The organism is Chryseobacterium sp. C-71 (assembly GCF_020911865.1).
Taxonomy (GTDB): Bacteria; Bacteroidota; Bacteroidia; order Flavobacteriales; family Weeksellaceae; genus Chryseobacterium.
Genome location: NZ_CP087131.1, coordinates 4,094,673 through 4,210,015, shown reverse-complemented (window position 1 = coordinate 4,210,015; position 115,343 = coordinate 4,094,673). Strand labels below are relative to the sequence as shown.

The following is a 115,343-nucleotide window of genomic DNA, read 5'->3' as shown; positions in this document are numbered from 1 at the left end:
CCATCGTTTGCTAAAACTTTCATAACTATTTATATATTAAAAATGAAAGATTTAAAAATTAAAATACAGTTATGTAAATTCAATTTTTAAATCTTCAATTAGATTTTAATCTTTAAAAACTTCAATGGTTACTTGTTTTTCAATCAAGTCAGTGAATTTTCCTTTATATCTTGTAGCGCGTACCAGGTGATTGTCGATCCAGTGGTAGTTTCCGCCTCTTGGTTTTCCGCACAGTACACTGTGATATTTGAATCCGTGTTTGTCTAACCAATCGATGGTAATCTGCTTTAAATTTTCAGTTCTTGAAGTGAAAAAACAGATTTGGTGACCCTCGTCGTACCATTTGTTTACTGTTTCCAAAGCATCTGGATAAGGCAGACAAGTGACCATTCTTTCCGGTTCTTCGTTGGGAACATCATCCGTAACCGTTCCGTCAATATCGATTAAATAATTCTTAACTCCGTCCTTCAGAATCGGACTGATATGCTCAATATAATCTAGCTCCATCGTTCAAATTTTTAAAGCGCAAAGTTACACATTATTGATTAAAGACTTGTATTAATCTTAGTTTATGTTAAAATTTTAACATAAAAAATATTTTAAAATGAATAAAAACAAGCATTCTATTGCATTTTTCACAAAATTAGCGTGTTATTTTTATTTAAAAAAAAGCCAATATTTCATAAATATTAAAAATTTTACATAAATATTTTACGTAATCATGATTAAAACTTAAATTTGTAGGAATGGAAGAATATGTAGTTTTAGTAAATCCTGAAGATGCAGTTTTAGGTTTGATGGAAAAACAGCAGGCTCATATCAATGGTTTGCTACACCGTGCATTTTCTGTTTTTTTATTTAATGATCAAGGCGAAATGCTCTTGCAGAAGCGTGCGGCAAAGAAATACCATTCTCCTAATCAATGGACGAATGCTGTTTGTTCTCATCCCCGAGATGGCGAATCTTATCTTGAAGGAGCCAAACGCAGAGTAAAAGAAGAATTGGGAATTGAAACCGAACTTTCAGAAAAATTCAATTTCATCTATAAAGCAGACGTTGGCAACGGACTTTGGGAGCATGAGCTTGACTATGTTTTTACAGGAACTTACAATGCAGATTTTAATTTAAATAAAAATGAAGTTGAGGAAGTTCGCTACATTTCCATGAAAGATCTGGATCAGGAAATTTTAAAACATCCTGAACAATTTACAGAATGGTTTAAAATCATTTTAGAAGAATACAAACACAATTTTTAAACACATATAATGAAAAAAACAGTATTTCTTTTTGCTCTCGTTATTTCTTTAGGTCTGTTTGGTCAGAAATCAGATACTAAAGTTTTTGAAAGCGAAAATTATTCATTGACAATGCCGGATACATGGAAAGCAACCAATGATGAAGGCATCGTTAATATTTTTCCAACCAATCAGATTGGCGCAATCACCATTTCTGAATATCACGATTTAGAACTTCCAAAAGCTGAAACAAAGAAATTTATTCTTGCTCTTTACAATTCTTCGGATGACGAGAAAAAGATAAAGACCGGCAGCGGTAAAAGAGGTTACACAGAGTATTTTTACGAATATTTTGATGAGAAAGAAAATCTTTTCTGGATCACCAAAGTGTTTCAAAAAAGCAAAGAAATTTATATTGTAAGCATCAATTGCCAGAAAAAATACTGGAACGGAAATTATATGAAAGTTTTTAATGAAACTTTTGATAGTTTTAAAATAAAAAAATAGAATCGTAAGATTTTTACTTTCAAACTAAGAATATTTATAAATAAAAATAAACATGAAGAAAACAGCCTTGTACGATAAACACGTTTCTTTGGGAGCGAAAATAGTACCTTTTGCAGGATTTGATATGCCTGTACAATATTCCGGAGTGACGGAAGAGCACTTTGCAGTAAGAGAAAAAGCGGGATTATTTGACGTATCTCACATGGGACAGTTTTTCATTGAAGGTGCAGGCTCGAAAGATCTTTTGCAGTTTGTAACAACCAATAATGTTATTGCTCTTGAGAACGGAAAAGCTCAATACTCTTGTCTTCCGAACGAAGATGGCGGAATTGTAGATGACCTTATCGTTTACAAAATGGAAGATGACAAATATTTTGTGGTTGTCAACGCTTCAAACATCGAAAAAGACTGGAATCACATTTCAAAATACAATACTTTCGGTGCAAAAATGACGAATGCTTCAGATGAAATGTCTCTTTTGGCAGTTCAGGGACCGAAAGCGACTGAAATTCTTCAGAAAATAACTGAAACCAATCTATCAGAAATTCCTTATTACCATTTTACAGTTGGTTCTGTGGCTGGAGTAAGTGATGTGATTATTTCAAACACTGGTTACACAGGAAGCGGTGGTTTTGAAATTTATTTCAAAAATGAAAACGCAGAACAACTTTGGGATGCAATCATTGAAGCTGGAGAAAGCGAAGGAATTATTCCTTGCGGATTGGCTGCCAGAGATACTTTAAGATTAGAAAAAGGGTTCTGTTTGTACGGAATGGACATCGATGACACAACTTCTCCTATCGAAGCCGGATTAGGCTGGATCACAAAATTTGATAAAGATTTTGTGTCTAAAGATATTTTTGCAAAACAAAAAGAGGAAGGCGTTACGAGAAAATTAATAGGTTTTGAATTAACTGATAAAGGCGTACCAAGACATGATTATCCTGTCGTAGATGCAGAAGGAAATGTGATCGGAAGAGTAACTTCCGGAACCCAATCGCCGATGAAAAAAATCGGTTTGGGAATTGCGTATGTTGACAAGCCTCATTTCAAATTAGGAACTGAAATTTTTATTCAGGTAAGAAATAAAAATATTCCTGCGAAAGTCGTTAAAATGCCTTTCGTTTAGCAGATTAGTATTTGCAGTTGGCTTTTGGTTAATTTGCTTTTATATACAAAAAACCACAGATTGCTCTGTGGTTTTTACTTTTTTTGACAGAAAAATTTCTAATTATTTCCGTTGAAATGAGCTCTTAAATTCTCAATGTTTTTCTTGTCGTTTCCTATGAAAATCTCCGTATCAGTAAGGAAAACCGGACGCTTCAAGAACGTATAGTGATCTAACAACAATTCTTTGAAATCGTCTTCACCCATTGTTTTCAAATCAAGTTCTCTTAATTTGATCTGGGTTGATTTTTTACTGAACAAATCCTCATAAGAATTTGTGATTTTATGCATTGCTTCCACTTCTTCCTGCGTGATAGGCTCTTTCTTTATTTCGCGCATCTCCCAGTCTCTCAGATCAAATTTTGCTAAAATTTTTCTGCATGTGTCGCAACTATTAAGATAAAATACTTTCTTCATCTATATATTAATTAATTATTTTTAAAATTCCTCTCCAAATTGGATATTATTACAAGATACCACTTTAATATGGAAAAACAGCTATTTAATTTCACTTTGTGATAATTAATGAATATCTTTATTAAAAATTAAATAAAAATGGATAATAAGCCTGTAACTTTTCAGTTTATTTCGGAGCCTTCAGATGTCAATTATGGGGGAAATGTACACGGTGGAAGTGTTATGAAATGGATTGACCAAGCAGGATACGCCTGTGCAACAACCTGGAGCGGAAATTATTCTGTAACAGTGTATGTAGGCGGAATTCGTTTTTATGAGCCAATAAAAATCGGAGAAATCGTAAAAGTTGAGGCTCAAGTCATCTATACTGGTTCATCGAGTATGCATATTTCGATCAACGTCTTCTCAAGAAACCTTAAACAACCGATTTTTGATAAAAAAACACACTGTATTATCGTTTTTGTAGCCGTTGATGAAAACGGTAAAAAGTTACCCGTTCCTAAATGGATTCCTGAAACCAATGAAGAAAAACAGCAGGAAATGTATGCCAAACGTCTGATGGAACTCAGAACGCAAATTGAAGATGAAATGAAACCTTTCCTTTAACAGAAAATTATGCAGAGAATTGATTTTTTGAAACTGTCATCTTTAGGTTTTTTGGGATTATATTCTTGCGGAATCTCAAAATCTATGAACACAAACCAACGTTTAGCTTTACAAATTTACACCATTCGGGACGCCGTCTCTCAAAATCTGGAAAAAGCCTTTGAGAAAATCGCTTCTTTAGGTTATAAAGATGTAGAAATCTATGGATATGACGGAAATTTTTTTGGCAAAAACAAAAATGAATTTCAAACTATTTTAAATAATACAGGTTTAAAAGTCATCAGTTCGCATCATCGTACCGGAATCACCGATAAAGATGAAGGAACACTTTTAAAAAATTGGAAAAATACATTAGATGATCTCAATTATATCGGTGCAAAATATGCCGTTTGCTCTTATCTTCCTGAAGCCGAAAGAACTCTTGAGACTTACCGAAAACTTCCGGAAGTTTTGGAAAATGCCGGTGAAATTTCAACGCAAAATGGAATCCAACTTGCGTATCACAATCACGATTTTGAATTTTTAAAAATGGATGATCAGAAGAATTTCTATGATTTCATTTTAGAAAATACTTCGCCGGATTTAGTTAAAATGGAACTTGATTTATATTGGATTACAAAAGCAGGTTTTGATCCGCTAGCTTATTTTGAAAAACATCCTGGAAGATTTCCTTTGTGGCATGTGAAAGATATGCAGAGGGAAACAAAAAATTTCGCAGAAATCGGAAATGGGATTATTGATTTTAAAAGAGTTTTTGAAGCCAGAGAAAAAGCTGGTTTAAAATATTGGTTTGTTGAGCAGGATTCGAGTGAGAGAGATATTTTTGACAGCATTTCGATGAGTAAAAAATATATTGAAAGCAATTCTTTCTTCTTCAATTAATAAATGCAAAAGTCTTCCATTATTTGGAAGACTTTCTATTTTTAAATGTTTTTTAATATTAACAAGTAATTACTTGCGGGCATCCTATATATTGACTGCAATATTTAGGGCCGGTCACTGCTCCGGTGCAGCTGCAACCGCAAAGTGATAAATCCGGAGTTCCGATTTTACCGATACCTCCTACGATATCTTTCAGATCAGCACTTTTCAATTTCTTAGCGTTATTCAAAAATTTATTTGACATAATTCTGTGGTTTTACTTTGTTGGAGAAAATTTAAATAGCATCATTACAAGTATAGACTTGCGGACATGCTATATAAGTTGAACAATAGAAAGGTCCCGTTACAGCACCAGAACAACTACATCCACAAAGAGATAAATCTGGCTTACCAATTTTACCGACACCACCTACGATATCTTTCAGATCAGCATTGTTTAATTTCTTAGCGTTTTTTAAAATTTCGTTTAACATAATGATTTGGATTTTAAGTTAAAAAATATAAGGATCTTTAATTTATACAGCAAAATCATCACAAGTGTACACTTGTAGACAGCCAATATAAGTTGGGCAATACTTAGGTCCTGTGACAGCACCTGAACAGCTGCATCCACAGAGTGATAAGTCTGGAGTCGCATTATCTACACTTACACCTCCAACGATTTCTTTCAGATCAGCACTTTTTAATTTCTTAGCGTTTTTTAGAATTTCATTTAACATAATAATTTGGTTTTAAGTTGAAGCTCAAATTTAATAATTAAAACAACTACTTCGTAAATTATTTTATATTATTTATAACGTTGAATATAAATTCTTAGTATTTAATTCCAAAAAACAAATATTTAATCCACTTTTAATACATATCATTCGATAGTTTAAACCTATTCCAAAAAAATCCTTCCAAATTTCTTTGAAAGGATTCTATTGTTTATTTTAAACCTGAATTATCTTGCGATATTAACAGCTCTTGTTTCTCTGATTACCGTAACTCTTACCTGTCCTGGATATGTTAATTCGTTCTGAATTTTCTCTGAAATGTCGTAAGAAAGTTGAGAAGCAATTTCGTCATTTACTTTTCCGCTTTCTACCATTACTCTCAGTTCTCTACCCGCCTGAATTGCATAAGCACTTGAAACTCCTTCAAAACTTAAAGCCGCAGCTTCAAGATCTTTCAGTCTTTGAATGTAAGATTCTAAAACCTGACGTCTTGCTCCCGGTCTTGCTCCTGAAATTGCATCGGCAACCTGAATGATTGGAGATAGTAATGAAGTCATTTCCACTTCATCGTGGTGAGCACCAATTGCATTGATAACTTCAGGATTTTCACCATATTTCTCTGCCCATTGCATTCCTAATAAAGCGTGAGGAAGTTCAGATTCCTGCTCAGGAACTTTACCGATATCGTGTAAAAGACCTGCTCTTTTAGCCATCTTCACATTTAATCCTAATTCTGCAGCCATCGTCGCAGCAATGTTGGCTACTTCTCTTGAGTGCTGAAGAAGGTTTTGTCCGTAAGACGAACGGTATTTCATTCTACCAACAATTTTCACCAATTCCGGGTGTAAGCCGTGGATCCCCAGATCGATGATTGTTCTCTTACCAACTTCAATGATCTCTTCTTCGATCATTTTTTTGGTTTTCTCCACAACCTCTTCAATTCTTGCAGGGTGAATTCTACCGTCAGTTACCAATCTGTGAAGTGACAATCTTGCGATCTCTCTTCTTACCGGATCGAAACATGAAAGAAGAATAGCTTCAGGAGTATCATCAACAATGATTTCTACACCAGTCATAGCCTCTAAAGCACGAATGTTTCTACCTTCTCTACCGATAATTCTACCTTTTACTTCGTCAGATTCGATGTTAAAAACAGATACTGAGTTTTCGATCGCCTGCTCTGTACCGATTCTCTGAATGGTCTGGATAACAATTTTTCTCGCTTCACTTTTAGCATTCAACTGAGCTTCTTCCATGATGCTCTGAACGTGCGCCTGAGCTCTGGTTTTAGCTTCTGCCTTCATGGTTTCTACCAATTCTGCTTTAGCTTCTTCAGCGGTGTAGTTTGAAATTTTCTCAAGCATTTCAACTTTCTTAGAAGTTGCTGAGTCTAATTCTTGCTGTTTTCTTTCTAAAACTTCTGTTTTCTTAGCGTAGTCTGCAATCTGCCTGTCTAAATCTTTTTCAAGTTTACCTGCTTTGCTAAGCTCGTCGTTCAGTTTGTTTTCTTTGTCTTTTACTCTTTTTTCGCCCTCCTGCATTTTTCTTTCACGAGACTGAATGTCTGCATCGTGCTGAGATTTCAGCTCAAGAAACTTTTCTTTTGCCTGAAGATTTTTTTCTTTCTTTATCGATTCGGCTTGTACATTAGCTTTTTCTATAAGGTTTTCGGCATTTTTTGTTGCATCGTCTATAATAAATTTGCCTTTAGCATTAAGAGAGCTTTTAGAAAATACCATTCCTAAAACAGCACCTATTACTAAACAAATAACGCCGACTATTATGGCTGTTGTCATATATATATTGAGTTTTAATTGTCTAAATTTAAAAATAAAAAAAACCTACAATAATCCAGTGATTTAGAGTAAACTCCTGATCTCCACGATTTGATCTGATTCCTTCTCTCTGTAATCTGCGTAATGCAGCACGCCATTGAAAAGGCTTTCGAACATTAATTGTTTAGTGTTGAGTTTACCTTAATGTGTTAGAATTACTGTAGGCAGTTTTTCCGGAAATTTACTTCCCGACCTCATTCAACGTCTGATTAATTTTGGCTAATCTTTCGTTGGTTGAATTTATATTTTTTTCGTAGTTCATAGATACCACTTCTGCATTGGTTCCCAGTTTCAGGGCGCACATTGCCAAAGCATCTTGTTTATCTCTCACATCGAAATTTTGTTCAAAATCTTTAATCATATTTTCAATCTGCTTCCCCACTTTACGTAAAGTTTCTTCTTCTGCTGCGGGTACATTCAGCGGATATACTCTTCCTGCAATGTTGATGGTTATTCTCCTTACCTCCATTATAGTCCACTGTTTTGAAGCTGTGCAATACAAAAATCTACTTCTTTTACCAATCTGTTGATATGGTTTTTCATGAGTCTGTTGTGTTCAGGATTTCCTGATATTGCTGAATACAATTTTATATTTTTCTGTTCTTCTGCTAATACCTGATTTTTCTTTCTTTCCTCATCATATTTCTTCTTCAAGTCTTCATGCTCTTTATTCAACTCTGACAACTTTTCAGAAAGATTTTGATGACTTTTATGAAGATTCAAAATCTTTTTTTCCAATTCTGAAAAATTGTTTTCTAATTCTTGAAGCATTTCAGGTTTCTAAATATTCTAACTAAAAGCAAAAATATGAAAATAAAAAGACTAACAAAAATAAATGTCTCTATATTTTGACTAAAAACAAAAAGGAGATGCCAAAGCACCTCCTTTCTATATTAATTTTTTATTATATCATTCAAATTTCAATACAAACATGATCGCTCTTGTCTGTAAAGTAGATACTGCTGCAGACCAATAAGGTGGCGTTGTAGCGTTATCAGCAACCATTTCGTTGTTCATAAAGAACGTTCCTCTTACGGCTGGAGTCAATTTAAATTTATTGAAATAGAACTGAATTCCCATTTCTGCAGACCATGCAAAATTGTGAGTTGTAGATCTGAAAACCTGCTGTTGGTTATCGTCTTCCGAATCAGAATTCGACTGTAAATTAACGATGTAATTCACACCCGCCGCAACGTAAGGTCTTGAGTTGTACCATCTTTCACCATGAAATTCAAGCATAACAGGAATATCTACCAAAGTAGACTTAATCTCTCTTACTTTATCTTTTTCAGTTAATAAAATCGGAGTAAATGCAGGATTCGTTAGACTTCCATTTTGATAAATATCATTTCCCTGCGTATTGAATGTCAATTGTCTCTGAGCAAACTGTAAACCCGGTTCTAATCTTACATCTAAGTAATCATGCACTCTGAATTTCGCAATCAAACCTGCTCCAAAGCTAGTACTAGATTTAGAACTTACAAGGTTCTGGTTATCAGCCATACCATATCTTGGGTTATGCACAATACGGTAATCTAGAATATTGCCATTCAGATAAAATCCCCAACTGAACTTTTGCTGGTCAAAATCTTCCAGCTTGTCCATCCTGTTACGAGTTCTAAATTGAGCGTCTGCAAATGTTGCAATACTAACTGAGGCTAAAACCAGAGCTTTTAATAGAAATTTATTCATAGGTTATTTTGTTGCTTTATAAATTGTGGCTATACCTAAACTTAATTTTTTATATTCTACTTTTTTAAATCCTGTATCTAAAAGTATTTGTCTCATTTTCTCCCCAAACGGGAAAGCATTTACAGAATCCGGCAGATAAGTATACGCTCTATTGTCTTTAGAAACCAATCTTCCGATCGCCGGTAATATATTTTTGAAATAAAACATATAAAACGGTCCTAAAAAACCCTCTACTTTTGAAAACTCAAGAATGTATACGCTCTTGTTTTCTTTCACTACTCTTTTCAGCTCTGCCAAACCTTTTGTAAGGTTTTCAAAGTTCCTTACTCCAAATGCAACGGAAACAGCATCAAATCTATTGTCCTCGAAAGGTAAATTTTCTGCATCCCCTTTCTGCATAGAAATTTTGCCGTCTAATTTAAGTTTTTTTATTTTAATAACGCCAACATTTAACATTTGTTGCGATAAATCTAAACCAACCACTTTTGCGTCAGTTCCTTTTTCCACAGCAATTGCTAAATCTCCGGTTCCTGTTGCTACATCAAGAACTTCCTGAGGAGCATCTTCTTTCATCATTTTTACCAGCTTATTTCTCCACAAAACATCTATTTTCATAGATAATGCGTGGTTTAGTAAGTCGTATTTCGGCGCTATATTGTCGAACATATCCTCTACCTGGCTTTTTTTCGTTGCCTCAGAGTTGTAGGGAGTTACTTTGTTGATATCGTTTGTCAAAACTTGTAATATTCTTTATAATAATTAAGGTAATCTTGTTTTCTGAAGATCTTTGAACGTGATTCTACTTTATCAATATTCTTTATCAGCTGATCATATTCTTCGTCTACATTGTAGTAGAAGTCGTCTGTATAAAGCTTGTTGAAGTGTTTTGCACCTCCAAAATATGGTTTTCCATCAATGATGGTTTTATCCAACGCCAAAAGTAATGAATCTTTTTTAAGATTGTACCCATAATATTGATCATTAACATAATAATCCTTATGTGCGATGTTGATCAAGCCCCTTACTTTATTCACTTCAAATGCAGAATCGTAAAGAAACTTCTTATTTTGATTAAAAACTTTGATAGAATTTTTACCTTTTTTAAGATCAACTTTTACAAATTGTCCTCCAGAAATCACTCCCTCAGAACCATTATTAATCTTATAGTAATAAGTATCTGGCGTAGGGTTATCTACAAGGTAATAATTTTTTTTGGCTAAGAAAAAGAAGTACACTCCAAAAGCAAGTATAAATACCACTGATGCTATAAGTAACCCTTTTAACGACGGATTGTTTTTCATAGATTGTAAAGCACAATTTTTGCAAATTTAATAATAATTTTAATTCTTTCTTATTAATATTAATTATTAACTTTGCATCTTTATAAAATCATTAAAACGAATGCCGAATACGATCATTATTGGTTCTGGATCTTACATTCCTAACAGAGTTATTGGTAGAGATTATTTTCTAAATTCTGAGTTCTATACCGATGAAGGCGAAAAAATAGACAAGCCAACCGAAGAAATTATCTCAAAATTTGTAGAAATTACAGAAATTGAAAACAGAAGATATATAGGCGAAGACACGTCAAATTCAAAAATTGGTTACGAAGCTGCAAAAATCGCTCTTGAGGACGCAAAAGTTGATGGTGAAGAGTTAGATTACATCATCTACGCAAGTAATTTTGGTGAAGTAGGAACCAATGGGGCTGCGAACTTTATGCCGAATATGGCGGGACGAGTGAAGAATCATTTAGGCATCAAAAACAGAAAATGCATCACTTATGATATGATTTTCGGATGTCCGGGTTGGGTGGAAGCAATGATTTTAGCAGACCACTTTATCAAAGCAGGAGTTGCCAAAACGATACTTGTAGTAGGTTCAGAAACTTTGAGCAGAGTAACTGATCCTTACGACAGAAATAAAATGATTTTCGCTGACGGTGCAGGTGCCGTGGTTGTGAAAGCAACCGACGAAGAAAATGTAGGTATTATTTCTCACAACACCATTTGTGACAACGGTCCGGAGCTTGAATATTTAAGAAACGGAGCATCCATCAACAAAGAATTTGATGATCAAAAACTGTACATCAGAATGATGGGTAGAAAAATCTACGAATATGCACTTAAAAACGTTCCCGTAGCAATTAAAGAAACCATCGATAATGCAGGATTATCTATTGATGATATCGACAAAATTCTGATCCACCAGGCCAATGCTAAGATGGATTATGCAATGATTGACAGACTTCACAAACTGTACGAAGTGAAAGATTATGATCACGCAATTTCACCAATGACGATTCAGGAGTTTGGAAATTCTTCTGTAGCAACCATTCCTACCATGTTTGATTTAATAATTAAAGGAAAAATGGATGGTCATACGTTTAAAGAAAAAGGTAACATTGTGATGACTTCGGTAGGTGCCGGAATGAATATCAATGCGATCGTTTATAAATTTCCTTAAGACTTAATAAATTTTTAAAAATATAAAAAAAGCACAAAGGAATTTTCTTTTGTGCTTTTTTAAAACTTAGTTATGCAAAGAAATTTTTTATTTATAGCTGCCATCTTCTTGTTTCTTGAAGTCTACATTTATCAGGCAATAAGAACCTTAACAGATAATTCATGGATCAAAATAGGCTACTGCGTCTTGTCTTTGGTTATCTACGGATTCTTTGCTTACGAGGTTTCGCATTTTCAAAGGTCAGACAGAAGTACAATGAGAGCACAAATCATGATTTCATTGTTTTTGGTCTTTATCTTACCTAAAATTTTCATCGTTTTATTTTTATTGATTGATGACATTTTCAGAACTGGTGGTTATCTAATTGGCTTAACAAGACCTACAGAGAATTTCTTCCCGGAAAGAAGGAAATTTCTAAGCATTATGGGTCTTGGTTTAGGTGGCGTACTTTCTGCCCTATTTATTGACGGAATTACCTTTGGAAAATACAGACATACGGTAAGAAAAGTAAAAGTTAAAATTAAAAATCTTCCACAAAGTTTTAAAGGATATAAAATTATTCAGATTTCAGATGTTCATAGCGGAAGTTTTTCTGACCCAAGCAAACTGGAACATGCGATTGAATTGATCAATGAACAAAACGCAGATTTGGTTTTGTTTACCGGAGACATGGTGAATAACGTTTCTGAAGAATTCAAACCTTTTATTCCTCTTTTTTCTAAAATTAAAGCGAAAGACGGCAAGTTTGCAGTATTGGGAAATCATGATTACGGCGATTATGTTACCTGGGAATCTCCCAATGCAAAAAAAGTGAATCTTGATCAATTGATTGAATATGAAAAACAGGCAGGTTTTGAAATGCTAATGAATGAAAACCGTGCTATCGACAGAAACGGAGAAAAACTTTATATTTTAGGTGTTGAAAACTGGGGACTGAAGCCATTTCCACAATTTGGAAAAATTGATAAAGCTTTAGAAGGCGTTCCGCAAAACGTTGCAAAAATATTAATGAGCCATGACCCTACTCATTTTGATTACGTGGTTAAAAAACATCCTGCAGACATCAGTTTGACACTTTCCGGTCATACGCACGGAATGCAGTTTGGATTGGATTTAAAAAATATCAAATGGTCGCCTGTACAATATCGTTATCCGAAATGGGCAGACTTATATGAAAGTGAAGGAAAAATGCTTTATGTTAACCGTGGTTTCGGAGTTTTAGGATACCCTGGAAGAGTAGGGGTTTTGCCGGAGATTACATTGCTTGAGCTTTCTTAGCTTGAAATCTTTAAACACTGTAATACTCATGAAAATAATTGATTTTGAATCTAAATCCTGGTTTTTTCTAAGCAATGAAAAAGATTATTATATTGATGTCAACTGTAGTTATTCATTTGTTGGTTTCAATATGCTGATTCAATTAAACACATCAGAATTAACTGAGTATCAAAATTGTGGGAGAGATTATTTAAATTCTTTGGTGAAAAACATTCAACAATACGGCCTTTCCAATTATAATGACAGAAATATAAAAGGAGATGTTGAAAGATTAGCAAATGAAGCTATCATTAAATTCTTAGAAGAAAGCTACAAATAATTGTGGGCAATTAAAAAATATAATCCTTCATTCTGGAAGTCGCCAATTCTTTTTCATTGATCCAGGTCAGGAAATCTTCTAACTTGTCCTCCATTTTTTTTCCACAGTTGTAACTTCTGTAAAACGGAACTTTAAACTGATATCTTTTCACATCCGTGAATTGCCAAGAGTCAAGGTAAACCAATACAAATTCGTCATTTTTCAGCGTTTCAAAAACCATATTCTGATAATATTTCATCGGTAAAGTCTGAAACACAAAATCATTATAAGGAAGTTGACTGTAAGGCGAAATACTTTCCGGAACAATACTAATTCCGTTCTCTTCAGTGATCTCAGAATCTCTCTTTAGACGCTTAAAAGGAAACAGAATGTCAGCATTATCAATATTAGAAATATAGCTGAATCCCATTAATTTCAAATCAGATTCCGCAATTTTAAATTCCTTTTGACGAATGCCTTTGATTTGTTTTTCTAAAAAATCTTCAGCGAACTTTTTTGCTTCTTCTATTTGTGAAGCGGAAGAGTTTTTATTATAAAAAGCAATTTCGTGCCCTTGAGCAGAAATTGCTTTTATTAAATTTTTAAGTTTTTCTACAAGAGAAATCTCAATAAAAAAACTTGCTTTTATTTCATGAATGTCTAAAATTCTAAGAACCGATTTAGTATTTGCTTCGTTGATTGCTAACCTTTCATCATCAGAAATCTGAACTTCTTTTTTAGTCTCAGATTCAATATTCATTAAATTAAAGGTCAGTAAAATCATTTAAACTTAAATTTATATAAAATTTATAAAATACTATTAATCAATAGTTAAAATTCAATCTAATTAAAGTAAAACTTTACACTAGAATTATTTAGACAATTTGACTTTTAGATTTTTAATCATGTCTTTAGACATCTCAGAAATTCCGAAATCGTAAGAAAGATTCCAGTCTTTTTTAGCGATAGAATCATCAATTGACGACGGCCAAGAATCTGCAATTGCCTGTCTAAAATCCGATTTATAATCAATTTCAAATTCAGAAATTTCCTTCTTAATTTCAGCTGCCAATTCTTTTGGAGTGAAAGACATTCCGCCCAAATTATATGATGAACGAACCGTCAAACTTTCTTTCGGAGCTTCCATTAATTTCAAAGTTGCGTTGATTGCATCATCCATATACAACATTGGCATTGCTGTATCTTCGGAAATAAAACTTGTATATTTCCCTTCTTCCACTGCCTCGTAGAAAATCTCAACAGCGTAATCAGTAGTCCCACCACCAGCGGGAGTTTTCCAAGAAATCAATCCGGGATATCTGATACTTCTTACATCTACTCCATATTTATCAAAATAATATTCGCACCATTTTTCACCTGCCATTTTTGAAATACCATACACTGTAGTTGGATTCAAAACAACATCCTGAGCAACATCATTTTTAGGAATTCCTTTTCCGAAAACAGCGATTGAACTCGGCCAGAAAATCTTTTGAAGCAAACCTTCTTTTGCCATCTCACAAAAATGAAGAAGCGGCTCAAGATTCAGTTTCCATGCAAAAATAGGCTGCTTTTCAGACGTTCCAGATAAAAGTGACGCCAAGTGATAAACGGTTGTAATTTCGTAATCTTTAATTACTTGTTTTACCAATTGGGTGTTGGTCACATCCATTCTTTCGTAATGACCGGCAGAAGTAAGCCCTTTTTGGTATCTGTCTAAGCCTGATGCGACCACATTATCTGCACCGTGAATTTCTACAAGTCTGTTGGTAAGCTCGGTCCCGATTTGGCCCAAAGCTCCTGTAATCAATATTTTTTCCGTGAAGGACTCCATTTTTATTTATTATTAGATGAGTAAAAGCAAAAATAAAGATTTTGAGTACTATAAGAAAACAAAATTGTAAATTCGGTTATAATATTTATCATGAAAAAAATTTTATTCATCTTATTCATTGTGTCTCAATCAGTTTCGGCGCAGTTTACAGACATCAGCATCGTAAAAGAAGTAAAAGTCAACAACAGAGGTGTTGTGGTCTCTGCACATCCTCTGGCGAGTGAAGCCGGTGCAAAAATCATTAGAATGGGCGGAAATGCCTACGATGCGATTGTAGCGACACAGTATGCTCTGGCCGTCGTCTATCCACAGGCCGGAAACATCGGCGGCGGCGGTTTTTTGATTGGAGTAAAAAATAACGGAGAAAAATTCACTCTTGATTATCGTGAAACTGCTCCCAAAAAGGCTTCTCACAATATGTATTTAGATAAAAAAGGAAATGCCAATACAGATTTATCCCAAAATGGCAGATTGGCAGTAGGTGTTCCAGGAAGTGTTGCCGGATTTTTTGCTACTTTAAAACACTGCAAACTTCCGATGGAAAAACTGATTCAGCCTGCAATTGATTTAGCGGATAAAGGATTTTCCATAACGGAACGGGAAGCTAATTTATTAAATTCAAATAGAGAATATTTTCAAAAACATAATCAGTCGTCCATAGTTTTCGTTAAAAATAATTCTTGGAAGTCAGGAGATTTACTGATTCAAAAAGAATTGGCCGAGACTTTAAAATTGATTCAGAAATTAGGATTAAAAGGGTTTTATGAAGGAAAAACTGCTAACCTTTTGGTTACCGAAATGAAAAAAGGGAACGGAATTATTACCCTGGAAGATTTAAAAAACTACAAAGTAGCAGAAAGAAAAGCATTGGAATTTGATTATAAAGGAAATCAGATTATATCGATGCCATTACCCTCAAGCGGTGGAATTTTGTTAGCTCAAATGCTGAAAATGTCAGGTTATGAAAATTTAGAAAAATACCAGCACAACTCTAAAGAAGCAGTTCAAGTTATGGCTGAATCTGAAAGAAGAGCTTTTGCAGACCGCGCAGAATATATGGGCGATCCTGATTTCATTAAGGATCAAACTTCATATTTAATTTCAGACGAATATTTGAAGAACCGCTGGAAAGGTTTTAGTTTTAACAAGGCAACACCAAGTTCGGAGGTCGGAAAAATCATCAAACAGCCAAAAGAATCTACAGAAACCACTCATATTTCAGTGATTGATAAAGAAGGAAATGCCGCAGCAGTTACCACCACTTTAAACGGTTTGTACGGAAGTAAGGTTGTAGTTGCCGGAGCCGGATTTTTTCTAAACAACGAAATGGATGATTTCTCCGTAAAACCCGGCGTTCCGAATATGTTTGGAGCCGTTGGCGGCGAAGCTAATTCAATTCAACCTAATAAAAGGATGCTGTCATCAATGACTCCGACGATTGTATTAAAAAACGGAAAACCTTACATGGTTGTTGGAACTCCCGGCGGAACAACGATTCCTACTTCTGTTTACCAATCGATTGTGAATGTGATTGATTTTAAATTGAATGCAAATATGTCTGTCAATTCTCCTAAGTTTCATCATCAATGGCTTCCGGAAACTGTTGCTTTTGAGAAAAATTTTCCCGAAACTACGATTAAGGATCTAGAAAAACTAGGTTACAAAGCAGAAAGAGTTAATCAATTGGGAAGAACAGAAATGATTTTGATTGATGATAACGGAACCATCAATGCTGTGGCTGACGGACGTGGAGACGATTCTGTTGCAGTGGAATAATTTCGAATCATATTTAACCCTCAACATTTGCTAACAACAAACTTTTCTCAAAAGTATAAATCTTAATAGTTATTTTCTTACTTTTCAACCAGAATTAAACATATTTCTTGTGAAAGCAAAAAAAATCTATCAGCAACTTTACTTTCAGGTGATTGTTGCTATTATTGCAGGAATTCTTTTAGGTAAATTTTATCCCGAATTGGGTGAAAAAATGAAGCCTTTAGGTGACGGGTTTATCAAATTGGTCAAAATGATTATTGCTCCCGTAATTTTCATCACATTGACTTTGGGAATTGCTCACATGACCGATTTGAAAAAAGTGGGAAGAATTGCAGTGAAAGCTATGATTTACTTCTTTACATTTTCAACATTAGCATTAATCATCGGATTAATCGTTGGAAATCTTTTACAACCAGGTTCCGGGTTAAATATTGACCCTGCAAGTCTCTCGGGTGATGTTTCGCAATATCAACAGAAAGCTCATGATACTACACTGACAGGATTTATAATGAACATAATCCCGGAAACACTTTTTAGTCCGCTGGTTGGCGACAATATCCTTCAGGTTTTGTTGGTTGCCATTCTGATGGGAGTTGCATTGGTTTTAACCAAAGAAAAAAGCCAACGGATTACTGATTTTTTACAAGATTTAGCAACACCGGTTTTCAAAATTGTGCATATGCTCATGAAACTGGCTCCGATTGGTGCTTTTGGAGCGATGGCATTTACAATAGGAAAATACGGTTTAGCATCTGTTTTAAATTTAATTTTCCTTGTTGGTACTTTCTATATCACCTCTATCCTATTTGTAGTTTTAATTCTCGGCTCTGTTGCTTGGTACAATGGTTTCAGCATTTTTAAACTGATGTATTATCTCAAAGAAGAACTTCTTTTGGTTTTGGGTACAAGTTCTTCAGAATCTGCCTTGCCGGGAATTATGGACAAGCTACAGAAAGCAGGTTGCTCAAAGGCGATCGTGGGATTGGTTGTTCCCACAGGATACTCTTTCAATCTTGACGGAACTAATATCTATATGACTTTAGCATCATTATTTATTGCTCAGGCTTTGAATATCGACCTTTCACTGGAAAAGCAATTAATGCTTCTTTTGGTGGCAATGTTGAGTTCGAAAGGAGCTGCTGGCGTTACCGGAGCCGGATTTGTAACTTTAGCAGCAACATTAGCGGTAGTTCCCGAAATTCCGATTGCAGGAATGACTCTGATTTTGGGAATTGATAAATTTATGAGTGAATGCCGAGCGTTAACAAACGTTGTTGGAAATTCTGTTGCAACTGTTGTCGTAGCGAACTGGGAAAAACAACTCGACAAAGATCAGTTGCAGTACTGCCTCAATAATCCTAATAAAATAGAGGAAAAATTGGAAGTTTAGCTTCTTATTTGGATAACCGAAAACCGTCATTTTCTAAATTTTAAATATTATTTTTGAAACCTCTCCTTCAAAATTTTGGATTTTAAAATTAGTTTTCTTAAATTTGCAGTACATTATCATTGAATAATGGTAATTTTTTTTTCATCATTTGTGTTTTTAAGCCTTCTTCATTGAAGGCTTTTTTTGTTCTCTCTTATTATCTTTCATCATCTTTATTACAATATATTTAATTAGATGTAAACTTAAAGAAATCATTCATTTACCCAGAAAATCACTAGCCTCGATTGTAACGGCATCCTTTTCTTTTGCTGCTGGTAAAAGCGAAGGCAAAAGAAAAGATACAGCACTTCGGCTTCGCTCAGTATAAATTACAAGCGAGATTAAGCTCCTTAGAACAATTACGTTTATGATGAATTTAAATTAAAATCGTAAGACTTGAAGGCTGTACTTTGATGTGGATGGGAGATTTTATTTTGTTGAATTCACCATCGAGATGCCAATTTTTGGTATTGACTTTAAATTCGACTTCTGAAACTGGCAGATAAGTGATGTAATCATCTTCTTTAAGTTTTTTGGTAAACATTCTGAATGCAAAAAGCGCAGAATACGTCAGTGGAAATTTTTTCACCAAAACCATATCAACCAAACCATCACTTTTACTAGCCATCGGAGCGATGTACGCATTATTCCCGAATTGACGCGTGTTTGCGATGTTCACCATTAAATACTTACCATTATACTGATGGTATTTTTCATCAGCAAACTTTAATTTGATGGGTTTGTAATTGAAAAATGTTTTAAGCGAAACTTTGATGTAATTTTTGAAACCACGGTCGGTTTTTTCAAATTCTTTGACCACTTTCCCGTCAAATCCGGTTCCTGAAACATTGATGGAAAGCCGATCATTAACGGTAAACGTATCAATCTTTCTGGATTTTTTTTGTTTTAATTTTTCCAACAGTTCATCTAAATTTTTGCTGAACTGCGTTTCATTAGAAAAACCATTTCCTGATCCTGCCGGAAAAATAGCCAAAATTTTATCGGTATTAATCAGATTTTTAGCAACCGTAGAAATTGTACCGTCCCCTCCGATTGCCACAAAAATATCCGTATCCGAAAAATGTTTCTGAATAAATTCTTCCGTTCCCGGAATAGATTCTGAAATGTAATATAAAGGATTTTCGACTTTCCTCTTCAGCTCATTGAGAAATGGCTGATAATTCTTTTTCGCCGAAAAAGGATTGATGATAAAAGCTACTTTTTCCATTGCCACAAAAGTAAAAAATGCTTCCTGATTTGGAAGCATTAATATTAGTTAATTTTCATTCTCTTTTTAAATTCAGGATTTACTGTTCCTTTCAGCTCTTCCCAAGATACAGGAATCACGATATCACCCGCTGCAAAAGCGGCAATTTCATAAGGACTGTAATGAAAATAGAGATTTTTCTCGTCAAAATAAAAATCTTTATTTGCAGGGATGACATCAACCAGAAGCATCTCAGAATTATTAACCGCACCGTCAGAATCGGTTGTTCCACTCGGAAGTTTGTCTATATTTTTCATTAAAAGCTCTGATAATCTGGCTTGTGGCATTGTCGTAATATCTTTCAAATTCAGTTTTTTATTACTTTTCAGATCAAAAACTCGTGCAGCAAAAGAATAATTTCCGTGCGCGCCGCCTTCGTAAGATGTAAACAGATACTCGATTTGAAGAAAATCGTCAGTCTGAGAAAGAAGCTTCATAAAAGACCCCGCTTCCCAAGTCTGTTTGTATTGGATATCAGCAATCCATTCGCTGCTTTTTTCTTTTGTCGATGAGAAAAATTCAGTTTTATCTTTATCTAAAAAACTCTGCAGTCCGTTTTTGGAAAAATCTGTAATCCCTTTTTTATCGTAATAAATGCTGTCTAAAAGCGCTTTGTCTTTCAGTGTAGGAAATACCAACATTTTTGAAGCATAATTCACAGAAAGTTTATCATTAATTTTCATAGAATCAGTTACTTTAACAGAATCTACCGTAAATTTTTCGGGAGCCTTAACTTCTGTAGTATTTGTCTCTGCTGTTTGAGAATCATTCTTTTTACAAGATGCTAGAGCAAATACTGCAGAAATAGTAAAAATAGCAATGGTGTTTTTCATAAATTATTATTTCGTGTAGCAATGCAAAAACCATTCAAAAGATGAATGGTTTTCGTTTTTATTTGATATTTGTTTACTTTACTTTTTGATTAAACTCATCACCTGGTTTTCGCTGTCAGAAATTACTTTCCATATTTGCTTGAAAGCGGGATAATATTCTTTAGGATAATCTGCACTTGCGATTTTATATTCTGAAATCGTGACAATTCTATTTTCTTTTCTTTCTACAGTGTAAGAATAACTAATTTCTTTATCTTCAGTCACAATTTTTTTGCTTTTTGGTAAATCTGCAACTTCATATCCTTCCGGAATTTCAATTTCAACAATTTTTGTCTTACTGATCGGCGAAATAAAATCAATCATATACTTTCTTTCCTCCTGCTGATCAAAATCGTTGGTCGTTTGATGCAAAAATAAAAGCGGGTTGATGATTTTTCTTTTACCTAAATTATCAATCATATTACTTGATGTAAAACTCATGGTAGATCTGAACTCTCCGCCTTCTAAAACTCTTGAATTGATATTATCAAAATCAACCGAAAAATTCTCCTTGTATTGTTTTTTGTATTTATCCGGATTTTCATCAAAATTTTCTTTTGCATTCAGAGCCAGCAAACCTTCATCCTGATCCTGATATTGACCTGTTACAGTACCGTCAGGATTTATTTTCGCTTTAGTTGTATGGCTATTATAACTTCCTTTAATATGAGAATTATTAGTTTTTTAAGACAAAAAAAGACTCCAAAAAAATGGAGTCTTTGAAATATTATTTTTGAAGATTATTAAACATCAATCTTAGCATATTTTGCATTTTTCTCGATAAATTCTCTTCTTGGAGGAACCTCATCACCCATCAACATTGAGAAAACAGAATCTGCCTCTACAGCATTATCGATCGTCACCTGCTTCAGAATTCTGTGGTCAGGATTCAATGTAGTTTCCCAAAGCTGCTCAGGATTCATTTCCCCAAGACCTTTATAACGCTGAACTTCAACACCTTTTCCGTCCGGAGCCATCTCTAAAGTTATCTCTTCACGCTCCTTTTCGTTGTAAGCATATACTTTCTTGTTTCCTTTCTTTAATAAATATAAAGGAGGTTGCGCAATATAAATATATCCGTTTTCGATCATTTCTTTCATGAATCTAAAGAAGAACGTAAGAATCAAAGTAGAAATGTGAGAACCGTCAATATCGGCATCGGTCATGATCACTACTTTATGATATCTTAACTTGGCCATATTCAAGGCCTTGCTGTCTTCTTCAGTTCCTACAGAAACTCCAAGTGCAGTGTAAATATTTTTAATCTCTTCGTTATCGTACACCTTATGAAGCATTGATTTCTCAACATTCAAAATCTTACCTCTTAACGGAAGAATCGCCTGGAAATGTCTGTCTCTACCCTGCTTTGCAGTTCCACCTGCCGAGTCTCCCTCGACTAAGAACAATTCAGATTCTGCTGGGTCTTTTGAAGAACAGTCTGATAATTTTCCCGGTAAACCAGAACCTCCCATCGGAGATTTTCTCTGAACCATTTCACGGGCTTTTTTCGCAGCCTGTCTAGCTTTTGCAGCCAAAACAACTTTCTGAACGATAATTTTAGCCTCATTTGGATTTTCTTCCAAGAAATTGGTCAACATTTCACCAACGATCTTATCAACCGCACCGGAAACTTCAGAGTTTCCAAGTTTAGTTTTAGTCTGTCCTTCAAACTGAGGTTCCATTACTTTTACAGAAATAACAGCGGTCAAACCTTCACGGAAGTCGTCTCCGGTAATTTCTACCTTTTCTTTTGCAGGAATTCCTAAATCATCTGCATATTTCTTCAATGTTCTCGTCAAAGCACGTCTGAAACCTGCTAAGTGAGTTCCACCCTCATGGGTATTGATATTATTAACGTAAGAGTGAAGATTTTCGCTGAAAGAAGTATTGTAACGCATCGCAACTTCTACAGGAATATCATCTCTTTCACCTTCCATGAAAATTACGTTTTCCATGATTGCTTCACGGCTTCCGTCAATGAATTCTACAAATTCTCTCAACCCACCTTCAGAATGGAAAACTTCAAAAGCAAAAGATCCGTCTTCGTTTGGCTCTCTTTCGTCAACCAAAGTAATTGTGATTCCTTTATTTAAGAAAGAAAGCTCACGCATTCTCGCTGCAAGCGTATCATAATTATAAACCAATTCCTGGAAAATAGTACCATCCGGCTGGAAGAAAACTTCAGTTCCTCTTTCGTTTGTGGTACCGATTTCAGCAACGTCTGCCAAAGCTTTTCCTTCAGAATATTTTTGTTGGTATAATTTACCATCACGGCTTACGGTTGCCACCAATAAAGTAGAAAGTGCATTCACACAAGAAACCCCTACACCATGCAAACCTCCAGAAACTTTGTAAGAATCTTTATCAAACTTTCCACCTGCTCCAATTTTGGTCATTACAACCTCCAAAGCCGATTTTTGCTCTTTCTCGTGCAAATCTACAGGAATTCCTCTACCGTTATCTTTTACAGAGATACCTTCTCCCTTATGAATTGTTACTAATATCGTATCGCAATGACCTGCAAGCGCCTCATCGATAGAGTTATCTACTACTTCATAAACCAAATGATGAAGACCTCTTACTCCTACATCTCCAATGTACATAGATGGTCTTAGACGAACGTGCTCCATGCCTTCTAATGCCTGGATACTACTAGCTGTATATTGTTTTTGACTCATATCTATTGGTTGTTCTTTTTAATATTAAATATATTTTTCAATTTATAATGGTAATCGAATCTATTATCATTTCCCTTAAAATAAACTTGTACTTCCATTCTGTCGGGATATAATAAAAGTTCAATATTTTTAATCTCATTCTTTTTCACCTCAATTTCTCCAACTTCCTGTTTTCCTTTAAGCGTATTATGATAGCTGCTTATAAATTTAAAATCGGAAGAAAGACTGTCTGCAAATGGAGTTATTTTAAATATAAAAACATATGTTTTTAATTTGAAATCGTATGTTAAATTATGCTGAATATTGTTGATGTAAAAAAATATATCAGATTGATCATTTTTGCTTTTTCCATAAAAGAATTGGTTGGGAAGTACCAGTTTCAAAGCTTTCTGCGGTATATCAATACTTCCTCTCGGAAGAATATACTCATTGGTCACATTGCCCACTCCATTATTCCAAATACTCCCAAAAAAATCATCAATGTTTTTCCTTGTTTTATCCTCATCAGGATTTGCCAAATATGCTTTGTATGGAGCAAAATTACAATCAGAATCCGGCATCTTACTATTAATTTCCTTACATAACCTAGTCATTAGACCAGGCGATTCTGAATCAAAACTTTCATTAATCTGAATTTTATTTGCTTTATTAATATCCCTGATAAACTGTACAGAGTTATCTATTTTACTATTAAAATTTACCACTTTCATATTAAAAAAGTGAGCTAAAAGCTGTTCATCAGTAATGTTACCAAAAAACTTCATATAAAAGAAATTCGTGGTATTATTTCGTGGGTTATAGGTGTCAAAATCTACGGTTCCTTTGGGTGCTTTCCAAGTACCGTTAGCTCTTACTGGGACTGTAGAAATCGGCTTACCCATCAATTTACTGTTGATTTCAGGAACAATCACAAATCCAGTCTTCAAAAAATCGTACTTTCTATTTTCGAAGAAAATTAAATCTAACGAATTGAAACTACCTCCATTTCCATCTGAATGCTGAAGGTTTTTAAAAAAAATTTCTTGTGAATTTTTTTTCTGTTCATTTACAAAAAAGTTGTATTCTCTGGGAAGATTTATTTTCTCTCCTTCCTGCATATAAATACGATTCAACCCATTCATAAACTGAGCAGAATAAAATGAAGCAGAAAAAAGAAAAAAGGCGATAACAACCTTTCTGTTTAATAATTTTACACTTCGTTTTTTTTGCACTTCGTTTTGAATAAAAATTCTTACAAATATCGTGATTTTTTTCGACTTATGAAAGTAATTTACCTCTTAAAATATCAGAATTTGTCCTAAAATTTGAATGATTCATTCAACAAAAAAAAACAATAAAGTTACAACGCAATAAACAAATGATTGCAATGTTTTAAATCATATAAAGTTACCCTAATTTTATCCGTAACTTTCAGCTGAAAATTAATATTATGGATGATTTTATCGCTGCACGAGCCCAGATGGCGCTTTCATTAGGTTTTCATATTATTTTCGCCTGCGTCGGAATGGTAATGCCTTTTCTCATGGCATTCGCACACTGGAAATACCTCAAAACCGGGAATGAAATTTACAAAGGTCTCACAAAAGCATGGAGCAAAGGTGTTGCGATTTTGTTTGCCACTGGAGCCGTTTCCGGAACAATGCTTTCATTCGAGTTGGGGCTTCTTTGGCCCGGATTTATGAAACACGCAGGTCCCATTTTCGGAATGCCGTTTTCTCTCGAAGGAACAGCCTTTTTTATCGAAGCCATTGCGATCGGATTTTTTCTTTACGGATGGGATAAATTTAATAAATGGTTTCATTGGTTTTGCGGATTTTTGGTTGGCTTAAGTGGTTTAGCATCAGGAATTTTAGTCGTTGCAGCAAATGCGTGGATGAATTCACCTACTGGTTTTGATTATATCAATGGAGAATACGTCAATATTGACCCGATTAAAGCAATGTTTAATGAAGCGTGGTTTCCACAGGCTTTACACATGACGGTGGCTGCATTTTGCGCGACCGGATTTGCCGTTGCTGGAGTTCATGCTTTCTTAATCATGAAAAAAAAAAATGTTGAATTTCATACCAAAGCATTCAGAATTGCCGCTGCTTTTGCAATGATTGGTGCGTTCGGTGCTCCTTTAAGCGGTGATGTGGCAGCAAAATCTGTTGCAGAAAGACAACCTATAAAATTAGCTGCGATGGAAGCGCATTTTAAAACTGAAAAAGGTGCAGCTTTTGTGATTGGTGGAATTCCTGATGAAGAAAAAGGTGAAATTAATTATGCTTTAAAAATTCCAAAAGTTTTAAGCTTTTTAGCTACTAATGATTTTAACGCAGAAATAAAAGGTTTAAATGATTTTCCAAAAGATGAATGGCCACCTGTTGCGGTTGTACATTACGCTTTCCAGATTATGATTTTCTTTGGCGTGGTGATGATTTGTATCGGAAGTCTTTATCTCTACGCTTTCTTTTTTAAAAAAGATTGGCTAAATAAAAACTGGCTGCTGAAAACATTTCTTTTTGCAACACCATTTGGATATATTGCCCTAGAAGCTGGCTGGACAGTCACTGAAGTCGGAAGACAACCTTGGATTATTTACGGAATTATGAAAACCGTAGATGCTATGACACCAATGCCTGGAATTCAGTATTCATTTTACTTTTTTACGGCTATTTTTATTTCATTATCATTGATTATTATTTTTCTTTTGAGAAGGCAGATACAGATGGTTCCCAAACTTTACGACCCGACAGATGCACAATTTAACACTAAAAACAAAAAATCATGATATACGTTGTAATTGGTTTCTTATGGCTTTCCGTATGCCTTTATGTGATTTTGGGTGGTGCTGATTTCGGAGCAGGAATTGTAGAATTAATGACTAAAAAGAAAAACAGAAAATACACAGAAAAAATCATGTATGAATCAATAGCACCTGTTTGGGAAGCCAATCATATGTGGTTAATTATTGCGATTGTTATTCTATTCGTAGGATTCCCTGAAATCTATACAACAATGTCTACTTACCTTCACATTCCTTTGGTTTTGATGCTGGTGGGAATTATTGCGAGAGGAACTGCGTTCACCTTCAGACATTATGATGCAGTGGAAGATCAATGGCAGATAATTTATACACAGATTTTCTATTATGCGAGTCTTCTAACACCCTTTTTCTTAGGTTTAATAGCCGCTGCGACGGTTTCACAATCAATCAATCCTGATGCAAATAACTTTTTAGATTTGTATGTCTTCAGCTGGCTCAATTGGTTTGGTGTTGCGGTTGGATTATTTACCGTTTCTCTTTGCGCTTATTTAGCTTCCATTTTTTCTTTACGGGAAACCAGCGACAGATTAGAATTAGGTTTAATGATTAAAAAATCACATCAGACAATGATTTTTGTAGTCGTAACGGGATTGTTGGTCTTTTCTGCTGCTTATTTTTCCGATATTCCTTTAACAAAATGGATTTTTTCTAAACCATTGGGTGTGATGTCAATTTCCTTTGCAACCGTTGCCTTAGGTTTAATATTAAGAGCAATGCATAACCGGAAATTGCTTCCAGTAAGAGCTTTAGCCGGTTTTCAGATCATTATGATTCTTGTAGCAGCAACGTATCAACATAATCCGGATATTATTTTATTAGGAAACGGACAACACCTTTCTTTATTAAAACATATCGCTGCCGAAAAAACAATTTCTGCTTTGGGTTGGGCTTTGGTTTTAGGATCACTATTTATTTTACCGTTCTTATTTTATCTGATGTTTTCATTTACAAAAGCAAAAGGAAAATCTTAAAGTTATTTTATAGTTAAAACCAATTCTACTCTACGGTTCTTGATTCGGTCGGCCTCTGTTATTTCAGGGTAAACGACCGGATTGAGATGACCGAGACCTTTTACCATAATTCTATTCTGCTCAATACCTTGTTTCAGCAAATAGTCTTTGATTGCAGTAGCTCTCGTCCATGAAAGATTGAATGTTTTTAATCAATATCTTCACCATCGAAATTCTCGTAATCGCAGCAAATATGTCCCTGCAATTCAACCTCAAGACTTGGATTTTCTTTTAATATTTTTGAAAGTTTCAGCAGATTTGTATTTCCGGACGGAAGCCAGAAGTGACGACCTCCAATAAAATTCACATCAGGAAGTGAAAAAGTATCTTTCACTTTCATCATTGCAATTTTCGTATTGAGAAAACTTGGATACGCTTTTCTCGAAATTTTTTCTCTAGGAGCGAATGATTTTTCAATAAATACATCCACTCTTCTGTTTTTTTCTCGAAGATCTTCTGTACTGTTGTCGTTGATTTGTTTTTCTACACCCAAACCAACTGTAGTTTGCAATTTAATATTGTTCGAAATTTTTCCTTTTAAATATTCACTGACTGCATTTGCACGGTTTTCTGATAGTTTTTTATTGAGTGCAAGATTTCCGGAAGGATCACAATTTCCAAAAATTCTGAATGTGAGATTACTTTTTAATCGGGATAAACTATCCAACTTGTTTTTAGATACCTGATTAAGCTCATAACTGTTGTTTTTAAAATAAACGGAAGTGAGCATTTGTGCATCAAATGTTATAGAAATAAAAAACAGAAAAAAGAATATGAAGGCTTTCATTAGTTTTACTTAAAACGCAAAATTGTTCAATTATTGTTATTAAAAAATTAAAAATCCTGAAATTTTCAGGATTTTTAATTTGACGTTTAATTTTTAATTCCTTTTCTGTAAATTATCTGATTTGATTCTGTTGTTACTTTTATAAAATAAGCACCTTGATTTAAACCAGAGGTATCTATGTTTTTTGAAGATTTATTTCTCAACACTAGACGCCCACCTTCATCGTAAATGTCAATACTTTTAATTTTCTCATTTGTATTTAATAGTAATTGATCGCCGAAAGGATTAGCAAACTGAACCAAATCATTTTTATCTGCATTTTCTGATACGGAAAGTGTGGAGTTTGAAATTATATATTTAATTATTTTTGTCGGAGTAAATAAGTAAATGTAATTATCCTTAATTTCAATTCTATAGGTATATGGTGCCGGATAAGGGTAAAAATCATACCTGTTAAAACCTGTTGGAAAGGTTTGCAAAGCATTTATTGTCTGTAAATTTCCTGAAAAAGAATAACTAATAATTTCGTAGTCATTGGTATTGTTTGATTCGACCAATAAAAATACATTTCCGCTTCCTTGAGTCTTGTATGATGAACTTTCAAGTGTGTAAGGTATCGAGTTGATGGAAGCTGGAATTGGAAAAATCCCACTGTTGCCAAAATTCGCATCCAGTAATCCGTTTGAATTTGTTTTAGATAAACTGTATTGCCCAGTCCCATCATTATAAATGAAGTTAATCATAGAGTTATCAATCTGATGAGGAATTGAATTGATCAACATTTAAGGTATAATAGAAGTATTTCCATAACCACCATTGCCATAACTTAAATCTAAGCTTCCTGTGCTTGTATTAATTTTTCTGATTCCATTTGTCATTTGAGCTGTACTGGTTCCGAACTCATAAGCAAAATTACCTACAACTAATCCTTTATAATAGCCAACTGAATAAGGTAGCGTAGTGATACTTCCGTTGGTTCCGTATGAGGTGTCTAAAGCTCCATCAGATAAGATTTTTGTGAAATTTGCATCTTTTCTGAATATCATTTTACCGTCACTCAAAATGTGCAAATACTTTTTTTGGTTAATAGAGTTTATTCCCCAATTATTCATAAAAACATTGTCAAATGTTCCACTAGAAAAATATTTAGAATCTGAAGCTGTGATCAAATAATCTTCGGTGCCATAATACATTGTATCCGGAGATCCGGGATTTCCTCCATCTGTAAATTCACCATTAGTTCCAAAGCTGAGATCTAAACTGCCATTAGAATTTAATCGGATGAATTTGCTGTAACCAGCAGAAGATCCTGGGTTGCTATAATTAAAACATACTAAAATTTTATCACCCAATAATTTATGAGTAGCATACGATCCTGTATGAGGATAGATATATTCTCCGTTATTTCCAAAACTTAAATCTTTTGTAAGTGTAATTTGTGCATAAGAATACGCAAGATTGCAGGCAAGAACTGCAGAAATTATTTTTTTCATCTTAGGTGTTTTTTTTTCCTAAGAGCAAAGTTAATAAAAATTAATCACATGAAAATGATAAAAAGCGAACTTTAAGTTCGCTTTTTTTTACTTATTTATTTCTACTTGATTTTAAACCAATTTCATCAATACATTCTCATCAATCTTCTCAACCTTCACCAAATTACCTTTCGTTAAAGTTTTAGAAGCTTTATCCCATTTCTTTCCTGATAATTTGCTTAAAGTTTTCACTTCAGCCAAAGCGATTTGTTCGCCAGATTTTAGGATATCAAGAATAATCTTTTCATCTTCTCCTAATTCAATTTGAGCAACGGTTTTTTCTGGTCTCATTTGAGGGAAGAATAATACTTCCTGAATTGATGGATTGTTTGTTAAAAACATAATCAATCTGTCCATTCCGATTCCTAAACCTGAAGTTGGCGGCATTCCGTATTCTAGAGCTCTCAGGAAATCTTCATCGATAAATCCTGTTGCTTCATCATCACCTTTTTCAGCTAATTTCAATTGCTCTTCAAAACGTTCCCTCTGATCAATCGGGTCATTTAACTCCGAATAAGCATTCGCAATTTCTTTACCGCAAACCATTAATTCGAAACGTTCAGTCAGACCTTCTTTGCTTCTATGTTTCTTGGTCAAAGGAGACATTTCGATCGGATAATCGGTAATAAAAGTCGGCTGAATGAAGTTTCCTTCACATTTTTCACCAAAAATTTCGTCGATTAATTTTCCTTTACCCATCGTTTCATTTACATCAATTCCGATAGATTTAGCAAAATCAAACAATTCCTGTTCAGATTTTCCTGTAATATCGAAACCTGTATATTTGATAATGGCATCGGTCATTGAAACTCTTGGATAAGGAGCTTTCCAGCTGATGGTATGTTCGCCAAAAGTTGATTCTGAATTTCCGTTCACCGAAGTTGCACAGAATTCCAGTAATTTCTCTGTGAAATCCATCATCCAATTGTAGTCTTTGTAGGCTACATAAATTTCCATTGCGGTAAATTCCGGATTATGAGTTCTGTCCATACCTTCATTTCTGAAGTTTTTCGAAAATTCATAAACACCGTCAAACCCACCAACAATCAATCTTTTCAGATACAATTCGTTTGCGATTCTTAAATATAAAGGAATGTCTAAAGCATTGTGATGCGTTATGAATGGTCTAGCCGCAGCTCCACCAGGAATTGACTGCAAAATTGGAGTTTCAACTTCAAAATAACCTGCATCATTAAAGAAAGTTCTCATGGCATTGAACAGTTTTGTTCTTTTCACGAAAATTTCTTTTACCTGCGGATTCACCGTCAAATCGACATAACGCTGTCTATATCTCATTTCAGGATCGTTGAAAGCATCATGTACCACTCCGTTTTCATCAGTTTTTGCTTGTGGAAGCGGACGCAATGCTTTGGTAAGCAATGTAAAATTTTTAACCAAAACCGTCTTCTCACCAACCTGAGTGGTAAACAATTCTCCTTCGATGCCGATGATGTCACCGATATCTAAAAGATGTTTATAAACGTCGTTGTATAAAGTTTTGTCTTCTCCTATACAGATTTCGTCTCTGTTGAAGTACACCTGAATTTTCCCTGTAGAATCCTGCAATTCAGCAAAAGAAGCCTTCCCCTGAATTCTGCGAGACATCAATCTTCCCGCAATCTTCACCTGTTTACTTTCAGAAAAATTCTGTTTTATAGATTCTGTAGTATCTGTAATAACATATTCTTCTGCCGGGAATGCGTTGATTCCCATTTCAACAAGCTTAGTCAGCTTTTCTCTTCTAATGATTTCCTGTTCTGATAATTGCATTATAATTCGATTTTTTCGAATTGCAAAAATAGTGAATTTTAAGCGTTTATGAAACTTGAATTTTACTTAAACCACAAATCGTTAAAATCGAAGTAGTGAAGAGTCACAAAAAGTTTTTTATTTTATCAAAACTGATTAAGATTTGCCCTGTGAAATTGTTATAATGATTTAAGTATTTTCAAACCACCCCGTCAAAAATTATTTTGAATTTTCGCCACCCCTCCAAAGGTGGGAAATTTTTCACAATGAATCACTCGCAGCCCGACTTGAGTGCGGAACCCTTCGACTTCGCTCAGGATAAACTACTAGCGGATAAAGCTGCTCAAATCTAACGAATTGGTTACGAATTAGTTAAATAAAAATTTTAGAACCAACCTTTTCTTTCTTGTTGAGGAAAAAACGTCCACGCCAAAATTCTGCTCAATTTCTGACCTTGAGACATATCAATTGTCTTCACTTCAATGGCTTTAACTTTCTTTAAAAGTGAATTTAATTTAAATAAATTTTCTTTTTTTGAAACCAAACAAGTAAACCAAAGTATTTGAGAAGAATACAAGGTACTTTCTTCAATCATTTTTGAGATAAAAGCCAGCTCTCCACCTTCACACCACAACTCAGATTGTTGTCCGCCAAAATTGAGATTGGGCTTTTGAATCTTTGATTTTTTAAGATTTTTTGTTTTTCTGAGATTTCCTTTCATTGCAGATTCTTCGGAATCATGGAAAGGTGGATTGCACATGGAAAACGCAAATCTGTCTTCGGAATTGAGAATATTTTTAAAGATAAATTGAGAATCCGGCTGAAATTCCAATTGAATATTTTCAGAAACATCAGGATTTTCATCTAAAATCTTCTGAGCGTTTTCGAAAGACTTTTGATTAATATCTGTACCCAACATTCCCCAACCGTACGATTGATGGGCAATTAAAGGATACACAAGATTTGCTCCTGTTCCGATATCCAAACCTTTTACTGCTGAACCTTTCGGGATTTCTTTCAAATTTTCAAATAGTAAATCAGCGATGTAGTGAATATAATCTGCACGTCCCGGAATGGGCGGACAGAGATTTCCGTCAGGAATATCCCAGTTTTTAATTTGATAAAAATGCTGCAATAAAGATTTATTAAGCAATTTCACTGCCTTCGGAATGCTGAAATTGATGGTAAAATTTCCGTAAGCATTTTTAAATACATAATGTTTCAGTTCCGGCACACAGGAAATCAGTTGTTCAAAATCGTAAGGATTTTTGTGTAGATTTCTTGGGTGCAAATTTGATTTTTCTGACATTATTTTTCTTTCTCTAATTTTTCAATTCCGGATTTTATATCGGGGTGACTCATAAAAAGATTCCAAATCAAGCCGGTTCTGTGGTTTTCAATCATGACCGTCATGGGTGCTTGATTTAAGCCCATAAAAATAGGTGAGCACCAATTGTTATTCAAATCAAATGAGTCCCGGAAGCCATATTCGCCCCAAAGAAAATCACCGTAATTCAGGTAGAAATTCTTCAAAACAGCCATAGATTCAGTGGGTGTATAAGGAAATGAGGCAATCGCTCCGGTTGGTGTCAATTTTCCTGTATCTTCTCTTTCCACAGGCTCATCCGGATTGTACCCGTTGGGTCCGTCGGAAGCTGTAAGTCCCCATCCATCCTTACCGTAGCCTTTTTGTTTCTTGGGATTTTCTACGCAATAAAGGTAATTGATTTTGGCAATATTCTGATTATTTTTAAAATAATTGGTGTATCGGTCGGTAATTTTATGCGGATCAAATCCCATAAAAGAATAGTGCGCAAAAAACAGCGGACCACCTTTGTTTACGCCAACATCCAACTTAATTCCGTAGTAAGTATTTCCGTTTTTGTAAAATTCGCCTTCATTTGAGTTGCCCCAATCTTTTCTGTAGTCCTGCGCCACTTTTTCCTGACTTGCCCAGCCTGAATAATACATACTTGCAGGCACAGAATGCGTAGGCGAAGCAATCGCCATCAGATAAGTAACCATTGTTTCGTTCCAGCCAATTAACTTATGATTGATTGTCCAAGCTTGATCAGGCGACCAATGCCAATACAGATATTTGCTGTCGGGCGTTTGTCTGAACCAACTCCACTCTATTCCTTTCCAAAATTTGTCAATTTTTGTGCGAATGTTTTTTTCTTCAGAATTATCTTTATTAAAATATTGATGTGCTGCCAATAAACCCTGAACCAAAAATGAAGTTTCAACCAAATCAGCTCCGTTATCTTTTTTCCCGAAAAACGCTTCAGTTTTCCCTGTTTTTCCATCAATAAAATGAGCAACTGCACCGTGATATTTATTGGCTTTTTCAAGAAAATTTACAATTTTAGTAAATCTTTCCGCAGATTCTTTCCTTGAAATAAAACCTCTTTCAGTTCCTGCAATCAGAGCCATAATTCCAAAGCCTGATGCTCCGGTGGCAATCATATTTTGTCTTCCGTTGGTATTTTCTTTGGATAATCCGCTTGCAGACTCTGCTCCATCCCAGTAATAATTAAATGATGCTTCCTGAACCATGGTCATCAGTTCTTCATCTGACATATTTTTGGTTTCTGAAGAAACGATCTCAGAAAGTTTAGATTCATTAAAAAGCTTATCAAGAAAACTAATTTTATAAGAATATTTTTTACCGATTTCATTCGTAAAATCAGCAAAACGATTGATATAAACGTCCTGAATTCCGACCGGTTTGAAATTTTTTCCGTTTTCGGAACGATAGATTTTCACATATTGAATATTCTTATCGTTAATCTGATTCCATTTGAGGTCAACGTGTTTCATGAAACCCTTAGCAGAAGAAATTTTTGGAGTTTCTGTAATATTTTTTTTCTCTTTTGATTCAATCAATGAAATATCATCCAGCCAAATTTTATTATCAGATGACAAAGTTTTTTCAGGTTGAGAAAACACGATCGCTTTCACTGATTTAGGATTATTTTTAATGGAAGAATCAAAACTCGAAACATCAATCAGGACATTTTCCCATTTACCTCTTTTGCTTAATTTAAAATTAACAGTTTTAGAAAAACTTCCATCAGTCTTTTGAATTTTAACAGAAGGCAAAATATTGCTTTCTATATTTTCACTCTTGATCCAGAAAGTTATATAATTAGGTTGTGTAAAAAAGTCTTTTCCTCTTACATCTTCGTATTCAATTGAAGCTTCCCATTTTCCGTCAGGCGAATTTTTATAGTCAAGCAAAAGTGAATTTCCGGGCGAATTGAATTGGGAATGGTCAACCAGTAATTTAGATTTCTCATTTTTCACAAAAGCATTTTCACTAAAACTAACTTTGCTGTAATAAAAACTGTCTTTCATTAAACTATTAGTAAAAAATCGATAATCATATCGATATTCCTGAGCCAAGATACTTCCCGAAATTAAGACAAGAAAAAGATGCGCTTTTTTCATACTGATACTTTTTCTAAAATTAAGATTATTCTTGAATAATTTTATCATTTTCCATAAAAAAAGACAGCAACAAAGCTGTCTTTAATATCGAATATAGCGGATACTATTTTTTCTGACTCAAAATATATTCCACCATTTTTTTTGCATCTTCTTTTGAAATCTGCGAATGAGGCTGCATCGGAACGCTTCCCCAAACTCCACTTCCGCCTTCGATAATTTTTGAGGCAAGAATCTCAATATCCTTTTCAGAATATTTTGCCGCAATTTCTTTGTACGAAGGTCCTATCAAACGTTCATCAGCATTATGACATGCCATACAATCTGAAGCTTCTATTAAACTTTGCCCCGAAACATTGGCTGTAACCGGCGTAGAAGTATCTGGTGATGGCTGTATTTCTGAATTTTCTTTTTTAGAACAGGAAAAAACAAGTAAACTTGCCAATCCTGTTATAAACAGTTTTTTCATTATTTAGCAGTTGCCGTAGAATCTGTAGATGGTGATGGTGCTGGAATTGCAGCAGCCGGAGCAGTTTGAGTTTTAGCTGTAGAATCTGCTGCTACAGTCGGAGCTGCAGGTTCTTCCAACATAACATTGGTGTCCTGCAAAGATTTGTCAGTCTTTTTTGAACAACTTAATGCGAATATACTTCCGATAAATGCGATTGCGAATACTTTTTTCATAGGTAAATATTTATTATTTTTAAATGTAGTTGAAATAAAACGTAAAATTTCAATATCAAGATTTTTCAGACACAAAAATATAAAAATAAAGTTTCAAAAGCGAGATTTAAAGCTATATTTAAAGCTATATTAAATCATATTTCAACTCATTCCCAAAAAAATAAATTTTCATTTTTTTGAATTTTTTATTTCTGATATTAAAAAAAGTTTTACATTTGTCCCATGATTAATTCAGTTAACAAAAATTGGTGGTGGCACTCAAACTCTTCGTCGGGTCTGATGCTATTGTCGTGTTGTTAATTTACAGCAAGAATATTATAGAAAAACATACAGAGACTTTGACGATTGCGTTGAAGTCTTTTTTTTGTCAAAAAATTTAAAATTATCAAAATGTTTAATAACAAAATTAATATAAAAACCACCTCAAGAAAATCACTCGGGGATCTGCAAACCCCGATGAATATTTATCTTCAGATCAGAGATAAATTTCGTGATACCATTCTTCTTGAAAGTTCAGATACAAAGAATATCGATAACAATTTTTCTTTCATTGCGGTGAATGCTATTGCAGGAATTGAAATTAAAAATCTTCACGAGTTTGAAGTAAAATTCCCGAATGAAAGTCCGGATAAAAAGCCTTTAGAAAATATAAAAGTCACCGATTTACTCAATGATTTCTCTAAAGCTTTTGTATGTGAAAAAACCAACGATCCCATTGAAGAAACGGCGCAAAGCCTTTTTGGGTATACAAGTTTTGAAGCCGTTCCGCTTTTTGAAAACATTCAATTTAAACCTCAAAGCGAAGAAGTTGAAATCCCTATTTTGCGTTACAGACTCTATCAATACGTGATTGCTATTAATCATTTTAATGATGAAATGCATTTTATCGAAAACCAGATCGATGGTGTAAAATCTGAAATGCGATTGCTGCAGGATTTAATTAAAAATAAAAATGCCCTCGTTTATCCTTTCGAAAAAGATGGTTTTGAAACCTCAAATCTTACCGATGAAGAATATCTTGAATTGGTAGAAAAGGCTCAGAAACACTGTATGAGAGGTGATGTTTTTCAGTTGGTTTTAAGCAGAAGATTCGAACAAAAATTCAAAGGAGACGAGTTTAATGTGTATCGTGCTTTGAGGAATATCAATCCGTCTCCATATTTGTTCTTCTTCGATTATGGAAATTACAAATTATTCGGTTCAAGCCCTGAAAGTCAGTTAATTATTAAAAACAACAAAGCCATCATTCATCCGATTGCCGGAACTTTCAAGAGAAGTGGTGATTTCGAAACCGATCTGCAGTCTGCCGAAGCTTTAAAAAAAGATCCGAAAGAAAATGCCGAACACACCATGTTGGTTGATTTGGCTCGAAATGATTTAGGCAAAATGGGAAAAAACGTTACGGTAACCAAACTGAAAGAAATCCAGCTTTTCTCTCACGTCATTCACATGGTCAGTGAAGTGACTGCAGAACTAGAAGAAAATACCAATCCGTTTGACATTGTTTCTAACACCTTCCCACAGGGAACTTTAAGTGGAGCTCCAAAATACAAAGCCCTTCAGCTCATCAACGAATACGAAAAAGACTCCCGTGGATATTACGGTGGCTGCATCGGAATGGTTGGTTTGAATGGCGATTGCAATCAGGCAATTATGATCAGAACTTTTCTGAGCAAAAACAACACATTATTTTATCAAGCAGGAGCAGGATTGGTCGCAAAATCAGTTCCCGAAAATGAACTTCAGGAAGTCAACAATAAACTTAACGCCCTGAAAAAAGCGGTAGAGAAAGCGGAGAAGTTGATTTAATTTTTTTATGGCGACAAATTTCCGTCTTCCGCTCCCACTCTTTTGCTTCGCAAAAGGAGTTCCGCTCAAGCCGGGTCGCAAAGTTCTCCTAATTTAACAATTTAAGTACAAAACAAAACATTAGATATAAAAATGAAAACTGAAATAAATAACCAATCAAAAATCCTCGTCTTCGACAATTACGATAGCTTTACCTACAATCTCGTTCAGATGATTGAAAAAATCACGAATCAAAAAGTTGACGTTTACCGAAACGATGAAATTACTTTGGAAGAAATCGAAAACTATGACAAAATCATCCTTTCCCCCGGGCCGGGAATCCCTGAAGAAGCCGGAATTTTATTAGATTTAATTAAGAAATATGCACCAACAAAAAGTATTTTAGGAGTTTGTCTTGGTCAGCAAGCAATCGCAGAAGCTTTTGGTGGAAATTTGATTAACCTCACAGAGATTTTCCACGGTGTAGCAACATCTTCAAAAACCGTCAGAGAAAACATAAAATTATTCAAAGATTTACCCGAAGAAATTGAAGTTGGAAGATATCACAGCTGGGCAGTCAATCTGGAAAACTTTCCTAACGAATTAGAAATTACAGCAACAGATAACGACGGAATGATCATGGCTTTGCAGCACAGAAGTTATGATGTTCACGGCGTTCAGTTCCATCCTGAAAGCATTTTAACACCTGATGGCGAACATATTATCAGGAATTTTCTTAAAAATTAATTATATGACATTAGAAGAATTTAAAAAATTTCTTTTACTGAAAGATATTTATCTGAAAAATTCGTCAACGAAAAGTAATGATGAAGGAGTATTAGAGATATATTTTTATATATTAAAATATGAAAATACAGATAGCGATTGGTGGAATGAAGGACATGATTCCTCAGATATAATTTCTATAATAAAATTTTATGGAAATGGTATTTGGGCTAAATTAAATAATGACATACTAAACTGGAGTGGATTTCAAATAGAATTATTTGCTCAAAGTTTACTTATATCTTATCCTCAATATCCAGAAAAAGAATTAGTACAAGAGCGAATTGATTTTTATAATTATTTATTAACTATTAAACCTATCCAAAATTGTGATTTAATTGGAATTTTTGATTCTTGGTTGCATTTGGATTTAAGTTTGGCAAATTTAGAAACATTGCAAAAGTTAGCTTTATTAGTAAAGCTTGAAACATATATGAATGTTGAAGATTATGAAGATTTTAACTCATTTAAAAGATTGTACTTAGCTATACAATCAAAAAAATAATTATTATCAAAAATGAAAGAAATACTCGAATACCTTTTCAATCATCACACACTATCAAAATCGGAAGCAAAAGCGATTATGATTGAAATTGCTCAAAATAAATTCAACACAACTGAAGTCACAGCTTTCGTTAGTATTTTTCTGATGCGAAATATCACTTTAGAAGAATTGGAAGGCTTCAGACAGGCGTTACTCAGCATGGCAGTTCATGTCGACATCGAAGCCGAAAATACCATCGACATTGTAGGAACCGGCGGTGACGGAAAAAACACTATCAACATTTCCACCTTAGCCAGTTTCGTCGTTGCCGGAGCCGGACAAAAAGTAACCAAGCACGGAAATTACGGAGCTTCTGCCATAACCGGATCGTCGAATGTGTTGGAAGCACTAGGTTATCAGTTCAAAAAAACTTCAGAAGAATTAAATCAGGATTTGGAAAAAGCTAACATCTGTTTTCTGCATGCTCCTTATTTTCATCCGGCATTGCAGTCTGTAGGTGCTTTGAGGAAATCTTTAGGTTTACGTACGTTTTTCAACCTGCTTGGTCCCTTGGTCAATCCTGCAAAACCTCAGTTTTCAGTGATTGGCGTTTACAATCTTGAGATTGCTAGAATTTATCAGTATTTGCTGCAAAAAGACAGTCGGGATTTTATTTTGGTGCATGGTTTGGACGGCTACGACGAAATCAGCCTCACCGGTGACAGCAAAATCATTTCAAAAACTGGTGAAGAAATTTATTCATCAAAAGATTTAGGTTTTAATCCTGTTGATCCTCAAAATATTTCTGGAGGTTCAACCATTCAGGAATCGGCGGAGATCTTCAAAAATATATTAGATGGAAATGGCTCCTCAGATCAAAACGCTGTGGTTATAGCGAATGCAGCCATTGCACTTTATCATTCGAAAACATGGGGTTCATATCAGGATTGTCGTTTGCTCGCTCAGGAAAGTTTAGAAAGCGGAAAAGCCTTAATCAGTTTTAATAACTTGATTACGCAATAATTTTTGGACGAAAATTTAACTTCATAGAATGTCAATAAAATTTTCTTTTCTGGCGACAAATTCCGTCTTCCGCTCCCACTCTTTTGCGATGCAAAAGGAGTTCCGCTCAAGCCGGGTCGCAATGTTGTTATAATCAGAAAATTTAGTTAATAAATCAAAACCACAATGTTCACAGAGCCTTGTGTACCTTGTGAAAAACCTTGTGTCCTTAGTTGTTAAAAAATAAAAAATGAACATCTTAGATAAAATCATCGCAAGAAAAAAAGAGGAAATTTCAGATTCAAAATCTAAAATTTCTTTACAACAATTGAAAGATTCAGAATTTTTCAACAGAAAAACTTTATCATTAAAAGAAACATTACAATCAAAATCGGGAATTATCGCAGAATTCAAAAGACAATCTCCATCAAAAGGAATTATTAATGATAAAGTTTCTCCTCTTGAAGTTGTTTCGGCTTATGAAAATTTCGGAGCAAGTGCCGTTTCTATTTTAACGGATCAGGATTTTTTCGGTGGAAGTTTTGAAGATATTTTGAATGTGCGAAATCATATCAACATTCCAATTCTGCGAAAGGATTTTATGATTGATGAGTATCAGTTTTATGAAGCAAAATCGATGGGTGCAGACGTAATTTTGCTAATCGCAGCGTGTCTGTCGGCCAATCAGGTTTCAGAGTTTACTGAATTGGCGCATAGTTTAAATTTGGAAGTTTTATTGGAAATTCACACCGAAGATGAACTTCAGCACATCAATAAAGAAGTTGACTTTGTAGGAATAAATAACAGAAATTTAAAAGATTTTAAAGTTGATTTACAACATTCCGTTCATCTCAAAAATCAACTTCCAGAAAATACATTATCCATCGCAGAAAGTGGTATTTATAGCGAAGAAGATTTTAAATTCCTGAAAGAAAAAGGCTTCGATGGATTTTTGATGGGAGAATATTTTATGATAGATGAAAAACCAGAGAAGAAATTCTCTGAATTTATTTCTAATGTAACAACGTAACAGTTTATACATTTACCAATGACAGAGAGCCAAAGACAAGAAGCCAACAGCCAACCACAAATTAAAGTTTGCGGATTGACCCAACTCAGCCAAATTCGTGAATTAGCGGCCTTAAAAGTTGATTTTCTAGGGTTCATTTTTTATAAAAAATCGCCAAGATTTGTCTTGAATCATTTGAGTTTAAATGAAATTGCTAAAATAAATCATCAAGGAAAAGTAGGAGTTTTCGTGAACGAAAGTATTGAAAAAATTATCGAGATTTCAGAAAATGCAGATTTAAATTTTATTCAACTTCACGGGGACGAAAATGAAGAATATGTTTTAAAGTTAAATCAAAGATTAAGCGAAAATATAAAGATTATTAAAGTAGTTAGAATCGGAAATCAGCATCCAAATGATTTACAAGAAACAATCAATAGACAACCTGCAATCATCAACTATTTGCTTTTCGACACAGATTCAAAAGCTTTTGGCGGAACTGGAAAAACCTTTGATTGGAACATATTAAATCAAATTGAAATTCAATTACCTTATTTTCTGAGCGGCGGAATTTCTTTGGAAAATATTGCTCATATTAATAATTTAGATCAAAAACCATTTGCTTTGGATATCAATTCAAAATTTGAAACCGAACCGGGAATTAAAGATGTAGAAAAAATAAAAAAATTAATGCTTAATCAATGAAAAACCACAACTACAAATCAAAAATAGAATGGACGGGAAATACCGGTGAATCAACAAAAAATTACCGTTCTTATGAGAGAAGTTATATCATATCGGTTGATGGAAAAGCCCAAATTAATGGTTCTTCAGATCCAGCATTTTTAGGAAATCCTGAACTTCACAATCCTGAAGATTTATTGTTGGCTTCCGTTTCGTCTTGTCATTTGCTATGGTATCTTCATTTTTGTTCAGTCAATAAGATTTTGGTTTTAGAATATGTGGATTTTGCAGAAGGAACAATGATAGAAAGTGAAAATGGAAGCGGAAAATTCACTGAAATAATTCTTAAACCTAAAATTTTAGTTGCTGAAGAAAATATGATCAAAAAAGCAATCGAAATGCATCAAAAAGCAAATGAATATTGCTTCATTGCTAACTCATTGAATTTTGAAGTAAAACATCAACCAGAAATTAATTACAAAAATGATTAAAACAAATTATAAAAATCCAGACGAAAACGGATATTACGGCGAATTTGGAGGTGCGTTTGTGCCGGAAATGTTGTACCCGAATGTGGAAGAATTACAAAACAATTATCTTAAAATTATAGAATCTGAAGAATTCCAAGATGAATATCAGGATTTGCTGAAAAATTATGTCGGAAGAGCTACTCCACTCTATTTTGCGAAAAATTTAAGTGAAAAATATAGAACTAAGGTTTATTTAAAGAGAGAAGATCTCAATCATACGGGAGCTCATAAAATCAACAATGCTTTAGGACAGGTTTTACTAGCAAAACGTCTTGGAAAACACAGAATTATCGCAGAAACAGGAGCCGGACAACACGGCGTAGCAACCGCAACAGCGTGTGCATTATTAGGACTCGAATGTATTGTTTACATGGGCGAAGTAGACATTGCAAGACAGGCTCCGAATGTTGGAAGGATGAAAATGTTGGGAGCAACAGTAATTCCCGCAACATCAGGTTCAAAAACGTTGAAAGATGCTGTTAACGAAGCGCTAAGAGATTGGATTAATAACTCAACCACAACACATTACGTGATCGGAAGTGTGGTTGGACCACATCCGTTTCCTGATTTGGTAGCGAGATTTCAATCGGTGATTTCTAAAGAAATTAAAGAACAGCTTCACGAACAAATCGGAAGAGAAAATCCGGATTACGTGATTGCCTGTGTTGGCGGTGGAAGCAATGCTGCAGGAACTTTCTATCATTTTGTTGATGAAGAAAACGTAAAAATTATTGCCGCAGAAGCCGGAGGTTTTGGCATTGAATCAGGAAAATCAGCAGCGACTACTTTTTTAGGGACTTTAGGTGTTTTGCACGGAAGTAAAAGTTTAGTCATGCAGACCAATGACGGACAAGTTATAGAGCCACACTCTATTTCTGCAGGTTTAGATTATCCCGGAATCGGACCGTTTCACGCAAATTTATTTAAAGAAAACCGTGCAGAATTTTTCAGTATTAATGATGATGAAGCGTTACAGTCTGCTTTTGATTTAACCAAATTAGAAGGAATTATTCCTGCTTTGGAAAGTGCTCATGCTTTGGCAGTTTTAAATAAGAAAAAGTTTAACGAAAATGATATTGTTGTCATTTGCTTAAGCGGTCGTGGCGATAAGGACATGGAAACGTATTTAAAAGTGCTGGGAGATGGAAGTCTGAAGATGGAAGTTTAATTCAGTCAATAAACTTCTAGGAGTCTGTAAAATTTTTATCTCGCAGATTTTACAGATTATGCAGATAAAATAAATCTGCAAAATTTGCGAGAAAATAATAAATATATAGATTAATATAAAAAAATGAACGATAATAACCCCCAGCTTCCAGCTTCCATCAGCCAACCTAAAATTCTAAACATTTACTTCACAGCAGGAATTCCAAATCTGGAAGACACTGCCGACATTATAAAACTCATTCAGAATTCCGGAGCGGATATGATAGAAATCGGAATGCCCTATTCTGATCCTGTTGCCGATGGGCCCATCATTCAAAAAGCGCATGAACTGGCTTTGAAAAACGGAATGACGATTGAAAAACTTCTTTCACAATTAAAATCCGTTAAAAACGAAATTAAAATTCCAATTATTTTGATGGGGTACATCAATCCGGTTTTAAGTTTTGGATTTGAAAACTTTTGCAGAGAATGTTCGGAAAGTGGTGTTTCGGGATTGATAATTCCTGACTTACCTCCGATCGAATTTGAGAGAAATTATCAGAAAATTTTAGAAAGATACAATCTGAATTTTACCTTTCTAATTACTCCTGAAACCTCAGATGAAAGAATTTTATATCTGGATTCTTTAAGTTCAGGATTCTTGTATGCGGTAAGTTCATCCTCCACAACGGGAAGCGAGAATACAGTTTTAAAAAACGAAGATTATCTTTCAAGAATTGCATCACTTCCATTAAAAAATCCTGTAATGATAGGTTTTGGAATCAAATCTAAAGTAGATTTTGAAAACGTTACCGAAAAGGCAGAAGGTGGAATCATCGGAACCGCATTCGTCAATATTTTGCTGAACGATAAAGATTGGAAGATAAATGCCATAGATTTTATTCATTCTATAAAAGCTTAAAATTCACTAAATTTGTCTGTCATTAAAAGGTATGAATACACATCAAAACAAAGTTATAGAATTTGAAGATTTGGGCATTAAAGATTATCAGTCTTCTTGGGAATATCAGGAAAAACTGATGAAAGATATCATCGACACCAAAATCAAAAATCGTAACTTATCTGAAGACGAACATCTTAAAACCTCCAATCATTTCCTGCTGGTAGAGCATCCTCATGTGTATACTTTGGGTAAAAGTGGTCATGAAGAAAATATGCTTGCAAACAGTGAAAAATTAAAAGAAATCGAAGCTACTTTTGTAAAAGTAAATCGTGGCGGAGATATTACTTATCATGGTTTCGGGCAAATTGTCGGCTACCCTATCTTAGATCTCGAAAACTTTTTTACCGATATTCATTTATACATGCGAAATCTGGAAGAAGTGATTATCAGAACGATGGCAGAATTTGGTTTAAAAGGCGAACGGTCACCTGGAGAAACCGGAGTTTGGCTGGATGTAGGAAAACCCTACGCCAGAAAAATCTGTGCGATGGGTGTAAAAGCTTCCCGTTGGGTGACTTTGCACGGTTTTGCATTCAATGTCAACACTGATATGCGTTATTTTGAATACATTGTTCCATGTGGAATTAAAGATAAACAAGTGACTTCTTTGAAAAGAGAATTGGAAAGAGAATTGACTGTTGAAGAAGTTGAAGATATTAAAATGAAGATCAGAAAGCATTTTGCGGATGTTTTTGGGGCGGAATTAATTAATAACTAAACTTTACGGCGGCGGATCTAATATTTTATTATAAGATTAATGAACATCCACTATTCTTCATACTGTTTAATTTAACGCAAGGTCAAACAAAGAATTTTACTAACTAACCGTTTTTAAGATATACAAAGGCGTAAACTTAGCCAAGGAATACAAAGTTTTTGCAATTGATCAATAATGCGGACCATCATAAAGATTAATAATCCATTGTCTATTTGCAATGGATTTTCTTTTGCTTAAAACTAGAAATACAAATATTATAGATTTCATCTAAAATACATTTCTCAAAATTAAATTGCACACAATTTAATTGTTAACTATCTTTGCTTTGTTAATTTGATCAGACAAAATTCGAATCAAAAAAATTTTAAACAAATAAAAAATAACAAACAATGTCGTTAATAGAAGATTTAAACTGGAGACACGCAGTAAAAGCGTATGACTCAACAAAAAAAGTATCAGAAGAAGATTTAAATAAAATTTTAGAAGCCGCAAGATTGGCTCCCACTTCATCGGGATTGCAACCTTTCCGTTTAATTGTTGTCGAAAATCAGGAATTGAAAGAAAAAATGGTAAGTGGTGCATTCAATCCGGAAGTAATGAGAGATTCTTCTCACGTTCTGGTTTTTGCTGCATGGGACAGCTATTCTAATGAAAAAATCGATAAAGTGTACGATCATCATACCGATGTAAGAGACTTGCCAAGAGGACGTTTCAGCAGTTATACGGATATGATAAAAGATTTATATAACGCACAAACTTCCGAACAACATTTTGCTCACACTGCAAGACAAACGTATATCGCATTAGGTTTGGCAATGGCTCAGGCTGCAGAATTAAAAGTTGATTCTACTCCTGCAGAAGGGTTCAATAATGAAATGGTAGACGAGATTCTTGGATTGAAAGAATTAGGCTTAAAAAGCGTCACCCTTTTATATCTTGGGTACCGAGATTCTGAGAACGATTACTTGAATCACATGAAAAAAGTGAGAATTCCGATGGAGGAATTTATCATCAAAAAGTAGTATTTTCGTCTCAAATTCATCATCGAATTATGGAAAATCACGACACCCCAAAATTAGGAAATCAGCTTTGTTTTCCGTTTTATGTCATCGCAAAGGAAATGACCGCACTTTACCGTCCGTTTCTAGATGAGCTTGGCATTACCTATTCGCAATATCTTGCGATGATGGTGCTTTGGGAAAAAGATGGATTGACCGTAAACCAAATCGGTGAAAAACTGTTTCTCGACAGCGGAACTTTAACTCCGCTTCTCAAAAGACTTGAATGTAAAGGTTTTATCGCCCGAAAACGAAAAAAAGAAGACGAGAGAGTGGTTGAAGTTTTTCTGGAAAAAGCTGGTAAAGAACTGCAGCAAAAGGCCTGTGAAATTCCTTCAAAAATGCAGAAGAAGCTGAATCTTTCGACTGAAGATCTTTTGGAATTGAAAGAAACCGTTCAGAAAATTTTAAATAAAATTCAAAAATAAATGAAAACATTATATACAACTAGCGTTACCGCAAAAGGCGGAAGAAACGGAAAGGTAAAAAGCGAAAATGGAATTTTGGATCTTGAAGTGAGAATGCCAAAAGGATTAGGCGGTGCCAACGATGACTACACAAATCCTGAAATGCTTTTCGCAGCAGGATATGCCGCTTGTTTTGACAGCGCACTCAATTTGATCATCAGCAAATCTAAAATTGAAACCGGAGAAACTTCGGTAAGCGCAAAAGTGAGCATCGGACAAAATGAGGACGGTGGTTTTGGTTTGGCTGCAGAATTGGATGTGAATATTCCTGGAGTTTCTCTTGAAGAAGCTCAGGAACTGACTGAAAAAGCTCATCAGATTTGTCCATATTCTAATGCGACAAGAAATAATATGGAGGTGAAACTTTCGGTGACGAATAACTAAGATTTTCTTTCTTTAATTATATGAATCTGCTTCTTTTGGAGCAGATTTTTTATTTCAGTACGTTTAGAGTTTTATGGCCAAAATTATTTATTTTTATGGAAATATAAAGCCTTAATAATAGCTGAACTCTAAAATCAATCGGCTTTACAACAAAAATCTCATGAAAAAAATATTCGCATTACTTTTCGCCATCCTGATGGCCAATCAAATCTTTGCTCAGACTGAAAATTACAAAGCTACAGTTGATCAATTTCAGACAAAATATAATTCTGGAAAATACGATGAAATTTTCAACAGTTTTTCAACCGAAATGAAACAGGCATTACCTCTTGAAAGTACAAAAGAATTTTTAACGAGTTTAAAATCTCAGGTTGGTAAAATTGAGAATAAAGAATTCGTCAAATACGAAAAGGAAACTTATGCAAGCTATAAAACCAAGTTTGAAAAGGCAATTTTGTCAGTCAATATTTCACTGAATGAGAACAGCCAAATTAACGGACTTTTTGTAAAACCATTCGAAGAATCTGCTACATCAGAAGCGAAAAATACTATAAATGCTTTAAGTAAATATCCAAAAGAAATTGCTCAGATTATTTATTCAAAATCGAAAGATTTCCCAAACAACACTCAATTATCTATTGCCGTCATCAAAAACGGAAAAACAAATTACTACGGAATTATAAAAGAAAATGACTCTATAAAATCTATTGAAAATCAAAGCAAAGTGTTTGAGATTGGTTCGATTACAAAAGTTTTCACATCCACAGTTTTGGCTTCTTTGGTAGAAGATAAAAAAATCAAATTGGCTGATCATGTCAATAATTATTATCTTTTTACATTCAAAGACAACATCAACATCAGTTTTGAAAGTTTAGCCAATCATACTTCCGGGCTGCCACGTTTACCCGAGAATTTAGATTTATCCAATGAGTCTAACCCTTACAAAAATTATAGCAAGAAAGAACTTGAAGATTACCTCAAAAACACTCTGAAGCTTGATAATAAACCTTCAAAATCTTACGCTTATTCAAATTTGGGAGCAGGTTTATTAGGATATACTTTAGGTTTATCTCAAAAAACAAGTTTTCAGGAGTTATTAAAGAAAAGAATTTTTGACAAATATAAAATGACGAATTCTTTTACCAATTCTCAAAATTTGGAAGAAAAATTGGTGAAAGGTTTAAATACCAATGGAGAAACAATTGCAAATTGGGATTTTGATGTTCTGTTTGGCGGTGGCGGAATCTTATCAACAACAGAAGATTTAGCGAAATTTGCTACTGCACAGTTTAATCCTAAAAACAAAGAACTTGCATTAACAAGAATACTTACTTTTGACATCAGCGAAAAAATGAAAATTGGTTTAGGCTGGCATATTTTAAAATCAGAAAACGTTCGAAATTTATTTTGGCATAACGGTGGAACAGCCGGATATTCATCTTCAATGACTGTGAATACTGACAACAAAACAGCAGTAATTATCTTATCCAACGTTTCGGCATTTAATCCTAAAATGGAAAACATTGATCCATTGTGTTTTGAATTGATACGGGAAATGGATAAAAATTAATTTTATTGAATAAATGTATTTTACCTCCTCACAGAATCACTCTTCTTATAAGCATCCACTTTTATATACTCATCATTCAGTTCTTTTTCTTTTTTATCTGAAATTAAAATTCCGAAAAGATGGTCGATCTCGTGCTGGAAAATTACGGCAGTAAAACCTTCGACAATTTCTGAATATTTTTGTCCTTTTAAATCAACATATTGAAGCTGAATGACTTGGCTTCGGTAAAACTGTCCACGAAATTCTGGAATTGACAAATCACCTTCAGGGCCAAGATTCTGAAGTTCAGATTTCCATGTAATTATGGGATTAATAAAATATTCTAACGGTTCGCCCTGTTTGTCAAAACGCTGAACCCAGATTACTTTTCGGTTGATTCCTACTTGTGGTGCGGCAATTCCTACACCACCATCAGTTGAGAGAAGAGATTCTTTCATTCTTGCAACCAAAATCGCAGTATTTGGATCAGTAGGATCAATTTCTTTTGACTGATCTAATAAAGTAGTATGCTGATGAGAATCTGTCGTTTGAAAAATTGGTAGTAAGGTTTTAACATCACCTTGATTGATTAAAGAAATTTCGGTCGAGGTCAGTTTTTGTGCGTTGATGAAACTGATGAAAAATATGAAGAGTAAAGAGAGTTTTTTCATTTTCTTGGAATGTTGAACAAATATAAAGATGTTTTTAGGTTTTGGCTAAAGCCATTGGAATTTATTTTCATTTAAAAACGGGCTAAAGCCCGTTCCTATTGAATATATTCTATGTTTTTCTCTTGCAGATTTTACTGATTGAGCAGATTTTTTCTAAATAAAATCATCAGTGTAAATCTGTGAAATCTGTGGGAGACTTTTAACCAAATATTTTTAACACATTAGTCACTTTAGAGTTTTATTTTTGCTCTGCATACAAAGAACACATTAGTTTTGAAAATCTACGATTTTCTTTGTTTATCAACCTTTTCACCTGATTCTTCTAATAAGTTTTTGTCATATCCACAGGAATGATCAGATTGAATTCTGTCGGGATATAATCTTTTTCAGGGATTTTTAATTCAGCATCTTCAGATTCAAAAACAGAGATGACCGCTATCTTCAGATTCGGGTTTTTCTGTTTGATGTACCAGTAAATTCCGCCAAATTCTTTACTGTGGAAATTTCCGTTGTAATGAATAAAAGTCTTTCCTTCTTCAAAATTTTTCATGATTGATTCTGCCATGGTTGCGTCTTTGATGGCCTGTGCAGAAATGAAATTCATCACTTTGGTTCCTTCGGCGTGATCACCCATCATTTTTTTCATTTCAGGATAACCAGGAGTTTCTAAAGTCACTTTGATCGGGAGTTGAGCGATATAAGTTTTCTCTTTTTCGCTTAATTTATTCAATGATTCCAAACCTTCTTTTGCCGTTTGGGAGGCATATCTTCTCGGAACATTTGTAGCGATGAATTTCAGCTTTTTGTCTTTAGCAAAATCTACCAAAGGTTGGTAATCTGTTGCATAATTATTCCAGAGACGGGCCGAATCTTTCAATGTTTTAGCATCAAATTTTCCGTTTAGATAATTATCTAGCTGAGATTGATTGTCTCTTTCAAACATTTCGGCTCCTAAAATTAGCTTTCCGTTTTTCTTTGCAAATAAAGCTTCTGTAATTTTTAACTGAAGCCAATGATTGATAGAGCTGTTGTGATTTTCACCAAAAAAAATAACGTCATACTCTGCCAGCTCATTGACTAATTTATCGGTTTTAATTTCCTTTCCTTTTTGAGTGTAAAACTGGAAAGCTTTCAGATTTTGTGCATTAATTGAACAAAAACTAACTAATAATATGACGATGAAAATATTTTTCATTTTTATTTTTTTTAATTGTTTTTAATAAACATCATGTTTGTCATCCCGTAGGGATCTAGACTCGAATCTTTCCAGCTTAATCTCTAATAATTTGGTTTAGATCCCTACGGGATGACAAACTAAGTGTATAAATTGAAATTTCATGACCCTTTTGCTTTTAAGCAAATTTACAATTTAACTTAAGAAAAAAGCCGCCTTGAAAAAACAAAACGGCCTCAATCAAATTATCTAATTATTACTTTTCTAAATCTGCTACAAGATCTTTCCACTCCTGCAATTCTGGGATTCCCGGCTTTCTTTTTCCAAAGAACTGAACGATAAAATCACCTTCTTTGTTGAATACTTCAATTGCGGTTACTTCACCATCTTCGGTTGGTTTTTTCACGATCCACGCTTCAGCGATTTTGGTAACGTCTAAGTGTAAGTTGAAATCAGGATCCATCACGTTGAACCACTGTTGATGCCACATCGTTTTCTTCACTTCACCTGTATGAATCTGGATGATTCCTCTGTTTCCAACGAAAATCATGATCGGAAGGTTCTTTTCAGACGCATCTTCCAAAACATTAACCACTTTTGAAGTGTCTATTTTTTTAGCATAACCTTCAGGAGCCAATCTCAAAGCCTGAGTTCTTGAAACTCCGAACTTTCTGGTCATCATGAAGAAATCGTGAGTGTCTTTCAATTCTGTCCAAGCTTTTTTGAAGCCTTCAGCATCAATTTCTGAATCTTCTTTTTCAGGAGTTTTTGGAGCAACTGCTTCGAATTCAAAAGTTTGAGGTTGGTTTTCTGCTGTAAACTGAGTAGCTAGCACATCAAAAGCTTCAACATTGCTGTCTTTCGTTAAATATATTTTATGAAGTGCCAAACCGTCTTTTCCGAAGAACTGAAGGCTCTTTTTGTCACCTTCTACCACTGCAAAAGCAAATTTCCAGTGATTTTGAAAAATTCTCAAGTCGATATCTTCACCTACGAAAAGCTGCGCATGAGGACTGCTGAAATCACCGTTTAAGTAAGTTCCTTTTCTCTCATGTACGCATTCGTCGTTTCTTGTTAAGGCCATTACTTTTCCTAATTTTTCAACTTCGGTTAAGATGTTGGCAAATTCAGGTTTCAGAATGGTAACGCCTTCTCCTACGTTAGTCAATAATAATTCTGCTTCGCTTACCCCCAATTGTTCTGCGGCATTTCTTATTCTCAAATGTGGGTTTTCTGCTTTCAGAGCTTCCCATTTTTCTTTCAGTTCGTTAACTAATGTACTCATTATTTTATTTTTTTATGGTTAAAACTGTATAATTTCTTTTGATTAATCCGTCTCCGGTTTTGCTTTTAATTTCTTCTTCTTTTTCGGAGATTTTCATTCTTTTAAAATGACTTTTGGAAATCAATTCTTGCATTTCATCATTGCTGTACAGCGTAAAATCGTATGCTGTGAAAGGTAATGTTTCCATGAAATCTTTCTGCCCGAAAGTAAGAACGAAGGTTCCGTTATCTTTTAGAACCCTGTGAATTTCATTTAAATATTCAACAGGATTTCCCCAGAAATAAACGGTGTTTACGGTAAATATTTTATCGAAAACCTCATCTTGAAACGGAAGTTTTTCACCTTCATACAAGACAAATTCAGCCTGATCTTTAAATTCAGAATTTAAATTTTTAGCTTCTTGGTGCATGGTTTCGGAGATGTCGATTCCTGTGTATTTTAAATCTTTAGCAATTTTTAAAAAGCTTTTCAGGTGACCTGCATTTCCATGACCGATTTCGAGAATATGCTCGTTATCTTCAATCAATAAGGCATGAATACTTTCGAGCGTCATTCCGATGTTGGTGGCATTCATCATTTCGCCGATTTCAATGCCTTTTTGACCTTGCGGGTTGGCAAGATTCTGTGCTAATATTTTTAAATCTTTCTGTTCCATTATCCAAAAATAATCATTGGGTTTGCGTTGACAGGGTGCGGACAAATCGTACAAGGGAAATTATATGCCTGCGTAATATTTTCTGCTGTAAAGACTTCTTCCGGAGTTCCGTACGCAGAAACTTTTCCTGATTTCATCAATAAAATTTTATCTGCAAACTGTGCTGCCAAATTCAGATCATGTAAAACAACAATCGCTGAATTTTCTTTTTGCGTAAATTTTTTAATGATTTCCAAAGCTTTGTACTGATGTTTAACATCGAGATTATTCAGAGGTTCATCCAGAAAAATTAATTTCTTTTCAAGCTCATTTTCTACCTGCGCCATTACTCTGGAAAGATGAACCCGTTGTTTTTCACCACCCGACAACGTATTGTAATCTCTTTCTTTCAAATGATAGACATCGGTTTCGTACATGTGCTTATTCATTGCTTCAAAATCTTCTTTTCTCGGCTGTGAATCGAAATATGGATACCTACCCATCATCACCACATCTTTTACCTGCAAAGGAATTTCATTGGAGTTGTGCTGAGAAAACTTTGCTTTATGCATCGATAATTCCCGAACTTCCCACTCGGAAATCTCTTTGTTTTTAAACATGATTTTCTGTTTTCCCTGCTTTACTTCATTCGCCAAAATACTCAGCAAACTCGATTTTCCGGCTCCGTTGGGACCGACAATTGCGAGAAAGTCTCCGTGATCTAGAGTGACATCTACATCATTCAGAATGAAAAATTCTTTATGCTTGTAATCAATCTGACGTGCTTTTAACATTAGAGTGATTTTTTAAATTTAATTAAAATAGCGATGAAAATCGGTCCGCCAATTAATGATGTTAAAATACCGATCGGTAATTCTGACGGTGCTACAATGCTTCTGCTGATGGTGTCTGCAATGAGAAGTAAAATACTTCCCAAAACTGCTGACAGAGGCAAAATGAATGTATAATTTGATTTAAATAACAATCTCAAAATATACGGTACAATAAGACCTACAAAACCAATCGTCCCGGAAAATGCAACGCAGGTTCCCACCATTAATGAGGTAATAATGACAATCTGTTTCTTTAATCTTTCTACATTGATTCCTAAATGCTGTGCATCTCTTTCGCCCAACATCATGGCATTCAAAGCCTTTCCTTTGGGAAGTAAAAAAGCATAAGAAATTGCAATAACCACTGCAAGAACGATGTTTTTCGTCCAGGTTGCGGCGGCAAGACTTCCCATATTCCAGAAGGTAAGATCTCTCAATTGCTCGTCTTTAGATATATAAATCAGAAAACCTGTAATTGAAAATCCGATCGATGTAATAGCAACGCCGCTTAACAACATCATGACAACGTTTGTTTTTCCGGCACTCGTAGAGATTCTGTACACCAGCATCATTGCTAGTAAAGCTCCGATAAAAGCTGAAATACCCGTCAGTGAAAACTGAACCATCTCAGGAAGATATTCTTTGAAATGCCCTCCTAAAACAATTGCAATTGCGGCAAGTAAAGTCGCTCCTGACGTTAAACCTATCGCTTCACCGGTTGCTAGAGGATTTTTGAACAGACCCTGCAGACTCGTTCCTGAAACGGCAAGCATACTTCCTATGAGAATCGCCATAATAACCCGTGCTGCACGAACATCCCAAATGACATATTTATCGCTTAGTGCTAAATTTGGATCACCTGAAATATATTGGCTTAAAACTGTAAAAGGAGAAAGACCATTAAAATCATAGACCCCGATATAAAGTGCCCCAATTGCCAGAACAACCAGCAAAAGGACACTTATTAGTATATAAAAATATAATTTACTTTGTGCTTTCAACTAAAAGTTTGTTTAATGCAACTGCAGCCTCACCTAATCTTGGACCGAAACCGGAAACCAAACCTCCGTCCATAGCAATAATCTTCTTGTTTTTACCAGCATTGGTCTGAGAAACACCCGGCATTTTTAATGCACCTTCGTTTCCGCCAGAACCTTCAAGACCTGTAGAGAAGAAGAACAATACATCAGGATTTGCTTTTACCACCGCTTCCGGAGTTAAAGGTTTGAAATCTTCAAAATCATTGATTGCGTTTTCACCACCTGCAAGATCAATTAATGCAGCCATTGGTGTATTTTTCCCTGAAACCATCATCATATTTCCTCTTGCGTAGATGAACAATACTTTTGGTTTTTTAGCAATCGGCTGTACTTGTTTTAAATCTGCATCAATTTTATCTGTCAGTTTTTGATAATCTGTATTTCCGATTGCTTTTGCAACGTCGGCAATTAATTTTTTAGTTCCGTCAACGGTAAATTCTTGTTTGAACAGTTCCGTTTTGATTCCTGAAGCTTTGATTTTTCCTAACAGATCAGGATTGATGTCTTTATCAGAAGCTAAAATCAAAGTTGGGCTCACCGCCATGATCGGCTCAATCGTCATTGATCTTACGTGACCTAAATTTTTAGCCGTAGCTTTTAAGGATTCAGGATAAGTGCTTGTAACGTCTGTTGCAACAATTTCGCTTTCGTGCCCAAGAGCAGATACAATTTCTGTAATACCGCCACTGATAGAAACAATTTTATTATTGGTTTTCGGAGTTTCAGAAGAAACTTCAGTTTTATTTTCTGTAGGTTTTTGCGACTCTTTTTTGCAAGAGTAAACTGCCATAAGAATAGAAGCTGTAAGGATGAATTTTTTCATTTTTATTGATTGTTTGATTTTAATTATAGAGGTTCAAATTCGAAATTAGGATAGCCGCGCACCCCATTTTTTGTCATTGCATTAAATCTTATCTTAAAATAAAACCCTTCTGCATCCTTTATAACAAAAAATCTGTTGTTGTAGGTCTGTGCGCCATTTGCACCTGTGGTTGTGCGCCATTTATCACCGAGCGCTCTGTGATCATTGAAAATCAATTTAGACTGATCGATACTGCTCAGTTTAAAATCATTATAGATCATATCTAATGTTTGCCCGGGTGGTACATCTACCTGATATACTCCCACTCCATTTGCTGTATTAGTAAGGATGAAATCTGCATAGAAGTAACTGCCTGCACTTTGCCCTGGTCCTAAAAACACTTCATTGGTAAAGGTGGTAAAAACAAAATCCCAATTGTCTTTTTTTGGTTGTATATTGACCTGCTGACCTTTTTGAAGACTGAAGAAATTAAAATTATATTCAGAATTTTTTGTGATTGTAATTTCTTTGTACTGGCTGTCATCCAAATCTGCATATCTCAATCGATATCCGTTATTCGCTCTTAAGACCTGAATTTTTTTCCATCCTCTAAGGTCACCTGTAAGTGAGACAGAACCCGGAGCAACCGCACCTGTCGGGATGCCATTTCCCATATTGACCAAGTACACACCGTTTTCAGAATCATTTACTTTAATTTCAGCAATTGCCGTAGTCTGGTTTAAAAAATTACCGTCAGGATTATCAATATAAGCTAAGTTTGTTGATGTGAATGTACCGATCTTCACAACACCAGTCATGCTTGCAACATCTGCAGATTTCACATTATTGATGTCTGTAGCATTCGGGATTTTAGCAACTGCCATTCCTATTGAACCATTGATCACCACACGGAATTCGTTACCCGTATAAAAACCAAGTTCCCAATCTGTTCTCAACGTATTGCTAAGTTTAGGTTTTCCTGTTACAGGATCAGTATCGCTTAAATCAACCCACACCTGATTTGGCTGAGTAGCTCCGCCAACCTCAGGATCTGCAGTAGACCCCGTAAGCGGAGCAACAGAAACCGGATCTTCATCTGCTGAAACACAAGACTGCACCGCAACAAGTAAAATAAGGAAAAGTAATTTTAAATATTTCATAATATTATATTTTTAAAATTGATACATTAATCTTGCGAAATAGCTTCTGCCATAGTACAAATTCAGACGGTCAGTTGCCGCATTGTGTCCTGTAGCAGTACTATTGGTGCTGTTGATTGTGGTAACATCAAATATATTTTTCACCCCAACTGCAAGTTCCAGACGATCTTTCCAAAAGGGCTGGCTCACAATAAAATCCATCATATGAAATCCATCAGTTTTTGCAAGACGAAAAGCTTCAGACTCGATGACATAGATTCTTGCCGGTCCTGTATATTTATAGTAAAGATTAAAAGCTGTTTTCGAAGCAGTAAGCTTGTAGCCCGCATTTGCACCTGCCTGAAAGTTGTACTGGAAATCTTTTGGAGTACTTACTTCCATCTCCTGTTTAGAAACAGAAATTCCATTCACTGAGGTTCTTACACCTAATGAAAACTGATTTTTTACAATATTGGCATTAGCTCCGAATAACAAACTTCTGTACTTGTCTAGATTCATGTATTTGTAAGTAGATGGTCTTACAATCATTACATTCTCGATCTTATCATTAAGATCTACATAAAGTGCTTCCAGATTATAATTTAATTTCCAATCGTTTCCAATATCAAAACCCTGATCCCAAAACAAGCCCGCAGAATAACCTTTTTCCGGTTTCAAATCAGGATTTCCCTGAATGTCGTGATTGACGTTTACAAAATAAGTGTACAATTCGTCATAGGTGGGATAACGGTTTGCAGTACCGAATACACCTCTTAAATTTGAATTTTCAGAAGTTTTATATCTTGCAGAAAGCGAATAGTTGAATTGATTATCGAAGGTATCACTTACAGAAAGTCTGGCTCCTGGACGCAAAGAAAATCGATCAGAAACATTCCATTCTGCAGACAGGAATGTACCGTAGGTGAAAATTTTCCTTTTAATGTCTTTCCCATTAAATTCTCCTGCAATGAGAGCAGCATAACCATTGGTATGATCTAACTCATAGCCAAGTTGGAAATCAAAAGTTTTACTATCCAAGAAATTACTGAACATCCCTCTGGAATAGATCACATCAGTATCATAATAAGACTGCTCATTGTAGTTATTGTCTTTTATTCTGTTGGGAATATCATAGTTGTAATCGTAGAATTTTCTATTTTGTGTCTGATAAGAAAAATCTCCTGCGTAACGAATTTGTCCTAAATTGGTTTGAATATTGAACTGATGCAGCCAACGTTCGGTGTTGTAGTTTCTATCCAAACTTTTGTAAACCACACCTCCTATACCATCATTTAAAGGCACTCTGTCTACCTTTGGATTGTAGTAATTAAATTCTTCATTTAGATACGAAGCTTTATAAAATAGTGAAGTTTTATTTTTTGAATATCTGATCAATCCGTTGATCTCGTACTGATCTTTGGGATTCCATTCATAACCTCTTTTATTATCTCTTTCAAAGTACTTATAGCCCTTACTTTCACCTTCATAACCCATAAATTGATTATGATTAAAACTGATGTTTGTAAACCAATTATCATTAAAATTGTAGCCTACATTAATATTCTGAATATGTCTTCCTTTACCTTTCTTCTTAATGTCATAGCCGTCTCTTACCGTCTCTTCCTGTAAAGCAGCTCTTATGCTTAATTTCTTCGCACTGCTTTTTTTGGTAATGATATTGATAACGCCGGCTAATGCTCCATTACCATATTCTACACCCATGCTACCTTTTACGATTTCGATTCTTTCGATATTGCTAAGACTTAGTTTTGTAAGATCAATATTGCTTCCAAGACCTGTATCACCAACAACAGGAATGTTGTCTATCAGTATTTTAACATATGCCCCCCCCAGGCCTAAAATATTGGCTGTAGAATTTCCGGAATTTGTATCTGGAGTGATTTGTATATTCAGAGATTGATTGAGAACTTCGGCAACAGTTGTTGCTGCCATGTTTTTAATCTGCTCTGCATTAATAACTTCAACCTTGTAGATTGATTTATTGATGGATTGCTGAGTGTATTGTCCTGTCAATACAACCTCCTCAATTTTTTTCTGATTGAGAGAATCTTTTTCCTGTGCATTCACTAAAAATATAGAGGATAATAACACAATAGAAAGCACTTTCTTCTTCATAAACTCAAATTTTGACAAATATAATAGTTTATTTAGAATAATTAAAAATAAATATTTATTTTATCGATATGATATTTTACAACCACAATATGATAACTAAAAATCGAAAATGATAACCAAAATACTGACATTTATTTTAATAGATTCTAAATTAATTATTCAATATTGATAAAATTCATAAAAAATATAAGTTTTATTTAGAACAATTAAAAACAATTGTTTATTTTTGCACCATAATTTAAATAATAAAAAAATGAAAATAAGATTACTTTTTGCAGGGTTGGTTTTATCAGCTTTTACAGCAAATGCTCAATTGGCTACACTAAATGAAAATTTCGAAAGTGCAGTTGTATCAACTCCAGCAAACTATAATAATATGGTGAATGGATGGACAAATAAAAAAGTTGTAGATCGTACGGTTTACATCGATCAAGCAACTGGTAATAAATATCTTCAGTTTTATGCTGGTGGGTCTGCAGCTACAGATGTATTTCTTATTTCTCCACAAATTGTAGCTCCAGATGGAACTAAACAACTTGCATTTACAGCTACTCCAACAGCAGGATCCACTCTCGAAGTTGGTTTAATAGATGATCCAGCTACTCTTACTGCCAATTCAGGTGTTCCAGCATCTTATCAGCTTTTACAAACTTATGTTTTTTCGGATACTAATACTCCTGTAATCACTCCTTTTACAATACCTGCATCTTCAAAACAGTATATTGTATTTAGATTCCGTAATCCTCAGCTGATGGGTTCTCCTTTTCCTCCACCGGGACCTTCCCATGCTGCTTTAGCAATTGATAATATAGTTTATAACACAGCTGGTAATCTTTCTGTTTCAGATGATGCTTTCACTAAAAATAATGCTATAAAGTTTGCTGTAAATACACAAAATACAGCACTTCAGTTTGTAGGTAAAGTACAGCCTAAAACTGTAGAAATTTACTCTGCTGCAGGGCAACAGGTTGCTGCTGGTAAAGTAAGCAGCTCCAACTTTGATATCAGTACACTTCAATCCGGAGTTTATTATATCTTTATCGAAACTACTGATGATAAAGCTGTAAAATCTAAATTTATTAAAAAATAATAAGATCTCATCAAAAACATAAGGGCTGATTACAAATTGTAGTCAGCCTTTTTATTTTAATAGGCTATCGACAAAGTTTACAGTACTCTAAAAAGATTAAAAACATCAATTTTATTTAGAATAATTAAAAATAATTATTTATTTTTGTAGAGTAATTTTAGATAACCAAAAAAAGAATATTCTCTATTTTAACTAATCTAAAATGATAATCTAATACTTTCTATTTTTTCTATAAAAAGGCAGTTTCAAGAATGATGAAACTGCCTTTGCATTTTTATACCATTAGCCATTAGCCATTAGCCATTAGCCATTAGCCATTAGCCATTAGCCATTAGCCAAAATTAATAAATCTTAAAACCTTTATAAACCTGTGCGGTTTCGGTTAAAATTTTTGAAGTATTTTTTCTGAATTCAAAAAGATGATCGGTTCCGTTGTGGCGGTTGTGATGTTCTGCGCTTTCCCATAACTCAATCAGGAAAAAAGTTCCTTTTTGCTCATTATCTTCAATCAATTCGTACTGCAGACATCCTTCTTCCTTTCTTGTTTCTCTCACCAGCTTCTGAAAAAGCTCAACGGCTTCCATCAGATAATTTTCATTGAACTTGAAAAGTGCAACTATATGTAAATTCATGTGTTAATTTTAGGCTGTAAATGTAAAATAATTTTAAAATTGATTTCATCATTCCTGTCCTAAATTTATCACAAAATTTAATGTTTAAAAGATAGATTTGTAAATGGTAACTGAACTCATGATAATCACCAGACTTCCGATGATGATAAACATTTTGTTCACGGGAAGTCTTGCGGTTAGCATTGCCGAAAAGGGCGCCGTGATGATTCCTCCAAACAAGAGACCGAGAATAATATTCCAGTGCTGAATTCCTAATGTAAAGAAAAAAGTGATTGCTGCAGTGATCGTTAAAATAAATTTCGCAACCGTTGAACTTCCCACAGCAAATCTCGGAGTAAAAGAATTTTTAATTAAAGTTCCGGTTACTAATGGTCCCCAGCCACCACCGGCAAAAGAATCTATAAACCCTCCAATAACGCCGAGCCTTGTAAGGTTGGTCTTTCTTTTCAAAGCTTTATTCTGTTTTGGTCTAAAAGCATTCGATAAAATCTGAAAACCAAGATACAAAGTATAAAAAGCGATAACCGTTTTTGTAATTTTAGAATAATATTCTCCGACATAAGTGAGACATAATGCACCGATAATCGCACCGATCACTGCAGGAATTGCCAATCTTTTTACCAGACTTTTACTCACATTTTTAAGTCTAATATGACTGATGCTTCCGGCTGCGGTCGTAAAACTTTCTGCGGAATGGATGCTTGCACTCACAATATGTGGCGGAATATTCAGAAAAAGAAGTGTGGTCGTACAGATTACACCATACCCCATTCCCATTGATCCTGCGACGATTTCTGCTAAAACCCCTACTAAAAGCATCCAGTAAAAAATGTAATTATCTTTGGCTAAAATCATCTGAAGTTCTTCCAGATAACCCAAATTATAAAGAATTCCTGATACAATTAGGAGAATTGCAGCAGTAGCAAAAAGTACATTCAGCCTGATCTTAATTTTTCGTGAAATCACCATTCTACAAAATCATGACCGCTCCAACGGTAGAATTACTTGTTTCGTCAATCAAAATTGCATTTCCTGTTGATTTGCTGTCTTCAAAACTGTCAAAAACTAGAGGTGAAGAAGTTTTCAAGCGCAATTTAACTACCTCATTCAGTTTAATACTACTAGTTATTTCTGTTTTTTCTAAAGTGTTGACATCAATTTTATATTCAATTTCTTTAATAATCGCTTTCAATGTTTTGCTTTTATGCTGAATAAAATATTTATTTCCTTCATTCAATTCTTTTTTATCGAGCCAGCAAACGACCGCTTCCAATTCATTTTCAACTTTGGGCTGGCGATCAGTTTTCACTATAAAATCACCACGGCTGATGTCAATATCATCCTCAATATGCAAAACTGCAGGTTGATTGGTAAATACAAAATCCACCTCTTTTCCGCCAGTTTCAATTTTTGATATTCTGCTCTGAATATTTTGTGGAAGAACCGTTATTTCATCCCCTTTTGTGTAAACTCCCGAAATTACCTCTCCTGCATATCCTCGGTAGTCATGCAGATCGTCAGTCTGCGGACGAATGACATACTGTACCTGAAATCTCGGATTCTCTGAATCTTTATTTTCATTAATTTCCACATTTTCAAGAAAATCTAAAAGTGCAATACCTTGATACCATTGCATTCTTTCCGATTTTTCGACAATATTATCTCCATAGAAAGCTGAAATAGGGAAATATTTAACATTCTCTAAACCTAATTTTTTAGCTACCGAATCATATTGTGCTTTGATATCATTATAAATATCTTCAGAATAATCAACCAAATCCATTTTATTGATGGCAACTACAACATTTTTCATTTTTAATAATGAAGCAATGATTGAATGTCTTCTTGTCTGCTCGATTACACCTTGCCTTGCATCAATCAAAATTATGATCAATTGTGAATTTGATGCGCCGGTAATCATATTTCTGGTATACTGAATATGTCCTGGTGCATCTGCAATAATGAATTTCCTTTTCGGTGTCGAAAAATAACGGTAGGCTACATCAATGGTAATTCCCTGTTCTCTTTCTGCCCTCAGGCCGTCGGTGAGAATAGCCAGATCAATTCCGTTCTCATTCTTGTTTTTTGATTGTTTTTCTAAAGCTTCAAGCTGATCAATCAGTATATTTTTACTGTCATAGAGAAGTCTTCCGATCAGCGTGCTTTTTCCGTCGTCTACACTTCCCGCAGTGATAAATCTTAATATGTCCACGTGTAATTGAGTTATAAGTTATGAGTGATAAATGATCAATTTTTAAAAGCTTGTTGCTTACTGCTTTTAGCTTATTGCTTAAAAATATCCTCCTTTCTTTCGGTCTTCCATGGCGGCTTCCGTTACCTTATCATCGATTCGGGTTTCACCACGTTCAGAAATTTTAGAAGCAGTGATTTCTCTCACCACATCATCCAAAGTTTCGGCAGAACTTTCTACAGCAGCGGTACAGGTCATATCACCAACCGTTCTGTAACGCACTTTTTTATTAACAATGGTATCATTTTCATCAATCTGGATAAAATCTGAAACAGCTATTAACTGCCCATCAAACTCAATGACATCCCGTTGATGAGCAAAATAAATCGGCGGAAGCTGAATATTTTCTTTTTTAATATAATTCCAGACATCAAGCTCCGTCCAGTTGGATATAGGGAAAACTCTTACATTTTCACCTTTATTGATTCTTCCGTTATAGATATTCCACAATTCGGGACGCTGAAGTTTAGGATCCCATTGTCCGAATTCGTCACGAACAGAGAAAAAGCGTTCTTTCGCTCTCGCCTTTTCCTCATCTCTTCTTGCTCCGCCAATACATGCATCAAACTGAAACTCTTCTATGGTATCTAATAAAGTGTGGGTTTGTAACCAGTTTCTTGAAGCAAACTTTCCTTTTGGTTCTGTTAAATTTTTAGCTTTAATGGTATCTTCCACTTTTCTTACAATCAATTCTGCACCCATATTTTCTGCTAAATAATCTCTGAACTGCAGAGCTTCCGGAAAATTGTGTCCGGTATCAATATGAACCAACGGAAAAGGAATTTTCATAGGAGCAAAAGCCTTTTTTGCCAGATGAACTAAAGTAATAGAATCTTTTCCGCCACTGAAAAGTAACGCCGGTTTTTCAAACTGAGCTGCAATTTCACGCATGATGTAAATGCTTTCTGCTTCCAGCTGTTCGAGATAATCTAATGTATATGCACTCATTCTTAATTTGAGATTTTTGTTACTATGTATGCAGACCGCATTCTTTTTGTGAACTTTCCCACCACCAGCGTCCGGCTCGCGGGTTTTCGCCTTCTTCGATAGCTCTTGTACAAGGTTGACAGCCTACACTGATAAAGCCTTTTTTATGAAGAGACAATTCCTGAACTTTATTTTGTTCTAAATAATTTAAAACATCCTGATACGCCCAGTTGATTAATGGATTGTATTTGTACAGATTTCTTTCCTCATCCCACTCCAGAACCGACATATTTTCACGGTTTTCAGATTGTTCTGCACGAAGTCCGGTAATCCAGACTTTGGCATTTTCCAAAGCGCGATTCAAAGGTTTTACTTTTCGTATAAAACAGCATTCTTTTCTGTTTTCTACTGAGTGATAAAATGCATTGATCCCTTTTGAATTCACATAATTTTCTACATCAGAAGCTTCCGGAAAGTATACTTCAGTTTTTTTTTGATAGCGTGAATTGTTTTTTGAAAGCAAATCGTAATGCTCATAGAAGAGCCTTCCGGTATCTAAAGTAAAAATTTTTATCGGTAAATTATTTTTGAAAATAGCGTCTGTAATTACCTGATCTTCCTGACCAAGCGACGTGGAGAAAACAATTCCTTCTGAAATCTTTGATGAAATGAATTGTAATCCATCTTCCAAAGTAAGTTGTTGTAAAGTCTCGATATCCTCTTTTGAAAACATAATTTTCTGTTTGATACCCGCAAATATCTAACAAAAATATTATCCTACCAAATAAGTAGACTTGTAAAATTAAATTTAAACGGATTTAATCAATTAAATCTAAAAGTGTTTTTTCTTCCAAAATTTTTAACGAAGCATCACGCACTTCTATCAAAACATCGTGCAGACTGCAGTGATCTTCGTTGCAGTTCTCACATTTTTCGTAAAAATTGAGACTCACACAGGGAAGCATCGCAATGGGACCATTCACAAGACGGATGATCTTTGCTAAATTTACTTTTTCTGGACTTTCTTTGAGGAAATAGCCACCGCCTTTGCCTTTTTTACTGTCGAGAATCTCAGATTTTTTCAGCTCTAATAAAATATTTTCAAGGAATTTTAAAGGAATTTTTTTGTATTCCGCAATTTCGGAAATCAGAACCGGACCTTCATTTCTTTTTTCTACAAGATATGAAAGTGCCTTAAAAGCATATTGAGATTTTTTTGACAACATTGTAACACAAAAGTAAGAAAAAAGTTAGAATATAAAGCTGGAAGTTCGAAGCAGTGTGATGGAAGTAAATATTTTAGAAAAACGAGAACTTTTAATTTATAGATTCGATGTAACTTCCAGCTTCTAACATCCAGCTTCCAGCTAAAAAAATTTATCTTTGTCTTATGTTTAGTAAACAAGAAGCACAGCAATTAAAAAAAGAATTTTGGACGGCATTTGGAAAGTCGTTTCCCAGAAAATGGATTTTGTATGATACAAAAGTGAAAGATTTCTCATTTAAATTTAATGCTGACAACAAAAAAGCAGAAGTTTCTTTAGATATCGAAATGAAAGATGAAGTCTACCGAGATGCCTATTATAATAAGATTTGGTCACTTGAAGATATTCTTAAAGATTTCATTGCCGATTTTCACAAAGAAGAATTCTATACTTTGGAAAACGGAAAAGTCATCAGCAGAATCTGGGTTGAAAAAGAAGGAGTTTCGGTTTTTAATAAAAATTCCTGGCAGCAGATTTTCGAGTTTTTTGTGGAGAAAATGGATGGTTTTGAAAGGTTTTATTACGAGTATGAGGATTTTATAAAAGATGTTTAGTAACTATGTTGATTTTTGAAATCATTGCAGAAATTTTATTTGAATTCATTTTTTTCAAACTTTCTGTTTCATTTACAGGAAAGCCAAACTGCTTTTCATTGTGAAGAATAAAAAAATATACAATAATTTTAAAGAGAAGCTTTACTTTTTTTTCTCCAACTTAAATTTGCATTATCTTTGACAAAACACTTCAAAGATGAATAAAATACTTACATTATTACTTTTTTTCACATTTCAGATCATTTTTTCGCAAAATGTATTTAAATCTCAAAAGCAGATCTACTTAGCGGAATATTATGCTAAACAAAAAAATGACAAAAAAGCTCTTGAATGTTATTTGAAAGCTATAAATTTTAATTCCAAAATCGAAAGCGATGATTATCTTAAAGCGGCTTCCATTGCATTTAAAATTAATGAAAGAAAGATTGCAAAAGATCTTCTTATTAAAAGTATTACTAAGCAGCAAGCTCCATTAGATTTCATTAAAAGTTTTAAAAGTTTAAAACCCTATCAAGATTCTGAAGAAATGAAAGAAGTTTTGGCGCAGTACGACGAATTGGAAAACCAATATTTCCGAGAACTCAAGAATCCAAAAGCGTACATGGAAATTCAAAGTCTCATCGCTAAAGATCAGCTAATTAGAGAAGAAGAAAATATTTTCCAAGAATTAGCCAACAAAATAGATTCAATCAATATCATAACATTAAAAGAACTTACCATTAAAAATGGTTGGGAACCGAGGGCATGGGTGTTACTTTGGCATCATCGTGGTTATTATAAAGAAAATCATTATGTATGGGACTTTTTTAAACCTTTTATACAGAAAGAAATTGAAAAAGGTAATGTCAATAAAAATTTCTTCGTTGATTTTGAAGAATTTACTGCTAGTACAGGTAATCTACAAGCGCCTGCAATCTACGATCTTGGTAATATTGGTAGATTAAGCATGAATCAAACTTATGATGACATAAAAAATCTTGATAAAAGAAGAAAATCCGTAGGTTTGCCTCCGTTATATTTTGGACATTTTTTATACGGAATGGAACTTCCAAAAGATTATGAATACAATCCTGAAAACCTTCTTTCAGATCTGATCAATTTATAGAAATATGATTACAAAACAAAAAAACATCCGCCGAGGCAGATGTTTTTCTTATGTATTTTGTATGCTGACTATTTTTTTGCAGCTTTCACATCAATATCAATTTCGATGTCTTTGCTGATCATCCATTCTGCAGGATCTGCTTCAGAAGTTCCGAATTTGATTCCCCAGTCTGCACGGTTTACTGTAAATTTAGCCGCAATATTTGCTGATTTATCTACTACATCTACTTTAGCAGGGAAAGTAACATTCATTGTTTTACCCAACAAAGTAAGGTTTCCGCTTACGGTTTTGTTAGCTCCTGCTACAGCGTCTGCTCCAGGTGTTGCCAAATCTTCAACTTTAGTGATTTTAAAATCAGCAGTCGGAAATTTTTCAACATTGAAGAAATCTTCATTCTTCAAGTGACCTTCAAGATCTGTAGATTTTTTATCTTTCTCAGTAACAGAAGCCGGATCTACTTTGATTGATTTCATATCAATTACGAATTCTCCAGAAGCCAATTGGTTATCAGCAACAGATAATTCGCCTGACGTGATCGCAAGAGTTCCCCAACGTGGTGCCATACCTCCTTTGTGGAAAGCTTTCCAGTTTACTTTAGATGCCGCAACATCAACTGCTAAAACATCACCTTTCTTTTCAGCAACAGTTTGCTCTTGACCTGCAGTTGCAGTTTCTGTTTTTTTGTCTCCACAAGAAGCCAATAAAAGACCCATACCTGCTAAAGCGATTACACTGATTTTTTTCATTTTTTAAAATTTAATTTTGTTATTGATTAAGTATTGCTTTACTAAACAGCAAAAATACCGTTTTATTATTTTTAACTGTGCAAACCTCGGAAAAATTTATGGTTTGAGTCATTAACATAGGATAAGAAAGTGAAAAAAATGAGATTTAAGATATTTTCTCTATCGAGATGCGATTTAACTCGTTATAAATTGGAAAATTGATGATTGTTGAAAAGCGATTTCTTTTGTGAATGATTTTTTATTGGCTTTTTATATATATTTGATTTTATATTTGAATTTGCACATTGTGTGAAACAAAGATTAAATAAAAGTATTTACAAGCATAAATTATTTATAAAATGAAAAAACATATCTATACAATAACAATCTTTTCTTTGATACTACTGAGCTGTGGAGAACAATCAAAACAAAAGAAATCAAAAAACACAGAAAATATTGAAATAGAACAACCAAAAAATGAAAAACTCTCGAATCTAGAACTTGAAGCCTCAAGACTAAGAGCTGGTGGTTCCATTAAGAACGTTGAACTTGATAGCAAATTTGCAAAAATTACATACGTAAAGGATTACGAAGAATATAAAGAATTAAATCCACAATCAGGACTGTCAAAAACTGAGTTGAATGCTTATTGGGAAAGTGGTGACGCAATAGAAAAAGCTCTTGTTGATGGTTCGGTAAGAATTATGAAAAAGCTTGACTATATCGATACTGTTTCTATTTTATTACCTTACAAAGGAACAAATTATTCAATTTTAGTAAATAAAAAAGATCTTGAAAAATTTATTGGTAGCGACTTTGCGACCATCAAAAACAAATGGGACGAAACATTTTCAAATCCTTTTGTTTATGATGATAAAGGAAGAAAGTCATTTTTTAAAAAATTTGGAGGCAAAAGCTGAAAACTTGACAACGAAGATTTTGCCTCAGTTGAATTAAGGTTTACACATTAAGTTTATTATTCGATTGAAATTATATTACTTTCACTTTAAAACCAAATAAATTCACCACAAGATGTAATATCCAACCTCATCCATTTGTTCTATCTAAAAACTAACATGAAATTCAAATTTCTATTCTTATTATTCTTTTGTATCATTAACGCTTTTGCTCAGCAAAATTTAAGTATCAACGGGATACTTATCAATCATAATCAGGAAAAACTGCCTTCACCCATTATGGTTTATTTATTTGATTCTGAAAATCATTTGGTGAAATCTACTCTCACTCAGAATACAAAATTCGAATTTCATCAATTACAGTCAAACTATTATTATCTTCAAATCTCTTCGGATGAAACCGCTCAGAAAGAAAAACAATTTTATTTAGATAAAAATTTAGATTTAAAAATTATTTACGACCCAAAAGTTCAACAGATTGAGGAAGTTAATCTCGTCGGAAAGAAGAGTAATTTCAAAGTTGAAAACGGGAACATCACTTTAGAGGTCGCCAATTCTCCGCTCAATAAATTACCAACCTCTACAGAATTATTATCAAAATTACCTTTTGTAATGATGGATGCCAATGGCGAAGGGCTTTCATTTGTCGGAAAGGGTGTTCCGTTACTGTATGTTGACAACCAAAGAGTAAATTTTGCCACTTTATCGGGAATTGCCGTGGACGACATCAAATCTGTAGAAATTATCAGAAATCCATCCGTAAAATATGAGTCTGAAGGGAAAGCTGTCATTAAGATCAATCTTAAAAAAAGCAGAAAAGATGGTGCTCAGCTCAGCATTTCTGAGACGGCGACTTTTCAAAAACGATTCAGAAATCATTTCACTGCAAATTATCAGCAGAAAAAAAATAAAACAGAGTGGAAACTCAATGCCGCATACAACCAGATCAATCATTGGGAGAGCAATGGTTTTGAATATTCGGTACCCAGCAAAAATATTTATTCTGATTATGTGATTACCTCGATTACCAAACGTCCACAAACGATTTTTGGAGGAAGTTTATATCATGAATTGAATGATGGAGACTATATTACTTTAACGGTCAACAGTAATTTCAGACCAGATAAAGGTGATAATAATACCAACACGTTATATTCTGAAAAAGGAAATTCTTCTTACATCAAAACACTGAATCAGCAGGACAGTAAACGGTCAACCATCAATTCGATATTTAATTACAATAAAAAATTAACGAATTGGGATGCCAATATTTTTACCGGATTGCAATACACTAGAGAAAGTAATAATGTCGACTACATTTTTTACAACGATATTAATAATTCAGGGTATGAATTCAGTCAATTTCGTAGTCGACTGTATTCTGGGAACGTGTATTCCGGGAGAATTGATTTTGAAAAGAAATTTGATGAAAAACATATTTTAGAATTGGGAGGAAGCTATACTAGCGCCGAAACCAATACAGACAACACCACCGATTACCGGAATAATCAGGCAATTGAATATTATAAATATCAATTTAAAGAAAGTAATTTAGCATCGTATGCCAATTTTGGTTTGGATATCAATAAATGGGATCTTAAAGGTGGAATAAGAATGGAAACCACTTCTACTAAAGGTTTTGAACCGGTTATTAATGAAACTAAAATCGAAAGAGATTATGTGGACTGGTTTCCCAATGCTGAAGTAAATTTTAAGCAAAGTGAAGATTATACGTACACATTAAACTTCAGAAAAAGCATTTCAAGACCCAACTATGGAAATCTTGCTGCCGGCGGATTATACGGAAGTCCGTATGTAGAATATGTAGGAAATCCTGATTTGGTTCCAACTTATACGAACACGATTTCTTTCACAAGTAATCTGAAGAAATGGTCTTTGAATGCATCTTTTTACACCAGTAAAAATCCGATTGGTTATACTTTGGTTTATGATGAAAGCAGAAATATTTCAAAGTTTACGATGGTTAATTTTGATAAAGAATTTGGTGCAAATGTAGGTCTGGACTTCCCAATTGAATGGAAAAAATGGACTTCACAAAACAGTTTGTCTTTAAATTATGATAAAACCGAAGATTCTTTAGCGGTCATTAAAAAATCTACGCCTTACCTTTATCTCTCCACCAACAACACGTTTACTTTGTTGAAGCATTTATCTTTTCTGCTTGATGGCTCTTACATCACACAACGCACAGCAGGATTGTATGAAGTGAACGCCATGTGTCTTGTAAACCTTGGTCTTACTTCCTCAGTTTCAAATTTTGATTTTACGCTTCGTTATAATGATGTTTTTAATCAAATGAATTACATCCAGAAAATGAGCTATAACCAAATGTCTTCTACAGGAACTTTTTTTGGAAACACACCTACTCTATCTTTTGCTGTAAAATATAATTTCGGAAAGCTGCTCAAATCAAATTATAAGCAGAATACGGTGAATGAAACATCGGACAGGCTTTAAGTAGTTGTTGATGGTTTTTAAATTTAAAACTGATTCGTTCGAAATAATTTTTCTTTTGCTTGTGATTTTTTGTTTGCATTTTCTATATTTGAATTGCTTTGTATTTTAAACAAAAACTAAATAACAAATTAAATTATGTTTGGAAATAACTCTTTAGAAATAAAAACTCAGGAGTTTAAAACAAATTTTTCATGTTTAATTGAAATAGCAGTAGACAAAAATGAAAAAAACAACATTACTTTTTCTTCTTTTATCAGTAAGTTTTGCGCTAGCACAAAACACCATCTTATGGACGATAAAAAAAGAAGGAAAGCCTCACACTTCCTATCTTTTGGGAACATACCATCAGATGGGAAATTCTTATGTAGATTCTCTGAAAACCGTGACGCGTGCGCTCCAGTCTTCACAACTCGCTATTTTTGAAAATATTGATACCGGTGAAAAATTAGCAAGTTTTCTTAATACGCGACTTGAAAATTTTAGTTATAAAGAAAAACTCAGTAAAAAATACCTGAAAGATTTAGAAGAGATCGCAAAAAACTGGGCTGTCCCTGTTTCTAAACTATCACCTCCCGAACTGCGTCTAAAACTTGAACAAATCTACTATGAAACGCAATGTGGTACAATAAGACCCACCGATACCTCCAAAGTATTTGATAGCTATCTCATAAAAATGGCTAAGAAAAATTCTGTTGAAGTTTTGGGTTTAGAAAGTAATGACCTGATGACATCTTACATCAATAAAACCGACCGCACAGAATGGAAAGATGTGAAAAAAGAAATCTACACCTGGCTAGATAACATCAAAATGAAGCGGGAAACCCAAACGCTTTGCAGCATGGCAGAAGCATACAAAAAACAAAAATTAGATTATCAGTTGGGTTCTGAATGCGCAGAAACCGTAATTATCAGCTCGAGAAATGCGGTTTGGCTGCCAATTATAGAAAAAAATATTGCTGAGAAAAAGAGCTTCATTGCTGTGGGATATGCTCATCTCACCGGAAAATGCGGTTTGGTTACTCAACTTAGAGAAGCCGGTTATAAGGTTGAGCCTGTTTATGATTTGAGCAAGTAAAAATTCTAATGATTTAAAAGAGTTATTTTAATAATGCTTTTTTAAATTTGAATACAGCCTATAGATAATTAAGCAGGTCATTCGAAAAGAATGTAAAAAAGTTGAAAAGAATAATAAAAAAAGAGAAACCTATGTTTCTCTTTTCTATTTTTATCCAAATTTCTTTTTTCTTAACCAGAAAAACAAACCTCCCAAAAGCCCGATGATCGCTAAAGGAAGCAGTAAATTAAACCACTGCCAGTTTGCTTTTTCTTCGCTAATTCTGTGCCGGTCCAGAAGTCTTTCTTCAATGTTTCTGTTTCTCAGTTCCATCAGATTGCTGTCGTCGAGAAGGTAATCTAAGGCATTTCTGAGAAACTGTTCGTTACCAAACTGTTCGTCGGTCAAACGGTCAACTCCAAGAGGTAAAGCTTCGCCTTTATGGGTTTTATTTCTTCCCACATCACCATCTGCAATGACAATCATTTTATTTTCCGGACTTTTTGCTTTAAAACCAGGATACGACTGTCTTTCTATTCGTGATGCGTATGCAGATGAGAATTTCCCTTCTAATGCAACGGCAAAAATCTTTGGCGTGCTTGGCTTTTCCATTTGTCCTAGGCTGTCGACGCTGGCAATTTCGTTTAATTCAACATAGTTCGGAACCTGCTTTAATAAAGTTCTCTCGCTTGATTCAAAAAGAACATTGGTTTTAAATTTCTTTCCACCCAAGGTATCGATAGAAGTCGGAAATTCAAACTTTACAGGATTAATATTTTTGGTAATCGGATTGTTGTTTTCAGCAATTCCCAAAGGAAAATATGGCCAAGGAAGACTTGTATATTGAGGATTCCCTCCTACTTCACCGGTCACCAATTTCAACAAAGCAAATTTCTTCACATCCTTGACCAAAGCAGGATTGATTCTCAAACCATAATTGAAGAAAAAATCGGTCATATTGATATCAACCGGGAATGGCATTACTTTTTTTGATTTTGTCAGTGTATCCATTTCAGCATTCACAGCATCAATCATCCATAACGTTTTCCCGCCATTCATGATATATTGATCAAGAATTAGTTTCTCGTTGTCTGTAAATGCCTTTCGAGGTTTTGCGATGACCAAAGCGCTCATTTGCTTTAATAATGGTAAATCTGCCAAAGTAAGTTCCACATTGTTTTTTGGAATTACAGGACCTGCATCATAACTTTCCAAAGCCAGATTCATAAAACCCTGAAATTCTTCAGGTCTCAACTCGTCCTGATTCACCAAAATTCCAACTTTTTTCCTTTGATTGGTAGAAACCGATTTGATATTCGAAACTAAATTATATTCTAAATTTTCAATCGATTTTCTTATTTGTTCATCTGCATTGATGTTTGCCTGCTGCACAACCAACGGAATTGAAGCTCCGTTCTGACCGTGTTTCACGACTGCATAAGGAAACAGATAAATCTGGGTAATCTTTCCATCTTTATTATCCGGAAGCACAGAAGGCTGCATTCCCATTGCCATCAAAGTATCCTGAGACATTTTGGTTTTGATGGGATCTATAAATTTAAAATCTATTTTAGGATTGATTTTTCTAAACTCTTCGAGCATAAATCTCGTCTCGCTCTGCAATTGTTTAAAGCTTGCAGGGAAATCTCCTTCAAGATAAACATCTACCGTTACAGGCTTTTTAATCGATTCTAAAATTTTAACAGTGCTTTCAGAAAGTGTATATCTTTTTTCTTTGGTTAAATCCAGTCGAATTCCTGAAAACATCAGGATGATGCTTAAAGGTAAAATTACAAACAGTAAAATTCCGAACGGAGATTTTAAGGATATCTTCTTCATGTTTTTACTTCTTTTTAGTGATAAAATGATTAGACAATGCTAATGTAAGACCGATGACAAATACAAAATAAGCGACATCTTTAAAATCGATCAAACCTCTTGTGAAGCCTAAGAAATGTTGATAAAAACCAACATTCTGAAGGATGAAATCTGCTCCGCCCAGCAGTTTATAACTCGCCAGCTGCTCAATCCCAAAATACATAATGAAACACATGAAAACACCAAGCAAATACGCCATGATTTGATTTTGAGAGAGCGAAGAAGCTAAAATCCCGACTCCTGCAAATGTTGCAATCAGAATAATCAGTCCAAAATAACTTCCGAACGTCATTCCCAAGTCAATATTTCCTTCAGGAACACCTAAAACGTAAACGGTGTAAAGATATATAAGTGAAGGAATCAGACATAAAATTCCGACTACCCAAACCGAAAGAAATTTCCCGAAAACCAATTCTGAAACTTTCAGAGGTTGAGAAAAAAGCCAATTCAGTGTTCCGGTTTGTTGTTCTTCAGCAAAAGTTTTCATAGACAATGCCGGAATGATAAACATCAAAAGCCAAGGCACTAAAACAAAATAGCTTTGTAAAGAAGCCAGCCCAATGTCGAAAATATTAGAATCGTTCTCGAAAAAAAACAAAAACAATGTTGTTATCAAACTGAAAGCCGCAATGATCACCCACGCACTCCAGTTCCCGAAATAACTCCAAAGTTCTTTTTTAAAAATTGCTATCATATTCTTAGTTAGAAGTTTAACTTACTTTTTTAAGCAAAAAGTAGTAAGATTATATTTTGAATTAATTTTAACGCAAAGTCCGCTAAGCTTTTTACTTTCATGCTGATGTTAAGTTTGCAAAGGCGTTCCACTCAGCAAAGAACTCAAAGTTTTCACTTCACAAAATTTGTATTCTAATTTTACTTTTTATCTTTTTACTTTATACTTTTCTTATTCTTATTGACCAATTTCACCGTCATCATGATCAAAAATACCAGAACGAAAAATCCTGTGATTAATTGCCACCAATATTCTATTACGGAAGATTTTAAAATTACTGTAAATACAACCAAAAACAGAATAAACGTTGCTATCTCATTAATTTGTCGCAGCTTTACATTTGAGGTAGACAAAGTTTCGCCGTTCAGCTTTTTAATTTGATTTAATTTTTTCCAAGCCCAATGATGGAAAAACGCCAAGCCTATCAGAAAAGTTAATTTTAAATGAAACCAAGGCATTTTCATTAAAGCAGAATTGAGAAAAATCATTATTAAACCACAAACAGTCATGATAACACCTGCCGGAACGGTAATGATGTTCCATAATCTGCGAGCCATAAAGATATATTGTTCTCTGAGGATTCTCTTTTTATCTTCCTCAAAATCATCAGTATCTTTATAGTACACAAAAATTCTCACGAGATAAAAAATTCCCGCAAAATAACTGACCATAAAAATGATATGCAACGCCTTGATGATGGTATACAGCATCGTAAAAATTTGTTTGCAAAGATAAGGATTTTGTTGACGAAATGAAGGTTAAATAGAAAGTCAATCTAGTATTTTCATACTTCTAATGAAATTTTAATGAGAAATAATAAATCTGAGATAACTTTAAATTTTGGCTAAAGCCAATATGGAATATTTTTAAATTGAAAACGGGCTAAAGCCCGTTCCTATTGATTAAAAGAAATACTGTCAATTTTCTTTCCATCTGCATATTTTTTAATATACTTTAATTTACCGTTTTCATCATAATATTTCCAGTCACCAAAGTAATACCAATGCCTTTGTGCATCGGAAATATCTAATTTTGACTGACCTCTCTCCATGATTTTACCGTTAGGATGATACAGCTTTGTCTTGGTCACATTCCTTCTGATTTTATCTTTTTGGTACGACTTACCTTCAAAAGTGGTTTTCCACACTCCTACTTTCTCACCCATTTTGTACTTTCCCACAGCCGTTAAAATTCCCTGGTCAGAAGAATATTCTTCTTTCCATTTTCCGTGGCGTTTATTCCATTTGTTTTCAACTTTTACGTACTGATTTATTTTTGCTTTGCATGAAGCCAATATTGTTAATACCAGACCTAGAAGTAAGAGATTTTTAATCATAAAAAACAGAATTTCTGTAAATATAGAAATTCTGCTTTTATTCTACAATTGTAGAATAGTTTATTTTAAGGTAATTCCTTAAGAAATTACACCTAATTCTTTTCCAACTTTTTCAAAAGCTACAATAGCTTTATCTAAATGCGCTCTTGTGTGAGCCGCAGAAAGCTGCACTCTGATTCTCGCTTTTTCTTTCGGTACTACCGGATAGAAAAATCCAATAACGTAAATTCCCTCATCCATCAATTTTTCAGCCATTTTCTGAGCTAGTTTTGCATCATACAACATCACAGGAACAATCGCAGCATCACCTTCAGGAATATCAAAACCTTTTGCTTTCATTTCTTTTCTGAAATATTCTGCATTTTCCATCACCTGATCTCTCAATGAAGTGTCATCTGAAATCATATCTAAAACTTTCAAAGCTGCCCCAACAATTCCTGGAGCCAATGAATTTGAGAATAAATACGGACGAGAACGTTGTCTCAACATATCGATGATTTCTTTTTTACCTGAAGTAAATCCGCCTAAAGCACCACCCAAAGCTTTCCCAAGCGTTGAAGTAATAATATCTACTCTACCCATCACTTCGTTAGCTTCGTGAGTTCCACGACCGGTTTTACCGATGAAACCAGTTGCATGAGAATCATCAACCATTACCAAAGCATTGTATTTGTCGGCTAAATCGCAAACTCCTTTTAAGTCTGCAACAATTCCATCCATTGAGAACACTCCATCGGTAACGATGATTTTGAATCTGTGATTTTTCTCTGAAGCGGCAATTAACTGCGCTTCAAGATCTGCCATATTATTATTTTTATAACGATATCTTGCCGCTTTACAAAGACGAACCCCGTCAATAATCGAAGCGTGATTCAATTCATCTGAAATAATTGCATCTTCATCAGTGAACAAAGGCTCGAAAACACCACCATTTGCATCAAAACAAGCTGCGTATAAAATAGTATCTTCAAGACCCAAAAACTGAGCAATTTTCTCTTCCAATTGCTTGTGAATATCCTGAGTTCCACAGATAAAACGCACTGAAGACATCCCGTAACCATGAGATTCTATCATGTCTTGAGAAGCTTTCATCACTTCCGGATGGTTTGAAAGTCCAAGATAATTGTTGGCACAGAAATTTAATAACTTCTTTCCGTTGGCTTCAATTTCAGCACTTTGCTGTGACGTGATGATTCTTTCTGTTTTAAAAAGACCGTCATTTTCGATATTTTTAAGTTCGTTTTGTAGATTTTCAAGATACTTTTCAGAGATCATTATAATAATTATTTAGGTTCGCTAATTTAATAAAAAGGCTTTAAAGTATTTACTTTTATCCTTTATTATTATAAATTTTGAATTAAATAAGAGATTATTATCAAATAGTCTACTAATTTAATAGGATAATAATTATATTTGAACTCTGAAAATCGATTATATGAAATTATCTCAGATTATACGAGCAAAAAATATAGACGCTGATGACTTTTTGAAAAAATATAGACGCTGATGACTTTTTGAAACAATATATGAAAGCAGGGAAACCTATTATTTTAAAGGATTTCATAGAGCCAGACAGCCCAGCATTTCAAAAATGGAATTACGAATATTTCAAAGAGATTGCAGGAGAAACAAAAGTCAATGTTTATGGCAGCGAAATAGAATCCATTGATCGGGTTGCCAGTAAACCTGTTGGTGAAACTACATTTGCAGAATATTTAGATTTAATTACAACTAAAATTACTGAGCACCGTTTATTTTTGTTTAATCTTTTAAGCTTAAAACCTGAGCTCAAAAATGACATTCATTATAAAGATATTACCAAAGGAAAGGTTTTGAAATGGCTGCCTTTTATGTTTTTCGGCGGACAAGGTTCTATTACAAGAAATCATATTGACATTGATATGTCGCATGTTTTTTTATCTCAATTTCAAGGCGTGAAAAAAGTGTGGCTGTTTCCGTGGGAGCAATCTGATTTAATGTACAAATTGCCATACAATTTCCACAGTTTAGTTAATCTTCAGGAACCTGACTATGAAAAATATCCTGCAGTAAAACATTTAAGAGGTTATGAAGCGTTCATTCATCCCGGTGAGACTTTATATATCCCTTCAGGTTGGTGGCACTATATTCAATATGAAACGGAAGGCTATTCGGTTTCAGTGAGAGCTCTTCCATCAAGTGCGCTTGAAAAATGGAGAGGTTTTAAAAACTTGATCATCATAAGACATTTTGATAATCTGATGCGAAAAATTTTTAAAGATCAATGGTTTAATTACAAAGTGAGAGTTGCCAATAAGCGCGCTGAAAGAGCCATGGGAAATTTTGATAATCTCAATTTTTCTGTTGAACTGTAAGATCTTTTACAAAAAAACTTTCCTTTTCAGAAAGTTTCTAAGCAGATTTATGAATTTTAGACTTTAAAATTATAATAGTCGATGCAGTTACTCCTTTATAAATTTAAGATTCAACTGTTGGATGGTAATAAAATACACGCCTTTTTCTAAAGCAGTAATATCAATTTTCTTTTCTGTATTGCCTTTTTTCACTAATCTGCCATCAGCCGTAACAATAATGTAATCTGTCTGCTTTTTTAAACCTGAAATAAACAATTCGTCTTTTGCAGGGTTTGGGTAAATTGCTAACTGATCTAATGTGGCTTCTGAAGTGCTCAAAGTATTATCTTGTGCAACAGTAGAATTTTTTTCCAGAATCTGATATTCATAATTGAATTCTACACTTGCAATTGGAAAAGCAACCGTTTCTGTAAAATATTGATTGTTTGAGGTATTATTTAAAGCAAAATAGGCAACCTGACCTCCTGTACCGTTAACTTTGATTGGCAAAGGCATATCAAAAAAGCTTACTGACGCATGACTTTGCGTTTGTCCTGCTTTGAAAGTTACTTGATTTCCGACCTGCTTCCATCGGATATCGTATGTCGGGTAACCCTGACCATAAATCCAGTCATTGAAAAAACCAGTAAAATCTCTCCCAGTAGACTGCAGCAGTGAAGCACTTAAGTCTGATGTTTTCACATAATTATAAGCTAAATTTGGTCTTGCATGGTAATCTTTTAAAGCCTGATAAAAAACAGTTTCACCCAAAATCCACTTAATCATTCTAACTACATATCCACCTTTAGCGTAAGTCAATCTCCCATTAAAGATAGTACCCACGCTTCCTAAGTTGGCGTCTGCAACATATACACTTCCGCCTGTAGCACTTGTAATAAAGTTTTTCTGATCAAGCAGATAACTTAAAAACTGAGCATTTGTTAACAATAATTTTTCATTAGCAACATGCTCACCAAAAGTTGCAAAACCTTCATTCAGCCAAATATCATTCCAAGCACCACAAGTCACTTTGTCACCAAACCATTGATGAGCAAGTTCGTGAGCAATTAACTGTGTACTCCATCCACCCATTGAAGACATCGTTTGATGCTCCATTCCTCCGCCGGCAGTAAATTCCATGTGACCATATTTTTCGTTTCTGAAAGGATAAGCTCCGAAGAACGTTTCAAAAGTATTCATCACAGTCTTTGTCCATTCAATATTTGCCATGCTGCCTGCATTGGTAGACGTTCCGGGATAAATATAATTCACAAAAGGAAATGGAGGATTTCCCATCGTATCATTCAGTTTAACAAAATTTGTAATGGAAAGTGCGACTAAATAAGCGGCTGTAGGATATTGTGTTCTCCAAAACGTTAATTTTTGTCCGCTTCCCAGAATTATTTCACTCATTAATTTCCCGTTTGATGCAACGCTATACTGAGACGGAGTGGTCACTTTGATATCAAATCTTTCAATTTTATCGTTTAAGCTTTGCTTCGTCGGAAACCAATCTTGTGCACCATAAGGTTCATTCAAAGTAGAGAGAACAGGATTTCCGGTTCCGCCTTGAGTATTGATGAAGAATGCATTATTATTCGTAGGAGGATTTCCGCTGTATTGTATCGTCAATGAATCTAAAACATTAGCAGGAAGTGATGATGTAAAATCAATTTTCACTTCTTTGGTTGCCAACTGCTGAAAAGCTAAAGGCTGACCATGAAAAGTGACCTGAGAAACCGTCAACTGATTGGTTAAATCAAAATAAATGCTGCTCATAGCTTGAGTCGGCTTGAAATGAGAAGTTACAGAACCGGATATTTGAGCTACAGCCGGATTTAACGAAACATCCATTCTCTGGTACTGCAAATCATAGTTTAAAGTATTCGGATTGGTGTTTCCGGCATTCATCTTAGCAGTAAAAGATTTCATCTCTTTTACCATCAAGCCTTTCATTTCAAGATTTTCCTGAGCTAAAACGGTTTGACATACTAAAACACCTAAAATTAGAAGATAAAACTTTTTCATATTATTATAATATACGATTGTCTGCATGAATTGGTTTGGTTGAAATATAAATCAAATTCATTATCAACAAATTAGAGCTTAAAGATAAAAAAAACCTTTCAATCTCAGATTAAAAGGTTTATGATATGATTTAATATTTTTTAAAGGTCTAGAGCTGGTTGCAGAATTTTTTCAATTTTGCTTTTTACCTGAGCAACAGAACCTGCATAATTGTTAACCAAGATAGAAAAAACTAAAGTTCTGCCTGTATTCGTTTTCATGTAACCTGTCAAAGCTTTCACTTTATTTAGGGTACCTGTTTTTGCAAAAATCTGTCCGTTACCTTCTAGTTTAAACATACCTTTTAAAGTTCCAGTTTGCCCTGCAATCGGCAGAGAATCGAAATATGTTTTATAATATTTTTGGTTCATTAATGATGTTAAAAATTTAACCTGAGAAATCGGTGTTACATGATTGCCTCTTGACAATCCGCTGCCGTCCATATAATTTAAACCTTCAACATCGAAAGCTACATCTTTCAAATGCTCATTCACTACAATTCTTCCCGATTCTGAAGTCTGATCACCCATTTTCTGGAAACCGACTGTTTTCAGTAAAGCTTCTGCCAATCCGTTATCACTACGTTGATTGGTGTAATAAATAATATCTGACAAAGTTGGAGATTTGTAAGCCGAAATCATTTTTCTAACTTCAGGAACTGCATCTGTCGTTCTTGGAGTCACTTTTCCGGTAACGCCTACTCCACTTTTCACCAAAGTTGCTCTGAAAGTATTTGCTAAAAATGCAGGTGCATCAGGAAGTTTAGTTGTTAAAACTCCGTCACCGTCGTACTTTTCAGCATAAACCATTTGATTGGCATAAGGTGAAACGTAGAAATATTTTTTGTCTGAAGCTGAGTTGTTTCCTTTTTTTACGATCAGTTTTTCGTTTGCAGGATTGATCTCACGAGTTGTACCAACCGGCAGATAGTAATTATTGTTTTCTAGCCACACAACATTTTCCGGAAGTCTCGAAATGTTACCTTTGAAAAGCGCTGTCTGAATAATAATATCACCATTTACCTTTTTGATTCCCTCACGAGACATTCCACTCACGAAGTCTGAAACGATTTCTTTGTAAGACCAAGCTCCTGCTTTATTGGTTCCCAAAGATGGGTCACCACTTCCTACAATGTAAAGATTGCCGTTCAAAACTCCATTTTCGTCGATTTCTCCTGAATATTCAAGCTGCGTCATCCAACGGTAATTTTCTCCCAACAGATGCAAAGCAGTTTCTGTGGTCAATAATTTGGTAGTAGAAGCAGGAACGAGAGGAGTATTTTCGTTGTACGAAGAGATTACTTTCTTCGTTTTCGGGTCATAGACTACAAATCCCCATGTTGCATTTTTCAATACGGGATCTGTCATCATTGTGTTTAGGTTAACATCTACAAGTTCTTTGGGAGACAAAAAAGCTTTTTCAATCGCTGCTGCGGGAGAAGGTAAGTTTAATCCGCTTTTTTGACTTTCGAAATTTGGAGAATAAAGAACGGTAGATACGGTAGACTGAGCAAGGAAAAAACCTGTGGCCAAAACCGTAATACCTGAAATATACTTTCTGTAATTTATCATCAATTTTTTCTTTTTGTTATATTTTGGATGACATAAAAAATGATTAGTTAAATCTTTTCTCAGAATTCAAACACATAATAAACGTTCAAATGTAGAAATTATTGTTAGAAACCAACCTATCGAAGTATGATAAAAGCGTATAAAGTTTGTTAAATAGTGTTAAAAATCCACAAAAACGTCTTTTTTAATGCTTTGATAAGCAGTGATTTCTTCAAATTCTTTCAGACTTAATAAAACCAGGCTTTTAAATTTTTCATAGTTTTTCCCTCTTGGAAGCTTCAATAAAATCTGAAACTGATACAGATTATTCAATCTCGCAATCTGAGCTCTTTCCGGACCGAGAATACAATCTTCGGGCAGATATTTTCGTAAAATGGAACCTAAAAACTGAGACGCACGATTGACTTTATCATCTTTGATATGTTTCAGTTCAATCATGATTAATTTGGTGAAAGGTGGATAATGAAACTTCTGTCTTTCTGTGAGAAAATATTTATAAATCTTTAAAACATTGTTCATTTTAATTAACTGAAAAACAGAATGATCCGGATTATAGGTTTGAATTAAAATTTTACCGTTTCCTGAAACTCGTCCCGCTCTTCCTGAAACCTGTGTAATCAATTGATACGCACGTTCTTCTGCCCTGAAATCCTGAACATACAACATAGAATCAGCCTTTGGGATGGCTACCAATTCAATATGATCAAAATCTAAACCTTTGGAAATCATCTGTGTGCCTACAACGATATCGGTTTCGCGATCTTCAATTTTCTCGTATAATTTTTCGTAGGCAAATTTCTTCCGCATCGAATCAACATCCATTCTATCCACTTCATTGTCAGGGAAAATTTTTGAAACTTCCTCGTGAATCTGCTCTACTCCCACTCCTCTTTCGTTCAGATTTTCAGAATGACATTTCGGGCAGGCTTTTGGTTTTGAAGCTCGCTGACCGCAATAATGGCATTTCATTTCGTTTGCCGCTTTGTGATACGTCAAAACAACGTCGCAGTTTGAGCAGTAATTGACATATCCACAAGTCTCACATTCTATGACACTTGCGTAACCCCGACGGTTGTGAAGAATGATGGTCTGATTTTTTTCGTCTAAAGTTTTCTTAATCTCATCAATCAACTGTAACGAAAAATTCCCGGAAACTTTCTTGGAATCCTGAGCTTCTTTAAAATTAATCAGTTCAAATTCAGGCAATTTCACATTCCCGAATCTTTCATTTAAAAATATATAATGTAATTTTTCTTTTCTGGCTAAATAATAACTTTCCACTGAAGGCGTTGCCGAACCCAAAATCACTCTCGCATCATAAAAACCTGCCAAAACCAAAGCTGCATCTTTCGCATTAAAAAACGGAGAAACCTCTCTTGGCCTGTATGCAGAATCGTGTTCTTCATCCAAGATGATCAATCCTAAATTCTGATAAGGCAGAAATAAAGCATTTCTCGTGGCAATCAGAATTTTAATGTCGTTATTTTTAATTCTTCGCCAAACCTCAACTTTTTCAAAATCAGTCAGTTTCTGATGATAAAAACCCAACTGTCGACCGTATTTTTTTTCTAAACGTTGCGTAATTTGTTTGGTTAAAGAAATCTCAGGAAGCAAAAACAAAACGTTTTTTCCTTCGTTGACACATTCTTCAATTTTTTCTAAATACAAATGCGTTTTTCCTGAAGAAGTGACACCGTGAATCAGAACATTTTTCTTTTCTTCAAAAGCTTCATCAATTTCTGCTTTTGCTTCTTTTTGCGCTTCAGAAAGCTCTTCAATTTCTTCAATTTCGCCTTCATAACTTTCGATTCTGTCTTTCTGAAGGTAATATTCTTCCACCAGATTTTTATCAGCTAAAGCTTTGAAATGCGAACTCCCAAAATATCCGTCCTCAAACAATTCTGACTTTCTGATGTGTACATCAGGATTTTCGGTTTGCTTTTCTATAATATTCAGGAAAAGTTCTTTCTGTTTTTTGGCTCTGTTAAGTTGCAAAAGAATTTCGGTCAGATTTTGATTTTTTAAAACCTCATCTTTCACTTTTACGTACGCAACTTCTTTGGCTTTGTATTTTTCAGCAACTTTTTCATCAATTTCAATGTATTGTAAATCAATCAGAGAATTGATGGTTTTAATAATTTCTTTTTTTGGGATAAATGCTTCAATATCAGTCAAATTGATGAGTTGACGAACTTCTAAAGCCTGAATAAGATACATTTCGTTGACATCGAGATTCTCAAATTCAATGACAGCGTTGGGCTTTAACTTTAAATAGGTTTCACTTTCCAGTTTCAAAGAAGACGGAAAAGCAAAGCGGTAAATTTCTCCCAGATTACAGAGATAATAGTTTGAAAGCCATTTCCAGAAGCCGATTTGCTCAGCCGGAACAATCGGATATTCATCTAAAATACTGATGACTTCCTTAGCAACAAAATTTTCAGGAGCCTGATCGTGCAGTTCAAAAACAATTCCGGTGTAGATTTTTTTTCCGCCAAACGGCACGAGTACACGCATTCCGTTTTCAATTTTGAAAGCGAGTTCTTCCGGAACTTTGTAAGTAAAGGTTCCTTTTAAATTGAGCGGTAAAATTATCTGGGCGTACTGCAAGGGGAAAATTAAAATGTAAAATTAATTGTTTCTAAACAGAATTGCAATTTTTTGATGAAGCTAAATTTTTAAACACAAAGCATGCTAAGTTTTTATTTATTCTATAGAGAATATTTTTAGTTTGAGAAGACGTTTCACCTAGCAAAATCAATCTCAACTTTTCAAATCAAAACAAGGTTTGTCATTCCGGAGGAATCTCAGCAAAATTGGATTTTAAATATCTACATTGAGATTCCTCCGGAATGACAAACTTACGCTGATTAGTCTAAGAATTTAAAATATAAATCTATCTTGTTCTTCCAAGGACTCTAAGCAAAAATTAACTCAGATTGTAATGCGTAGATTCCTGAGAAATGACAATCGTAATAGGTATCACAAAATTTGAAATGATCACGAGATTCCTAGCCCAGATTGAAGTGGAAATCCTTTTTTGAAAAAAAAGATTGCAGCGGAAAGCTGGAAATAGCTCCTAAAAAAATATTTCACATTTTAAAAAATCAATTCGATAATCTGATACCAAACCGCTGTTGTCAGAAAACCGAAAATAATGCTGAATCCAATGGTAAGATTGGTGAGTTTGGTATTGAGCCTGAACTGTTCTGCAATGATGCTGGAAGTCACAACCGTTGGCATTGCAGATTCAAAAATGGTGATTTTGGCAATATCTCCAGTAATTCCGAATAGAAAAACCAATCCCAAACTGATTGCAGGAGCCAGAATTAACTTGTAAAACATCGACGCTGACATCTGAGGAATCAGTTTTTTCCAGCCATTGAATTTTAACTGTAATCCGACAGAAAATAGTGCGAGCGGACTTAAAGTCGCTGCCAATTTATCGAAAAGCGGTTCTGCAAAAGTGAAATCGATGAATGGCGACAGAACCAATGCAGCAATACAGCCTACGAGAGGTGGAAAGGTGATTAATCTTTTAAAAATAAATTCCGCACTCACTTCGCCTGATTTTCCGCCGCCTCTTATTGCCGTAATAATTCCTAAAGTGGAAAGCGAAAAAAACATCGTCTGGTCGCAAATGATGGCAATACTTAAAAGGCTTTCTCCGTAAAATGCACTAATCAACGGAAAACCAATGAAAGATGTATTACTGTAACCGCTGACCAACTCTAATGTGCTTCGTGATCTTTCAGAATATCCTTTCGTTTTACAATAAATCTTCATAAAGACGAAAGCAAAAACGGCAGTCAGAAATGTTGCGGCAATGGGAAAAAGCATTTCTAGAGACCACTGAACTTTCGGCAAATATTTGAAAGAAACTGCAGGTAATGCTAGATAGAGAATCCAAGTATTGATGCCTTTATGTGCGTCGGGATGGATTGATTTTGTTTCTTTGAGGATCATTCCCGCAAGAATGCAAACGCCAATTAAAACAAAATTTACCATGATTCTAAAAAGTATTCCGCAAATTTAAGGATTCATCGTTTCCCAAAGGCTCATTGACTCGATTTTTTTCACAGGTTTTGAAAGCTTTATCTTCTTTGAAGTTTTTGGCAGCAGATCAAAAAAGTTGTCAGAAAAATGTGTGTCACCCATTAAATAAACATCTTTCGCCAAAACATCGGTGGAAATTTCGATTTCTGTGGGAGAGATTTTTTTGATTTTGAGATTTGGTTTTGTGAGTTTTAAGTCTTTAGGTTTTGCGAAGAAATGAAGATTTTCTGCAATGATTTTTTTATTGATATCTTTTAAAATCAATTTTAAAAAGACTTCATTTTTATTGGAATATTTAATTAAATTTTTAATTTCTATATGATCGATCTTTGCAATTCCATCCAATGTTTCCCCATTCTGAACCGTAGTTAAATCATTTAAAATTTTTCCGTTAAAATCAACAATCTGAATTTCTACTTTTATATCTTCAAACTTTTTTAAATCATCATTAATAGCATAAAAGTTCAAAAAACCGTCAATTTCTTCCGTTAAAATTACTTGATTTTCAAAACTTCTTTTCACCTGATAATGCAACGCTTTCCAAATACCCAGATAATCAATCGACGACCACGAAATTACAGGCCAGCAATCATTCAACTGCCAATACAGCGTTCCCATGTTGTACGGTTTTGCACGGCGGTGCGCCTCAATGGCCATCTGCATTCCACGAGCCTGAAGCAATTGGGAAACATAATTGTATTTGACAAAATCTTTTGGAACGACATAATCCCGCTTCATGTATTCATTAATGATATGAAAACCTCGTGCATTTTTTTCGTGCGCTTTGATGGTTGGATTTTCCAAACTTAAGTCAGGTTGTCCTGAAAACATTGATTTTACAGCTTCCAGACTAGGTATTCCCTGAAAACCATATTCTGATGCAAATCTCGGAACTTTTTCATTGTAAATTTCAAACGGAAACTCACCCCACCAAACGCCCCAATAATGTGAATCGCCTTCAGTTAAACTTTCTTTATGTCCCCATCCAATTGATGGAGAAGTTGGCCAATAAATATTCTTTTCTGAAGTTAAACTTTCCTTTAAAGCATTCGGAATCACTTCATGAAAAACCTTTTTATAATCTTTCCAAACCTGCAGAGAGTCTTCTTTTGAATATTTGAATTGTTTCTGATAGCCCCAGTTGACAATGGCTTCATCAATTTCGTTATTCCCGCACCATAAAGCAATCGACGGATGATTTTGAAGTCGGTTTACCTGATCTTTAACTTCTTCTTTTACGTTATTTAAAAAATCTTCATCTGACGGATAAAAACTTCCGGCAAACATAAAATCCTGCCATACGAGAATTCCGTTTTCGTCGCACGCTTTGTAGAATTCATCATCTTCGTAAATTCCGCCACCCCAGACACGAATCATGTTCATGTTGGCATCTTTGCAATCTTTGATGAGTTTCTGATATTTTTCTTTCGTAATTCTGGGTGTAAAACTATCAGACGGAATCCAGTTGGTTCCTTTTGCATACATCGGATTTCCATTGACTTTAAAATAGAAAGTTTTTCCTTTTTCGTCTTTTTCCTGAATTAATTCGATAGTTCTGAGACCAATTGTCTCATCTTTTTTATCAATAATTTGAGCATCCTTTTTCAGTGAAAATTTTAATACATAAGTCATTGCTTTTCCCCATCCGTTCGGTTGCCAAAAATGTGGATTTTCAATTTTAAATGGAACTGAAATTTTGTTTAAACCTTTTTTCAGAACAATATCATAATTTGTTTTATCTGTAGTAAAACTATACTTGCCTTCTTTTTCTGCAATAATTTCTCCGTGAATAATTAAATCAGCTTTTTGCTTTGTTAAAGATTTCTGCTCTATTTTTACATTCTCAAGTTTCGCATAATTCCAAAAATTCAGTTTGACATCTTTCCAGATTCCGGCAGTAACCAATCTCGGTCCCCAATCCCAACCAAACTGATATTGCGCTTTTCTGACAAAACTTCTAGGCGTTTCTGGCATGGTGAATGGAACTTTTTTGGCTAAATCCTTTCCGACATTGACTGAAGATTTAAATTTAATTTGTAGAGTATTATTTCCAACTTTCAAATTATTTTTAACAGGAATTTTCCATGTTCTAAACATATTGTCTGTTTTCTTCAGCAGTTTTCCGTTCAAATAAATTTCAGAAAACGTATCCAGTCCATGAAAAACCAAATCTGCATTTTGATTCTCTAATTCTTTAGCTGAAACTTTAAAAGCTGTCTGATAATCCCAATTTTCATTTTCAACCCACTGTACTTTTTTCTCGTTTTCATCTTTGTACGGATCAGGAATGAGTTGATGATTCATCAAATCCAAATGAACTGTCCCTGGGACTGTGGCGGTCAGCCATTTTTGTTCTTTTGAATTTTTAAACTGCCATTTTTCTGACGAAAGATTTCGTTCCGAAAATTGGGCGTTAACGAATATTTGAATGAAAAATAAAGCAAAAAGTATGGTTTTGTTCATTTATAGTTTATTTACAATTCTGTGGATTCCGTCTTTGATTAAAGGTGTATTAAAATTAATGAGAAGTCCGAGTTTGATGTTTGTTAATTTTAAATAAGTCAAAATCTGCGAATAGGAAATGGGATGAATTTCTAAGACAGATTTTACCTTTATAATTACCTTATCTTCTACAATCAAATCAATTCTATAAGCATTGTCAATCATCTCACTTTTATATTTTAAGGGAAGTACCACTTGACTTTTGACCTCAAAACCAAGTTCTCTTAACTCATAAGCTAAAGCAACTTCATAAGCGCTTTCAAGCAAACCAACTCCCAAAGTTTTATGCACTTCCAGTGCAGCACCAATAATTTTATAGGATAATTCGTTTTCTGTCATTTGTGTTTGTGTTTGTTTAACTTTTATCTTATACTTTATTAACGCAAAGATTATTTTTCTTTATGAAGATTTAAGAAGCAAAGAGTAGCAAACAAGTTGCTTAAGCTTAGACGGCTTATCCGTCATTCTTTGCTCCTTAAATTATACGGATTTAAAAAAAACTTTGCGTTAAAAATTCCGCTAATACTTTTTAATAATTATCTAACAATTTAAATTTCTTCTCAGCATTTGTTTTAACGCAAAGATTATCTTTCTTTATGAAGATTTAAGAAGCAAAGAGTAGTAAACAAGTTGCTTAAGCTTGAAAATACATGAGATTTATAAAATTGCTTATTGATTTATTCTTTCTTAAATTTAAATTTATTTTTAATCGTAAATATATTCTAAAGCTCAGATGGATTGTCTGTCACTCTTTGCTACTTTAAGTATGTGACATTAAAAATAAAACTTTGCGTCAAAAATTTTTATTTAATATCTCAAAATAAATTTTACAAATTAACTTTCAACTTTTTTATCTCTTCAGCATTCGCAAATGACTCATAAGACAGCACCGCTGACGAATGAAAATATTTCCCACCCGTCACATTTTTCAACTCTGAAATATTATTAGAACGTACTCCGCCACCGATTAAGATTTTAATATCATCGCCACAATTCTCAATAAGTTTTTTTAAATTTTCTTTTCCTTCCATCGCAGAATTTTCTCCGCCGGAAGTGAGAATTTCTTTGAACCCTAATTCAATCAATTTTTCTGCAGACTCGAAGATATTTTTGGTTCGGTCGATAGCTCTGTGAAAAACGCATGGTTTACCGTTGGCTAAATCAACTAACAATCTGTTTTTTTCATAATCAATCTCCTGATTTTCATCTAAAATTCCGAAAACAAAACCATCAGCTTTGGCCTTTGAAAATTCTATGATATCTCTCTGCATCTTCATGAATTCTGAATCGCTGTACAGAAAACCTCCTCCAACAGGGCGGATCATCACATGAATTGGTTTTGAATATTTTTCTTTCAAGTATCTCAATTCTTCAAGGTCGGGCGTAATTCCTCCTGAATTGATGTCTGCACAAAATTCAATACGGTCGGCAACGGAATTTAAAGCTATTTCAGCGGAGGTGATATCAAAAGTGGCAATTTCTAAGAACATATTTTTGTTGGATGTTTGATGATTGATGTCTTTGTAAGGAGGAACTATCTTCAAAAGATTGCTTCGCTTTGCTCGCAATGACTTTTACTTGTTACACTAATTATTTCAAAGCAAATTCAGGTTTTTCCAGACGGTTTCCTTTTTGGTCATAAACCGCAAAATTAAATCCGTCCTGAATGCAGTATGAACCATATTCCCCTTTTTTACTGATGGCAATAAAGCCAACCTGAATATCTTTTAGATTTTTCTTTCTTCGCTGAGTAATTTTCACGATTCTTTCAACCGCTTCTTTACAGGCTTGCTGAGGATTTCTTCCTTGTCGCATCAATTCCACCACAAGATGAGTTCCCACCGTTCTGATCACTTCTTCACCATGACCAGTCGCTGTCGCCGCTCCGACTTCGTTATCAACGAACAAACCTGCACCGATAATTGGGGAATCACCTACTCTGCCGTGCATTTTGAAAGCCATCCCACTGGTTGTACACGCTCCCGAAAGATTTCCTTGAGCATCGAGCGCAATCATGCCAATAGTGTCGTGATTTTCGATATTGACAATCGGTTGATATTTGCTGTCTTTCAGCCATTCTTTCCATTCTTTTTCGGATTCTGCTGTAAGGATATTTTCTTTTTTAAAGCCTTGAGAAACGGCAAACTGAAAAGCTCCGTCACCTACCAACATCACGTGTGGCGTTTTTTCCATCACCATTCTCGCTACCGAAATTGGATTTTTAATATTTTCAAGACACGCAACCGAACCAATGTTGTAATTTTCATCCATTATACAGGCATCCAACGTCACTCTTCCGTCTCTGTCGGGCCTTCCACCGTAGCCAACGCTTCTTTCGTTCGGGTCATTTTCAACCAAACGAACACCTTTTTCAACTGCATCCAACGCTCTTCCGCCTTTTCCTAAAATCTTCCACGCTTCTTCGTTGGCTTTTAGGCCAAAATCCCAGGTTGAAAGAACGATGGGTTTATTGACCAACGTATTTTCATTTTCGGGAATTTCTTTAGCAATCAAATCCAACGGATTTAGCAACAATGCGGATGATAAAATTCCTGTGGTTTTTAAAAATTTTCTTCTTGAATTCATATTTTTAAGTTGAGGCTTAGGTTAAAGTTAACTTGTTTAAAATTTTAGATACTTTAAATACTAAATTTCATTTAATTATTGCGCTCCGATTTCATCTACAAAAAGCCACGCTTTTGAGTCTGCACCCGGATTTCCTGCGGGAATAATTCCTGCATTTTCTATTTTAATTTTAATAAATTTTGCATTTTGATTTCCAACTTTAAGATTAATTTTTCCTTTTGCTGAAAGAATTTCATCTTTTCCGATTTCTTTGATGGTTTTAAAATTTTTTCCGTCATCTGAAATTGACACTGTCGCCGATTTTGCCAGATGAATCCAGCTTCCTTTGTTGTCTAATGTATTGAAATAAACTTCTGAAAACTTTGTTTTTTCTCCTAAATCAATCGTTGCCACAACATCTTTTCCCTGAAAACCCAGCCACGTTTTTCCCAATTGCTTCACGTTTCCAACAATTCCGTCAACTAAAGTAAACGCTCCGCCGAAAGAATAATTTTCGCTAGGCTGGTTTTCTAAAGTGATTTTTTTACCGGTAGTTTTTGAGGTGGTAAAATTTTGAGAAGAAACGGCAGATTTTAATTTTCCGTCTTCAAAATAAGCAGATTTTACCTTCATCGCTTTTGAAACAGGAATTGGATTATGATAGGTTGCAGAACTTGATTTTGGTTCGCTTCCGTCAATTGTATATTTAATTCCGTTTAGATCCTGTGAGGTTGAAAGTTCATAAAAAACACCATTGCTATTAGGAATTACCTTGCCCGAAATATTATAGATACTTTTAGCATAGTTGATATTCATTTTATCTAAAATCTTAAAATGCTCCACCACTCTGTTTTCAAATTCTTTATAATTTTCAGGTTTTGAAGTTCCCCAACCGACTTCAGAAAGCGCAAATAATCTTGGGAAAATCATGTACTGAACCTGCTTAAAATCAAGAATATATTCCGTCCACAAATTTGCCTGAACTCCCAGAATATATTTCGACTGCTCTGCATTCAACTCAGCAGGAATTGGATTGTATGAATACACTTTATCTAAAGGTGTAAAACCTCCGAAAGCATTCGGTTCTGTCTGTGGATCGCCCTGATAATGGTCAAAGTAGCAATATGCTCCAGGAGTCATTACTGCAAAATGATTGGTTTTTGCGGCTTCAATTCCACCTTTGATGCCCGTCCAGCTCATTACTGCGGCATTGGGAGCCAATCCACCTTCTAAAATCTCGTCCCAGCCGATGATTTTTCGACCTTTTGAGTTGACATGTTTTTCAATTCTCTGTATAAAATAACTTTGCAAACCGTGCTCGTCTTTCAGATTATGTTTTTTAATTAATTCCTGACAATGTGCACATTCTTTCCATCTTGTTTTCGGACATTCGTCACCACCGATGTGAATGTATTGCGAAGGAAAAAGTGCAATGACCTCATCCAAAACATTTTCTAAAAAGGTAAACGTTTCCTCTTTTGGACAGAAAACATCATCAAAAACGCCCCATTTTGTCGCTGCTTCGAATGGCCCTTTTGTACAAGCCAATTCAGGATAAGCAGAAAGCGCAGCCAAACCATGACCGGGCATTTCAATCTCCGGAACAACCGTGATATGCCTTTCTGTTGCGTATTTTACGACATCTTTTATTTGATCCTGTGTATAAAAATAAGGTCCGTAAGGTTTTCCGTCGAAAGTATTATCAACGTAAGCTCCGATCATGGACTCTTTACGTTTTGAACCGATTTGCGTTAATTTAGGATATTTTTTAATTTCAATTCTCCAACCCTGATCGTCTGTTAAATGCCAATGAAATGTATTGAGTTTGTACATTGCCAAATAATCGATGTACTGTTTTACTTCTTCGACAGTGAAGAAATGACGGCAAACATCAAGGTGCATTCCTCGCCATGCGAATTTGGGTTGGTCTTCAATTGTCATTGCGGGAATTTTCCCCGAATCTTTATATTGTTCAAACAATTGGATTAAAGTTTGAAGTGCTAAAAAATATCCACTATTTGAAGCAGAACTGATTGTAATACCATCAGATGAAATAGTTAGAGAGTATTTTTCCTCATTTGCTATGTCTTTATCATTTGGAGGAAAGGCAAGGTAAGTTAAATCTGATCTCTCCTCTTTTACAGAATCGCTAAATTGCAGATAATTAAGACGTTTTTTTAAATAATCAGTTTCTTTTACAGGCAGAATTTGATTAAGTTTTAAATTCTTAGGAATAATAAATTCTCCTTTTTGCAACTCAACTTTCTGCGGATAAGGAATTAAATTCAATTTTATTTGGGAGAAAAAACACGTTGAAATCAGTAAAGAAAAGACCAAAAGAATACGCAGCATCTTGTTGAGTTTAGATTTTAGCGAATATAATTATTTTCTGAAAAATTCGGTCTATCATTTAACTATTTCATCTTCAAAACATCTAATTTTGTATAAAAATAAACGATGAAAAAAACTTTTCTCTTAGCAGCAGGATTATTATTATTCTCGGTTTCTGCACAGGCACAAATTTTAGATATCATTAAATCTACCGTTAAAAACCAGACTGGTGTAGATCTAAGCAATCCCAAAACCAAACCAGCAACTTCTACCACAAGTCCACAAACTCCAACCAAAACTACTTCTTCAGTCAATTTAGGAAGTCTAACTTCAACCCAAATCTCATCAGGTTTAAAGGAAGCTTTAAATTTAGGCGTAACTGAAGGTGTGAAAAAACTAGGCGTAACCGATGGTTTCCTGAAAAATGAAGCTGTAAAAATCTTAATGCCTGAAAAATTAAGAGTGATTGATACCAAACTCCGTGCATTCGGATTGGGAAGTCTGGCTGATCAAGGCGTAAAATTATTAAACAGAGCCGCTGAAGATGCGGTTACTGAATCTGCACCGATTTTCACAAAAGCCATCACTTCAATGACGATTACCGATGCTAAAAACATCTTATTGGGAGGTGATAATTCTGCGACAAATTATTTACAAAGTAAAACCCAAACTCAATTATTCACTGCTTTTCAGCCAAAAGTGAAGGCTTCATTAGGGAAAGTTGGTGCTGATAAGGTTTGGAACAATTTAATTTCAAAATACAATACCTTGACTGGAAATGCTGTTTCAACAGATCTTAATGAATACGTAACCAACGAAACCATCAATGGAGTTTTCAAAATGGTTGCGGAGAAGGAAAGCGGTATCAGAAATAATTCTGTAATGAGAACCACAAGTATTTTGCAGAAGGTTTTTGGGGCGCAGGATGGTAAGTAGTTCTTTTGTCTTGAAACAAAACAAAAATTCAAGACTTGAACCTCTTCGCTAAAAATAAAATCTGTAAACTAAAAATTCTAAAACTCACGCAAGTTCGGTATTTGTTCTTCAAATCAGAATCTTTGTTGCGCTTCAAACAGTAGAATTTTCTTAACGTTCACAGAATTTATTTTCTTAACGCTACGATTTCCTATATCAATTTAATTGAAATAAATATTTTCAACAAAAAACCTTGTCAATGACAAGGTTTTCGTTTTATTTAGAATTGCATTTCAGGAATTTCTCCTTCGATGATTAAATCTGCTTCTGTTGATTTGATGATGTGTTCTACAGAAACTCCGGGAGCTCTTTCAACGAGTTTGAATCCGGTCGGTGTAACGTCTAAAACAGCCAATTCAGTTACTATTTTTTTCACGCAGTTAATTCCTGTTAAAGGAAGTGTACACTTTTTCAGGATTTTACTTTCTCCAGCTTTGTTGACGTGCATCATCGCAACGATAATATTTTCTGCAGAAGCTACTAAATCCATTGCGCCACCCATTCCTTTCACCATTTTTCCTGGGATTTTCCAGTTGGCAATGTCTCCGTTTTCTGAAACTTCCATTGCGCCAAGAATGGTCAAGTCAACTTTCTGACTTCTGATCATCCCGAAACTAAATGCAGAATCGAAAAATGAACCGCCTTCTAAAATGGTAATAGTCTGTTTTCCGGCATTGATAACGTCTGCGTCTTCTTCGCCCTCGAAAGGAAATGGTCCCATTCCTAAAACTCCGTTTTCACTCTGAAACTCTACTGAAAGATTATCGGGAACATAGTTGGCCACCAATGTTGGGATTCCGATTCCTAAGTTTACGTAATATCCGTCTTTTACCTCTTTTGAAATTCTTTGTGCAATTTGTTCTTTCGTTAGCATAGCATATTCTTGTCCCGCCAAATTAGCCATTTTTTCAGAATTACGAAATTTTTTCTTTTCTAAGTTTACCATAAATTTTATTGGTGGTTTTTTTTAAATCCGTAGGTTTTAATCCCTTAGAAATGAAAATTTTACTAAATTAGGCCTTTAATTAAATCTAGTAAAAAAAACAATAACATTCATTTAAAACTACTTTTTAAAAATGAAAGGAAAATTATCTGTTATCATTTTGATGTTCTCAACTTTAATTTTCGCACAGGAATCCAAAGAAAGTAATTGGATTTTAAAACTAAATGCAGCACAGTTGGTAGATGTAGTTTCTTATCCCACTTTACAAATTTCAGCTGAAAGAAAAATAAATCCTTACTTCAGTATCAATGCTGAAGTAGGGTATCAATTGTATGATTTTAATAAAGAAGATACGATCCTGTTAAAATCTAAAGGTTTTAAAACCAATCTTGAAGGTCGTGTTTATTTATTCAAATTATTGAATTCAAGAATTGAACCTAAAAGAAATGAATTTTTTGTTGGGCTACAACTATTTTATCGTGAAAACCAGAACACAGATTTTGTAGATTTTTCTCCGACAAATGATGCGGATGTAAAGTATACAGACAACTTCGGAACAAAAAGAACAGCCAAAGGTTTTAATATTACTTTCGGAAATCAAATTTCATTATCTGAAAAAATAGTTCTGGAACCATTTATTGGACTGGGAATGATGAATCGAAAGATAAGAAACAGCGACATTCAATATGATAAAACAAAACATGAAATTGTAGGGACTGGCTTGGTGCCACTTTTCAGAGAGTTGAATATGGAAGAAAGTTCCGGAAATCTGTTTAACTTTTGTTTCGGATTGAGAATTGGATATAGGTTATGATAATAGAGGGATGCTGAAGTTTTATATTAATTGTGGATATTTATTGTCTCACTTTTGATTTTAAAAAAAAAGACCCCAAAATTATTTTTTGGGATCATTTTTAAGGTAGCTGAATAGAAATTAAGCTTTTTGTCTCACTGTTCTTTGCTCGATTCTTTTCTCAAATTTTTCTCCCTGGAAAATTCTTTGAATCATAATTCCCGGAATATGAATCTGGTTTGGATCTAATTCTCCCGGAGCAACTAATTCTTCAACTTCAGCGATGGTGATTTTACCAGCACCCGCCATTGGATGGTTGAAATTTCTTGCTGATCCTTTAAAAATTAAATTTCCTGCGTGATCACCTTTCCAGGCTTTTACTATTGAATAATCTGCTTCGTAAGCGTGCTCCAAAATATGTGGTTTCCCTTTGAAATCTTTTACTTCTTTCCCTTCTGCGACTTCAGTTCCGAAACCGGCCGGTGTGTAGAATGCAGGAATTCCCGCCTGAGCGGCACGACATTTCTCGGCTAAAGTTCCCTGTGGTGTCAATTCAACATCTAATTCACCAGAAAGCATTTGTCTTTCAAATTCTGCATTTTCGCCAACGTAGGAAGAAATCATTTTTTTAATCTGCTTTTTCTGTAACAATAATCCCAAACCAAAATCATCTACTCCTGCGTTGTTTGAAATACATGTCAAATCTTTTACATCACTATCTACCAATGCATTGATTGAATTTTCTGGAATTCCGCAAAGACCGAATCCGCCAAGCATTAGTGTCATTCCGTCTTGGATTCCTTCAATAGCTTCAGCAGCATTTTTTACTCTTTTATCTATCATGAAACATTTGATTTTTTTCAGTTTTAAATTTAAACATTTTTATGACACCTTCAGTATTTCAAATAAATTTTGAGAAAGATTTAAATAGAATTTCATTTTCAGTATTATTTAAAAACAAAAAAGCGGAAACAAGTTCCGCTCTTTATCAATCAGTTGTGACTAGTTTTATTCAATAATTAATTTTAAAGTAAATAATTTTCTGGTATGTACTTTTACAAAATAAACACCTTTTGGCAGGTTTTCGTTGACTAAAGAAAAACGCTGATTTTGTACGTTTTCAGATTTGTACAACAATTGACCTGTCGCTGAAATTAATTCAATTTTCTCAATAGGATAATCACTTTTGATAAAAGTCGGCTGTCCTGGTTTTGTAGGATTAGGATATAAAACTACATTTTTTTCAGTCTTATTCTTCGTTTCTTCAGTTCCCAATGTAGCTGAAGTTACCTGAAACTGTACTCTGTTTGAAACTTCTGTATAAGAATCATTGGTAAACATCACCATGTAATAATTACCCGCTGTGGTTGGTACTCCATTTACATTTCCGGTAATAGCTTTTGTACCTTGGGTAATTCCATCAAAATAAGTGTATGAAACAAAATTATCATCCGGAACAGAAATATTTTGAGGATAAATTCCTAACCAGTCTTTGATAATGCCCGGAGAATCCGTCCATGATGCAGAAATATTTTCACCTAAAGTATAAATAGGTTTATTGATCCAAAGGTCTGTCACAATATCTCCAACCTTAAAGAAAACCTTCTCTCCTACTGTGGTGTAGCCGTCTTCAAGGAAATACTGAGCATAATAATATCCTTTTGGAAGCCCTGTAAAATTAAGAGTTCCAGAAGCCGTTGTTACATAACTCCACTTCGTTGCCGGAGTTGGCCCTGGAACATGTCCCATTTTGTAAATTCCGATCCAGTCTTTTATTAAATTTGGACCATTTGAAAAATTAACTACTACTGTTCCTCCAACCGGATATGCATCTGCAGTAGTTTGAAGCACTGCTTTCGGCCCTACATAAAAACTTTTTCTAGGTGCAATTTCTGTATAACCGTTATTTGCAAAAAATCCTGCAAAGTACTGTCCTTTAGTTGTTAAACCATTCGGGAAGTTTGCAATTCCTGAAGTTTGCCCGTTCGTATAAATATAACCCTGTGAAGTTACTGATGCTGGGTTTTGTCCTTTTTTATAGATAGCGACCCAATCCTGCTGATTTCCTGGTCCGTCATTGTAAGTAGCTGCAATCGCTTCATTTTGCAGGTATTCTGTTTTATTCAAAGTAAAAGTAGGATTTGAAACTACACTTCCTGTCACTTCAAATTGCTTCACATCACTCCAGTCACTCCACTCCATATTTCTGTCTCTGTAACGGGTTTTCACATAATAAACTCCGTTGGTGATAGAGTTTGCTGCGAAAGTTACTTTGGTAATATCAACACCTGCATTCAGGTTTTTGGTAAGATCTGGATTTCCGTTACCATCTTTCCCGAACCAGTTTTCGTAATCTCTGTAAAATTCTTTTTCAATCACCGAAAAGTCAGCGACTTTACTCACTAAAAACTGAGTTGTATTTAAAAGTTCGTTTGCCGGTGAAGAAAAAGTACTTCCGTTTAACGTTAAAGGCAAAGTGATTGGTGCTGTGAAAGTGTTTGTAATTGACGGCTTCAACGGTTTAGGTTTATTTTTATACCTGTGGAATGAGTCAATCAGTACATTGTCTTTTTGAGTATAAATACCTCCGATAGAATAACTTTCGATATCTACTTTTCCGTTGGTGACATCCACTTCGATGATTTGGTACGTCCAGTCTGTTAATGTTTTCTGTACGTCGTCAAAATCTTGTTCGGTAGACATTCCCCAATATTGATCCCAAGCCGTTCCACCTGAAATAATCTGATAATTTGGAGTGTTTTTTAACTGTCCTCTGTGATAAAGGTGATGGTGAGCTCCTACATGCATCAAATATTTGTCTGATCCTGCCAAAAGCGGAACTGCATTGTTTCTTACCCATGTAGAAATATCACCTACATATTGTTCTGCCTGATAAGGTCTGTGGCTTAATGAGATAATCCAGTCAACGGTAGGATCATTATTTGCTTCGGTTAAAATTTGCTGAAGCCAAGTTTGCTGTGCTGAGCCTGTATGCTCTGAACTTAAACTTACGAACAAAACATTTCCCGCTTGTTGAGCATAATAGTTTTCGTTACCTGATGTGATATTTTTATATTTAATTTCATCAATATTAAAATGTGCATAGTAAGAATTCATTCCCAATGTTCCATAGGTTTCATGGTTTCCAACTGTTGTCAGTATCGGAAGGTAGGGCGATAGTTTTCTATTTTTTTTGAAATGAACATTTTCATAATGATCAAGAGTCCCGACATCTACCTGATCTCCAACCATAAATGTCAACGCAATATTATCTGAAGGGTCAGACGTAAGCCCGAACTTTTCTTTAAGCTTTTTGTACGCTTTGTAATTTAACGAATCATATCGAGGTTCTGCCTTGATCTGGTTGTCTCCCATAATCAAAAACCTTATTTTGCCATCAAGAGTTACAGGCTGCCCGGGAAGAGGAAGTGTTCTGAAGTTATACACTGCAGATTCGCTGGTTCCCGTTTTTATTTTGTAATAATACTTGGTGTTAGGTTGCAAATTGGTAATCTTTGCCGTGTGATAATAGTAATTGTTATTGTAGCCTGTATCAGAAAAAATATTGGTAGTTCCTGTTACAGTCACATTAAGGTTCGTTGGAGAATTTCCGTAAAGAACCGTGGTTTCATTGTCTGAGCTTGTCTTCCAGTTGACAATCATAGAATTGTGAGCAGGATTTTGCAGGTAAGGATACAAAACCTGAGCGTACGTCATCTGGACGGCGAAAAAAAAGAATAATAGATAATGCCTCATGGTAATTTTAGTTGAGTTTATTGTTAAGTGATTATGTGATTTTTATGATCCGGCAAATATAAATTTCACTTATAAACTCAAAATGACATTAATGATAAGCAACCATTAATTTTTCTCCGAAAAAAAATATAAAAAAACACAATTTAGTATCACAAAATTGTTTGGCATATTCAAAAAGTATTTCATATATTTGCAACCTGTTATTCAACCTCTGACGAAGTCCGTGAAAGTTGCTTAGCGTAACACATTTTATTTTATTAATAATGGATTTATTAAAGTACGTACAAGACAAGTACATTACAAAAAAAGAATTCCCTGAATTCAAAGCTGGTGATACAATCACTGTGTATTACGAGATTAAGGAAGGTCAAAAAACTAGAACTCAGTTCTTCAAAGGAACTGTAATCCAATTGAGAGGAACAGGTTCTACAAAGACTTTTACAATCAGAAAAATGAGTGGTGATGTAGGTGTAGAAAGAGTTTTCCCTATCAACATGCCTGCTCTTCAAAAAATCGAAGTTGACAGAAGAGGTAGAGTTAGAAGATCTAGAATTTACTACTTCAGAGATCTTAGAGGTAAAAAAGCGAGAATTAAAGACGCTGCTTACAAGAAGAAATAATTCAGACAACAACACATACGAAGAGAGACTGCTAATTTTTAGCGGTCTCTTTTTATTTTTTGTCATTGCGAGAAGCGAAGCGACAAAGCAATCTCAATTATTACACTTATTGTACATTAATTATTTTTAGAAGCTATTTCCCGCTTTCCACTATATCTTTTTCGCCAACACTTTTTTTCAAGCCATTTCAGAAAAAGGATGTCGTTCCAATCAGGCCTAATAAAAGCGAAGTTTTATAACCACCCCGTCAAAAATTCTTTGAATTTTTGCCACCCCTCCAAAGGATGGGAATTTTTGTTCCGTTTATAATACAGGAGTAATGAATAAACTTGAGTTATTTTCAAGGCTGTAAACTTCCAGCACCTAGCTTCCAACTCCCCTCCTATTTAATAAAGTCATAAAGAGCATTCCAAAATTTATCGTAAACTTCAATGTGCGGAAGGTGACCTACATTTTCTAATTCTACCAATTTTGATCCAGCAATTTGCTGTTGCGTTTTTTTACCTAATTCCTGATATTGCCCCATCGTTGGCTGAATTTCTTTTGGAGCACGATCTTTTCCGATGGCGGTTCGGTCTCTTGTTCCGATTATCAGTAAGGTTGGCGTTTTAATATTTTTAAACTCATAAACTACGGGCTGATTGAAAATGATATCACTCGTCAACGCAGCATTCCAGGCGACTTGTGGATAGTCTTTGTGCAAAGTCCAGCCTGCGATAAGATCTAACCAAGGTTGGTATTCTGCTTTCCATTTGTTGTCGTAGTAAAATTTCAGCTGATAATTTTTATATGATTCTGCGGTATTTTTTAATTCAGATTGATAGGCTTCATCGACAGTTTGATATTTCGCTAAAGCTTTATAATCTTCTAATCCGATTGGATTTTCGAGAATTAATTTTTCTACGTTTTCGGGATACATTAAAGTAAATCTTGTAGCAACCATTCCACCCATTGAATGACCGAGAACAATAATTTTATCAATTTCCAAATCATCTAAAATTGCTTTGGTATTGCTTGCTAACTGCGCAAATGAAAACTGATAACTTTGAGGTTTTGAAGATTTCCCAAAGCCAATCTGATCCGGAATAATTATCCTGAAACCTTTATCTGATAAATCTTTTGCCGTTTTTTCCCAATACGCTCCGTTAAAATTTTTCCCATGCAGAAGCATGATGGTTTTTCCGTTAGATTTTCTAGGCTTCACATCCATGTAGGCCATTTTCAGATTTTGTTTTTGAGAATTTAAATCTTTAAAATGAACTTCAAAAGGATATTGATAATTTGAAAGCGCTGCATCTAAAGGTTTTATCTGTGAAAAAGCCAGCGTTGTGGTGATCGTAAGTGAAATTCCAGTGATAATATTTTTAAATTTGGTCATGAAAAATTGATTTTAGATATAAATTTAAAAAAACCGCTTCAAAAGAAACGGTTTCTGGCGTTATTTATATTTTAATTATAATTATTGCTATCTGATTTTTAACGCAAAGTTCACAAAGATTTTTTTACTACTAACTGCTTTAAAAGCTCGCAAAGGCGTTCCACTCAGCTAAGACCACAAAGCACTTTATTTTAATACGTTAGTTATCAAAATCTTAATTATAATTTCAAGAAAACTGTTTACTAATAAGTCTTTCTTTTTTTGAAGGCAGATTCATTAAAACAATTGCGAAAAGAATTAAAACAATTCCAATCCATTGAATGAGGATTACTTTTTCGCTTAATAAAACGAACGCCATCGTCACGGAAACAGGAAGTTCCAGTGAGGAAATAATACTTCCTAATCCCAGGCCTGTATTTGGAAAACCAAGATTAAATAAAATCGGCGGAATGATGGTTCCAAACAGTGCTAATATAAATCCGTATTTCCAAAAAATAGAATAATCAAAAGGTCGGATATGTTGTGTATTTTCAGTAAAATTCAGATAAAATGATTTTAAACCTTCAAAATGAAGAGGCCCGATTTGTGCAAAAAATAAAAACAATAGGATAACAACCGAACCTCCCGACAGCATGATGATACTTTTTCTAAGAACCGGTAACCCCGTCGCCAAAGTATTTGACGTAAACATCGTCATCGTAAATGATGCTGCCGCCAATAATCCCCAAAAGATACCATGCCAATCAATGGTCACTTCAAGATTGATCAAATTTGTGGCTAAAACTGTCCCCAACAAAACAATACAAACCGAAATCACTTTTCTGAGTGTCGGTAATTTTTTAGTTATGAAACTTTCTACAACGACGCTGAACCAAACAGACTGCATCAAGAGAACGATAGCAATCGAGACATTGATGTACTGCACTGACAGGTAGTAAAACAAGCTTGTGCATCCTAATGATGTTCCTGCCAGCATTAACATTTTAATCTCTTTTGAAGTCGGTGAAGCTAAAGTTTTTTTTGATGTAATGGTTTGAATGAAATTTAAAATCAATAAACCAACAAATCCCATGACAAACTGTGCGGTTGTGACTTCAGAGGTTGTAAAACCCTCTTTATAAGACATCTTCACAAAAGTTGCCAACATCCCATAAATACTTGCACCAATACCAACAAACAACACTCCTTTTAAAATATTCTTCTTCTCCATATCCATTATTACAGCCGGCAAAGGTACGACATAAAAATTTGTTTGGAGAAGTTTCAATATTAAATAAAACCACCCCAGAAATTCTGAGGTGATGGTATTGATTGACTTTTAGTGTTATTTTTTGATAATTATTTTCGAACTGATGTCAATTCCTATGCCTTGCAATTTTACGACATAGACTCCACTTTCAAAGTCTCTTGTTGAAACCTGAATTCTTGAATCAGGAGAAGATCTATTCTCTGACAACACCAACTTTCCTGACATATCGTAGATTTGAACATAAACATTCCCGATGGAATAATCTTTTAAATAAATAAAAAACTCATCTTTTGCAGGATTCGGATAGATTCTTACTAAACTTCTGTCGATTGCAATATTTGAATTTCCTTCGGTACAATCTTTCGGAATTGAAAAATCTTCCACCTGATCGCTGATATTCATTTTGTTTCCTGCCAAAGCATTTACACCTAAACCTCTTTTGGCAAAAGTTTTCCAGATCATACATCGGTCTTCTCCTTTTGTGGTAAGCATTTCAGCAGATAAAATAGCATTACGGCCATCTATAAATGTAGGATTACAAGCCTGAAGTTTCAAAGCATCGGTTACCAGCTGTAGAACTCTTGCACTTCCGCTATTCTTATTAGAAGTTACATCAGAAGAATAACCATATTTTGCGGCATATTGCCAATGTAGATCCCAAAGCATTGTTGCCCAGACAAATCCGATCCTGTGAACGTCAGGAACAATTTCAGAATCTTCCTCAATTTCCATTCCGTTTGTATCTGCGTATGTATAATCATTAATCGAAAAATCCGGTGAATATTTTGCAGGTCTAAATCCGACCCCGTTCGTTGATTGTCCGCTAGCATAAGATCCTATACTTCTCGGAACATTCGCATTATCACCAGGTCTGTTGGTAAGCATTAATGCAAAAAAATCTGACCAGCCTTCGCCCATCTGTTCTTTACTTTGAGATTTTAAAAGACAAGTAGATCCGTTTCCTGTCAATCTGTTTGAAATTCCGTGACCGTACTCGTGGGTAATGATTCCGTTATCAAAACTTCCGTCGGGTGTAAGAGCAGTTGCCGGATCACTTTTTAAAGTTACATTTACTGTTACCGAGTTGCTTAATTGAGTTTTAATATATTCACCTTCATCATTGGTAATCAAGACTGAAGGTATCGTTATTGTGGGATCAGTGCCGCCCATTGAAGACGGAAAATTAACTGCAGCAGCATTATTATAAATAATTGCGGCAATTGCACCGGCATTCTGAGCATTTTTTACCTTTACAACAAATGTACAATTTGCAGATCCTCCTCTTTCGATGAGCGCTATTTTTCCTGCTAAAGATCCTGCTGGCAATGCAGAACACCCATTTATATTTGAAGCTAAAGCAATATTACCTGTAACACCAGTTCCATTGAGCTGTGGACCAAACTGTGCAGGATTTGCCTGAGGAATCCGAGGAACTGCCGATGATGGAGCATTATAGAAAAAATATCTGTTCACTGACGACCAAAGATACATCTGCATGACAGGTCTGCTTCCGTCGGAAGGTGTAGTGAAATTGGCATTATTCAAACCACCTCCATCCTGAGATTCTGCTAAAACATAATCATTTCCTGCTCCGCCTTTTCCAAAGTTATTTTGTTGGAAATTTCTGGCAGATTCAGTAAATCCGAATTGATAAAAAATATCGTGAACTCTATTGTTGATGTAAAAAAGATTGGTAATCGCAGAATTTCGGTTAAACGATGGTGTTCCATTAATAGAAAACGGAAAATCAAAATTTCGGTTTGCACCACCATCGGGAGAATACCCTGGTTCGTCTTTATCTGCCGTATCTTCATAAGCGTAAACATTGTTACCTCTCGTTATTGTATAATTTGTATTTCCCGTTGAATGCCATCCTTCTGGAGATGAGGCAAGAATCCAAGGATTATTGACTACTGATCTATTTCCGAAAGTCGGTGCTTCAACTGGTAACGGAAAAACATTGTAACTTGCATTATCAGGCGCAAGAAAAGCTGAAGATGCAGATACTTTAATTATAGATTCAGAAAAAATTTCATTAGAATGATCATGACCATAAGCTCCAGTATGAAAATTACATGATAAGGTAAGATTTTCTTTGTTTAAAATTTCTCCTGTGTTGGCATCAACTAAAATATTCCAAGTGTTTTGAGATTTTGGTTCACGCAGATAAAATTGATAAGCCAATTTTAGATTATTATTAACCTCGACAAATAGTTGACTTTGCTTTGCGAAATTTCTATGTGTTGGTTCAGCTTGTGAATTTTCAATTATTTGAAATTCCACTACATCTTTTTTATCTAAAAGTGTCGCAATCCTTTCAAGGGCATTTTCTTTACTTAATGTTGTGACATTCGATGTTGAAGTATTGTAACTTTTTAAAAATGAATCTGAAAAATAGACAACTTTATCGTTTTTAATTAAAACTGTTCCTACAGCATTATAAATAGGATAGCCTTTAAATTTCTGCTGAATTTTTACAATTTCTCCGTTTAAAGATTGGGATTGATCTACATTATCGATTTCAAAATCTATTAAATCTGATTTTTTAAAATCTTTAATTTGATTTGTAAGAATATAATCTGTAATCAACCTTTTCTGTTGTTGAGAGAAAACAGAAAAAGGAATTAAAATAAAGAGCACCAAAAGAATTTGAATGCTTTTTGTATTTATATTGTGAGTAAAATTACAATTCATATTTTTGATTATTAATAATTTATAAAAATAGCAACAATTTACTAAATTACATACGAGTTTTATACTAATGAAAGTTTTTTTTCAGGTAAGAATCTTTTTATTATTAATATATAAAAATTAAAATAAAAAAAAGCCACTCTTTCGAGTGGCTTCGTATTGATTAAAATGATTTGAGATTATTTACCTCCTTCCATTTTTCTTTTCAATTCAGCTAATACATCAATATCACCTAAAGTCGATCTTTCTTCGTTGTTTGAAGAAGATGAAGTGTTACTGTTGTTATTATTAGATCTGTTGTTAGATGCTTCTCTTGCATTCTTTTTCTCTTCGTCTCTGAAGATACCTGTGTGAGAAACTACTACTCTTTTGAATTCTTTGTTGAATTCGATTACTTTGAATTGAGCATCTTCACCTTTTTTGATTTTAGATCCATCTTCTTTCTCTAATAATCTTGAAGGGCAGAAAGCTTCTACTTCAGCATCTTCGAATTGTACAGAAGCACCTTTATCGTGTACTTCTACAGCTTTACCAGCGTGTACAGTTCCTTCAGCATATTTAGTTTCAAATTTATCCCATGGGTTTTCTGTCAATTGCTTGTGACCTAGAGATAATCTTCTAGCCTGGATGTCTAGTTCTAGAACTACAACATTCAATTTATCACCTACTGCACAGAATTCTGATGGATGCTTGATTTTCTTAGTCCAAGAAAGATCTGAGATATAGATCAATCCGTCGATACCTTCTTCCAATTCTACGAATACACCGAAATTTGTAAAGTTTCTTACAGTCCCAACGTGCTCAGAACCTACCGGATATTTAGCTTCGATATTTTCCCAAGGATCTTTAGATAATTGTTTCATACCTAAAGAGATTTTTCTGTCTTCTCTGTCTAAAGTAAGTACTTCAGCTTCAACTTCGTCACCTACTTTTACGAAATCTCCTGCGCTTCTCAAATGAGTAGACCAAGACATTTCAGAAACGTGAATTAATCCTTCTACACCTGGAGCGATCTCTACGAATGCACCATAGTCAGCAAGAACTACTACTTTTCCTTTTACTTTATCACCAACTTTCATGTCAGCAGAAAGAGCATCCCAAGGATGAGCTTCTAATTGCTTCATACCCAATTGGATTCTTGTTTTCTCGTCATCAAAGTCAAGGATAACCACTTTCACAGTTTGTCCGTCTTCTAAGATTTCAGATGGATGGTTCACTCTAGACCAAGAAAGGTCTGTAATGTGGATCAATCCGTCTACACCACCAAGATCTACGAATACACCGTAAGAAGTAATATTCTTAACAGTACCTTCAAGAACCTGACCTTTTTCAAGCTGCGCGATGATTTCTTTTTTCTGACCTTCGATATCTGCTTCGATCAATGCTTTGTGAGATACTACTACGTTTTTGAACTCAGGGTTGATTTTCACAACTTTGAACTCCATAGTTTTACCTACGAACTGATCGTAATCTTTGATTGGCTTAACGTCGATTTGAGAACCTGGTAAGAATGCTTCGATACCGTGTACGTCAACGATCATACCTCCTTTAGTTCTTGATTTAACAAAACCGTTAACGATTTCTCCAGTTTCGTGAAGTTCGTTTACTCTATCCCAAGCTTTAAGCGTTCTAGCTTTTCTGTGAGATAATTGTAATTGGCCAGTTTTGTCTTCTCTTCTGTCTACCATTACTTCAACATCATCACCTACTTTAAGGCCTGGGTTGTAACGGAATTCGTTAAGAGAAATAACACCTTCAGATTTGAAATCGATGTCTACGATAGCTTCTTTGTCAGTCAATCTTACAACTTTACCAGTGATAACGTCGTTATCATTTAAGCTGCTAAGAGATCCGTTATAGATTTCTTCAAGATCGCTTTTTTCTTTTCTAGCATCTGCATCCAGACCAGATTCGAAAGAATCCCAGTCAAATTGTTCTGGTGCTACGTTTTGGTTAAGAATAACCTCTGCTGAATTTGTCTCTTTTGACATTTTCTAATAAAATTTGTATTCCAATTCCTACAGACCTCGGCTTTGCTGTGAATCCTGAAAAATATGGAAGTTGTTAATTGTTAATGTTTTACTTCGCCGAAAGTACGTTCACAAAAGTGAGTGCAAAAGTACGATTTTTTTTAATAGCAACAATATTTTTTAAATCAAAATTGAATAATAGTAAATACTGTCTTTCAAGTCTTTACCAAAAAAACGGATGGCATAAAGCACATCCGTAACTAAAAACACATATCATGATAAAAATCACGTCTAATTAATTGACTCTACAACCGTTGTACTTAAAGAAATTTTTGACATAAAATTACTCATATTGTTGCATTGAGTTCCGTCCTCATATCTTGCAGGACCGCCATACACAATTATTTGTGCCGGTGTGCTTGCACTGTTGGTAGCAGATATATTTCTCGCCTTTACCTCTATTAAGTGAGGTACGCCTACACTCAGATTATTTACTACACCATTCAAAACAAATTTATGCCATGAGCAGGTAAAATTTTCGTTGTGTTTGTGGTATTTTCTAACTGCCGCCAATTTTCCGTCGACGAAAACCCCTATTGCGTACTCATAATATTTATTGGTAGACATATCCAGTTGAGTCATTCCTTCCAAGGTAAAAGCCAAAGAGTTATTGGCTCTTGTAAAAGTTTTTGAATCCTTGATATTTAATGGTGTCCAATCTGCAGTGCTATTATCTCCTATATTAAAATTTCCGGGTTTGAATCCTGATATTGAAATAGTTGATGGAGAAGCTGATACTGAACTTATACTTACCAGATCAAACTTCGTAGACACCTGTTCTTTCGTATACAGTGCATTCCATTTTCCGGCTTCAAAATAAGTGACTGTTTGTGGTAATGTAGCGGTTGAATTTGTATTAAAAACCACATTTCCGTTTTGAGGATTTGCGACAGTGACAATGTCTGTATTTGAACTCAAAGCAATTCTAGGATAAAGAACGCCTTTTTTATCAGAATCTAATTTAAGAATCGCACTGTTATCAATAATCGGCACCGTCTTATCTGTCATTACTACTTGTGCAGTTGTAAGACACGGAATCGCCAATAATATTATAAAATTATATATCTTTTTCATGATTAATAAGGTAAAGGTTGACTAACTAAAACTACAGAACTGATTCTCACTTCATCGTTCGAGAGATTACCACATCCTCCTGCCTGTCTTCCAAAATAAAGTGATGTGCTGCCGGCAGTACCAGACCTGTTCATTGCTCCAAACGTTATGGTATGTGACCCTACCGTAAGATCATCAACAAAACCTGTAATGGTAAACTCCTGAAATGCACAGGTAGTATCTGTACTTAAAGAAACAGCCTTAGATGAAATTAATTTGTTATCAACAAAAATCCCTAAACCATAGTTTACATTAACATTAGTATTGGCTACATTAGTATTTCTAAGCTGAACCATTCCTGTCAGGGTAATCACAGTATTGTTTTTTGCTCTGTCAATTGTGATGTTAAAGGGTGTATCATTTGTTTCAGGAATTTTTAACCAAGGTAAAGCCAATGCAGAACCATTCACAAAAGAACTCACAGAACTTGCTTCAGAATTATAATCAAATGAAAATAGTTGATTAGGATATACTTTAGAATAATACTTCGTAATACCTAATAAAAGATTGATATTGGCAGATGTAAAATAGAAAGTCCATTTTACACCATCCCAATAATAAATGCCAGTTCCGCCAGGAAATGCAGTATTCGTATTATAAACAAGCAATGAAGCAGTAGGCTGCGTTGCCATAAAACTATAATCTGACGCATTTGAAGGGTTTAGTGAAACTTTTGGCATCATCATCCCTTTGTTTGATGATACTAAATCTAAAATAGCAGATTCATTAGGAGTATTCGTGCCAATCCCTACTGATCCAGTCTGAGCGTAAGTAATGCTTCCTAATATGAGGAAAAGCAATTTCAAATAAGTATTTTTCATTCTTTCTGTTTTAAGATTTTTCTGTCAGTTTTATGAACATATTGATTCTGGACATATCATTGTTTACAGAAGATGTATTTACAGGACCTCCATATCTCCATAAAGTTACTCCGGCAAGATTATTTGCCCTTAAAGTCACATACGTTTTGATGGTATGACTACCTAAACTTAAGTTGTTGAATACACTGTTTATCGAGAAAAAATCATACTGATATGTATTCGAGTACTTTGTTGAATAATTTCTTACACCAGAAAGTTTTCCGTCAATGAATATTCCTACAGCATAAGTGAATGCATCAGACCCTGTAGACACCACCGTGTTGTTGGCCTGAATCATCCCTTCGGTGATAACTGCAATACTGTTATTTGCATGAGTGATTGTAATATCTTTTGATAACCCCGGTACTTCTGTCCAAATTGTTTCAGGTAAAGAATTCTGCGAGTAATTAATAGCACCTCGTACTGCATTGATATCCACTGCAGAAGAATTTGAGGTACTGTAAGATATTGTCAAACCCAGAACTGAATAGATGTTTCTCGTATCTACGAGTTCATTCCATTTTGCTCCATCCCAAAAGTTAAAACCTTTTTTTCCGGTTGCATTATTGTAAGCAAGTAACCCTACTGCCGGATTGGTAACTGGTGATGCTAAACTTAGATCAGGGATTGAAAGATTAGGAATCAATATTCCTTTATTAGATGATGATATTTTTAGGAGTAAATCATTTTCAATAGTAGTTGTTCCTATCCCTACTTGAGCACTCGTTTTGAAAGAAAATAGCAAACTAAAAGCCACTATTAGGTAGAAGTTTTTTTTCATCGTAGTAATTTATATTAGTGTTTCTATTAAATAATCTGATGATTATCTGTGACAAATATATAACATTTACGTGAAAAAAAACATAAACCGTTAAAAAATAACGGTTTACGGTTACAGCATCTATTTACGATAAAATTAAAAATACCAATTTATTAATCAATATTTCATGGTCATACACGAAAAAAATCACTATAAAAAGAATTGTATTGCATTATTAATTTTTATTCCGAATTTAAAATTTATTTGAAAATCTATTTAGTCAAACGTTTTTGACGAGCCATCAAGCATCATATTTAGTTCGGACAGTTCTTCTGCGGTCAAATCTCTCCATTTCCCCAAAGGCATATCTAATTTGATATTCATAATTCTTATACGCTTTAGTTTTTTCACCTCATAGCCTAGAAATTCACACATTCTTCTGATCTGTCTGTTAAGACCTTGCGTCAAAACAATTCGAAAAGTCATATCATCAATTCTCTCAACTTCACACTTTTTGGTAACGGTATCCAAGATTGGAACACCATTTCGCATTTTTTCGAGAAACTTTGAGTTCAAAGGTTTATCAACTCTTACCAGATATTCTTTTTCGTGGTTGTTTTTTCCTCTCAGAATTTTGTTGACAATATCACCGTCGTTGGTCAGTAAAATCAAACCCTCACTCGGTTTATCTAATCTTCCGATGGGGAAAATTCTTTTCGGATGGTTGATGTATTCAATAATATTATCAATCTCACGCTTTGTATCTGTAGTACAAACTATTCCAACAGGTTTGTTGAAAGCTATATAAATAGGGCTTTCGTCATTTTCACGAATGGGTTTTCCGTCAACTTCTACTACATCTTCATCAGAAACCTTAGTTCCCAATTCAGGAACTTTACCGTTGATTTTTATTCTTCCTTCCTCCAAAAGCTTATCTGCTGCTCTTCTTGAGCAGAAACCAACTTCCGAAAGGTATTTATTGATACGTGTCTTTTCCATATTCTATTTCTTCTATTGTGTAATTTTTATTACTAAAAATAGTAATTCCATAACTGATTCCTATAAATACAGCACCCATGTTGGAGATTGCAAAGTTAGGAAGAAAATTGTAACCTCCTATTGCTGAGATTTCGTAAGTAAAATCATTTGGCAGAAAAGGTGCAACATTCTGCTGATAATCTTAAGAATCTTTGTTTTGATTTTCTTTAATTCTGTTTCCTAAATTATAACCCACATTCAAATTAGAATTAAAATAGAAATCCATTTTCGGTTTTTGGGAGATCTATTTGTGAAAATAACTGTAAATAAATCATTAAGATGATACTAAAAATAAATTTCTTATTATAAATTCTCAAATCTGTAGTCGTTTTCTAAAAAATCACTGGTTGCATGTTCAACGTTGTAGTCGCCTATTTTTGTTCGTCTTAATTGGGTTAAATATGCGCCAACTCCCAATTTCTGACCAATATCGTGCGCTAAACTTCTGATATATGTTCCCTTCGAACAGCCAACTGTAAAACTCACCAACGGAAAATTGATTTCCACATCTTTTATATAAGTAATGGTTGTTTTTCTTGATTTCATCTCAACCTCCTGCCCTGCTCTCGCCATGTCGTAAGCTCTTTTTCCATCTATTTTTATGGCTGAAAAAATAGGTGGTTTCTGTTCAATTTCTCCTAAAAATTTCTCTAAAGCTTCCTTTACATCCTCTTCTGTAATATGAGCAATATCTTGCTGAAGAATCTCAGGTTTTTCGGTGTCGTAAGATTCTGTCTGAACTCCGATTTTAATTTCCGTCCAATATTCTTTTGGAGCATCTTGTATCTCAGGGATTTTTTTGGTGAATTTACCCGTGCAAACAATCAAAAGACCTGTCGCTCTCGGATCTAAGGTTCCTGCATGACCGATTTTAAATTTTTTCGGAAGACCAAACTCGCTTTTGAGTTTGTATTTCATTTTATTGACCGCCTGAAAAGAAGTCCAATCCAGAGGTTTGTCTAAAAGGAAGATATGTCCTTCGAGAAGCTGTTCTGCTGTCATTTTTAGTTGTTGAGTTGAAAGTTATACAGTTTACAGTTGATTAATTAGCAAATTGGTTCAGTTTTTTTGCGTTGAATCTCTCGCAGCCCGACTTGATGATATTTTTATTTATTTTCAATCTGAACCATCGAACCACTACGTTAGGTTTGAACGGAGCTCTTTTTGCCGGAGCGAAGCGGAGGCAAAAAAGCGGGAGTGGAAGGCGGAAATAGCTGCCCAAAAATCAGCAATTATTAATGAATAATATTATTTGAACCAATAGAAATAAACCAACAAAGCAATTCCTACAATAATTCTGTACCAGCCCCAAGGTTTGAAACCGTACTTGTTTAGTACTCCGATAAATGCTTTGATTGCGATCAATGCAACAATGAATGCTACAACATTCCCAACAATGAAAATCATGATGTGATCTTGTGATGAAAAAATCATCTCGTAACCTTTCATAGGATTTGCTGTTTCTTTACCCCAGGTTTTTACAAAAACCGAATATACTGTAACCGCCAACATCGTAGGTACAGCAAGGAAAAATGAAAATTCTGCTGCTGCCTTTCTTGTCAGACCCTGCGTCATCCCACCGATAATTGAAGCCGCACTTCTACTTGTTCCAGGCATCATTGCTAGACATTGCCAAAAGCCGATGATTACTGCTTTTTTTATAGATAATTCTTTTTCGTCGTGAATGACAGGATTCTTAAACCATTTGTCCGCAAAAAGTAAAACGATCCCTCCCAAAACCAAAACTGAAGAAATGGCAATCTGATTTCCCAAAACTGCCTCAATTTTATCATCAAAAATATACCCTAAAGCCAAAGCGGGAATTACAGCAAAACCTAATTTAAAGTAAAACTGAAGATTCTTCAGATCAAAAAACTTTTTCCAATAGGCTACCACAACTGATAAAATTGCCCCAAACTGTATGGAAACCTGAAACATTTTTAAAAATTCTGTTTCTTCTAAACCCATCAGACTGGCTGCAAAACCCATGTGAGCTGTTGATGAAATGGGTAAATATTCTGTAAGTCCTTCTACAATCGCAATGATGATTGCTTTAATTAAATCCATAATTTATGAGTAATGGGTAATTGGTAATGATTAATATTACTGTTAGTGTTTTTAATTTATACAAAAAGTCAATTGCAAAGCAACCGACTTTTGTAATTAAATCTTTTTAACTGATTTTTTATTTCTTTCTTTTCAAGATTGCATATACTTCGATTACAAAACCTATCACGATAAGTAGAGGTGCAATTCTGATTCTTCTGATAGAAAAAATATCGTCGTTCCATACGTTCGGGTCTAGTTTTCCGTCAACAGTGTTGGCGTCTGGCCCCATCATTAAAAGAAATCCTACAACGATACAAGCTAAACCAATCAGCATCCATTTGTAATTTTCTTTTCCGAAGTAGAATGTTTGTTCTTTTGAAACTTCTGTTTCCGTACCAAAATCTGATGCGGAAAATTTATGTGTTTTTTTGCCCATTTTTTAAGAATAATATAAGTCGTCAACATTTGATCTCAAGAACCTCCATGTTGCAACGATTGTACTTAATATTGTAATGAAAATACCAACTCCAAATATTAAAAGAACTAACCAGAAATATTGGTTGGTGTCTTGTACAAAAGGAGTTTTTATAGTAGTTGTAAAGTAATACCAAAGTCCTGACAAAGCTATAAGAGCCAATACTGCACCCAACAAACCAAGAATTAACGCTTCTTTGATAAACGGTGTCAAAATAAATCTTCTTTTTGCTCCTACCAACTGCATAGTTTTGATTATAAATCTTTTTGAGAATACTTTTAGTCTGATTGAGTTGTTAATTAAAACAATGGCAAGAACTAAAAACAGTACACAAAACGCTAAGATCCACTTTAAAATCTTATTTAATTTATCGTATATCTTTTGAGAATCTGAATCGTTTTTTACGTCGATAATTCCTGGAACTGATTTGATTTGCGTAAGAACTGCTCCAATTTTAGTTGAATCTGTATACTCCGGTTTTAATGCTACTTCCACAGAAGCCGGATAAATATCTTCGTCAAAAAGTGCTTCTGTATCTATCCCTAAACTTTTTTTGGCTTCAGCTGTAGCCATTTTTTTAGAAATATATTTCGTACGTTTTACAGATTCCATCCCGTTGATAACTTCTACGGCAACCGCTTCCTGTTTTGCTATTTTAGCAGAATCTTTATCGTCGTAATTTTCGTCAAAGTACGCATTTACAACAAGTTGCTCTTTTAAATAATCAGAATATTTTTGTGCATTAATTAGAATTAAGCCCATTAATCCCAGCAAAAATAACACTAAGGCAATACTTATTACTACAGTAATATTGCTAGACCGAAGCCTTTTCTTATTAAACTCTTCTACAGATTTCGCCATTAATATTAAAATTTTTGGCTAAAATAGAAAAATTCTACCGAAATTTGGAACGAATAAGAGAAAATCATTGTTAACGAAATCATAAATAAACTTTGAGTGTAAGAGCAAAAAAACATCTGGGTCAACACTTTTTGACTGATGAAAACATCGCAAAAAACATTGTAGAAGGCTTAAGCTACGAAAACTACAACAACGTCATGGAAATAGGCCCGGGAATGGGTGTGCTGACCAAATATCTTCTGGAAAAAGAGCAAAAAATTTATCTGGCAGAAATTGATACTGAATCTATAGATTATCTAAAAAAAAACTATGCTAAAGCTACCGAAGAAACTTTTGTAGGAGATTTCCTGAAGCAAGATTTTAATTTTATCAACGAGGAGCAAATTGCCATTATTGGTAATTTCCCGTATAATATTTCGTCACAGATTTTATTTAAAATTATTGATTATTATCAAATAGTTCCGGAAATGGTTGGGATGTTCCAGAAAGAGGTTGCAGAAAGAACTGCAGCAGTTCCGAGAACGAAAGATTACGGAATTTTATCTGTTTTGGTACAGGCTTATTATGATGTAAAATATCTTTTTACAGTTCATGAAAATGTATTTAATCCGCCGCCAAAAGTGAAATCCGGAGTTATCAGACTAACCAGAAATCCGAAAGAGGGTCTCGTAGGAAATGAAGTTCTTTTTAAGCAAATCGTGAAGGCCGGTTTTGGACAAAGAAGAAAAAAGCTCTCTAACTCTTGGAAAGTTATGAACATTCCTGAAGCATTAAAAACTCACGAATTTATGGACAAAAGAGCCGAAGAATTGAGCGTTGAGGATTTTATTCATTTTACACAACTCTGGAAAGAGAATATGTAAAAATTTCGAACGTTTTCAATATACATCAAAAAATAAAATAGCCTTTCAAATTTGAAAGGCTATTTTATTATATTTAATTTAAGATTATTCTCTGTTTTTCAACATAATCCATCCGGCTCTGTTCATTTGTACTTTCGACTTCTTGTATTCGAAGTTGAATTTGTACCAATAAGTTGCTGTCGGCAATCTTTTACCTGCTAAGGTACCGTCCCAAATTGGTCTTTCTTTTGAGAATTTGAATATTTCTACGCCATATCTGTCATAAATCGATCCTGTGAAATTATTGAAATCTCTTAGATTACTAAGATCTAAAACATCATTCACACCATCCTGATTTGGAGTAATTACATTATTAATTTCAAGTGTAAAGAACTCAACTGAACCATAGCAAGTTGTCCCTTTAATTCTTACCTGAACATTGTAAGTCGTATTATCTGTAAGATTTGTAAATACATTTGACTCTTGCCAATTGATTCCGTCAACAGAATATTCTAAGGTTCCAAATATATTATTAATTGAAGGGTTCGTTGCAATAGCTGTTAATGTACCATTTTCATAGCTTAAATTCGTAAAGAAAGGCGAAGCTGCACCGTGAACTTTCACAGTGAATACTTCTTCACAAATTCCATTATTGATTTTTACGGTGTAAACTCCTAACTGAGTTGCTGTAATAGTTTGAGTTTCTGCACCAGTATTCCATAAATAAGAATAGTTAGTTCCTGCACCTGCATCTAAAAGAATAGTATCACCTACACACATTTCAACATCCAGCAATGGTGTGGTAATGGGTGCAACAGTCTCTACAGTGATTTTTGCCGGCAATAGTGATTTACAACCTTTCGCCCCAATAGCATATACCGTAAATGTGGTCGTTTGATTAACAGTAACAGTTTGTGTGTTTCCGTTTCCTGGGAAGTTATCCCACAAATAAGTAACACCACCATTAGCTGTAAGCGTAACTGTTTCTCCCGGGCAAACTCTAATTCTTGAAGGGGTAATTCCTGCGATTGGAGTAACCTCTTTCTGCAAAGTCAACTCTATTGTTTTGCTACAGAAACCACCGTCTGATACTACCACATATAAAATCTGACCATCTGCACCATTGTAGTTTGCAACATTTGTGATAAAATCTCCATTCTGAGCTGCAGCATCTGCCTGATCTTCATAGAATCTAAAAGTCGCATTAGGTGTAGGGCTTATCAGTGGTTTTGCATTATTTAAGTCAAATGTAGTAATGTCTGGTGTGCTACACAATAAGAAAGT

The 115,343-nt window shown here is 34.5% G+C and carries 110 protein-coding genes and 1 pseudogene (2 of these 111 cut by a window edge); 37 read left to right on the top strand and 74 right to left on the bottom strand.

Going from position 1 to position 115,343, the window contains the following annotated elements; genetic code table 11:
• Both LNP04_RS19420 and LNP04_RS19415 read right to left on the bottom strand, forming a co-directional pair.
• Nucleotides 1-23, bottom strand: partial view of a D-2-hydroxyacid dehydrogenase gene (locus LNP04_RS19420; RefSeq protein WP_229984537.1) — the 5' portion only. 937 nt of this gene lie to the left of the window's left edge; 23 of the gene's 960 nt are visible here — the first part of the coding sequence; the start codon lies at nucleotides 21-23; the stop codon falls past the left edge of the window.
• 82 nt (nucleotides 24-105) lie between these two features.
• Entirely contained in the window at nucleotides 106-507 is a 402-nt protein-coding gene (locus tag LNP04_RS19415) for a phosphoheptose isomerase (RefSeq protein WP_229984536.1), read from the bottom strand.
• A gap of 239 nt (nucleotides 508-746) precedes the next feature.
• On the opposite strand from LNP04_RS19415, the gene idi reads away from it, so the two are divergent.
• Genes idi through gcvT form a run of 3 tightly spaced genes read left to right on the top strand, consistent with a single transcriptional unit; the run spans nucleotide 747 to nucleotide 2,871 of the window.
• Nucleotides 747-1,256, top strand: a complete 510-nt coding sequence (idi, locus tag LNP04_RS19410) for an isopentenyl-diphosphate Delta-isomerase (protein WP_229984535.1) — start codon at nucleotides 747-749, stop codon at nucleotides 1,254-1,256.
• A gap of 9 nt (nucleotides 1,257-1,265) precedes the next feature.
• Nucleotides 1,266-1,742: a hypothetical protein gene (locus LNP04_RS19405; RefSeq protein WP_229984534.1), complete on the top strand. Its 477-nt coding sequence runs from the start codon at nucleotides 1,266-1,268 to the stop codon at nucleotides 1,740-1,742.
• Between the two features lie 52 nt (nucleotides 1,743-1,794).
• Entirely contained in the window at nucleotides 1,795-2,871 is a 1,077-nt protein-coding gene (gcvT, locus tag LNP04_RS19400) for a glycine cleavage system aminomethyltransferase GcvT (RefSeq protein WP_229984533.1), read from the top strand.
• Between the two features lie 98 nt (nucleotides 2,872-2,969).
• On the opposite strand, the gene LNP04_RS19395 is transcribed toward gcvT, so the two are convergent.
• Complete coding sequence (locus LNP04_RS19395) at nucleotides 2,970-3,326, bottom strand: arsenate reductase family protein (RefSeq protein ID WP_129534108.1); 357 nt, start codon at nucleotides 3,324-3,326, stop codon at nucleotides 2,970-2,972.
• Between the two features lie 138 nt (nucleotides 3,327-3,464).
• Between LNP04_RS19395 and LNP04_RS19390 the strand changes: the two genes are divergently transcribed.
• Nucleotides 3,465-3,932: an acyl-CoA thioesterase gene (locus LNP04_RS19390; protein WP_047442845.1), complete on the top strand. Its 468-nt coding sequence runs from the start codon at nucleotides 3,465-3,467 to the stop codon at nucleotides 3,930-3,932.
• 9 nt (nucleotides 3,933-3,941) lie between these two features.
• Nucleotides 3,942-4,814, top strand: a complete 873-nt coding sequence (locus LNP04_RS19385; RefSeq protein ID WP_229984532.1) for a sugar phosphate isomerase/epimerase — start codon at nucleotides 3,942-3,944, stop codon at nucleotides 4,812-4,814.
• Nucleotides 4,815-4,872: 58 nt separating this feature from the next.
• Here the strand turns inward: LNP04_RS19385 and LNP04_RS19380 are convergent, their stop codons facing one another.
• The 9 genes from LNP04_RS19380 to LNP04_RS19340 form a co-directional block, all read right to left on the bottom strand.
• Complete coding sequence (locus LNP04_RS19380) at nucleotides 4,873-5,058, bottom strand: hypothetical protein (protein WP_229984531.1); 186 nt, start codon at nucleotides 5,056-5,058, stop codon at nucleotides 4,873-4,875.
• 31 nt (nucleotides 5,059-5,089) lie between these two features.
• Nucleotides 5,090-5,287 carry a hypothetical protein gene (locus LNP04_RS19375; protein ID WP_229984530.1) on the bottom strand — a complete coding sequence of 66 codons (198 nt, stop codon included), beginning with the start codon at nucleotides 5,285-5,287 and terminating at the stop codon, nucleotides 5,090-5,092.
• A gap of 42 nt (nucleotides 5,288-5,329) precedes the next feature.
• Nucleotides 5,330-5,533: a hypothetical protein gene (locus LNP04_RS19370; RefSeq protein ID WP_229984529.1), complete on the bottom strand. Its 204-nt coding sequence runs from the start codon at nucleotides 5,531-5,533 to the stop codon at nucleotides 5,330-5,332.
• A 224-nt stretch (nucleotides 5,534-5,757) separates the two neighbouring features.
• A complete protein-coding gene (gene rny / locus LNP04_RS19365; RefSeq protein WP_229984528.1) occupies nucleotides 5,758-7,326 on the bottom strand; it encodes a ribonuclease Y in 1,569 nt (522 codons plus the stop codon).
• A gap of 220 nt (nucleotides 7,327-7,546) precedes the next feature.
• Nucleotides 7,547-7,834, bottom strand: a complete 288-nt coding sequence (locus tag LNP04_RS19360) for a cell division protein ZapA (RefSeq protein ID WP_229984527.1) — start codon at nucleotides 7,832-7,834, stop codon at nucleotides 7,547-7,549.
• Nucleotides 7,834-8,136: a hypothetical protein gene (locus LNP04_RS19355; protein ID WP_059123884.1), complete on the bottom strand. Its 303-nt coding sequence runs from the start codon at nucleotides 8,134-8,136 to the stop codon at nucleotides 7,834-7,836. Before LNP04_RS19355 ends, LNP04_RS19360 begins: the two co-directional genes overlap by 1 nt.
• 138 nt (nucleotides 8,137-8,274) lie before the next feature.
• Nucleotides 8,275-9,057 carry a porin family protein gene (locus LNP04_RS19350; RefSeq protein ID WP_229984526.1) on the bottom strand — a complete coding sequence of 261 codons (783 nt, stop codon included), beginning with the start codon at nucleotides 9,055-9,057 and terminating at the stop codon, nucleotides 8,275-8,277.
• Nucleotides 9,058-9,060: 3 nt separating this feature from the next.
• Complete coding sequence (ubiE, locus tag LNP04_RS19345) at nucleotides 9,061-9,723, bottom strand: bifunctional demethylmenaquinone methyltransferase/2-methoxy-6-polyprenyl-1,4-benzoquinol methylase UbiE (RefSeq protein WP_407928665.1); 663 nt, start codon at nucleotides 9,721-9,723, stop codon at nucleotides 9,061-9,063.
• 65 nt (nucleotides 9,724-9,788) lie between these two features.
• Nucleotides 9,789-10,358, bottom strand: coding sequence for a hypothetical protein (locus tag LNP04_RS19340; RefSeq protein ID WP_229984524.1), 570 nt, complete (start codon nucleotides 10,356-10,358; stop codon nucleotides 9,789-9,791).
• A gap of 100 nt (nucleotides 10,359-10,458) precedes the next feature.
• Between LNP04_RS19340 and LNP04_RS19335 the strand changes: the two genes are divergently transcribed.
• The 3 genes from LNP04_RS19335 (at nucleotide 10,459) to LNP04_RS19325 (ending at nucleotide 13,123) form a co-directional block, all read left to right on the top strand.
• Nucleotides 10,459-11,526 carry a 3-oxoacyl-ACP synthase III family protein gene (locus LNP04_RS19335; RefSeq protein WP_229984523.1) on the top strand — a complete coding sequence of 356 codons (1,068 nt, stop codon included), beginning with the start codon at nucleotides 10,459-10,461 and terminating at the stop codon, nucleotides 11,524-11,526.
• A 72-nt stretch (nucleotides 11,527-11,598) separates the two neighbouring features.
• Nucleotides 11,599-12,804, top strand: coding sequence for a metallophosphoesterase (locus LNP04_RS19330; protein WP_229984522.1), 1,206 nt, complete (start codon nucleotides 11,599-11,601; stop codon nucleotides 12,802-12,804).
• 28 nt (nucleotides 12,805-12,832) lie between these two features.
• Nucleotides 12,833-13,123 (top strand): hypothetical protein, encoded by a 291-nt coding sequence (locus tag LNP04_RS19325; protein ID WP_229984521.1) that lies wholly within the window; start codon nucleotides 12,833-12,835, stop codon nucleotides 13,121-13,123.
• A 10-nt stretch (nucleotides 13,124-13,133) separates the two neighbouring features.
• Here the strand turns inward: LNP04_RS19325 and LNP04_RS19320 are convergent, their stop codons facing one another.
• Both LNP04_RS19320 and LNP04_RS19315 read right to left on the bottom strand, forming a co-directional pair.
• Nucleotides 13,134-13,886 carry a polysaccharide deacetylase family protein gene (locus tag LNP04_RS19320; protein ID WP_229984520.1) on the bottom strand — a complete coding sequence of 251 codons (753 nt, stop codon included), beginning with the start codon at nucleotides 13,884-13,886 and terminating at the stop codon, nucleotides 13,134-13,136.
• 87 nt (nucleotides 13,887-13,973) lie between these two features.
• On the bottom strand, nucleotides 13,974-14,936 hold the full coding sequence (locus LNP04_RS19315; protein ID WP_229984519.1) for an NAD-dependent epimerase/dehydratase family protein: 963 nt from the start codon (nucleotides 14,934-14,936) through the stop codon (nucleotides 13,974-13,976).
• Nucleotides 14,937-15,026: 90 nt separating this feature from the next.
• Here LNP04_RS19315 and ggt point away from each other — a divergent pair, with 90 nt between their 5' ends.
• Together ggt and LNP04_RS19305 are read left to right on the top strand one after the other, a co-directional pair.
• Nucleotides 15,027-16,712: a gamma-glutamyltransferase gene (ggt, locus tag LNP04_RS19310; protein WP_229984518.1), complete on the top strand. Its 1,686-nt coding sequence runs from the start codon at nucleotides 15,027-15,029 to the stop codon at nucleotides 16,710-16,712.
• A 109-nt stretch (nucleotides 16,713-16,821) separates the two neighbouring features.
• A complete protein-coding gene (locus LNP04_RS19305) occupies nucleotides 16,822-18,102 on the top strand; it encodes a dicarboxylate/amino acid:cation symporter (protein ID WP_229984517.1) in 1,281 nt (426 codons plus the stop codon).
• 415 nt (nucleotides 18,103-18,517) lie between these two features.
• Here LNP04_RS19305 and LNP04_RS19300 read toward each other — a convergent pair whose 3' ends face one another.
• The 5 genes from LNP04_RS19300 to LNP04_RS19280 form a co-directional block, all read right to left on the bottom strand.
• Complete coding sequence (locus LNP04_RS19300) at nucleotides 18,518-19,408, bottom strand: diacylglycerol/lipid kinase family protein (protein WP_407928618.1); 891 nt, start codon at nucleotides 19,406-19,408, stop codon at nucleotides 18,518-18,520.
• Nucleotides 19,409-19,413: 5 nt separating this feature from the next.
• The gene (locus tag LNP04_RS19295) at nucleotides 19,414-20,241 is read right to left on the bottom strand and encodes a DUF3298 and DUF4163 domain-containing protein (RefSeq protein WP_229984516.1); all 828 of its coding nucleotides are present in this window, start codon (nucleotides 20,239-20,241) and stop codon (nucleotides 19,414-19,416) included.
• A 78-nt stretch (nucleotides 20,242-20,319) separates the two neighbouring features.
• Complete coding sequence (locus tag LNP04_RS19290) at nucleotides 20,320-20,856, bottom strand: hypothetical protein (protein WP_229984515.1); 537 nt, start codon at nucleotides 20,854-20,856, stop codon at nucleotides 20,320-20,322.
• A 167-nt stretch (nucleotides 20,857-21,023) separates the two neighbouring features.
• Nucleotides 21,024-22,958: a DNA topoisomerase (ATP-hydrolyzing) subunit B gene (gene gyrB / locus LNP04_RS19285; RefSeq protein WP_229984514.1), complete on the bottom strand. Its 1,935-nt coding sequence runs from the start codon at nucleotides 22,956-22,958 to the stop codon at nucleotides 21,024-21,026.
• Nucleotides 22,959-22,960: 2 nt separating this feature from the next.
• The gene (locus tag LNP04_RS19280) at nucleotides 22,961-24,169 is read right to left on the bottom strand and encodes a hypothetical protein (protein ID WP_229984513.1); all 1,209 of its coding nucleotides are present in this window, start codon (nucleotides 24,167-24,169) and stop codon (nucleotides 22,961-22,963) included.
• 218 nt (nucleotides 24,170-24,387) lie between these two features.
• Between LNP04_RS19280 and LNP04_RS19275 the strand changes: the two genes are divergently transcribed.
• Entirely contained in the window at nucleotides 24,388-25,731 is a 1,344-nt protein-coding gene (locus tag LNP04_RS19275; protein WP_229984512.1) for a cytochrome ubiquinol oxidase subunit I, read from the top strand.
• Nucleotides 25,728-26,738, top strand: a complete 1,011-nt coding sequence (locus LNP04_RS19270; protein WP_229984511.1) for a cytochrome d ubiquinol oxidase subunit II — start codon at nucleotides 25,728-25,730, stop codon at nucleotides 26,736-26,738. The genes LNP04_RS19275 and LNP04_RS19270 overlap by 4 nt, the downstream gene beginning before the upstream one ends.
• Before the next feature lie 2 nt (nucleotides 26,739-26,740).
• On the opposite strand, the pseudogene LNP04_RS19620 reads toward LNP04_RS19270, so the two are convergent.
• The 9 genes and pseudogenes from LNP04_RS19620 to LNP04_RS19230 all read right to left on the bottom strand — a co-directional run.
• Nucleotides 26,741-26,908, bottom strand: a pseudogene (locus tag LNP04_RS19620) (hypothetical protein); the annotation flags it as partial.
• Between the two features lie 17 nt (nucleotides 26,909-26,925).
• On the bottom strand, nucleotides 26,926-27,564 hold the full coding sequence (locus tag LNP04_RS19265) for an OmpA family protein (RefSeq protein WP_229984510.1): 639 nt from the start codon (nucleotides 27,562-27,564) through the stop codon (nucleotides 26,926-26,928).
• Nucleotides 27,565-27,650: 86 nt separating this feature from the next.
• Complete coding sequence (locus LNP04_RS19260) at nucleotides 27,651-28,307, bottom strand: T9SS type A sorting domain-containing protein (RefSeq protein WP_229984509.1); 657 nt, start codon at nucleotides 28,305-28,307, stop codon at nucleotides 27,651-27,653.
• A gap of 39 nt (nucleotides 28,308-28,346) precedes the next feature.
• Nucleotides 28,347-29,057, bottom strand: a complete 711-nt coding sequence (locus LNP04_RS19255) for a hypothetical protein (RefSeq protein WP_229984508.1) — start codon at nucleotides 29,055-29,057, stop codon at nucleotides 28,347-28,349.
• 111 nt (nucleotides 29,058-29,168) lie between these two features.
• Complete coding sequence (gene lysS, locus LNP04_RS19250) at nucleotides 29,169-30,866, bottom strand: lysine--tRNA ligase (RefSeq protein WP_229984507.1); 1,698 nt, start codon at nucleotides 30,864-30,866, stop codon at nucleotides 29,169-29,171.
• 364 nt (nucleotides 30,867-31,230) lie between these two features.
• Nucleotides 31,231-32,154: a 23S rRNA (adenine(1618)-N(6))-methyltransferase RlmF gene (rlmF, locus tag LNP04_RS19245; protein ID WP_229984506.1), complete on the bottom strand. Its 924-nt coding sequence runs from the start codon at nucleotides 32,152-32,154 to the stop codon at nucleotides 31,231-31,233.
• On the bottom strand, nucleotides 32,154-34,295 hold the full coding sequence (locus tag LNP04_RS19240) for a glucoamylase family protein (RefSeq protein ID WP_229984505.1): 2,142 nt from the start codon (nucleotides 34,293-34,295) through the stop codon (nucleotides 32,154-32,156). The genes rlmF and LNP04_RS19240 overlap by 1 nt, the downstream gene beginning before the upstream one ends.
• A 103-nt stretch (nucleotides 34,296-34,398) precedes the next feature.
• Nucleotides 34,399-34,761, bottom strand: coding sequence for a c-type cytochrome (locus LNP04_RS19235; RefSeq protein ID WP_229984504.1), 363 nt, complete (start codon nucleotides 34,759-34,761; stop codon nucleotides 34,399-34,401).
• Nucleotides 34,761-34,976: a hypothetical protein gene (locus LNP04_RS19230; RefSeq protein ID WP_229984503.1), complete on the bottom strand. Its 216-nt coding sequence runs from the start codon at nucleotides 34,974-34,976 to the stop codon at nucleotides 34,761-34,763. Before LNP04_RS19230 ends, LNP04_RS19235 begins: the two co-directional genes overlap by 1 nt.
• Before the next feature lie 390 nt (nucleotides 34,977-35,366).
• Here LNP04_RS19230 and LNP04_RS19225 point away from each other — a divergent pair, with 390 nt between their 5' ends.
• The 14 genes from LNP04_RS19225 (at nucleotide 35,367) to LNP04_RS19160 (ending at nucleotide 47,566) form a co-directional block, all read left to right on the top strand.
• Complete coding sequence (locus tag LNP04_RS19225) at nucleotides 35,367-36,785, top strand: anthranilate synthase component I family protein (protein WP_229984502.1); 1,419 nt, start codon at nucleotides 35,367-35,369, stop codon at nucleotides 36,783-36,785.
• Between the two features lie 132 nt (nucleotides 36,786-36,917).
• Nucleotides 36,918-37,511, top strand: a complete 594-nt coding sequence (locus LNP04_RS19220) for an aminodeoxychorismate/anthranilate synthase component II (protein ID WP_229984501.1) — start codon at nucleotides 36,918-36,920, stop codon at nucleotides 37,509-37,511.
• 4 nt (nucleotides 37,512-37,515) lie between these two features.
• The gene (locus LNP04_RS19215; RefSeq protein ID WP_229984500.1) at nucleotides 37,516-38,055 is read left to right on the top strand and encodes a hypothetical protein; all 540 of its coding nucleotides are present in this window, start codon (nucleotides 37,516-37,518) and stop codon (nucleotides 38,053-38,055) included.
• A 12-nt stretch (nucleotides 38,056-38,067) separates the two neighbouring features.
• Entirely contained in the window at nucleotides 38,068-39,057 is a 990-nt protein-coding gene (gene trpD / locus LNP04_RS19210; RefSeq protein ID WP_229984499.1) for an anthranilate phosphoribosyltransferase, read from the top strand.
• Nucleotides 39,058-39,286: 229 nt separating this feature from the next.
• Nucleotides 39,287-40,066, top strand: coding sequence for an indole-3-glycerol phosphate synthase TrpC (gene trpC / locus LNP04_RS19205; RefSeq protein WP_229984498.1), 780 nt, complete (start codon nucleotides 39,287-39,289; stop codon nucleotides 40,064-40,066).
• A gap of 18 nt (nucleotides 40,067-40,084) precedes the next feature.
• Complete coding sequence (locus LNP04_RS19200; protein WP_229984497.1) at nucleotides 40,085-40,750, top strand: phosphoribosylanthranilate isomerase; 666 nt, start codon at nucleotides 40,085-40,087, stop codon at nucleotides 40,748-40,750.
• The gene (locus LNP04_RS19195; protein WP_229984496.1) at nucleotides 40,747-41,220 is read left to right on the top strand and encodes an OsmC family protein; all 474 of its coding nucleotides are present in this window, start codon (nucleotides 40,747-40,749) and stop codon (nucleotides 41,218-41,220) included. The genes LNP04_RS19200 and LNP04_RS19195 overlap by 4 nt, the downstream gene beginning before the upstream one ends.
• Nucleotides 41,213-42,427: a tryptophan synthase subunit beta gene (trpB, locus tag LNP04_RS19190; protein ID WP_229984495.1), complete on the top strand. Its 1,215-nt coding sequence runs from the start codon at nucleotides 41,213-41,215 to the stop codon at nucleotides 42,425-42,427. Before LNP04_RS19195 ends, trpB begins: the two co-directional genes overlap by 8 nt.
• 123 nt (nucleotides 42,428-42,550) lie before the next feature.
• Nucleotides 42,551-43,327: a tryptophan synthase subunit alpha gene (trpA, locus tag LNP04_RS19185; protein WP_229984494.1), complete on the top strand. Its 777-nt coding sequence runs from the start codon at nucleotides 42,551-42,553 to the stop codon at nucleotides 43,325-43,327.
• 31 nt (nucleotides 43,328-43,358) lie between these two features.
• Entirely contained in the window at nucleotides 43,359-44,087 is a 729-nt protein-coding gene (gene lipB / locus LNP04_RS19180) for a lipoyl(octanoyl) transferase LipB (RefSeq protein WP_229984493.1), read from the top strand.
• 389 nt (nucleotides 44,088-44,476) lie between these two features.
• Complete coding sequence (locus tag LNP04_RS19175; protein WP_229984492.1) at nucleotides 44,477-45,109, top strand: NAD(P)H-dependent oxidoreductase; 633 nt, start codon at nucleotides 44,477-44,479, stop codon at nucleotides 45,107-45,109.
• A 29-nt stretch (nucleotides 45,110-45,138) separates the two neighbouring features.
• Entirely contained in the window at nucleotides 45,139-45,573 is a 435-nt protein-coding gene (locus tag LNP04_RS19170) for a MarR family winged helix-turn-helix transcriptional regulator (RefSeq protein WP_229984491.1), read from the top strand.
• The gene (locus LNP04_RS19165) at nucleotides 45,574-45,996 is read left to right on the top strand and encodes an organic hydroperoxide resistance protein (protein ID WP_229984490.1); all 423 of its coding nucleotides are present in this window, start codon (nucleotides 45,574-45,576) and stop codon (nucleotides 45,994-45,996) included. It abuts the gene before it with no gap.
• 160 nt (nucleotides 45,997-46,156) lie between these two features.
• Entirely contained in the window at nucleotides 46,157-47,566 is a 1,410-nt protein-coding gene (locus LNP04_RS19160) for a serine hydrolase (protein WP_229984489.1), read from the top strand.
• A 20-nt stretch (nucleotides 47,567-47,586) separates the two neighbouring features.
• On the opposite strand, the gene LNP04_RS19155 is transcribed toward LNP04_RS19160, so the two are convergent.
• The 9 genes from LNP04_RS19155 to LNP04_RS19115 form a co-directional block, all read right to left on the bottom strand.
• Nucleotides 47,587-48,216, bottom strand: a complete 630-nt coding sequence (locus LNP04_RS19155) for a peptide deformylase (protein WP_229984488.1) — start codon at nucleotides 48,214-48,216, stop codon at nucleotides 47,587-47,589.
• A 322-nt stretch (nucleotides 48,217-48,538) separates the two neighbouring features.
• Nucleotides 48,539-49,411 carry a ChaN family lipoprotein gene (locus LNP04_RS19150; protein ID WP_229984487.1) on the bottom strand — a complete coding sequence of 291 codons (873 nt, stop codon included), beginning with the start codon at nucleotides 49,409-49,411 and terminating at the stop codon, nucleotides 48,539-48,541.
• A 235-nt stretch (nucleotides 49,412-49,646) separates the two neighbouring features.
• On the bottom strand, nucleotides 49,647-50,675 hold the full coding sequence (locus tag LNP04_RS19145; protein ID WP_229984486.1) for a hemin-degrading factor: 1,029 nt from the start codon (nucleotides 50,673-50,675) through the stop codon (nucleotides 49,647-49,649).
• Between the two features lie 4 nt (nucleotides 50,676-50,679).
• Nucleotides 50,680-51,330, bottom strand: coding sequence for a class I SAM-dependent methyltransferase (locus LNP04_RS19140; protein ID WP_229984485.1), 651 nt, complete (start codon nucleotides 51,328-51,330; stop codon nucleotides 50,680-50,682).
• The gene (locus LNP04_RS19135) at nucleotides 51,330-52,103 is read right to left on the bottom strand and encodes a heme ABC transporter ATP-binding protein (protein WP_229984484.1); all 774 of its coding nucleotides are present in this window, start codon (nucleotides 52,101-52,103) and stop codon (nucleotides 51,330-51,332) included. Before LNP04_RS19135 ends, LNP04_RS19140 begins: the two co-directional genes overlap by 1 nt.
• Nucleotides 52,103-53,143 (bottom strand): iron ABC transporter permease, encoded by a 1,041-nt coding sequence (locus LNP04_RS19130; RefSeq protein ID WP_229984483.1) that lies wholly within the window; start codon nucleotides 53,141-53,143, stop codon nucleotides 52,103-52,105. Before LNP04_RS19130 ends, LNP04_RS19135 begins: the two co-directional genes overlap by 1 nt.
• Nucleotides 53,127-54,005, bottom strand: coding sequence for a hemin ABC transporter substrate-binding protein (locus LNP04_RS19125; protein ID WP_229984482.1), 879 nt, complete (start codon nucleotides 54,003-54,005; stop codon nucleotides 53,127-53,129). Before LNP04_RS19125 ends, LNP04_RS19130 begins: the two co-directional genes overlap by 17 nt.
• A 23-nt stretch (nucleotides 54,006-54,028) precedes the next feature.
• Nucleotides 54,029-55,144 carry an HmuY family protein gene (locus LNP04_RS19120; RefSeq protein WP_229984481.1) on the bottom strand — a complete coding sequence of 372 codons (1,116 nt, stop codon included), beginning with the start codon at nucleotides 55,142-55,144 and terminating at the stop codon, nucleotides 54,029-54,031.
• Between the two features lie 12 nt (nucleotides 55,145-55,156).
• A complete protein-coding gene (locus LNP04_RS19115) occupies nucleotides 55,157-57,259 on the bottom strand; it encodes a TonB-dependent siderophore receptor (protein WP_229984480.1) in 2,103 nt (700 codons plus the stop codon).
• Nucleotides 57,260-57,512: 253 nt separating this feature from the next.
• On the opposite strand from LNP04_RS19115, the gene LNP04_RS19110 reads away from it, so the two are divergent.
• Nucleotides 57,513-58,349 carry a T9SS type A sorting domain-containing protein gene (locus LNP04_RS19110; RefSeq protein WP_229984479.1) on the top strand — a complete coding sequence of 279 codons (837 nt, stop codon included), beginning with the start codon at nucleotides 57,513-57,515 and terminating at the stop codon, nucleotides 58,347-58,349.
• Nucleotides 58,350-58,690: 341 nt separating this feature from the next.
• On the opposite strand, the gene LNP04_RS19105 is transcribed toward LNP04_RS19110, so the two are convergent.
• The 6 genes from LNP04_RS19105 to LNP04_RS19080 form a co-directional block, all read right to left on the bottom strand.
• Nucleotides 58,691-58,981, bottom strand: a complete 291-nt coding sequence (locus LNP04_RS19105; protein ID WP_229984478.1) for a putative quinol monooxygenase — start codon at nucleotides 58,979-58,981, stop codon at nucleotides 58,691-58,693.
• Between the two features lie 84 nt (nucleotides 58,982-59,065).
• Complete coding sequence (locus LNP04_RS19100) at nucleotides 59,066-59,950, bottom strand: sulfite exporter TauE/SafE family protein (protein ID WP_229984477.1); 885 nt, start codon at nucleotides 59,948-59,950, stop codon at nucleotides 59,066-59,068.
• 1 nt (nucleotide 59,951) lies between these two features.
• Entirely contained in the window at nucleotides 59,952-61,193 is a 1,242-nt protein-coding gene (locus LNP04_RS19095) for a sulfate adenylyltransferase subunit 1 (protein WP_229984476.1), read from the bottom strand.
• 78 nt (nucleotides 61,194-61,271) lie between these two features.
• Nucleotides 61,272-62,180 carry a sulfate adenylyltransferase subunit CysD gene (gene cysD / locus LNP04_RS19090; RefSeq protein WP_229984475.1) on the bottom strand — a complete coding sequence of 303 codons (909 nt, stop codon included), beginning with the start codon at nucleotides 62,178-62,180 and terminating at the stop codon, nucleotides 61,272-61,274.
• 22 nt (nucleotides 62,181-62,202) lie between these two features.
• The gene (locus tag LNP04_RS19085; protein WP_229984474.1) at nucleotides 62,203-62,892 is read right to left on the bottom strand and encodes a phosphoadenylyl-sulfate reductase; all 690 of its coding nucleotides are present in this window, start codon (nucleotides 62,890-62,892) and stop codon (nucleotides 62,203-62,205) included.
• Between the two features lie 85 nt (nucleotides 62,893-62,977).
• Nucleotides 62,978-63,385, bottom strand: coding sequence for an Rrf2 family transcriptional regulator (locus LNP04_RS19080; RefSeq protein ID WP_129534170.1), 408 nt, complete (start codon nucleotides 63,383-63,385; stop codon nucleotides 62,978-62,980).
• A gap of 164 nt (nucleotides 63,386-63,549) precedes the next feature.
• Here LNP04_RS19080 and LNP04_RS19075 point away from each other — a divergent pair, with 164 nt between their 5' ends.
• Together LNP04_RS19075 and LNP04_RS19070 are read left to right on the top strand one after the other, a co-directional pair.
• Entirely contained in the window at nucleotides 63,550-63,978 is a 429-nt protein-coding gene (locus tag LNP04_RS19075) for a DUF4268 domain-containing protein (RefSeq protein WP_229984473.1), read from the top strand.
• A 196-nt stretch (nucleotides 63,979-64,174) separates the two neighbouring features.
• The gene (locus LNP04_RS19070; protein ID WP_229984472.1) at nucleotides 64,175-65,083 is read left to right on the top strand and encodes a hypothetical protein; all 909 of its coding nucleotides are present in this window, start codon (nucleotides 64,175-64,177) and stop codon (nucleotides 65,081-65,083) included.
• A 68-nt stretch (nucleotides 65,084-65,151) separates the two neighbouring features.
• Here the strand turns inward: LNP04_RS19070 and LNP04_RS19065 are convergent, their stop codons facing one another.
• Nucleotides 65,152-65,829: a YceI family protein gene (locus tag LNP04_RS19065; RefSeq protein ID WP_229984471.1), complete on the bottom strand. Its 678-nt coding sequence runs from the start codon at nucleotides 65,827-65,829 to the stop codon at nucleotides 65,152-65,154.
• 338 nt (nucleotides 65,830-66,167) lie between these two features.
• Here LNP04_RS19065 and LNP04_RS19060 point away from each other — a divergent pair, with 338 nt between their 5' ends.
• The 3 genes from LNP04_RS19060 (at nucleotide 66,168) to LNP04_RS19050 (ending at nucleotide 70,278) form a co-directional block, all read left to right on the top strand.
• On the top strand, nucleotides 66,168-66,728 hold the full coding sequence (locus tag LNP04_RS19060) for a hypothetical protein (RefSeq protein WP_229984470.1): 561 nt from the start codon (nucleotides 66,168-66,170) through the stop codon (nucleotides 66,726-66,728).
• A gap of 156 nt (nucleotides 66,729-66,884) precedes the next feature.
• Nucleotides 66,885-69,203 (top strand): outer membrane beta-barrel family protein, encoded by a 2,319-nt coding sequence (locus tag LNP04_RS19055; RefSeq protein ID WP_229984469.1) that lies wholly within the window; start codon nucleotides 66,885-66,887, stop codon nucleotides 69,201-69,203.
• A gap of 220 nt (nucleotides 69,204-69,423) precedes the next feature.
• Nucleotides 69,424-70,278, top strand: coding sequence for a TraB/GumN family protein (locus tag LNP04_RS19050; protein ID WP_229984468.1), 855 nt, complete (start codon nucleotides 69,424-69,426; stop codon nucleotides 70,276-70,278).
• Between the two features lie 150 nt (nucleotides 70,279-70,428).
• Here LNP04_RS19050 and gldG read toward each other — a convergent pair whose 3' ends face one another.
• From gldG to kbl, 5 genes are all read right to left on the bottom strand, one after another.
• A complete protein-coding gene (gene gldG / locus LNP04_RS19045; protein WP_229984467.1) occupies nucleotides 70,429-72,096 on the bottom strand; it encodes a gliding motility-associated ABC transporter substrate-binding protein GldG in 1,668 nt (555 codons plus the stop codon).
• Between the two features lie 4 nt (nucleotides 72,097-72,100).
• Nucleotides 72,101-72,829 (bottom strand): ABC transporter permease subunit, encoded by a 729-nt coding sequence (locus LNP04_RS19040; protein WP_229984466.1) that lies wholly within the window; start codon nucleotides 72,827-72,829, stop codon nucleotides 72,101-72,103.
• A 194-nt stretch (nucleotides 72,830-73,023) separates the two neighbouring features.
• Nucleotides 73,024-73,578: a CopD family protein gene (locus LNP04_RS19035; protein WP_229984465.1), complete on the bottom strand. Its 555-nt coding sequence runs from the start codon at nucleotides 73,576-73,578 to the stop codon at nucleotides 73,024-73,026.
• Between the two features lie 185 nt (nucleotides 73,579-73,763).
• On the bottom strand, nucleotides 73,764-74,204 hold the full coding sequence (locus LNP04_RS19030; RefSeq protein WP_229984464.1) for a hypothetical protein: 441 nt from the start codon (nucleotides 74,202-74,204) through the stop codon (nucleotides 73,764-73,766).
• A gap of 78 nt (nucleotides 74,205-74,282) precedes the next feature.
• Nucleotides 74,283-75,479 (bottom strand): glycine C-acetyltransferase, encoded by a 1,197-nt coding sequence (kbl, locus tag LNP04_RS19025; RefSeq protein WP_229984463.1) that lies wholly within the window; start codon nucleotides 75,477-75,479, stop codon nucleotides 74,283-74,285.
• A gap of 251 nt (nucleotides 75,480-75,730) precedes the next feature.
• Between kbl and LNP04_RS19020 the strand changes: the two genes are divergently transcribed.
• Complete coding sequence (locus LNP04_RS19020; protein ID WP_229984462.1) at nucleotides 75,731-76,558, top strand: cupin-like domain-containing protein; 828 nt, start codon at nucleotides 75,731-75,733, stop codon at nucleotides 76,556-76,558.
• 87 nt (nucleotides 76,559-76,645) lie between these two features.
• Here the strand turns inward: LNP04_RS19020 and LNP04_RS19015 are convergent, their stop codons facing one another.
• The 9 genes from LNP04_RS19015 to LNP04_RS18975 form a co-directional block, all read right to left on the bottom strand.
• A complete protein-coding gene (locus tag LNP04_RS19015) occupies nucleotides 76,646-78,592 on the bottom strand; it encodes a M1 family aminopeptidase (RefSeq protein WP_229984461.1) in 1,947 nt (648 codons plus the stop codon).
• A gap of 113 nt (nucleotides 78,593-78,705) precedes the next feature.
• Complete coding sequence (gene dacB, locus LNP04_RS19010; RefSeq protein WP_229984460.1) at nucleotides 78,706-80,175, bottom strand: D-alanyl-D-alanine carboxypeptidase/D-alanyl-D-alanine-endopeptidase; 1,470 nt, start codon at nucleotides 80,173-80,175, stop codon at nucleotides 78,706-78,708.
• 159 nt (nucleotides 80,176-80,334) lie between these two features.
• Nucleotides 80,335-82,782: a primosomal protein N' gene (gene priA, locus LNP04_RS19005; protein WP_229984459.1), complete on the bottom strand. Its 2,448-nt coding sequence runs from the start codon at nucleotides 82,780-82,782 to the stop codon at nucleotides 80,335-80,337.
• A 489-nt stretch (nucleotides 82,783-83,271) separates the two neighbouring features.
• Entirely contained in the window at nucleotides 83,272-84,180 is a 909-nt protein-coding gene (locus LNP04_RS19000) for an AEC family transporter (RefSeq protein WP_229984458.1), read from the bottom strand.
• A 24-nt stretch (nucleotides 84,181-84,204) separates the two neighbouring features.
• Nucleotides 84,205-86,691 (bottom strand): glycosyl hydrolase 2 galactose-binding domain-containing protein, encoded by a 2,487-nt coding sequence (locus tag LNP04_RS18995; RefSeq protein ID WP_229984457.1) that lies wholly within the window; start codon nucleotides 86,689-86,691, stop codon nucleotides 84,205-84,207.
• Nucleotides 86,692-87,069, bottom strand: coding sequence for a GxxExxY protein (locus LNP04_RS18990; RefSeq protein ID WP_229984456.1), 378 nt, complete (start codon nucleotides 87,067-87,069; stop codon nucleotides 86,692-86,694).
• Nucleotides 87,070-87,557: 488 nt separating this feature from the next.
• Nucleotides 87,558-88,274: a copper homeostasis protein CutC gene (locus tag LNP04_RS18985; RefSeq protein WP_229984455.1), complete on the bottom strand. Its 717-nt coding sequence runs from the start codon at nucleotides 88,272-88,274 to the stop codon at nucleotides 87,558-87,560.
• Nucleotides 88,275-88,320: 46 nt separating this feature from the next.
• Nucleotides 88,321-89,316: an isoaspartyl peptidase/L-asparaginase family protein gene (locus LNP04_RS18980; protein WP_229984454.1), complete on the bottom strand. Its 996-nt coding sequence runs from the start codon at nucleotides 89,314-89,316 to the stop codon at nucleotides 88,321-88,323.
• Nucleotides 89,317-89,391: 75 nt separating this feature from the next.
• On the bottom strand, nucleotides 89,392-91,647 hold the full coding sequence (locus LNP04_RS18975; protein ID WP_229984453.1) for a family 20 glycosylhydrolase: 2,256 nt from the start codon (nucleotides 91,645-91,647) through the stop codon (nucleotides 89,392-89,394).
• Between the two features lie 105 nt (nucleotides 91,648-91,752).
• On the opposite strand from LNP04_RS18975, the gene LNP04_RS18970 reads away from it, so the two are divergent.
• A complete protein-coding gene (locus tag LNP04_RS18970) occupies nucleotides 91,753-92,562 on the top strand; it encodes a DUF4197 domain-containing protein (protein ID WP_229984452.1) in 810 nt (269 codons plus the stop codon).
• Between the two features lie 259 nt (nucleotides 92,563-92,821).
• Here LNP04_RS18970 and LNP04_RS18965 read toward each other — a convergent pair whose 3' ends face one another.
• Nucleotides 92,822-93,475, bottom strand: coding sequence for a CoA transferase subunit B (locus LNP04_RS18965; RefSeq protein WP_229986323.1), 654 nt, complete (start codon nucleotides 93,473-93,475; stop codon nucleotides 92,822-92,824).
• Between the two features lie 202 nt (nucleotides 93,476-93,677).
• Between LNP04_RS18965 and LNP04_RS18960 the strand changes: the two genes are divergently transcribed.
• Nucleotides 93,678-94,358 (top strand): DUF3575 domain-containing protein, encoded by a 681-nt coding sequence (locus LNP04_RS18960; protein WP_229984451.1) that lies wholly within the window; start codon nucleotides 93,678-93,680, stop codon nucleotides 94,356-94,358.
• A gap of 120 nt (nucleotides 94,359-94,478) precedes the next feature.
• Here LNP04_RS18960 and LNP04_RS18955 read toward each other — a convergent pair whose 3' ends face one another.
• Both LNP04_RS18955 and LNP04_RS18950 read right to left on the bottom strand, forming a co-directional pair.
• Nucleotides 94,479-95,180 (bottom strand): CoA transferase subunit A, encoded by a 702-nt coding sequence (locus LNP04_RS18955; RefSeq protein WP_229984450.1) that lies wholly within the window; start codon nucleotides 95,178-95,180, stop codon nucleotides 94,479-94,481.
• A 165-nt stretch (nucleotides 95,181-95,345) separates the two neighbouring features.
• Nucleotides 95,346-98,093, bottom strand: a complete 2,748-nt coding sequence (locus LNP04_RS18950) for a fibronectin type III domain-containing protein (protein WP_229984449.1) — start codon at nucleotides 98,091-98,093, stop codon at nucleotides 95,346-95,348.
• 263 nt (nucleotides 98,094-98,356) lie between these two features.
• Here LNP04_RS18950 and rplS point away from each other — a divergent pair, with 263 nt between their 5' ends.
• Nucleotides 98,357-98,713: a 50S ribosomal protein L19 gene (gene rplS, locus LNP04_RS18945; RefSeq protein WP_034709455.1), complete on the top strand. Its 357-nt coding sequence runs from the start codon at nucleotides 98,357-98,359 to the stop codon at nucleotides 98,711-98,713.
• 382 nt (nucleotides 98,714-99,095) lie between these two features.
• Here rplS and LNP04_RS18940 read toward each other — a convergent pair whose 3' ends face one another.
• The 12 genes from LNP04_RS18940 to LNP04_RS18885 all read right to left on the bottom strand — a co-directional run bounded on the left by LNP04_RS18940 (nucleotide 99,096) and on the right by LNP04_RS18885 (nucleotide 113,217).
• A complete protein-coding gene (locus LNP04_RS18940; protein WP_229984448.1) occupies nucleotides 99,096-100,091 on the bottom strand; it encodes an alpha/beta fold hydrolase in 996 nt (331 codons plus the stop codon).
• 226 nt (nucleotides 100,092-100,317) lie between these two features.
• Nucleotides 100,318-101,301, bottom strand: coding sequence for a DMT family transporter (locus LNP04_RS18935; RefSeq protein ID WP_229984447.1), 984 nt, complete (start codon nucleotides 101,299-101,301; stop codon nucleotides 100,318-100,320).
• 114 nt (nucleotides 101,302-101,415) lie between these two features.
• A complete protein-coding gene (locus LNP04_RS18930; protein ID WP_229984446.1) occupies nucleotides 101,416-104,034 on the bottom strand; it encodes a T9SS-dependent M36 family metallopeptidase in 2,619 nt (872 codons plus the stop codon).
• A gap of 176 nt (nucleotides 104,035-104,210) precedes the next feature.
• Nucleotides 104,211-106,022 (bottom strand): 30S ribosomal protein S1, encoded by a 1,812-nt coding sequence (gene rpsA, locus LNP04_RS18925; RefSeq protein ID WP_229984445.1) that lies wholly within the window; start codon nucleotides 106,020-106,022, stop codon nucleotides 104,211-104,213.
• A 270-nt stretch (nucleotides 106,023-106,292) separates the two neighbouring features.
• Nucleotides 106,293-107,135: a hypothetical protein gene (locus LNP04_RS18920; protein ID WP_229984444.1), complete on the bottom strand. Its 843-nt coding sequence runs from the start codon at nucleotides 107,133-107,135 to the stop codon at nucleotides 106,293-106,295.
• Nucleotides 107,136-107,137: 2 nt separating this feature from the next.
• A complete protein-coding gene (locus LNP04_RS18915) occupies nucleotides 107,138-107,995 on the bottom strand; it encodes a hypothetical protein (protein ID WP_229984443.1) in 858 nt (285 codons plus the stop codon).
• 10 nt (nucleotides 107,996-108,005) lie between these two features.
• A complete protein-coding gene (locus LNP04_RS18910) occupies nucleotides 108,006-108,815 on the bottom strand; it encodes a hypothetical protein (protein WP_229984442.1) in 810 nt (269 codons plus the stop codon).
• A 255-nt stretch (nucleotides 108,816-109,070) separates the two neighbouring features.
• On the bottom strand, nucleotides 109,071-109,793 hold the full coding sequence (gene rluF / locus LNP04_RS18905; RefSeq protein WP_229984441.1) for a 23S rRNA pseudouridine(2604) synthase RluF: 723 nt from the start codon (nucleotides 109,791-109,793) through the stop codon (nucleotides 109,071-109,073).
• 342 nt (nucleotides 109,794-110,135) lie between these two features.
• Entirely contained in the window at nucleotides 110,136-110,834 is a 699-nt protein-coding gene (truB, locus tag LNP04_RS18900; RefSeq protein ID WP_229984440.1) for a tRNA pseudouridine(55) synthase TruB, read from the bottom strand.
• Nucleotides 110,835-111,080: 246 nt separating this feature from the next.
• The gene (locus LNP04_RS18895) at nucleotides 111,081-111,899 is read right to left on the bottom strand and encodes an undecaprenyl-diphosphate phosphatase (protein ID WP_229984439.1); all 819 of its coding nucleotides are present in this window, start codon (nucleotides 111,897-111,899) and stop codon (nucleotides 111,081-111,083) included.
• 118 nt (nucleotides 111,900-112,017) lie between these two features.
• Nucleotides 112,018-112,317 (bottom strand): DUF3098 domain-containing protein, encoded by a 300-nt coding sequence (locus LNP04_RS18890; RefSeq protein ID WP_229984438.1) that lies wholly within the window; start codon nucleotides 112,315-112,317, stop codon nucleotides 112,018-112,020.
• A 3-nt stretch (nucleotides 112,318-112,320) separates the two neighbouring features.
• The gene (locus tag LNP04_RS18885) at nucleotides 112,321-113,217 is read right to left on the bottom strand and encodes an ABC transporter permease (RefSeq protein ID WP_229984437.1); all 897 of its coding nucleotides are present in this window, start codon (nucleotides 113,215-113,217) and stop codon (nucleotides 112,321-112,323) included.
• Between the two features lie 92 nt (nucleotides 113,218-113,309).
• Between LNP04_RS18885 and rsmA the strand changes: the two genes are divergently transcribed.
• Complete coding sequence (rsmA, locus tag LNP04_RS18880; protein WP_229984436.1) at nucleotides 113,310-114,080, top strand: 16S rRNA (adenine(1518)-N(6)/adenine(1519)-N(6))-dimethyltransferase RsmA; 771 nt, start codon at nucleotides 113,310-113,312, stop codon at nucleotides 114,078-114,080.
• 84 nt (nucleotides 114,081-114,164) lie between these two features.
• Here the strand turns inward: rsmA and LNP04_RS18875 are convergent, their stop codons facing one another.
• Nucleotides 114,165-115,343 carry the 3' portion of a choice-of-anchor L domain-containing protein gene (locus LNP04_RS18875; RefSeq protein ID WP_229984435.1) on the bottom strand. Its footprint extends 1,176 nt past the window's final position, so only the last 1,179 of its 2,355 coding nucleotides appear in the window; its start codon lies off the right edge, out of view — the gene reads right to left on this strand; its stop codon occupies nucleotides 114,165-114,167.

Excerpts from the sequence above, each read along its gene's own strand:
- LNP04_RS19415 (WP_229984536.1), bottom strand. The coding sequence starts at position 507 with ATGGAGCTAGATTATATTGAGCATATCAGTCCGATTCTGAAGGACGGA.
- idi (WP_229984535.1), top strand. The coding sequence starts at position 747 with ATGGAAGAATATGTAGTTTTAGTAAATCCTGAAGATGCAGTTTTAGGT.
- LNP04_RS19405 (WP_229984534.1), top strand. The coding sequence starts at position 1,266 with ATGAAAAAAACAGTATTTCTTTTTGCTCTCGTTATTTCTTTAGGTCTG.
- gcvT (WP_229984533.1), top strand. The coding sequence starts at position 1,795 with ATGAAGAAAACAGCCTTGTACGATAAACACGTTTCTTTGGGAGCGAAA.
- LNP04_RS19395 (WP_129534108.1), bottom strand. The coding sequence starts at position 3,326 with ATGAAGAAAGTATTTTATCTTAATAGTTGCGACACATGCAGAAAAATT.
- LNP04_RS19390 (WP_047442845.1), top strand. The coding sequence starts at position 3,465 with ATGGATAATAAGCCTGTAACTTTTCAGTTTATTTCGGAGCCTTCAGAT.
- LNP04_RS19385 (WP_229984532.1), top strand. The coding sequence starts at position 3,942 with ATGCAGAGAATTGATTTTTTGAAACTGTCATCTTTAGGTTTTTTGGGA.
- LNP04_RS19380 (WP_229984531.1), bottom strand. The coding sequence starts at position 5,058 with ATGTCAAATAAATTTTTGAATAACGCTAAGAAATTGAAAAGTGCTGAT.
- LNP04_RS19375 (WP_229984530.1), bottom strand. The coding sequence starts at position 5,287 with ATGTTAAACGAAATTTTAAAAAACGCTAAGAAATTAAACAATGCTGAT.
- LNP04_RS19370 (WP_229984529.1), bottom strand. The coding sequence starts at position 5,533 with ATGTTAAATGAAATTCTAAAAAACGCTAAGAAATTAAAAAGTGCTGAT.
- rny (WP_229984528.1), bottom strand. The coding sequence starts at position 7,326 with ATGACAACAGCCATAATAGTCGGCGTTATTTGTTTAGTAATAGGTGCT.
- LNP04_RS19360 (WP_229984527.1), bottom strand. The coding sequence starts at position 7,834 with ATGGAGGTAAGGAGAATAACCATCAACATTGCAGGAAGAGTATATCCG.
- LNP04_RS19355 (WP_059123884.1), bottom strand. The coding sequence starts at position 8,136 with ATGCTTCAAGAATTAGAAAACAATTTTTCAGAATTGGAAAAAAAGATT.
- LNP04_RS19350 (WP_229984526.1), bottom strand. The coding sequence starts at position 9,057 with ATGAATAAATTTCTATTAAAAGCTCTGGTTTTAGCCTCAGTTAGTATT.
- ubiE (WP_407928665.1), bottom strand. The coding sequence starts at position 9,723 with ATGTTCGACAATATAGCGCCGAAATACGACTTACTAAACCACGCATTA.
- LNP04_RS19340 (WP_229984524.1), bottom strand. The coding sequence starts at position 10,358 with ATGAAAAACAATCCGTCGTTAAAAGGGTTACTTATAGCATCAGTGGTA.
- LNP04_RS19335 (WP_229984523.1), top strand. The coding sequence starts at position 10,459 with ATGCCGAATACGATCATTATTGGTTCTGGATCTTACATTCCTAACAGA.
- LNP04_RS19330 (WP_229984522.1), top strand. The coding sequence starts at position 11,599 with ATGCAAAGAAATTTTTTATTTATAGCTGCCATCTTCTTGTTTCTTGAA.
- LNP04_RS19325 (WP_229984521.1), top strand. The coding sequence starts at position 12,833 with ATGAAAATAATTGATTTTGAATCTAAATCCTGGTTTTTTCTAAGCAAT.
- LNP04_RS19320 (WP_229984520.1), bottom strand. The coding sequence starts at position 13,886 with ATGATTTTACTGACCTTTAATTTAATGAATATTGAATCTGAGACTAAA.
- LNP04_RS19315 (WP_229984519.1), bottom strand. The coding sequence starts at position 14,936 with ATGGAGTCCTTCACGGAAAAAATATTGATTACAGGAGCTTTGGGCCAA.
- ggt (WP_229984518.1), top strand. The coding sequence starts at position 15,027 with ATGAAAAAAATTTTATTCATCTTATTCATTGTGTCTCAATCAGTTTCG.
- LNP04_RS19300 (WP_407928618.1), bottom strand. The coding sequence starts at position 19,408 with ATGCTTCCAAATCAGGAAGCATTTTTTACTTTTGTGGCAATGGAAAAA.
- LNP04_RS19295 (WP_229984516.1), bottom strand. The coding sequence starts at position 20,241 with ATGAAAAACACCATTGCTATTTTTACTATTTCTGCAGTATTTGCTCTA.
- gyrB (WP_229984514.1), bottom strand. The coding sequence starts at position 22,958 with ATGAGTCAAAAACAATATACAGCTAGTAGTATCCAGGCATTAGAAGGC.
- LNP04_RS19275 (WP_229984512.1), top strand. The coding sequence starts at position 24,388 with ATGGATGATTTTATCGCTGCACGAGCCCAGATGGCGCTTTCATTAGGT.
- LNP04_RS19270 (WP_229984511.1), top strand. The coding sequence starts at position 25,728 with ATGATATACGTTGTAATTGGTTTCTTATGGCTTTCCGTATGCCTTTAT.
- LNP04_RS19265 (WP_229984510.1), bottom strand. The coding sequence starts at position 27,564 with ATGAAAGCCTTCATATTCTTTTTTCTGTTTTTTATTTCTATAACATTT.
- LNP04_RS19260 (WP_229984509.1), bottom strand. The coding sequence starts at position 28,307 with ATGATTAACTTCATTTATAATGATGGGACTGGGCAATACAGTTTATCT.
- LNP04_RS19255 (WP_229984508.1), bottom strand. The coding sequence starts at position 29,057 with ATGAAAAAAATAATTTCTGCAGTTCTTGCCTGCAATCTTGCGTATTCT.
- lysS (WP_229984507.1), bottom strand. The coding sequence starts at position 30,866 with ATGCAATTATCAGAACAGGAAATCATTAGAAGAGAAAAGCTGACTAAG.
- rlmF (WP_229984506.1), bottom strand. The coding sequence starts at position 32,154 with ATGTCAGAAAAATCAAATTTGCACCCAAGAAATCTACACAAAAATCCT.
- LNP04_RS19240 (WP_229984505.1), bottom strand. The coding sequence starts at position 34,295 with ATGAAAAAAGCGCATCTTTTTCTTGTCTTAATTTCGGGAAGTATCTTG.
- LNP04_RS19235 (WP_229984504.1), bottom strand. The coding sequence starts at position 34,761 with ATGAAAAAACTGTTTATAACAGGATTGGCAAGTTTACTTGTTTTTTCC.
- LNP04_RS19230 (WP_229984503.1), bottom strand. The coding sequence starts at position 34,976 with ATGAAAAAAGTATTCGCAATCGCATTTATCGGAAGTATATTCGCATTA.
- LNP04_RS19225 (WP_229984502.1), top strand. The coding sequence starts at position 35,367 with ATGTTTAATAACAAAATTAATATAAAAACCACCTCAAGAAAATCACTC.
- LNP04_RS19220 (WP_229984501.1), top strand. The coding sequence starts at position 36,918 with ATGAAAACTGAAATAAATAACCAATCAAAAATCCTCGTCTTCGACAAT.
- LNP04_RS19215 (WP_229984500.1), top strand. The coding sequence starts at position 37,516 with ATGACATTAGAAGAATTTAAAAAATTTCTTTTACTGAAAGATATTTAT.
- trpD (WP_229984499.1), top strand. The coding sequence starts at position 38,068 with ATGAAAGAAATACTCGAATACCTTTTCAATCATCACACACTATCAAAA.
- trpC (WP_229984498.1), top strand. The coding sequence starts at position 39,287 with ATGAACATCTTAGATAAAATCATCGCAAGAAAAAAAGAGGAAATTTCA.
- LNP04_RS19200 (WP_229984497.1), top strand. The coding sequence starts at position 40,085 with ATGACAGAGAGCCAAAGACAAGAAGCCAACAGCCAACCACAAATTAAA.
- LNP04_RS19195 (WP_229984496.1), top strand. The coding sequence starts at position 40,747 with ATGAAAAACCACAACTACAAATCAAAAATAGAATGGACGGGAAATACC.
- trpB (WP_229984495.1), top strand. The coding sequence starts at position 41,213 with ATGATTAAAACAAATTATAAAAATCCAGACGAAAACGGATATTACGGC.
- trpA (WP_229984494.1), top strand. The coding sequence starts at position 42,551 with ATGAACGATAATAACCCCCAGCTTCCAGCTTCCATCAGCCAACCTAAA.
- lipB (WP_229984493.1), top strand. The coding sequence starts at position 43,359 with ATGAATACACATCAAAACAAAGTTATAGAATTTGAAGATTTGGGCATT.
- LNP04_RS19175 (WP_229984492.1), top strand. The coding sequence starts at position 44,477 with ATGTCGTTAATAGAAGATTTAAACTGGAGACACGCAGTAAAAGCGTAT.
- LNP04_RS19170 (WP_229984491.1), top strand. The coding sequence starts at position 45,139 with ATGGAAAATCACGACACCCCAAAATTAGGAAATCAGCTTTGTTTTCCG.
- LNP04_RS19165 (WP_229984490.1), top strand. The coding sequence starts at position 45,574 with ATGAAAACATTATATACAACTAGCGTTACCGCAAAAGGCGGAAGAAAC.
- LNP04_RS19160 (WP_229984489.1), top strand. The coding sequence starts at position 46,157 with ATGAAAAAAATATTCGCATTACTTTTCGCCATCCTGATGGCCAATCAA.
- LNP04_RS19155 (WP_229984488.1), bottom strand. The coding sequence starts at position 48,216 with ATGAAAAAACTCTCTTTACTCTTCATATTTTTCATCAGTTTCATCAAC.
- LNP04_RS19150 (WP_229984487.1), bottom strand. The coding sequence starts at position 49,411 with ATGAAAAATATTTTCATCGTCATATTATTAGTTAGTTTTTGTTCAATT.
- LNP04_RS19145 (WP_229984486.1), bottom strand. The coding sequence starts at position 50,675 with ATGAGTACATTAGTTAACGAACTGAAAGAAAAATGGGAAGCTCTGAAA.
- LNP04_RS19140 (WP_229984485.1), bottom strand. The coding sequence starts at position 51,330 with ATGGAACAGAAAGATTTAAAAATATTAGCACAGAATCTTGCCAACCCG.
- LNP04_RS19135 (WP_229984484.1), bottom strand. The coding sequence starts at position 52,103 with ATGTTAAAAGCACGTCAGATTGATTACAAGCATAAAGAATTTTTCATT.
- LNP04_RS19125 (WP_229984482.1), bottom strand. The coding sequence starts at position 54,005 with ATGAAAAAATTCATCCTTACAGCTTCTATTCTTATGGCAGTTTACTCT.
- LNP04_RS19120 (WP_229984481.1), bottom strand. The coding sequence starts at position 55,144 with ATGAAATATTTAAAATTACTTTTCCTTATTTTACTTGTTGCGGTGCAG.
- LNP04_RS19115 (WP_229984480.1), bottom strand. The coding sequence starts at position 57,259 with ATGAAGAAGAAAGTGCTTTCTATTGTGTTATTATCCTCTATATTTTTA.
- LNP04_RS19110 (WP_229984479.1), top strand. The coding sequence starts at position 57,513 with ATGAAAATAAGATTACTTTTTGCAGGGTTGGTTTTATCAGCTTTTACA.
- LNP04_RS19105 (WP_229984478.1), bottom strand. The coding sequence starts at position 58,981 with ATGAATTTACATATAGTTGCACTTTTCAAGTTCAATGAAAATTATCTG.
- LNP04_RS19100 (WP_229984477.1), bottom strand. The coding sequence starts at position 59,950 with ATGGTGATTTCACGAAAAATTAAGATCAGGCTGAATGTACTTTTTGCT.
- cysD (WP_229984475.1), bottom strand. The coding sequence starts at position 62,180 with ATGAGTGCATATACATTAGATTATCTCGAACAGCTGGAAGCAGAAAGC.
- LNP04_RS19085 (WP_229984474.1), bottom strand. The coding sequence starts at position 62,892 with ATGTTTTCAAAAGAGGATATCGAGACTTTACAACAACTTACTTTGGAA.
- LNP04_RS19080 (WP_129534170.1), bottom strand. The coding sequence starts at position 63,385 with ATGTTGTCAAAAAAATCTCAATATGCTTTTAAGGCACTTTCATATCTT.
- LNP04_RS19075 (WP_229984473.1), top strand. The coding sequence starts at position 63,550 with ATGTTTAGTAAACAAGAAGCACAGCAATTAAAAAAAGAATTTTGGACG.
- LNP04_RS19070 (WP_229984472.1), top strand. The coding sequence starts at position 64,175 with ATGAATAAAATACTTACATTATTACTTTTTTTCACATTTCAGATCATT.
- LNP04_RS19065 (WP_229984471.1), bottom strand. The coding sequence starts at position 65,829 with ATGAAAAAAATCAGTGTAATCGCTTTAGCAGGTATGGGTCTTTTATTG.
- LNP04_RS19060 (WP_229984470.1), top strand. The coding sequence starts at position 66,168 with ATGAAAAAACATATCTATACAATAACAATCTTTTCTTTGATACTACTG.
- LNP04_RS19055 (WP_229984469.1), top strand. The coding sequence starts at position 66,885 with ATGAAATTCAAATTTCTATTCTTATTATTCTTTTGTATCATTAACGCT.
- LNP04_RS19050 (WP_229984468.1), top strand. The coding sequence starts at position 69,424 with ATGAAAAAAACAACATTACTTTTTCTTCTTTTATCAGTAAGTTTTGCG.
- gldG (WP_229984467.1), bottom strand. The coding sequence starts at position 72,096 with ATGAAGAAGATATCCTTAAAATCTCCGTTCGGAATTTTACTGTTTGTA.
- LNP04_RS19040 (WP_229984466.1), bottom strand. The coding sequence starts at position 72,829 with ATGATAGCAATTTTTAAAAAAGAACTTTGGAGTTATTTCGGGAACTGG.
- LNP04_RS19035 (WP_229984465.1), bottom strand. The coding sequence starts at position 73,578 with ATGCTGTATACCATCATCAAGGCGTTGCATATCATTTTTATGGTCAGT.
- LNP04_RS19030 (WP_229984464.1), bottom strand. The coding sequence starts at position 74,204 with ATGATTAAAAATCTCTTACTTCTAGGTCTGGTATTAACAATATTGGCT.
- kbl (WP_229984463.1), bottom strand. The coding sequence starts at position 75,479 with ATGATCTCTGAAAAGTATCTTGAAAATCTACAAAACGAACTTAAAAAT.
- LNP04_RS19020 (WP_229984462.1), top strand. The coding sequence starts at position 75,731 with ATGAAAGCAGGGAAACCTATTATTTTAAAGGATTTCATAGAGCCAGAC.
- LNP04_RS19015 (WP_229984461.1), bottom strand. The coding sequence starts at position 78,592 with ATGCAGACAATCGTATATTATAATAATATGAAAAAGTTTTATCTTCTA.
- dacB (WP_229984460.1), bottom strand. The coding sequence starts at position 80,175 with ATGATAAATTACAGAAAGTATATTTCAGGTATTACGGTTTTGGCCACA.
- LNP04_RS19000 (WP_229984458.1), bottom strand. The coding sequence starts at position 84,180 with ATGGTAAATTTTGTTTTAATTGGCGTTTGCATTCTTGCGGGAATGATC.
- LNP04_RS18995 (WP_229984457.1), bottom strand. The coding sequence starts at position 86,691 with ATGAACAAAACCATACTTTTTGCTTTATTTTTCATTCAAATATTCGTT.
- LNP04_RS18990 (WP_229984456.1), bottom strand. The coding sequence starts at position 87,069 with ATGACAGAAAACGAATTATCCTATAAAATTATTGGTGCTGCACTGGAA.
- LNP04_RS18980 (WP_229984454.1), bottom strand. The coding sequence starts at position 89,316 with ATGAATTCAAGAAGAAAATTTTTAAAAACCACAGGAATTTTATCATCC.
- LNP04_RS18975 (WP_229984453.1), bottom strand. The coding sequence starts at position 91,647 with ATGCTGCGTATTCTTTTGGTCTTTTCTTTACTGATTTCAACGTGTTTT.
- LNP04_RS18970 (WP_229984452.1), top strand. The coding sequence starts at position 91,753 with ATGAAAAAAACTTTTCTCTTAGCAGCAGGATTATTATTATTCTCGGTT.
- LNP04_RS18965 (WP_229986323.1), bottom strand. The coding sequence starts at position 93,475 with ATGCTAACGAAAGAACAAATTGCACAAAGAATTTCAAAAGAGGTAAAA.
- LNP04_RS18960 (WP_229984451.1), top strand. The coding sequence starts at position 93,678 with ATGAAAGGAAAATTATCTGTTATCATTTTGATGTTCTCAACTTTAATT.
- LNP04_RS18955 (WP_229984450.1), bottom strand. The coding sequence starts at position 95,180 with ATGATAGATAAAAGAGTAAAAAATGCTGCTGAAGCTATTGAAGGAATC.
- LNP04_RS18950 (WP_229984449.1), bottom strand. The coding sequence starts at position 98,093 with ATGAGGCATTATCTATTATTCTTTTTTTTCGCCGTCCAGATGACGTAC.
- rplS (WP_034709455.1), top strand. The coding sequence starts at position 98,357 with ATGGATTTATTAAAGTACGTACAAGACAAGTACATTACAAAAAAAGAA.
- LNP04_RS18940 (WP_229984448.1), bottom strand. The coding sequence starts at position 100,091 with ATGACCAAATTTAAAAATATTATCACTGGAATTTCACTTACGATCACC.
- LNP04_RS18935 (WP_229984447.1), bottom strand. The coding sequence starts at position 101,301 with ATGGAGAAGAAGAATATTTTAAAAGGAGTGTTGTTTGTTGGTATTGGT.
- LNP04_RS18930 (WP_229984446.1), bottom strand. The coding sequence starts at position 104,034 with ATGAATTGTAATTTTACTCACAATATAAATACAAAAAGCATTCAAATT.
- rpsA (WP_229984445.1), bottom strand. The coding sequence starts at position 106,022 with ATGTCAAAAGAGACAAATTCAGCAGAGGTTATTCTTAACCAAAACGTA.
- LNP04_RS18920 (WP_229984444.1), bottom strand. The coding sequence starts at position 107,135 with ATGAAAAAGATATATAATTTTATAATATTATTGGCGATTCCGTGTCTT.
- LNP04_RS18915 (WP_229984443.1), bottom strand. The coding sequence starts at position 107,995 with ATGAAAAATACTTATTTGAAATTGCTTTTCCTCATATTAGGAAGCATT.
- LNP04_RS18910 (WP_229984442.1), bottom strand. The coding sequence starts at position 108,815 with ATGAAAAAAAACTTCTACCTAATAGTGGCTTTTAGTTTGCTATTTTCT.
- rluF (WP_229984441.1), bottom strand. The coding sequence starts at position 109,793 with ATGGAAAAGACACGTATCAATAAATACCTTTCGGAAGTTGGTTTCTGC.
- truB (WP_229984440.1), bottom strand. The coding sequence starts at position 110,834 with ATGACAGCAGAACAGCTTCTCGAAGGACATATCTTCCTTTTAGACAAA.
- LNP04_RS18895 (WP_229984439.1), bottom strand. The coding sequence starts at position 111,899 with ATGGATTTAATTAAAGCAATCATCATTGCGATTGTAGAAGGACTTACA.
- LNP04_RS18890 (WP_229984438.1), bottom strand. The coding sequence starts at position 112,317 with ATGGGCAAAAAAACACATAAATTTTCCGCATCAGATTTTGGTACGGAA.
- LNP04_RS18885 (WP_229984437.1), bottom strand. The coding sequence starts at position 113,217 with ATGGCGAAATCTGTAGAAGAGTTTAATAAGAAAAGGCTTCGGTCTAGC.